The sequence below is a fragment of the Cupriavidus sp. 96C5-1 genome (genome assembly GCF_057798855.1).
The window spans coordinates 1-88,715 of record NZ_JBYOJU010000044.1; the positions used below are offsets into that span (position 1 = coordinate 1).

Consider the following 88,715-nt stretch of genomic DNA (forward strand, 5'->3'; position numbering starts at 1 on the left):
GTCATGAACATGCCGCCGATGGCGCCGATCATGCCGCCGAAGCCGAACACGGAGCTGACCACTTCCTTGGGCGTGTAGTCCATCACCATGCTCCAGATATTGGCGGTCCAGGCCTGGTGCGCGGCGATCGCGATCGAGATGGCGGCCACTGCCATCCACAGGCTGCTGGCGCCGGCGGCGAGCACGATCGTGGTGATGCAGATGGCAAAGACCAGCATCGACAGCAGTCGTGCCTTCACTGCGGCCATGCCGCGGCCGATCAGCAGCGACGACAGCGCGCCGCCGCCAATGCTGCCCACGTCCGCCATCAGGTAGATCACGATCAGCGGAATGCCCATCTGCGTCACGCTGATGCCGAGGTTGTATTGCTGGTTGAGGAAGGGCGGCAGCCAGTAAAGGTAGAACCAGAACACCGGCGCGGTGATGGTGTAGGCGAGGGCGAAGGCCCAGGTGCCGCGCATGCGCAGGATGCGCGAGTACGGCACCTTCTGCGGCGCCGGTTCCACGCCTTGCTGCACATAGCGCAGCTCGCCCTGGCTGACCCGCGGATGCTGCTCGGGATCGTGGTAGTTGCGTACCCAGAAGATCACCCAGAGCAAGCCGAGCGCGCCGATGCAGTAGAACGCGGCTTGCCAGCCCCATGCAACGAGGATCAGCGGCAGCATCACCGGTGCCACCATGGCGCCGACATTGGTGCCGGCGTTGAAGATGCCGGTGGCCATGGCGCGCTCGCCGGCCGGGAACCACAGCCGCGTGGTCTTGACGCAGGCGGGGTAGTTGGCGGCTTCGGTCAGGCCGAGGAAGAAGCGGCAGACCATGAAGCCGGCGGCCGAGACCGCGAGCCCGTGCGCGCCGGCCGCGACGCTCCACAGCAGCACCGCCAGCAGGAAGGCGCGCTTTACGCCCACCTTGTCGATCAGGCGGCCCTGCGCGGCAAAGCCGACGGCGTAGCCGACCTGGAACCAGAAATTGATGTTGGCGTAGTCCTGGGCGGTCCAGTTCATGGCCTTGGCCAGCACCGGCTGCAACACGCCCAGCGCGGCGCGGTCGATGTAGTTGAGCGTGGTGGCGAAGAACACCAGGGCCAGCATGCCCCAGCGCATCCGCCCCACGGCGAAGGCCGCGCGTATCTTGTCGGCGATCGAGCCGCTCGTGGCGAGCGGCGCGACCATGTTTTTGTGAGCCATGGTCATGCCATTGTCTCCATCCGGTTGATTCATGTCCTGCGTTATTTCCCGGTACGGCGTCCGGGTGTCTGAGTCTTTCTCTTTGCCGCCGGCGTGTTAGCGCTATGCGCTATCCGGTCAGTAGGCAATCCTGGCGACCGTGCGCAGTTCGTCCGCCGTGGCCGTGCCGAAGCCGAAGAACTCCAGGTAGGCGGGGATCATCTCGAACAGCATGTCGGTGCCGACCTGGACCTTGCAGCCGCGTGCCATGGCGGCGCGCAGCAAGGGCGTGTACTCGGTCTTCATCACCACTTCACCCACCCAGGCCTGTGGGTCGATCCGTGCCACGTCGAAGGGCAGGGGGTCGTTTTCGTTCATGCCCAGCGGCGTGGCGTTGACGACGACCGCATAGCCGGCAGGGTCGCTGGAGCCGGTGGTCACCTGCAGCTGCGGGTAATGCGCCTGCAGGCGCGCGGCCAGCGCCTGGGCCGAGGCATCGCGCGCATCGAACAGCCCCAGCCGCGCCACGCCGGCAGCCGCCAGCGACGCGGCGATGGCGGAGCCAACGCCGCCGCAGCCCGAGACCAGCACGCTGGCGCCGCCGAGCTGGCAGCCCTTGCGCTGGATGCCGCGCACGAAACCCGCGCCGTCGAACTGGTCGCCCAGCAGGGTGCCGTCGTCGCGCAGCAGCACGGCGTTGCAGGCCCCGGCAATGCGCGCGGTCGGGGTGACTTCGTCCACCAGTTCCATGGTGCTCACCTTGTGCGGCATCGTGATCAGTGCGCCGCGGATATTGGTGAGGCGGAACAGGGAGCGGAAGCAGCCGGCGTAGTCCTCGGCTTTCAGGCCCATGGGAACCACCACGGCATTGATGCCGCGCTGCTCGAACCACGGGTTGTAGATCATCGGGGCCTTGAAGGACTCGGTCGGGTAGCCGATATGGGCGATGAGGGTAGTCTTGCCGTTGATCATGGTGTACCGGTAGCGTTCCGTGTTGCCATCGGGCCAGCGAGAGGGGCCGATGTGGTTAGCCGAAGCTTAGGGGTTCGATTGACCTGTTCCAAGAGATGCATTGAGCATAATGCGCGATACTCGAACGCATGTGCGCGCTTATGGATCGAAATACGGGTTTGCCCCGGTGGTAGACGCGCTGCACCGGATACAGCGCTTTAACCTGGGGTTTACACTGAATTCGTGCGTTCATCGTTCTCATGCGCGCGAATAACGTGGCACTCTTGCGCCGGCGCCATTGTTGGTGGAGAGCGCGCCCGATACGCTTCGGCTCGCGCCGTGGCCGCCCTCCCCGGGGCCCGCGGCCGGGCTGGGGCGAAGCCGGAGCGCTTGCTATGATGTGGCACACCCGCAGCCGCCACGGCCAGACAAAAGGAGCAGAGATGAGCCTATCGGGAGACATTTTTTCCCCGCGTGCCGACGATTTCCTGCCTTGGGAAAATCCGCTGGGCATCATGGGTTATGAGTTCGTCGAGTTTGCCTCGCCCGACCCCGTGGTGCTCGGGCGCACCTTCGAGCGGTTCGGCTTCCGCGCCATCGCCCAGCACCGGCACAAGAACGTGAAGCTGTTCCGGCAAGGCGAGATGAATTTCATCGTCGATGCCGAGCCGGATTCCTTCGCCACCCGCTATGCCTCCGAGTACGGCCTGTCGATTTGCGCGGTCGGCATCCGCGTGCAGGATGCGGCGAACGCGTTCGCACGCGCCGTCGACGCCGGCGCATGGCCCTTCGAGGGCGGTACGGTGGGCCCCATGGAGTTGAATATTCCCGCCATCCAGGGCATCGGCCGCTCCATCATCTACTTTATCGACCGCTGGCGCGGCAAGGAAGGCCGGCCCGGCGACGTAGGCGACATCTCCATCTACGACGTCGACTTCCGGTCGCTGGCGCAAACCGCTCCGGATGCGGCCGCGTCCACCACCGGCGCCGGCCTGACCCGGGTGGATCACCTGACGCAGGCGGTCGAGCCGGGGCACCTGGACGAGTGGCTCGACTTCTATCGCAAGGTGCTTGGCTTTCGCGAGATCCACGAGATCAACGCGGGCTGGCGCATCGCCAGCGATTCGCGCGTGCTGCTTTCGCCTTGCGGCCTGATCCGCATCCCGATCTACGAGAAGGGCACGGCGCGCCACGATCAGATGGAGCACTACCTGTCGGGCCATCACGGCGAGGGCATCCAGCATATCGCGCTGGCGACCGATGACCTGGTGGCCAGCGCGGCCGCGCTGGAGCGCAATGGCGTGCGTTTCGTCGAGCCGCCGCCGGCCTATTACGAGACCGTGGATGCGCGCGTGCCCGGCCACGGGCTGGATCTGGCGGCCTTGCGGCGCTACGGCATCCTGGTGGACGGCGCGCTGCGCGATGACGGTACGCGCGAGCGCTTCCTGCAAGCCTTCGCCCGGCGCGAGGCCGGCGAGTTCTTCTTCGAAATCGTCCAGCGCGACGGCTCGCATGGCTTCGGCGAGGGTAACCTGCCGGCACTGGAGGCGGCCATGGCCGCGGCGCGCGCGACGAAGGCCGTGTGACAGCGGGCGCTGCCGCGAGCGGGCCGGCTTGACGGCGCGGGCCGGCTTGACGGCGCGGACCGGCTTGACGGCGCGGACCGGCTCGCGGATAGTGCTGTCCGCGGCACGTCGTGCCTCGTCCGTTCTTTCGCCTGTCACCGGCCGCTCGCTAGCGGCCTCGCGCTCGCCGTCGTCCATGCATTCTCGCACCTGCCATCTTGTCTTCCCGGATTCCCGCCACCTTGCCCGGCTGATGCTGGCCCCGGCCCTGGCGCTTTGCCTTGGCCTGCCGGCCTGCTCGCGGCACGATACGCCCGCCGCGGCGGCGGCCGGCGATGCCGCTGCCGCGCCGGCATCCGCAGCGGTTGCGCAGGCCACCAGCCTCAAGCGCGAGGCGCTGATGCAGATCGCCTTTCCCGGCTGGCGCGACGATGCCGAGGGCCGCGTGGCGGTTGCCCGGTTGCCGGACCAGGACTTCAAGGGCAAGGGGGCCGTGTCGCTGCAGGAAAGCTCACTCGATGTGAAACCGATCCAGGTGGTCCGGCTGGACGAGACCCACGCCGTGATGCTGACCGAGGGCGTGGAACTGGATGAGGACGGCACGCCCCTCGGCGGGCGCGCCTCCGGCGCCTGGCTGGGCGTGTACTTTTTTACGCGCGATGGCGGGCACTGGCGGCTGAGCCGCCGTATCGACGGCTATGACTGCCTGGGCGCGCAAGGCCTGCTCGGGCGTTCCAGGGTGGACAAGGTATCGGCCACCGATTTCGCCATGACCCTGACCTGGGGCAGCTGCTGGCAGGGCTATTGCGGAAGCTGGGCCTCGGTCTATCGCCTTGCGCCCGGGCAGATCACGACGCTGCTCGACACGGTGCCGATGAGCGCCGAAAACAGCGGCGCGCTCGAACCCTGCGGCGACGCGCTCGCCGGCAAGCCGCCGGCTCCCGGCGCCAGTGGCGCGGACAGCCAGGACGACGGCGAGCAGACCTGCTTCTCGGTGGACGGCAAGCCGGCCTTCGCGGCCGGCGTCGATGCGCCAGGCGATCTCACGCTGACGTTCCAGGGCGAGGAGGTCAAGCTGCGCGCCGGCAAGGCGCCCAGGCGGCGCTCCCTGGACGCTTCGGTGCACTACCGCTTCGCGGACGGCAAGTATGTGCTGAGCCAGGGCGAGAACCCCGTGCCTTCCTTCTGACGATCGCTGTCGTCGCTGTGGTCGCCCTTGCTTGCGAACCGGGCGCGGAAAGCGTAGCTTGTCGGGTTGCCGCCGCCGCGACGGCAAGACGCCCAGGGTCCTGACTGCGCGCCGCCCGGCGCCTTCGGTTCCCCACCCAACACACGCGGAGATCGCGCACCCATGACCGACATCCACCACGCCGCCGCGCAGGGCTTCTCCAGCCAGGCCGACACGTACGCCCGCGGCCGTCCCGACTATCCGGCTGAGCTGGCCGCCTGGCTGGGCACGGAACTGGGCCTGCAGGCAGGCAAGACCGTGATGGACCTGGGTGCCGGCACCGGCAAGTTCAGCCGCCTGCTGGTGGCCACGGGCGCCACCGTGACCGCGGTCGAGCCTGTGGCGGCAATGCGCGCCCAGCTCGGCGCCGCGCTGCCCGGGGTGCAGGCGCTGGAAGGCACGGCCGAGGCCATCCCGCTGCCCGACGCCAGTGTCGACGCGGTGGTGTGCGCGCAAGCCTTCCACTGGTTTGCCAACGCCGCGGCCATGGCCGAAATCGGCCGCGTGCTGCGGCCCGGCGGCAAGCTTGGCCTGATCTGGAACGTGCGCGACGAATCGGTCGACTGGGTGGCGCAGCTCACCGCCATCATGACCCCGTTCGAGGGCGATGCGCCGCGCTTCTACAAGGGCGACTGGAAGACGGTGTTCCCGGCCCAGGGGTTCGGCGAACTGGCGCTGTCCAGCTTTCCCTACCAGCACGTCGGTCCCGCGCAGCAGGTGATCGTGGACCGCGTGATGTCGGTCAGTTTCATCGCCTCGCTGCCGGCGGCGCAGCAGGACGCGGTGCGTGCCCGGCTGCAGGCGGTGATCGACGGATACCCGGCGCTGGCCGGCAAGGACAGCGTGGCCTTTCCGTACCGTACCGAGGCGTATAGCTGCCGGCGGCTGGGTTAGGCGCGGCGGGGGCGGGGGTGGCGGGCGAGGGGGAGCTTGCCTGTGCAGATCCGGCGTTGTCAGCCGTCCGGCCTTGCCATGCTACTTGTGTTCTCTTCCGTAGCCGGAAGCCGCACCATCAGGAGATAGGGGCCATCCGGGCCTTCCGCCTCGCTTTGCACGCGCCATCCCCGGGACAGGTAGAACCGCCGGGCATTGTCATTGGCCTTGACGCATTTGAGCGTGGGCGGGCAGGAAAAGTACGCCTCGCAACTGGCCAGCAGCGCACTGGCCACGCCCTGCCGCTGGTATTGCGGATACACGAACAGGTTGTGCAGAAAACTGTCGGGTTCCCAGACGGATGCGAAGCCGACGGGATGGCCTGCCGCGACCGCTACCAGGATGCGTTCGCCCTCCGTGCACGCGTCGAAGTCTTCCCGCTTGTGGGCCCCGGGCGGGCACCAGGCAAAGGCCGCATCGCGCGACGCAACGAACAGCGCGCGAAGCGCCTCGCGATCTGCTTCCACGAATTCCCGTATGGAGATTTCCATCGACGCTTCCGATCCTGCCAGGTTGTAAGAACCCAGGCAGTATGGCCGTTCGCCGCCAGCGAGGGAAGTGCGTTGCCTGAAGACGCTTAGGGGGACGGGAGTGGTTCCGGCGCGCCGGCTCGGGTTGCCGGGGCCGGCGCAGCGGAGCTGTAGCCCACCGGCGCGGTTGCCGCGCGTGGCTGGTCGCCCGCCCGCTCGACCCATCCGCCGCCCAGGAACTGGTACAGGTCGACCAGGTTCGTCAGGCGCTGCAGGCGCGCCGTGATCAGCAATTGCTGTGCGTTATACAGGTCGGTCTGGGCAGTCAGGACGCTCAGGTAGCTGTCCACGCCATTGCGGTAGCGCAGGTCCGACAGCGTCAGCCGGCGGTTCTGCGAGTTGGTGAAGCGCTCCAGTGCCTGGATCTGCTTGTCGAAGGTGCCGCGTGCCGCAAGGCCGTCCGCCACTTCGCGAAAGGCGGTCTGGATAGCCTTCTCGTAATTGGCGATCTCGATGCGCTTCCGTACCTGCGCCAGTTCCAGGCTGGCGACGTTCTGGCCCCCCGAGAAGATCGGCAGGGTGATCTGCGGGGCGAACGACCAGGCCGCGGAGCCTGGCTTGAACAGGCCGCCCAGCGATGGCGCCAGTGTTCCGGCGCTGCCGGTCAGGGACACGCGCGGGAAAAACGCCGCACGGGCCGCGCCGATGTTCGCATTGGCGGCAAGCAGCGATTGCTCCGCTGCCGCAATATCCGGACGCCGTGTCAGCAGGTCGGACGGCAGGCCCGCCGGGATATCGGCGAGCAGGTCCTGGTTGCCGAGGGGCAGGCCCGGCGGCAGGTCCTCCGGCAGGGGCTCGCCCACCAGCAGCACCAGCGCGTTCTCGGCCTGGGCTCGCAGCCGGCGTTGCGATTCCAGGTTGGCCTGCGCTTGCTCGACGACGCCTTCCGCTTGCCGCAGGTCGAGTTCCGACCCGGCGCCGGTGTCGAACTTGAGGCTGGTGATCCGTAGCGATTCCTGGGCCGTCAACAGCGTGTTGCGCGTGACGGCGAGCGCATCGTCGAAGGCAATCATGGTGAGATACTGGTCCGCTACCGTCGACAGCAGCGCGATTTCCGCTGCCTTGCGGGTTTGGGCCAGCGCAAGGTATTGCGCCAGCGCCTGGTCTTTCAGGCTGCGGATGCGGCCGAAGAGGTCGATTTCCCACGACGCGTTGACGCCGACCGAATACTCGGACGAGATCGGATTGCCGGAGAGGGTCAGATCCCTGGGGGTGCGCGACCGGGTTCCCGAGGCCACCGCGTTCAGGGCAGGGAACAGTCCCGCGCGCGTGATCTGGTACTGCGCACGCGCGGCCTCCACGTTCAGGATCGATACGCGCAGGTCCCGGTTGTTCTTGAGCGCCAGCTCCAGGATGCGCTGAAGGCGCGGATCGGCGAAGAAATCCCGCCAGCCGATTTCGGTGGCCGGCGCGCCGGCGCCGGCGGGTGAGGCATTGTCCGGCTCCTTGTCGTAGGCTCCACCGGTCGGGAAGGTCTGGGCCACGGGTGCCGGCGGGCGCTCATATCGTGGCTGGAGCGTGCAGCCTGCCGCCAGCAGCGCGGCGGCGATGGTCGCCATGATTGCGTATCCGGGCATCTCAATGTCCTTGCCTGAGCGTGCCGGCGCCGCCAGCGTCATCGCCGGACGAGGGCGGGGGCGGCGCGCCCTTCTTCTTGCTGAACTTGCTGATCACGACAAAGAACATCGGGATCATGAAGATTGCCAGGAAGGTCGCGGTCAGCATCCCGCCGATCACGCCGGTGCCGATCGCATGCTGGGACCCGGAGCCTGCGCCGTTGCTGATGGCAAGCGGCAGCACGCCGAGGATAAAGGCGAGCGAAGTCATCAGGATCGGGCGCAGGCGCTGGCGGGCGGCTTCTATTGCCGCTTCGACGGTGGTCCTGCCCTGGTCGCGCAGGTCGCGGGCAAACTCCACGATCAGGATCGCGTTCTTGGCCGACAGCCCCACCGTGGTCAGCAGGCCGACCTGGAAAAACACGTCGTTTTCCAGCCCGCGCAAGGTGGCGGCGAGCAGCGCGCCGAGCACGCCGAGCGGCACCACCATGATCACGGAGAAGGGGATCGACCAGCTCTCATACAGCGCGGCGAGACACAGGAACACCACCAGTATCGAGATCCCGTAGAGGATCGGCGCCTGCGAGCCGGACTGCCGCTCCTGATACGACAGGCCTGTCCATTCGTAGCCGATGCCGTCCGGCAGTTTCGCCGCGATGGCCTCGACGGCCGCCATGGCCTGGCCGGTCGACTTGCCCGGGGCCGCCGCACCCTGGATTTCGGCCGCGGGAATCCCGTTGTAGCGCTCGAGCTTGGGTGAGCCGTAGATCCATGCCCCCGTCCCGAACGCGGAGAACGGCACCATGGTCCCGGCCGAATTGCGCACATACCAGGTGTACAGGTCCTCCGGGTTCATGCGGTACTTCGGCTCGCTTTGCAGGTAGACCTTCTTGATCCGGTTGTCCGTATCCAGGAAATTGTTGATGTACAGCGAGGCCCAGGCGGTGGAGAAGGTCTGGTCGATATCGGATGGGCTGACGCCCAGCGCGTTGGCTTTTTCGCGGTCGATGCCGACCTTGAACTGCGGCGTGTCATTCAGGCCATTCGGGCGCACCTGCGCGAGCATCGGGTCTTTCGCCGCCATGCCGAGCAGCATATTGCGCGCCGCCATCAGCTTCTCGTGGCCAAGGCCGGAGCGGTCCTGCAGTTCGAAGTCAAAGCCGGAGGCGGTGCCGAGTTCCGGGATCGATGGCGGATTCACGGGGAACACATTGGCGTCCTTGTACCCGGAGAAGTGCCGGAATATCCGGCCCACCAGGGCAGGGGCCTTCAGGTTGGCTGCCTGCCGCACGGAGAAATCCTTCAGGCGAACGAACGCCAGGCCCGAATTCTGGCCGCGGCCGGCGAAGCTGAAGCCGTTGACCGTCAGTACCGCCTCGACCACGTCCTTTTCTTCGCTGAGCAGGTAGTTCTGCACGTCCGCCAGTACCTTTGCGGTACGTTCCTGGGTGGAGCCCACAGGCGCCTGCACCAGCACGAACAGCGTGCCCTGGTCTTCCTCGGGCAGGAAAGCCTTCGGCAGCCGCACGAACAGCAGGCCCACGGCCAGGATCACCACCAGGTAGATGATCAGCCAGCGCTCCGAGCGGCGGATCACGTGCACCACGCCGCCATGGTATTTCTTCTGGCTTTTCGCGAAGATGCGGTTGAACCAGCCGAAGAAGCCGGTCTTTTCATCGTGATGGCCTTTCGGGATCGGCTCGAGCATGGTCGCGCACAGCGCCGGTGTCAGGATCAGGGCCACCAGCACGGACAACACCATCGCGGCGACGATGGTCAGCGAGAACTGCCGGTAGATCGCGCCGACCGAGCCGCCCGAGAACGCCACCGGCACAAACACCGCGGACAGCACCAGCGCCACCCCGACCAGGGCGCCGGTAATCTGCCCCATCGCCTTGCGGGTCGCGTCGCGCGGCGACAGCCCCTCCTCGGCCATGACCCGTTCGACGTTCTCCACCACCACGATGGCATCGTCCACCAGCAGGCCGATGGCAAGCACGAGCCCGAACATCGACAGCGTGTTGATGGAGAAACCGACCACCGACATCACCGCGAAGGTGCCGAGCAGCACCACCGGCACGGCGATGGTCGGAATCAGCGTGGCGCGCAGGTTCTGCAGGAACAGGTACATGACCAGGAACACCAGCAGGATCCCTTCGAACAGGGTCTTGACCACTTCCTCGATCGATAGCTTCACGAACGGCGTCGTGTCGTACGGGTACTCCACTACCAGCGCATTCGGGAAATACCTCGATAGCTCGGCGATCTTGGTGCGTACCGCCTTGGCCGTGTCCAGCGCGTTCGCGCCGGTGGCCAGCTGGATGCCGAAGGCTGCGGTCGGCTGTCCGTTGTACTTGGTGTCGAAGTTGTAGTTCTCGCCCCCGAGTTCGATACGCGCGACATCCTTCAGGCGCACCTGCGAGCCGTCCGTATTGACTTTCAGCAGGATGTCGCCGAACTGCTCGGGCGTTTGCAGCAGCGTGGCTTCCGTGATGGTCGCCTGCAGCATCTGCCCCGGCACCGAGGGCGTGCCCCCCAGGCTGCCGCCGGCCACCTGCACGTTCTGTGCAACGACGGCGTTCTTCACGTCGATCGGGGTCAGGCTGTAGTTGTTCAGCTTGGGGGCGTCGAGCCAGATCCGCATGGCGTACTGCGAGCCGAACAGCGTCACGGTGCCGACCCCGTCGATCCGGCTGATCGGGTCCAGCACCTTCGACGCCACGTAGTTCGCCAGGTCGTACCGGCTCATGCTGCCGTCCTTGGACACGAAGGCCAGGATCAGCAGGAAGCTGCTGCTGGACTTGGTCACCTTGGTGCCGAGTTGCTGCACGGCCTGCGGCAGCAGCGGCGTGGCGAGCTGCAGCTTGTTCTGCACCTGCACCTGCGCGATGTCCGGATTGGTGCCGGCCGCGAAGGTCAGCGTGATGGTCGCCGTGCCGGCGTCGTCGCTGGTGGACGACAGGTACAGCAGGTGATCGAGGCCGCTCATCTGCTGCTCGATGACCTGCGTGACGGTGTCCTCGACGGTTTTCGCGGACGCGCCGGGATAGGTTGCGCTGACCTGCACGGCGGGCGGGGCGATGGTCGGGTACTGCGCGATCGGCAGCGTGAAGATCGACGCGAGCCCGGCCAGCATCAGGATGATGGCGATCACCCACGCGAAGATCGGCCGGTCGATAAAGAACTTTGCCATGAAACAGGCTCCCTTTTATTGCGCTGCCGGAGCAGACGAAGGAGCCGGGGCAACAGGCGCGCTGGCCGCGCCAGGTGCCGCGCTCGCGGCGGGCATGGCCGGCGCCTGCGCGCCGGAGGCCGGCGGTGCCGGCAGCGTGGCTTCGACCGCCTTGACCGTCATGCCGGGTTTCGCCTTTTCCACGCCGTTCACGATCACGCGGTCGCCGGGGTTCAGGCCGCTGTCCACCACCCAGCTGTCGCGGTAGGTGCCCGCGGTGACGATCTGGCGTTGCGCGACCTTGTTGTCCGGGCCGACGACGAGTACCACCGCCTGTCCCTTCTGATCATGCGTGACGCCGATCTGGGGCACGACGATGGCCTTGTCGTTGACGCCTTCGTCAATGCGCGCGCGCACGAACATGCCGGGCAGCAGTACGCGGTCCTTGTTCGGGAAGATGGCGCGCACGGTCACCGAACCAGTGCTCTGGTCGACGCTGACGTCGGTGAACTGGAGCTGCCCGGTCTGCGGGTAGGTCCGTCCATCCTCGAGAAACAGGGTGACCTTCGCGGCATGGATGCCGCTGGTCTGCAGGCGTCCCTCCTGGATCTGGCGCCGTAGCCGCAGGCCGTCGACGCTCGATTGCGTCAGGTTGACATAGACCGGGTCCAGTTGCTGCACGGTGGTCAGCAGCGTTGCCTGGCTGGCTTGCACGTAGGCGCCCGGCGTGACTTGCGACAAGCCGCTGCGGCCGGTGATCGGCGAGGTGACATCGGTGTAGCCCAGGTTGATCTGCGCCGTTTCCACGCTGGCCTTGCCGGCGGCCACGTCCGCGACCGCCTGGCCCAGCGCGGCAACGGCGTTGTCGTAGTCCTGCCTGCTTACGGCATTTGCCGCGACCAGTACCTTGTAGCGCTGGACCAGCGCGTCTTGCGTAGCCACGTTGGCCTGCGCCTTCGCCAGGGCTGCCTTGGCGCTGTTCAGCGTGGCAACGTAGGGCGCCGGGTCGATCTTGTAGAGGCGCTCGCCCGCCTTGACTTCGTCACCCTCGGTGAACTCGCGGCGCAACACGATGCCGTCGACCCGCGCCCGCACCTGTGCCACCAGGAAGGCACTCGTGCGGCCCGGCAACTCGGTGGTGACGGGCACGGTGGCCGGCTTGACGGTGACGATGCCGACTTCGAACGCTTGCGGCGGCGGCGCCGCTGGTTTCTGTCCGCACGCGGAAAGGAAGACGGCAGCCGCCGCACCGATATGGCGAAATGGAACCCGTTCGACGCGCATGAAGAGACCTCAGGATCAGTAGGTTTGGACTGGCAGCATGAACGTGCGCGTGCTCCTGGATCTCGGTGGCAGGTGGCGAAGCGCGTGAAGGGTACTGCGATCCGGGAGGCGCCGGGCGGCGGTGCGGTGCTGCCCGGCAACCCGTGCATCATCCGGCCGAGCGGCCATGTTCAGGCTTGCCGGCAGCGGGTTTATCCGCCGGCGGCCGGCGATGCCGGCATTGGCAGGCAGCCAGTGCAGAACCCGCCGCAGCCGGGACGGCGAAACGCCATCCGTTGCGGACGGACCGCCTGGTTCGGGAGTCTGATTGCCACCGGACAGGATTGCGCCCGGTTGGCTGAGCGAGGCGAGGCAAGCACTCAGGATAGTCGGGAAGGCGGGAAGCCCCTCGATGGTGCAAGGCGCTGTTCGAAATGCACCGCGTTCCTGCCGTAGCGCGGCAGGTCCGGCCTCGGCCCGCAGGAACCGAGCAGCCGGTACGGGCCGGCGCCAGTGCACGCATTGCAAGCATTGTTCCATTGGTCCGTCGAGTCCTGCCTCGGAGTGCGGCCCGATCCGCACTCCGAGGCAGGAGGCAATAGGCGCACTGCATCACTTTAGATCACCGGGGAAACAAAGCAAGGATCGTCTTTCGGCATGGCTGCATGCAAGAAGGACGCCAGCTCGAACCGTTTTCACGTTGCCTGCGTTGCCGCAGCGTTTCCTTGCAAACAAAGCGCCGCGGCGATGGAATAAAGCCCCCGCGCTGCCCGTTTACTTCATTGGCAGGGGCGGAGGCACGGTGCTCCGCCGGATGCGCCATGCGTGGCTCGGCCGTTGCAAGCCGCCGCATGCTTGCCGCCAAGGAGACCGAAATGAAAACCCTTCGTCTGGTTTTTGCCGTGCTGCTGGCCTTGATGGCGGTGGCGGCCTGTTCATCCGATAGCGGCACGGATGCGTCCGGGCGCGCCTCAGCCTCGCGTAACAATCGCAGCACCGTGGATTCAGGCAGCATGAGGGGTGGTTACTGACACACCCGCGCCGCATTCCGGATACACACCCCATGTCTTGTCAGCGGTGAGCTTTGGCGACGACATCGCAGTCTGGCTTCCGCAGTTGCGGCGCTACGCGCGCGCGCTGACCGGCGATGCCGCATGGGCCGACGACCTGGTCCAGGACACGGTGGAGCGAGCCATCGGGCAGGGCAGCCGGCTGCGCGAGCGCAGCAATATGCGGGCATGGCTGCTGACCGTGCTGCGCCACCTGTACATCGACCAGTTGCGCCGGCGCCGGGAGATTGCCGTGGATGAAGACGATCAGTTGTGGCAGCGGCTGGTGGCGCCATCGAGCGAGATAGATGGCCTGCTGCTGCGCGACGTGCAGCGCGCGCTATACCGGCTGCCGGTGGAGCAGCGCGAAGTGCTGCTGCTGATCGTGCTGGAGGCGTTGAGTTACCAGGAGGCCGCAGCTGTGCTGGGGGTGCCGCCGGGGACCGTGATGTCGCGCCTGTCGCGTGCCCGCGAGCATCTGCGTGCACTGCTCGCCGGCGGCGACCGCGGTGACGGCCAGCGGCACGTGCCGCTCAGGGTAGTGAGAAGCAAGCCATGAACGATGACACGGATCCGGGCTCCGCGGGCGCCATGGGCGCCAGCGCTCCCATGGCGGAGGTGGAGCGCTTGTGCGCGCTGGTGGACGGCGAGTTGCCCGAGCCGGAGCGCGCGGCCGTGCTGGCCGCGCTGGCGCAGGACGCGCAGGCGTCGGAGCGGGTGATGCACTATCAACGCCAGAACGCCGCGCTCAAGGCCTTGTTCCCCTTGCCCGCCGACGTGCGCTACCTGCTGGTGCGCTCCCGGCCGCCATGGTGGCGCCGGGCGCTGGCCGTGGCGGGCTGGGTGGCGGCTGCGCTGGCGCTGGGTATTGGCGCGGCGTGGCTGCCGGGTGCAAGCGCCGATCCGCATGCCTTTGCGCGTCATGCCGATACGGCGTACGCCGTGTACGCCCCTGAACAGCGCCACCCCGTCGAGGTGGCTGCCGCAGACGAGGCTCACCTGCGCACCTGGCTGTCGCGCCGGCTGGCGCGCACGCTGACCATTCCTTCGCTGGACGAGTACGGCTACGCGCTGATGGGTGGCCGGCTGCTCCCGGGCGAGGGCGGGCCGGCCGCGCAACTGATGTACCAGAATCGGACCGGCGAGCGGCTCACGCTCTACATTTCGCCAGCGGCTCCCGCGCTGGCTTCCGTCGGCCTGCTGCGCCGCGCGGACCGCCGCACCTTCTACTGGGTCAGCGGCGGCGCTGGCTATGCCCTGTCCGGCCAACTGGAGGAGGGCCGGCTGCGCGCCATCGCGAGCGATGTCTGCGCCAGCCTCGGCGGTCACCCGGAGGGTTGGCGCTAGCGCGCCTTGCCGCGGCATGGCCGCGGGCCTGCCCTGGCTCTCGGCGGCGGCAGGGCATGAAATGGAATGAAACAGAATAGAGCGAATAAAGCGGAATAAAGCGGGCCGCCGCTGCGTTTACCTCATGCAGGACCGCGGCTGTGTAGGGAGGCGCGGCAGCGGTCCGGCAGGCAAACCGATGTGCCGTGGGATGCGTGCGGGCCAAGGCCCGGCGCATCGCGACGTCGGGTATTCGGACCGGGGACAACATCATGGGCAAAGTTCTTGGTGCCGCGGCGGCATTGCTTGCCGGCCTCGGTTTCGGCATGCCCGCGGCCGCGCAGATGGCGGAGGCAGGTACATGGGATACGGGCTCGGCGCCTTGCCAGCAGGTGGTCGGGCAGGCGGAGATCGACGGGACGCAGCAACAGGTGGTAGGCCTGGCCTGCCTGCAGCCCGATGGCACCTGGCAGGTGGTGGACACCAGCGGCGGCGCGGTGGCCTATCCGGCGCCGGCCTACTATGTCGATCCCTGGTACTGGGCGCCGGTCGGCGTCGGCTTCGGAGCGAGCTTTATCTTCGTCGACCGCTTCCATCACTTCCATCACATGCATCGCGTGTTCATGCCGCGCGCGGGTGTGGCCGGTGGCTTCCGCGGCGGCTTCCGCGGCGCGCCGCACGGGTCGTTCCACGGGATGGAGCACGGTGGCTTCCATGGCGGTGGCATGCACCATCGTTGAGGACGCGCCGCTCCGCAGGTGAGTGGCCGGTTTCCGCCCGGGCGCTGACGGCGCATATCCCGCCGTCCGACCGGGCAGCCAGAACCGTCCGGCTCCCCACGCGCGGCGCGCCTCCGAACATGGTCGGAATGCCTCCGGCGCTGGATCTTGCCACCGGCATTCCAGTGCCGGTGCAGCGATCGACAAGGTCGGCACCGTTCTGAACCGTGGAATTCGGTGCGACAATACAGGATGCAGCTTGCACCTGGCGGCTCCCGCCGCTTCCTGCCCGCCCGCTGATCCCATTTACCCTTCCTGCCCAAGTCTCTCCATGCCACGTAAAGCCGCCCAGCTCTCCGAAGCCGACAAGCATGCCGCCGACGGCGGCGCTGTAGCCGTGGACCGGGCCTTGTTCGTGCTTTGCGCGTTTCGCCTGGGCGATACCACCCTGAGCCTGGCCGAACTGGCGCAGCGCTCGGGACTCTACAAGAGCACCTTGCTGCGCCTGCTGGCCTCGCTCGAGCATGCCCGCCTCATCCTGCGGCATACCGACGGCCGCTACGGCCTGGGGCCGGAAGTGGCGCGCCTGCACTCGGTGTATTCCGCCTCGTTCTCGCTGGAGCTGGTGGTGATGCCGGTGCTGCGCCAACTGGTGCAGGCCACGCGCGAAAGCGCGGCGTTCCACGTCGAGCAGGGCGAGCACCGCCTGTGCCTGTACCGCGTCGATTCGCCGCAGCCGGTGCGCGATCATGCCAAGGCGGGTGAACTGCTGCCGCGCAACCGCGGTGCCGGCGGCCGCGTATTGCGCGCGTTCAGCGGCGCGCGAGGGGAGATCTACCAGAAGATCCGGGAGGAGGGCGTCGCCGCGCTGGCCGGAGACCGCATCCCGGACATCGCGGGCGTATCGTCGCCGGTGTTCGGGCCGGATGGCGAGTTGAAGGGCGCGTTGACCCTGACCTGCCCCACCCCCCGCTTCGACGAGGGCTTCCGGCCCCATGTGCTGGCAGCCGCACGCGACCTGACGCTGGCGCTGGGCGGCAGCTTCCCGTTTCCGGTCTGACTTTGGCCCGATCCTGACCTGACCCCAGGCAGTTCCCGCCGGTTTCCTGTGCACTGGGGCGGGTCCCGGGGGCCGTGGCGGGTGGCGTGGACATCGCTGCGTGCCCTGGCACACCCCATGCCCGGCTTGTCGGGGGTGCCCGGTGGACGCCGGTGACGTTATCATGCGCCTTTGCGAAATTGACCCGGCAACCAGGTACGCCCCCGCCTCTTTCCGTCAACGTCACCGGCAACACGGCATCTTCAAAGGAATCCCGTGCAGTTAGACCAGCAAACGATCGTCGTCGTCATGGGGGTGGTGTACGCCAGCACGCTGGCCATCGCAGCGGGCCTGCTGGCCGCGTTGAGGCCCAGTGCCGCGGGGCGGCTGTGGGCCTGGGGCCACTTGCTGGTGTCGGCGGCCGGACTCGTGCTGGCAGCCAATGCTTCGGCCCGCCAGGTCTATCTCAGCGCCGGGGCGGCGGTGGTGTTGATTGCCGGCCGGCTGCTGATCTACCGCGGCGTGCGGGTTTACTATGGCTTGCCGACGTGGGATCGTACGCTCGCGGTTGGCGTGGCCGCAGCCGGGCTGGCGCTGGCCGGCGCCGCCGGCATGGCCAACGGCTATGCGCGGATGCACGTGGTCGGCTACGGCAGCCTTGCCCTGGTGGCAATGCTGACGGTTGTCACCACGCTGCACTGCCACCAGGGCCGGCGCAGTATTGGCACCCCGCTCGTGATCGTTGCCAGCCTTGTCCATCTGGCGACCCAGCTGGCGGGATTATCCGCTGGTCTCTCGGGAGCGGTTTCCGCCGGCCCCTTCTACGCCAGCAGTGCCAACGCGATCTTGCTGCTGGCGCCACTGGTGGCGACCTTGCTCGCGCTGTTCGGCTTTACGCTGATGGCGATGGAGCAGGTCATCGCGACCAATGAACATGGCGCCCGGCTGGACGGGCTGACGCGGCTGCTCAACCGCGGCGCGCTCGACAAGGCGGCGATCAGTCTGGTGGCGGCCTGGGAGCGGCACGGCCAGGCCTTGTCATGCCTGGTGATCGATGTCGATCATTTCAAGCAGGTCAACGATCGCAACGGGCATCATGCGGGCGACAGCGTGCTCAAGCTGATTGCCGAGGCCATCGACAATTCCCGGCGTGCTTCCGATGTGGCCGGCCGCTATGGCGGCGAGGAATTCTGCATTCTCTGTCCGCATACCGACGAATCCCAGGCGACCGCGCTGGCCAACCGGATCCTGCGCAAGGTGCGCGCGATCCCGTTGCCCGGCGAGCCGGTGGCCTTTGCCAGCGTCAGCATTGGCGTGGCCGAGTTGCGTGGCGGGGCGGCGGGCGTGGAGGGGTTGTGGCGGGCCTTGTTCGCGGCGGCCGACCGGGCGCTCTACGCCGCCAAGGAGTTCGGGCGGGACCGCTATGCGCTGGCGTCCTGGATGGCGCCCGCCACGCGGCCCGTTTCCGGCGATGTCGGCGATTCCTCGCATCTCCCCATCGCATAAGGGAGTCGGGGCGCAGGGTGCAGCGGTACCGCCCCCGCGCCGGATGGTCAGTCCTGGGCCGGCGGCACATCCCGCGGCGGGTGGCCGTCATAGGTCCAGATGTACTGGCGCGGAATCGGGCCCTTGTTGCGGCCGCCCTGCTGGGTCTGCTCCCATGCGTGGGCCAGGATGCCAACCGAGCGCGACAGGCAGAACAGTCCCCGTGCGAGCGGGGCCGGGAAACCGAGCTCGGCATAGATCACGGCCGTGGCGCCATCGATGTTCATCGGGATCGGCTTGCTGCGGCCGGCCCCCAGCTCGGTTTCCACCGCACGTGCGATGGCGGCAAAACGCCCGGATACCACACCTTCGCCGGCGGCCTTGTCGACCAGCGCCAGCAGCCGCGGGGCGCGCGGGTCGAGCGGATGGAAGCGGTGGCCGAAGCCGGACACGAACTTGCCGCGTGCATCGCGGTAGTCCGCCAGCGCGCCCCTGACCGCTTCGTCCTGCGCTTGGCCGCCATCGATGCGCCGCGCCACATCCTGGTATAGCTCCACCGCCTGTTCGCCGGCACCGCCATGCACGTCGCCGAGCACGTTGAGCGCCGATGCCATGGCGTTGTTCAGCCCCACGCCGCAGGTGGCGGCCATGCGGGCGATGGCGATGCTCGGCGCCTGCGGACCATGGTCCACCGCCGACATCAGCGCGGCATCCAGCAGTTCACCCTGCTTGCGGCCGGGCAGCTCGCCGCGCAGCATCAGCCAGATCATCTGCGCGAACGACACCTGGCCGATCAGCTGCTCGATGGGATAGCCGCGGTAACGGATCTCGCCGGGCTGCATATCGATGATTCCGGTGCGCCACCAGTCCTGGGAGAGGCGCTGGCCCTCGTTGATTTCGCCGCTTGCCTTGATGGGTTCACTCATACCGCATGCTCCTGTTGCAGGGTTTGAATATCCGCTTCGCTGTAGCCCAGCTGGGCCAGGATGTCGCGGGTGTGCTGGCCAAGTTCGGGTGGCGGGGTGTCGACCGAGGGCGCCTCGCCGTTGAGCTTGAAGCCGGTGCGCACCAGCCGGATGTCGCGCCCCACGCCGGGCACGTCGGCAAAGCCGCCGATCATGCCGCGCCCGCTGACCTGCGGGTGGTCCAGCGTTTGCGGCACGCTGTAAACCGGGCCGGCAGGCACGCCGGCCTCGTTGAGCAGCTGCCACCATGCGTCGGCGGACTTCTTCGCCAGCTCGGTCTCCAGCTCGCGTGTCAGCTCGGCGCGGTTGGCCAGCCGCGCCTGCCGCTCGGCGAAGCGCGCATCGGTGGCCAGTTCCGGGCGGCCGACCACGCTGCAGAGCGCTTCGAACTGCTCCTGCTTGTTGGCGGCGATATTGAGCAGGCCCTGGCCGGTGTGGAAGGCGCCCGACGGGCTGGCGGTCATGTTCTCGTTGCCCATCGGCGCGGGGGTCTTGCCGGTGATCAGGTAGTTGGATACCACCCAGCCCATGGTGGCGAGGGTGGCTTCCAGCATCGACACGTCGATGAAGTAGCCTTCCGTGCGCTGGTGGTCGGCCAGCGCGGCGGCCACGGCGAAGGCCGCGGTGATGCCGCCGATGGTGTCCGACACCGGGTAGCCCACGCGGTAGGGCGCGGTCTGCGGGTCGCCGGTGATGCTCATCACGCCGGACATGCCCTGGATGATCTGGTCGTACGCGGGCAGGTCCGACAGCGGGCCATCCTGGCCGAAGCCGGAAATGGCGCAGTAGATCAGCCTGGGATTGATTTCCTTGAGCGCGTCGAAGCCCAGGCCCAGGCGGTCCATCACGCCGGGGCGGAAGTTTTCCACCAGCACATCGGCGCTTTCGACCAGCTTGCGGAACACTTCCTTGCCGCGCGCGTGCTTGAGGTTGACGGTGATGGAGCGCTTGCCGGGGTTTTGCGCCAGGAAGGACACGCCCATCAGCCTGCGGTTCAGCTCGGCGTCGGCGCCGAGCTGGCGGGCGAGGTCGCCGGTGCCGGGCGTTTCCACCTTGATGACCTCGGCGCCCATATGGGCCAGCTGGTGGCAGCAGAAGGGCCCGGCCAGCACGTTGGTGAGATCGAGGACGCGGATATGGCGTAGCGGTGTTTGCATGATGCGCTTTCAGGTGTCGGTGCCGCGGGCGTTCGCCAGTGCGAAGCCGGCCGCGGCGGGCGATGCGGCAAAGGCCTTACTCTGCCTTGGCGCCGGACTGGCGCACGATGGTGCCCCAGCGGGTGTTTTCAGCCTTGATGAACGCGGCCAGCTCCGCCGGCGAGCCGCCGCGCGGCTCGCTGCCTTCCTCGCGCATCCTGGCGATGGTGTCGGGCTGGGCGATGGCCTTGTTGATTTCCTCGTTGACGCGCCGGACCACTTCCGCCGGCGTGCCGGCCGGCGCCACCAGCGCCTTCCAGTCCTCGGCCTGGAAGCCGGCATAGCCGCCTTCGATCACGGTGGGCACGTCGGCCAGCAGCGGCAGGCGCTTGGCCGACGTCACTGCGAGGGCGCGCAGCTTGCCGGCCTTGATCATGGGCAGCGCGATGGGCGGCGTGGCGAAGTAGAGGTCGGTCTGGCCGCCAAGCAGGTCGGTCAGCGCCGGCGACGCGCCCTTGTACGGCACATGCAGCATCCGGATGCCGGTGCGGCGCGCGAACATCTCGCCGGTCAGGTGGCCCACCGTGCCGGTGCCGGCCGAAGCCATCGAGAGCTGCTTGCCCTTGCCCGCGGCGACGAGATCGGCCAGGGTCTTGTACGGAGCGTCCTTGCGCACGATCAGCACCAGCGGCTGGGCGGAAACCAGCGCCACCGGCGCGAAGTCCTTGACCGCGTCGTAAGGCATCCTGGGGTACAGGGTGGGATTGATCGCCAGGTTGGCGGTCTGGCCCATGCCCAGGGTGTAGCCGTCCGGACGGGCCTTGGCCACCGCGTCCATGCCGATATTGCCGCCCGCGCCGGCGCGGTTTTCCACCACGACGTTCCAGTGCGTGGCCATGCCCACCTTGTTGAACACCAGCCGCGCCATGACGTCGGTGCCGCCGGCCGGGGGGAAGGGCACCACCAGCCGCACCGGCTGGGTCGGATAGCTGCCGGCGGCGGCCGGCACGGCGCCGGCCGCGAGTACCGCGGGCAGCGCCAATAGCAGCAAGGCACGGATGGGGGAGGAAAAGCGCTTCATATTGACTCCGTCTGGGGATGGTGCAAGGCAATGCCGGGCCGCCCCGCTCGGAAGGGCGGGCTTGTCATGCGGGCCTGGGATTGAGGCTCGAGGCTGGGGAGGATGGCGGTGGCGGCGATTTCCGGCGTCGGGGATCTGTCTCTCTTGCGTTCTATAAGATAGAACAACGATCTTACTTAAGGAATTTATCCGAGAGAATAGGAGGCTGGAGAGGGGTTGTCAAGGCGCTGCCGTTGCTGCCGGTCCGGCGTGCAGGACCGGTGCGCGGGGCGGCATGGCGTGGCCGATCACGCGCCAGTCGTGCTGCGGTCGTGCTCATCCGGAAGTCGTCCCGGGAAAAAAAAGACCGCGCCGGGATTACCCGTGCGCGGTCATGATCCAGATGACAGGTTGTGCATGCCTTGCAACAAGAGCGAGCGCATTGCGCGCCTGCCGGTCGCCGGCCGCCTGCCGCCGGGGCCGGCGTCAATCCGTCGTGCTGGGGCTCCAGAATGCCTGGTGGATGTGTTCGGACTCCGCCAGTTGCGCCATCAGGCGGTCGAGCACATCGCCATCGACGGAGGTGGATGTCAGCACCGCCTCGATCTCCACGTCGCTGTCGCCAAAGGCGTGGACCTCGAGGTCGCGCGTGGGGTAGTTGCCTGCCTCCAGGACTTGCTCCAGCAGCCGCAAGGCCTGCTTCTGGGCGGCGCGCGGCGCGATCACATAGACCGTGTTGGTGACTTCCACCGCCGGCGTATCCATCGGCTGCTGGTTGATGCGGTTGACCAGCGGCCTGAGCAGGGTGTTGGCGGCCAGCACGAAGAGGCAGCCCAGCCCGGCCTCCAGGATCAGATCGGCGCCGGCGCTGGCCCCGACCGCGGCCGAGCCCCAGAGCGTGGCGGCGGTATTCAGGCCGCGCACATTGCCCTCCTCGCGCATGATCACGCCCGCCCCAAGAAAGCCGATCCCCGATACCACATAGGCCACCACCCGCACCGCGCCGTCGTGTCCGGCCATGCGATTGGCCATGTCGACGAAGATGGCGGCACCCACCGCCACCAGCACATTGGTGCGCAGGCCCGCGGTGCGCTGGCGGTATTGCCGTTCGTAGCCGATCACCGCGCCCAGTATGAAGGCCGTGGTGAGGCTGACGGTGGTGTCGAGCAGCGAGTCCAGGTTGATGTTCTGGAAGGCTTGGAGGGACATCTGTTTTCCCCGGCTGGAAGGTTATTTGTTTTGGATACTGCGTTCATGCGCTCATGCTTGCGGCCTTCGCATTTTTACGCCGGCAAGGTGTCACGCCGATGTCACGGGCGCCACCGTCGCGACGCAGGGCGGGTGCGGTTGCCGCTTGGCCGGTCCTTGCCAGCCGAACCGCCGGATGTAGAAGCGCTTGACCGCCGTCACCAGCAGGGCGTAGCCCAGCACGATGCCGATCATCCAGGGAAAATAGCCCGGCGGCAATGCCTCCAGCTTGAAATACGATGCCAGGGGGCCCATCGGCAGCCAGATGCCCAAGGCCATGATGGCCACCGTGGCAAGCGTCAGCGGCCACGCCGCGCGGCTCTGGATGAACGGCAGCTTGGGTGTGCGGATCATATGCACGATCAGGGTCTGCGTCAGCAGGCCGACCACGAACCATCCCGACTGGAACAGCGCCTGCGCCTCCACGTGGTTGGCCGCGAATACGTACCACATCACCACAAAAGTCGTGATGTCGAAGATCGAGCTGATGGGCCCGAACACCACCATGAAGCGGCCGATGTCGCCCGGGTTCCAGCGCAGCGGGCTCGATACCAGTTCCTTGTCCACGCGATCGAAGGGAATGGCGATCTGCGAGACGTCGTACAGCAGGTTCTGCACCAGCAGCTGCAGCGGCAGCATCGGCAGGAAGGGCAGGAAGGCGCTGGCCACCAGCACCGAGAAGACATTGCCAAAGTTGGAACTGGCCGTCATGCGGATGTACTTCAGCATATTGCAGAAGGTGCGCCGGCCTTCGATCACGCCTTCTTCCAGCACCATCAGGCTCTTTTCCAGCAGGATGATATCGGCGGCTTCCTTGGCGATATCCACCGCGCTGTCCACCGAGATGCCGATATCGGCCGCTCGCAGCGCCGGTGCGTCGTTGATGCCGTCGCCCATGAATCCGACCACATGGTCGTTGGCGCGCAGCGCCCGCACCAGTTGCTCCTTGTGCATCGGCGAGAGCTTGGCGAACACATTGTGCTCTTCCACGGCGCGGGCCAGCGCGGGCGCGTCCATCTTCTCGATGTCCGGCCCCAGCAGCACGCGCGTGACCGGCAGGCCCACCTCGCGGCAGATCTTGGCGGTGACCAGTTCGTTGTCGCCGGTCAGCACCTTGACCGTGACGCCGTGCTCGGCCAGCGCCCGCAGTGCGGGAAGGGTGGATTCCTTGGGCGGGTCGAGGAAGGCGATATACCCGACCAGGGTCAGCTCGCATTCGTCGGACACGCCGTACTGGGTTTGCGTGGTGGGCGTTTCCTTCATCGCTACCGCGACCACGCGCAGGCCTTCCTCGTTGAGGTCGTGCGTGACCCGGCGTACCCGCGCCAGCATCTCGGCGTCAAGCGCCTGTGCCGCGCCGTCGATCTGCACGCGCGTGCAGATGCCCAGCATTTCCTCGACCGCGCCCTTGCAGATCAGCTCGTTGTGGTCTTCCCGCTCGGCCACCACCACCGACATGCGGCGGCGCTCGAAATCGAAGGGGATTTCATCCACCTTGCGGTAGTGCTGCGTCAGCATCAGCTCGCTTTGCAACTCGGCATGATCGAGCACCGCGCGGTCGAGCAGGTTCTTCAGGCCGGTCTGGTAGTAGCTGTTCAAATAGGCATGCTTGAGCACATCCGTGCTGACGCGGCCGAGCACATCGGTGTGCCGCTCCAGCACGATCTTATCCTGCGTGAGCGTGCCGGTCTTGTCGGTGCAGAGCACGTCCATGGCGCCGAAGTTCTGGATGGCGTCGAGCCGCTTGACGATGACCTTGCGCCGCGACAGCATCACCGCGCCCTTGGCCAGCGTGGAGGTGACGATCATCGGCAGCATCTCGGGCGTCAGGCCCACCGCGACGGACAGCGCGAACAGGAAGGCCTGCATCCAGTCGCCCTTGGTGAAGCCGTTGACCAGCAGCACCAGCGGCGCCATCACCAGCGCGAAGCGGATCAGCAGCCAGCTCACCTGGTTGACCCCGGACTGGAAGGCGGTGGCCGAGCGGTCGGTGCTGGTGACGCGCGCGGCAAGCGTGCCGAAGTAGGTCTGGTTGCCGGTGGCCAGCACCACGGCGGTGGCCGCGCCCGAGACCACATTGGTACCCATGAAGGCGATGTTGGCCAGTTCGAGCGGGCTGTCATGCCGGTCGCGCAGCTCGGCGAACTTCTCCACCGGCAGCGATTCGCCCGTCATTGCCGCCTGGCTGACGAACAGGTCCTTGGCGGCAATGATGCGGCAGTCGGCGGGAATCATGTCGCCGGCCGAAAGCGCGACGAGGTCGCCCGGCACCAGGTGGCGGATCGGCACCTCGCTCCTGGTCGGCGGCCGGGAGTGCACGTGCACGTTGAAAAACTCCGCGCTGACGGCGGCCACCCCAGCGCCCAGGTCGCGGCGGATCACCGTGGCCGTGGTGCTGACCATGGCCTTGAGGCTTTCGGCCGCCTGGCTGGAGCGCCGCTCCTGCACGAAACGCAGGATGGTCGACAGCGTCACCATGGTGCCGATGACCAGCGTCGCCTTCATGTCGTCGGTGAAATAGGAAATGGCCGCCAGCAGCGTCAGCAATAGATTGAAGGGATTGCTGTACGAATGCCACAGGTGCAGCCACGCGGGCAGCGGCTTCTCGTGTTCGACCTCGTTGGGGCCGTATTGCTTGAGGCGGTCTTCCATCTCGGCGCTGGTCAGGCCGTCCTCGTGCGAGCGCATCCGTACCAGCACGGCAGGCACGTCCTCCCTGGCGGCGCGCTTGAGCGACTGGGCCAGCGCTTCCGGCACGGTGCGCGACGGTCCCGGCTTGCCGAGCGATTCGAACATCGCCAGCCGGCGGAAGTGGTGGGTCGCCCGGCGCGTGCGCAGGAAGGCGGCGAAGAGCGTTTTCATCAGGTTCATGGGTGTGGTTCCCAGTGGTTTCCCGGCGGATCGGGCGGCGGCGCGTGCGCGGGGGCACAGCGCTGTCCTTGCCGGTGCTGCGAGACAGGCGGTGTGTTTTTCCGCCGCGTGGGTGCATTCAGCCCTGTGTATCCCGGCCGGACGACTGCCGGCAGGAAAGGGCGGATCGATCGGCTGGCAGTGCGCATGCCAGCGGGGGTGCGGGTGTCAGCCCGGGCGCGGCAGGTGCGGATCTCCGTGGCGCGCCGCGGCCCGGCGTACGGGCGGCAGCGCCAGTGCGAGCAGCAGCACGGCGGCGCGGCCAGGGCCGGCGGCGTGCCAGCGCAGCATCTGCAGGGCCAGCAGGGCGTGTTGAGCGATAAAGATGGACGGCATGGGGCCTCCTTGCGCCATAGCCCGATGGCATGCGCAGGCAGGGGCGGATACCGGATGGCGGCGTGCGGACGAGCGCGCACCGCGGACTGGCAGCCGCAGGCTTTACAACGGATTGGGAGAGGGGATTGCACGGAGAATCCGTGCAATGGACCACCACCCGCCGGTATCGGCTAGGCAGTGGCGAAAAGACGCCTGGACTTGCCTAGCCGTTCAGGGATTGGCCGGAGGGCCAACTAGAACAACTGTCCATGGAGATTAGCTCCGTAGCGATAACCGGGCGAAGGGTATCAAAGGCAATGCGAGATTGGCAACCCTTTCTTGCGGCTTTTCTGCGAATTGAGATTGGTCCTAATCGGTTCTAATCGATTCCTGGCATTGCGCTTGGCAAGGCCGTGCATTGTTATCCGGACGGGATCTCCCGTGTGGTGTCCATTGCGTTTGCGCAGTGGCGCCCGGTATCAACCTTTGTCAGAATAGGGGACCGCGATTTTGGCTGAATTGGCAAAACACTGCAGCAAGTTCACGTTTGGTGCCGGCATCGCCGGCAACCGCCTCACCCGGCTGCGGCATCCCGGCGGGCCGCGCATGCGCCGGATCCCTTCAGCCCCCTCTATTCCCGAACCGCCAGACGCCATGACCATTGTGCTCACGAGTGAAACGCAGGATGCCCTGCGCAAGCTCATTCTGCTGATTTCCCTGCACGACCAGGATGCAGCGGAACGATATTGGACATTGTTCCAGCAGGCGCTTGCGCGTGCCGAGCCGGGCTGCGACGGCCATCTGCTGCTGTGGCCCCTGAGCGAAGCGCTTGGCCAGGGTGGGGGGTTCTACGTCGACTGGAAAGACACCGCGGCACTGGTGCGCGGCGTGCAGGCGCTTTGCGACCGGGTCGATCTGCGCATTGACTGGGGCGTGGGCGATCCGCTGGCGCCTGCCTTTCTGGCGCGGCGCGATGTGCCGGCGCTGATGACGGTCGCGCAGGCTTCGCTGCGCGCGGCTGGCTATACGCTGTGGTGCTGGGATACCCAGGCGGACGCCTACGCCGGATGGATGATCCGCAGCCGCGACGAAGACATGCTGGCCGAGCTCGCCGGCCGCCTGCACCTGATGATCGACCCCGCCGACGAAACCTACTGAGGCCGTCCGCGCCCCACGCTGCGCGCCTGACGCGCAACGGCGCCCGCTGCCCGGCAGGTCGGGACGCCGCCTTGCCATCCGTGTTCAATCTTTGTGACATTTCAGCGGGATGGCGGCACCAGTCCGGGACCATCGGATATCTGCCGTGCCGGCACGGCCGCATGCGCACGAGCGTTGCGCATGGCGCCAGGCGAGGACCCATGCAATCCTGGCGCGCCGGCAACGGGGCGCCACCAGGGCGCCGGCTTTGCGGTAAAGGGGGTGTCGACAACGTACAATGTTGCGCCGGAATGGCCGGGGCAGCTTGCCGCGGCTTTGCCGCTTTTGCTGCGGCCGGTGGATGGCCGAACGCCGGCGGCGCTTCCGCCCCGATTTCCGCATCCTGGTTTCCGTTCCAACGATCCGCCCAACCGCCTCGCAGCCAATTCCGATGGAAAGCGTCGTCACCGAGATTTTCTACCGCCTTTCCACGGCGTTCTTCTGGCCCGTCGCGCTCGCCCTGCTGGTGCTGTTCGTGCTCTCGCTGGCCGATCTCGGCAGCCTGCTGGTGCAGTCCCGCCGCCGCGCGGCGGCGCCGGCCAGCGATCTGCCCGCGCTGGCCAATGCGCTGGCGGCCAGCCTGCGCAACGCAGCGCAGCCCCATCCGGGTGCCGTCGTGCTGTCGCCGTCGCTGGCCCGCTTCTGGGCCATGCTGGAAGCGCGGCTGGCCCGGCTCGATTCGCATGAACACCTCGACCTGTGGCTGGATGAAACGCTGCAGCGCGAGGAAATGCGCGTGGCCAACCGGCTCGACCTGACCCGCACGCTGGTGCGCATCGCGCCCATGCTGGGACTGGCGGGCACCATCATCCCGCTCGGGCCGGCGTTGCAATCGCTGCTGGCCGGCGATATGGCCGGCATGGTCAACCACCTGGTGGTCGGTTTTGGCGCGGTGGTCTGCGGCCTGGTGCTGGGCGGCATTGCCTACGTGCTGACGCTCACGCGCGAGCGCTGGGCGCGTGCCGATCTCAAGGAGATGGAAAACCTGTGCGAGCTGGTGCTGCGGGCCATGCCCGAGCCAGCGGTGCCGGCCGGTCACGGTGTGGTGCATGGCGCACTGGCGGGGGCGCTCGCCTGATGGACACAGGCCACGGACACCCGTTCAGGCGCAGGCGCTTCGTGCGCCGCCGCCGCGCGCAGGGCGAGCTTGCCTCGGTGCATCGGGAAGACCCGCTGGCCGGTGTGGCCAACCTGTTCGATGCCTCCATCGTCTTTGCAGTGGGCCTGATGGTGGCGCTCACGCAGGCCTTCAGCCTGACCCAGCTGCTCAATCCCGAATCGCAGTTCACCATGGTCCAGCGCGACCCCCGCACCGGCGAGTTGCAGCTGCTCGAGAAGAACCGCAAGGAGGTCAAGGTCAGCAAATTGTCGGCGCAGCAGAAGGCAGGCGAGGGCACCCGGCTGGGCGTGGCTTACCGGTTGCCCGATGGCAGCGTGGTGTATGTGCCGGAAGGTGCACAGGCTGGCACCCACCCCGTTCCGGCCCCGCCGGTGCCGGCCGCACGCTGATGGCGTGGATGCGCCGGATGGCCGCCACGGCATCCATGGCTCGGATGGCGTCGCTGCGCTGGCTGCTGCTGGCGCTCGGCCTGCTGTGCTGGCTTGCGGGCGCATCGGGCCGGGCCGGCGCGGCAGCGCCCGGGCACGGGCCGCTGGCCGCCGATGGCGGCCAGGCCCCCGTGCGCGTGCTGCTGATCACGACCAATACCCATGCGCTGCCGGCCGCGCAGGCGCGCCTGCGGGAGCTGGCCGGGCCGGGCCGGGTGGTGCTCGAGGCGGTGACCGCGGCGCCGGATGCCGCGCAGGTCGCAGCGGCCGATGCCATCTACGCCTACTTTGCGCCCACTGCCGTACTCCGGCAGATGGCCCCGGCCGTGCGCCAGGCGCGGCAGCGCGGTGCGCTGGTGCTGGCGGCGCCGGCGGCGTCCGCCGAGGCGGCCTGGAACGTTGGCCTGGACGCCGCGCGCAACCAGGCGGCAGAGGCCTACTGGAGCGCAGGCGGCGCCGACAACCTGGCCGGCTGGCTGGCGTGGACCGTGGCAGCGGTACGTGGCGAGACCGCCATCGCGGTGCCGCCGCCGCGTCCGCTGCCCGCGGCCGGCATCTACCATCCGCGAGCCTCCCAGCCCTTCGCCACGCTCAAGGACTACCTTGCGTGGTATCGGGCCGGCGGCAGCAACGGCCTGCCGCCCGGTGCGCCGCTGGTCGGCATCGCCTTCTACGCCAGCAACTATCGCCAGCAAGACCTCGCCCATATCGATGCGCTGATCGCGGCGCTGGAGCGCCAGGGCGTCGGCGCGGTGCCTGTGTTCGGCTGGCCGCTGTCGAGCCTGGGGCCGATGCTGACGATGGACGGCCAGAGCCCCTTGCGCGCGTTGCTGACGCTGAATCTCACCATCAGCCGGGCGCAAGACAAGACCTGGCTGGAGCACCAGGGCCTGCATGCCATCAACCTGATTGCCACGCGCGACAGCCAGGCCGGCTGGCGGGCGGACGTACGCGGCATCGGCGGCGAGCGCCTGCCGCTGCTGCTCAACACGCCCGAGCGGGCCGGCGCCTCGGAGCCGATCCTGTTCGCCACGCTGGAAGACGAGGGCGGCGCCAAGACCAGCCGGGCGGTGCCGGAGCGCGCCGAAGCGGCGGTTGCCCGGGTGCGCCGCTGGATCGCGCTGCAGGACAAGCCCGCGGCGGACAAGCGCATCGCCATCCTCTACTACAACAACCCCCCGGGCCGCGGCAATATCGGTGCCAGCTACCTGGCCACGCTGCCCTCGCTGGTGCAGGTCATGGCGCGCCTGCGCGAGGCCGGCTACCGCACGGGTACCGCGTTGCCGGACACGGCCGGACTCACCGCGCTGCTGGAACGCAATGGCCGCAATATGGAGGAGTGGTCGCCTGGCGAGCTGGCCGAGATGGTGTCGCGGGGCCGGGTCACACTGCTGCCGGTGGCGCAGTACAAAGGCTGGTTCGACACCTTGCCGGCGGCGTTCCGGCAGTCGGTGCTGGCCACCTGGGGCCCGCCCGAGCGCAGTCCGCTGATGCGGGTGAACGACGGCCACGGCGGGCAGTATTTCGTGATCCCGGGCTTGCGCTTCGGCAACCTGTTCGTCGGCCCGCAGCCGCTGCGATCCACCTTCGCGCACGCCATGGACAGCGCGCACGATACGGTGACCCCGCCGCCGCACTCCTATATCGCCGCCTACCTTTGGTACCGCCACGCTTTCGGCGCGGACGCGATGGTCCACGTGGGCCGCCACGGCACGCTGGAATGGCTGCCGGGCAAGCAAGCGGGGCAGAGCGGCGACGACAGCGCCGAAGTGCTGCTGGGCGACCTGCCCAATGCCTACTACTACATTCAGGACGGCGGCGGCGAGGCCATCCAGGCCAAGCGCCGCAGCGCCGCCGTGCTGGTCAGCCACCTGACGCCGCTGATCGCCCGCGCTGGCTGGCCTGACGCATTGGCCAGGCTGGATGAGGTGATCGAGCAGCAGGAGGCCGCCGCCGACAGCGCCCCGGCGCTGGCCGGGCAGTACCGCCTGCAAGCGCTGGCGCAGATCCGCGCGCTGGGGCTGGACCGGCAGCTGGGGCTGGACCCTGGCGCTCCGTGGGAGCAGGTCGAACCCGTGATCCACCGCTTCCTGCACAAGGTGGAAGCCGAGCCGGTGCCGCTGGGCATTCACACGCTGGGCGAACTGCCGCCGCCGGATAACCAGCGGCAGGCGCTTGCCACCGTGCTCGGGAGCGCCTTCGATGCCGCCGAGACGCACCGCATCGGCCAGGACACGCTGTCGCGCTGGGCTGACGCGCTGGTTCAGGGGCGCGAGCCCGATATCGCAGGCGCGGCCGGTGCGCCATTGCCGCCGCCGCTGGCGGACAAGGTAAAGGCGGCACTGTCCGGCGCGCGCGAATGGCTGGCCAATCTGCGTGCTTCGCCGCGCCGCGAGCTGGACGGGCTGGTGACGGTGCTGTCAGGCCGCTACCTGCCCACCGCGCCGCTGGGCGATCCCGTGCGTACGCCGCAGGGCCTGCCCACCGGGCGCAACCTGCACGCCTTCGACGGCGCGCTGATTCCCACGCCGGCCGCCTGGCAGCTTGGCAAGCAACTGGCCGCGCAGACGCTGGCGCGCTATCGCGAGGAAACCGGCAAGGCGCCCGAGCAGGTGTCCATGGTGCTGTGGTACGGCGAGACCGAGCGCCACCAGGGCGCGATGGAAAGCGAGGCGCTTTACCTGATGGGCGTGGAGCCGGTCTGGAACGCGCGCGGCGTGGTCGAGGACGTGCGGCTGATTCCCGATGCCGAACTGGGCCGGGCGCGGGTCAATGTGCTGTTCACCATCTCCGGCATCTACCGCGACGGCTTCGGCGACAAGGTGGCGCTGCTGGACAAGGCCGCGCGCCTGGCCGCCGCCGCTGGCGACAACGCCATCAGCCGGCATGACCGGGAGGCGCAGGCAACGCTGCTGGCGGCCGGCGTGGAGCCGCAACTGGCCGGGCGCCTGGCCCGCGCCCGCGTGTTTGCCGCCAAGCCCGGCAACTACAGCATCGGCGTGCAGCAGATGGTGGAGCAGAGCAAGGATGCGCCGCAGGCCGGAGAACAGCCGGGGGCGCTGGCGCGGCAATACCTGCGCCATATGAACTTTGCCTTCTCCAGCGAAGGCTGGGGCGAAACCGCGCCGCAGGCGCTGGCCAGCCATCTGACGTCCAACCAGGCCGTGCTGTTCTCGCGCGCCAGCACGCTGTACGGCGCGCTCGACAACGATGACACCTACCAGTACGCCGGCGGCCTCAACATGGCCACGCGGGCGGTCGGCGGGCAGGCACCGCGTTTCTGGCTGCATAACCTGCGCCGCGCCGGCGAGGAGCAGACGGTGGATGCCCGCACCTGGCTGGCCACCGAGCTCAACGCGCGCAACTGGAATCCGCGCTGGATCGAAGGCATGCAGCGCTCGGGGTATGCCGGCGCGCGCGAGATGTTCAAGGAGATCGAGCATCTCTACGGGTTCCAGGCCACCAGCCCGGAGCAGATGAGCGGCAGCTTCTGGCAGAACACCTACGACGTCTACGTGGCCGACAAGCACGGGCTCGGCATGGACCGCTTCTTTGCCCAGAGCAACCCGTACGCCCGCCAGGGCATCCTGGCGCGGCTGCTGGAGGTGGACCGGCAGGGCAGCTATCGCTTCACGCCGCAGGAGCGGGCCGGCATGGCGCGGCGCTATGTGGAATCGGTCAACCGCGACGGGCTGTCCTGCTCGGCCAACAGCTGCGGCAATCCGGTGCTGATGCAATACATTGCCGGGCTGGGGCAGCAGGCAAGGCTGCCCACCGACGCGCTGCGCGCATTCGCCGAGCGCCTGGCGCGCGCCATGCCGGGGCGTGAGCGCCCGGCGCAGGCTGCCCGGGCGGCCAGGGACGGATCGCCCTCCGCGGGGGCCCAGGCCGCGCAGCCGGTGCGCCCGGCTACGCCTCGGCCGCCGGCGGCACCGCGCGCGGAAACCGAACACGTGACTGGCCGGGTGCTTGAAAGCCGCGCGTTCAAGCTGGCGTCGCCCGCCTCCGCGCAGGCCAACGGCATGACGCCGCGCGCAGGGCTGTGGACCGCCGCGCTGATGCTGCTGCTGGTCGGCGCCGGCGCCGGCGCCGAGTGGTGGCGTGGCAGGCGGCGCCGGCCGGCGCAAGGCTGACATGGCACGGGTGGACAGCGCCGCGCGATCTCTTTATGCTGATTTCCTTGCCCGGCGCGGCTGCGGCAGTGCGGATATTTGCCGCATACCGGCCGCGCCATGCATAACGTTTCAGACTGAACGCCGCCGCGCCAGCGCGTATCATGCGCGGCGCGGCGCCCGGAACGCCAACTCCGGCGGCATTCGCTGAACGCCGCTGAACCCCGATATCCGCCCATGCAGACCCGTAAAATCCCCGCCACCATCGTCACCGGTTTCCTCGGCAGCGGCAAGACCACCTTGCTGCGCCATATCCTCGAGCATGCCGGCGGCCGCCGCATCGCGGTGATCGTCAACGAGTTCGGCGAACTGGGCATCGATGGCGAGATCCTCAAGGGCTGCGGCATCGGCTGCGACGAGTCCGGCGAGAGCAACGGCCGGCTCTACGAGCTTGCCAACGGTTGCCTGTGCTGCACCGTGCAGGAGGAATTCTTCCCGGTCATGGAACAATTGCTGGAGCGGCGCGGCGACATCGACCACGTGCTGATCGAGACCTCCGGCCTGGCGCTGCCCAAGCCGCTGGTGCAGGCCTTCAACTGGCCCAGCATCAAGAACGCCTTCACCGTGGACGCGGTGGTCACCGTGGTGGATGGCGCAGCCGCGGCCGCCGGCCAGTTCGCCGCCGATCCGGACGCGGTGGACGCGCAGCGCAAGGCCGATCCCAACCTCGACCACGAATCGCCGCTGCATGAACTGTTCGAAGACCAGCTCGGCGCGGCCGACCTGGTCATCCTCAACAAGACCGACCTGATCGACGCGGCGCAGCGCGCCGGGGTGGAAGCGCTGATCCGCCCGGAGATTCCGGCCGAGGTCAAGATCGTCGGGGCGCAGGGCGGCAAGCTGGATCTCGACCTGTTGCTGGGCCTGAACCGCGCGTCCGAGGACACCATCCACCTGCGCCCCGACCACCACGGCTCGGCGGATGATCCCGACCATGCCGATCACCATCATGACGAGTTCGACTCCGTCGTGGTGACGCTGGGCGAAGTGGACCGCGATCCGCTGATCAATGGCCTGCGGCAGCTGGTGGAAGACCACACCATCTATCGCATCAAGGGTTTCGCCGCGCTGCCGGGCAAGGCCATGCGCCTGGTGCTGCATGGCGTGGGACGGCGTTTCGACAGCTACTTCGACCGCCGCTGGCAGGCGGGCGAAGCGCAGGCCACGCGCATCGTGCTGATCGGGCAGGACCTCGACCAGCCCACGCTACAGGCGGCCCTGCAGGCAGCGCTGGCCGGCGCGGCGCGCGCGGCCTGACGTCCTCGACCCCGCAACCGGCCCAGGCACCCGATGCACCTGCTTTCCACCCGCCCGGGCGGCTTCGTCGACGACAGCGCCGGCGTGGTGCGTATCGAACAAAGCCCGGCGCAGATCGTGGTGCTGAGCGCGGCGGACACTACGCTGTCGCTGCTGGCGGGCGTTTTCCCGCGGCTGGGGGGGGATTTCCCCTCGGTGCGGCTGGCCAACCAGATGTACCTGCGCCAGCCGGCCTCGCTCGACATGTATGTGGACGACGTGCTGCAGCATGCGCGGGTGGTGGTGGTCGATCACCTCGGCGGCGATAGCGACTGGGCCTATGGCCTGGAGCGCCTGACCGAGCTGGCGCGCGCGCGCGGCCAGTTGCTGGTGATGTTCTCGGGCGACCTGGCCGAGGATGCCAACCTGCTCGCGCGTGGCAATGCGCCGCCGGCGCTCTCCAGCAACCTGTGGCGCTACCTGCGCGAGGGCGGCGCCGACAACGCCGAGCAGTTCTTCCGCTGCCTGGCGCACCACGCTTTCGGCTGGGGCCAGCCGGCGCTGCAGCCGCGCGTGCTGCCGCAGGCCGCGCTCTATCACCCGGCCCACGGCGTGGCAACCGCCGCGGACTGGCAGCGCGAATGGCAGCAGGACCGGCGGCAGGACGGCCAGGCCGATGCGCCGGTGGTTGCGCTGGTCTTCTACCGCGCCCATCTGCAGGCCGGCAACACTGCCGTGTTCGATGCGCTGATCGCGGCGCTGCGTGCCGCAGGCCTGAACCCGCTGCCGCTGGCGGTGAACTCGCTCAAGGACACGCTGTGCCGGGAGGTCCTGCAGCATCTGTGCAGCGAGCACCGCGCGGCGCTGGTGCTGAATACCACGGCGTTCGCGGTCGCGTCGCTCGACGCGCCCGCGGCGCTGCAGCTCGCCGGCGACGCGCCGGTGCTGCAGGTGATCCTGAGCGGCGGCAACCGCGAGGACTGGCTGCGTGACAGCCAGGGCCTGGGCCCGCGCGACGTGGCCATGCATATCGCCATGCCCGAGGTGGATGGCCGCATCGTTACGCGCGCCGTCAGCTTCAAGGGCCTGGCCTATCGCTGCCCCCATACCGAGGTCGACGTGGTGTGCTACCAGCCCGACGCGGAGCGCATCGCCTTTGTCGCCGAGCTGAGCCGGCGCTGGTGCCGCCTGCGCGAGATCGGCAATGCCGACAAGCGCGTGGCGCTGGTGCTGGCCAACTATCCGGCCAATGAGGGGCGCATCGGCAACGGCGTGGGCCTGGATACGCCGGCCTCGGTGGTGGGTATTCTCGCCATGCTGCGCGCCGAGGGCTACTTCTGCGAAGGCTTGCCGGCCGACGGCGACGATCTGATGCGTGGCCTGACGCAGGGCGTGACCAACGACCTGGACCAGCTGGATGCCAGGCCGGCGCTCCAGAGCCTGCCGATGGCGGACTACCTGCGCCACCTGGCGAGCCTGCCGCAAGACAACCAGCGCGCCATTGCCGCCCGATGGGGCAGCCCCGAACAGGACCCGATGGTGCGGCAGGGCCGCTTCATGATCGCTGGCGTGCGCAGCGGCCATCTGTTCGTGGGACTGCAGCCTGCCCGCGCCTACGCGCTGCCGGGCGAAGACGGCGCCCGGAGCTATGCCAGCTACCACGATGCCGAGCTGGTGCCGCCGCACGGCTACCTGGCGTTCTACTTCTGGCTGCGCCACGCCTTCGGCGCCGATGCCATCGTCCACGTCGGCAAGCACGGCAACCTGGAATGGCTGCCCGGCAAGAGCGTGGCGCTGGCCGACAGTTGCTGGCCGGACGCCATCCTCGGCCCACTGCCGCATCTCTATCCCTTTATCGTCAACGATCCGGGCGAAGGCGCGCAGGCCAAGCGGCGGGCGCAGGCCGTCATCATCGATCACCTGATGCCGCCGCTGACCCGCGCCGAAAACTATGGCCCGCTGCAGGACCTGGAGCGGCAGGTCGATGAATACTACGAAGCCCTGGCGGTGGACCCGCGCCGCGCGCGGCTGCTGCGCAAGGCCATCCTGAAGCTGATCGTGGACCAGCAGTTGCATCGCGAACTGGGGCTGGACGCCCCGGCCGACAGCGATGGGGAGGACGCGCTGCTCAACCGTACCGACGCTTACCTGTGCGAACTGAAGGAATCGCAGATCCGCGACGGCTTGCACATCTTCGGCGTGTCGCCGGAGGGACGCCAGCGGCGCGACACCCTGCTCGCGCTCGGGCGATTCCCGGTGGGCGACGGCAAGGGCGGGCAGGCCGGCTTGCTGACGGCGCTGGCAGCCGACCTCGATCTGGGCGGTGGCTTCGACCCGCTCGATGCGGATTGGGCCGCGCCCTGGGAAGGTCCGCGTCCGGCCATGCTGCAGGCGCTCGATGCCGGGCCGTGGCGCCATCACGGCGACACGCGCGAGCGGCTCGACATGCTCGCGGCGCGCTTGCTTGGCGATGACGATCCGGCCATGCCGGCGCTGCGCGAGGCGTGGCCGCAGGCCTCGGCCGTGCTGGCCCGCCTGCGCCACGACGTGATGCCGCGCCTGGACGCCTGCGGTCCGCAGGAGATGCTGCAACTCGCGCGCGGCCTGTCCGGCTGCTTCGTTCCGCCCGGCCCCAGCGGCGCGCCCTCGCGCGGCCGGCCCGATGTGCTGCCTACCGGGCGCAATTTCTATTCGGTCGATACGCGCGCGGTGCCGACCCGCACGGCGTGGACGCTGGGCCTCAAGTCGGCCAACCAATTGATCGAGCGCCATTTGCAGGAGCACGGCGAATACCCGCGATCGATCGGCTTGTCGGTGTGGGGCACCGCCACCATGCGCAGCGGCGGCGACGATATCGCGCAAGCCTTCGCCTTGCTGGGCGTGCGGCCCAAGTGGGCGCCCGGCAGCTATCGCGTGACCGATTTCGAGATCCTGCCGATGGCGATTTTCGACCGGCCGCGCGTGGACGTCACCCTGCGGGTGTCGGGCTTCTTCCGCGACGCCTTCGCCAATGTGATGCGCCTGTTCGATGCCGCCGTGCAGGCGGTAGCCGGGCTGGATGAGCCGCCCGAACTCAATCCCGTGCGCGCCCGCGTGGAGAGCGAGCGCGCACGGCTGGAAGCGCAGGGCGTGCCCGCGGGGGAGGCCCGCCGCCGTGCCGGCTGGCGTGTGTTCGGCGCGCGTCCGGGCGGCTACGGCACGGGCCTGCAGGACCTGATCGACGGCCGCGGCTGGCAGGACGATCACGATCTGGCACAGGCCTACCTCCATGCCGGCGGCCATGCCTACGGCCAGGGCACGGATGGCGTCGAGGCGCGCGCCAGCTTTGCCGAGTGCCTGGCCAGCCTGGATGCCGTGGTGCAGAACCAGGACAACCGCGAGCACGACCTGCTCGACGCCAACGATTACTACCAGTTCCAGGGCGGCATGGTGGCCGCCGCGCGCGCGTTCGGCGGCGCGCAGCCAGCGGTCTACCATGGCGACCACAGCAATCCGGCGGCGCCGCGCATCCGCACGCTGCAGGAAGAAATCAGCCGCGTGATCCGCGCGCGGGTGGTCAATCCCAAGTGGATAGCCGGCGTCAAGCGGCATGGCTACAAGGGCGCCTTCGAGATGGCCGCCACCGTGGACTACCTGTTCGGCTTCGATGCCACTACCCGCGTGGTGGCCGATCACCAGTATGCGCTGGTCACCGATGCCTATGTGAACGACGCCGACACCCGCGCCTTCCTGCGCCAGCACAATCCGCGCGCGCTGCATGCCATCTGCGAGCGCCTGCTCGAAGCGGTGCAGCGCGGCTTGTGGCAGGAGCCCGGAGCGCACCGCGCCCAACTCGAACAACACCTGCTCGACAGCGAGCAGGCGCTTGAAGGAACTCCCACATGAACGTGAACGCCAGCGGCCGGCACTTGCGGGTGCCGTTTCCCTTCAGTGCCCTGGTGGGCCAGCAGCGCCTGCAGCAAGCCCTGCTGCTCGCCGCGGTGGACCCCGGCATTGGCGGCGTGCTGGTGAGCGGCCCGCGCGGTACCGCCAAGTCGACCGCCGCGCGCGCGGTGGCCGAACTGCTGCCCGAAGGGCAGTTCGTCACCCTGCCGCTGGGCGCCAGCGAAGAGCAGTTGATCGGCACCCTCGACCTTGGCCACGTGCTGCGGCAGAGCGAGGTACGCTTCGCTCCCGGCCTGCTGGCACGTGCGCACCAGGGGGTGCTCTACGTGGACGAGGTCAACCTGCTGCCGGATCATCTGGTCGACCAGTTGCTCGACGTTGCCGCCAGCGGCGTCAACCTGGTGGAACGCGATGGCGTATCGCACCAGCACGAGGCGCGCTTTGTGCTGGTGGGTACCATGAACCCGGAGGAGGGCGAACTGCGTCCACAGTTGCTGGACCGTTTCGGGCTGGCGCTGACGCTGGAGAATTGCATCGATCCCGCGCAGCGCCAGGCTATCGTCAAGGCGCGGCTGGCGTTCGACACCGATCCCGTAGCGCTGCGCACGCGCTTCGCCACCGAGCAGGAAACGCTGACGCGGCAGGTCAGGCTGGCGCGTGCCGCGCTGCCGTCGCTCTGGTTCAGCGATGCCGTGCATGAGCGGGTCAGCCACCTGTGCCTGGCCGCCGCCGTCGACGGCGTGCGCGCCGACCTTGTGATGCTGCGCGCCGCGCGCGCGCTGGCAGCGCTGCAATGCGATGCGGCGGTAGCGCCCGCGCATGTGGACGCCGTGGCGGAACTGGTACTGCATCACCGCCGCCAGGCGGCACCGGAAGGCGGCGGGCAGGGCGGCACGGGAACCGATGCCGGTGATGCCCGCGCGCCGGGCGAAGCCAGCGATGCCGGGGACGACACGGCGGGCAACGGCGCCTGCGGCGCCACCAATCCCTGGGGCGCGCTCCCGGCCCCGCCCGCGGGCGTTGCATCGGGCCTCGCCACAGTCAAATCCGTAAGGCCGCTGCCCGCAAAAAAAGCCTGAGCCACCGGCAGGCCGCCGCCGAATCCCGGCAAGGCGGCAACCGGTGGCAGGCCCCTCGTCTGGCTTCCCCGCACGGCCGCCCCGCTGGCCCGCGCATCCATTGGCCGCGCACGCTGGCCGCCAAGCGCGGCGAGACGCTGGCGGCCGGCCACCTGCGCATGCGCGCGCAGCAGGCGCATGCCGGCGTATTGCATTGCTTCGTGCTGGATTGTTCGGCATCGATGGTGCACGGCCGCCAGCTGGCGCTGGCCAAGGGCGTGCTGCTGCGCTTGCTGCAGCGCGCCTATCAGGCGCGCGCCGAAGTGTCGCTGGTGTGCTTCGCCGGCGACCGCGCCGAGGTACGCCTGCAGCCGGCGCGAGCCCGCCCGTGGAGCGAAGCCTGGATCCGCCCGATCGCCGGCGGCGGCGGCACGCCGCTGGCGCTCGGCATGGAACGCGCCGGCCAGCTGCTGGCGCAGGCCGCGCGCCACCGCCCGGCGCAGCAGCGCTGGCTGTGGCTGCTCAGCGATGGCCGCAGCAGCGAGCAGCCCCCGCGCCCGCCTTGGGCGGATGTCGTGATGGTGGTGGATTTCGAGCGGCAGGCTGTGGCGCTGGGGCGATGCCGCGGGCTGGCGGCGGGGTGGGAGGGGGAGTATCTGGTGGCGGATGCGTTGATCGGGGGATGATCAAATACTGTATGTATACACAGTGCTGATGTAGGATGTGCTTTCCTCGGCCGGGCCATGAATATGGAAGTCAATCGCGCAACCCGCGGCTCGGACGGCGCCTCGGGCGCTGGCGTCAGGCTTGCCACTCGTATAGTCAGGCTATACACTTCCGGTGACTCAGCAATGATCAAAAGCTTCGCCCATTCTGGCCTGCAGCGATTCTTCGAGACTGGCTCGAAGGCCGGGGTTCAGCCTCAGCATGCCGAAAAACTTCGGATACAGCTTGGTGCGTTAGACCATGCCGTCATGCCGGAAGACATGGGTGTGCCCGGCTGGAGACTGCACCTGCTGAAAGGCAGCATGGCTGGACACTGGTCAATCACCGTCAATGGGAATTGGCGCATTACCTTCCGATTCGAGGATGGCGATGCGCTGGTTGTCGACTATCGTGACTACCACTGACACCGCAACGCAATGATACCTAGGAGACCACCATGACTCGGATGCACAAGCCCCCGCATCCAGGCTCGGTCCTCGCCGAATGGCTGGCAGGCCTGGACGATATGACGATCACGGCTTTTGCCGAACACATCGAAGTCACGCGTGCCACGCTCTCGCGTATCGTGAACGGCCACGCTGCAATCACGCCCGATATTGCCATCCGTCTGGAGGAAGCGCTGGGCGCAAGCCGCGAGATGTGGTGCGGCATGCAGACCGCCTACGATCTCTGGATGGCGGCACGGAAACCCCGGAAGCGTATCAAGCCGGTTGCCCGCCCGATCATGGACGAGGCCGAGCCGTTCTGCGCATAAGGGCCGTACGTGCGTAGGCGATCGGGACTGGATGGGCAGGTAGCGTGATGGTGGTGGATTCCGAGCGTCAGGTTGTGGCGCCGGGGCGATGCCGGGGGCTGGCGGAGGGGGAGTAGCTGGTCGCGGAGCACCTGATCGGTTGCTAACGATACAACCGCCGTATTTGCGGAATGTGTTTATTGAGTATCTTTTTTGGATTGGCATGAACCTTTCGTGCCATCTGCCGCGGATTCTGGTTTTATTGATCTGATAAACTAGACCAGTCTGTAGACCAGGTGGAGTTAGCATGTTTGTCGAAGTCGGTTCTTACGATGCCAAGACCAAGCTCCCCGAATTGCTTCGGAAAGTGGAGCAAGGTGAGCGATTCACAATTACCCAGCGTGGGCGCCCGATTGCTGATCTGGTGCCGAGCGCGGACAACGCACGCCACAGTAGCGAGGAAGCAGTGGCGGCAATGCGCGCGATCAAGCGCGTGACGGGTGTTGCTCCGGATGAGCTTGCACAATGGATTGAGGAAGGTCGCCGATGACATTGGTGCTTGATGCATCTATGGCCCTTGCCTGGCTGTTTCAGCGAGTGGTCCCGGCTCAGATCGATTGTGCCGACAGGGCACTTTCGGCCTTGACCTCGTATGAGGTGCTGGTGCCTGCGCTATGGCATGTGGAAACTGCCAATGCACTGCTGGTAGCGGAGCGGAGAAACGTTGTGACGCAAGCGCAGGTATCCGATTTCGTCGCCAGGCTCGGCCGTCTGCCGATCACGACAGACGCCGCCGCGCCGGGCGAGCGCCGCGAAGTGGTCATGGGTCTGGCTCGCGAGCACAGGCTCACCGCCTATGACGCAACCTATCTGGACCTCGCGTTGCGCAACGGCGCCGTGCTGGCTACCTTCGATGTGGCATTGGCTGATGCCATGCGCAATGCTGGTGGCGTTGTCTTTGAATGATTGGCATGACAATCCGGGCCATGCAGGAGATGAGCGGCCCGGAAGCGGAGCCGCCCATCCGCACCTCGGTCTCATCGTAGCGCCGCACCCGGTACACCACGATCGGGATCAGCCAGCTCAGCAGCCTGGAGGCGTGAACTTCGCGCCTCCCGCATCACGGCTCGATGCCTGCGTCCTGCAACCACGTTGCCATGTCGTTCACGACCTCGGCCATGCGGCTCTGTCCATCGGGTTCGGACAACCGGTGGTCCAGCGCCGGGTAGGTCTTGTAGGTGATGTTGCGTTTGCCCGCCTGATGGAGCCTGGCAACCATGGCCAGGACGGCAGCGGGCGACACCGACTCGTCGGCGCCGGCCTGGATGATCAGCGTCGGCGCTATGCCCGACTGCAGCACGGCCAGTTGATCCGTGTCGAGCGAGTCGCGCCACCAGCGGTAGCCGTGGCCGCTGGCCATTATTTGCGCCTGCGCCTCGGGCGTGGCGGTACGGACATGGTGGGCGAAATCACGCATGCCCTGCTTCGATTCCGCCTTCTCCTGCGCGGGGTTGGGCGCGCTGGCGATGCTGTGCAGCACGTCGTCGAGGAACCACTGGCCACCGCCATTGAAGGCGATGGTTGCGGTGACGCGATCCGATCGCGCCGCCAGCAGGTGCGCGACCACAGCCCCCTCGCTGCCGCCAAGGGCGACCACCTGGCGGTAGGCGTGCTGGCGTAGAACTTCGGCGATGACGGTGTCCAGATCCGCGGCGCGTTGCGCCGGGCTGTCGTGGCGAAGATAGGCAGGTGGGCAATCCGCGCGTTCGGGATCGTCGCTGTAGGGCAAGCTGGCGTCGATGCCGTACTTCTCCACCGTCAGAACATCGGCGGCGGGCATTACCCGCACCAGGTAGCGGTGGATCGCCTCGACCCGGGTTACGCTGTTGCAATCGGAACCCTGGATAACCACCAGCAATTGGTTCGCGTGCCTGGAGACATCTCGCACATCGAGGTAGTAGCGGATCCGCGAGCCGTCCGCGCGGGCCACATCCCGGCCCATCTCTCCCGCACGCGCCCACCCGGGCTGTGCCAGGCACACCAGCAGGCATGCAAGTATCCGCGCTTTGAATTTCAATTGTTCCCCCAAGGCTGGCAGCCGCTTTCGACGTTCGCCAAAGCGCTCACCCCATCCGCACCTCGATCTCATCGTAGCGCCGCACCCGGTACACCACGATCGAGACCAGCCAGCTCAGCACGAACACCCCGATGATCACGTAGCCCAGCATGCCGAAATGCGCGTTGAGCTCGCCGATCACGTCCCACAGCCCGCCTTCCAGGCCGAGCTTGTCGGCGATCAGCCCGAGTGCCTCGATGCCGCCGATCACCACCGCGACGACCACCGAGACCAGCGTGATGGTCATGTTGTAGTAGAGCTTGCGGATGGGCCTGGTGAAGGCCCAGCCGTAGGCGCCCAGCATCAGGATGCCGTCGGTGGTGTCCACCAGCGACATGCCGGCGGTAAAGAGCGCGGGGAACACCATGATGGTCCAGAACGGCACGCCCTTGGCGGCCTCCGCCGCCGACAGGCCGAACAGGGCGACCTCGGTGGCGGTATCGAAGCCGAGCCCGAACAGCAGGCCCATCGGGAACAGGTGCCAGCTGCGGCTGGCGAGCCGGAACAGCGGGCGGAACAGCCGCGACAGCACGCCGCGGTTGTTCAGCAGCAGGTCCAGGTCCTGCTCCTTGAGCGCCTCCCCGCGCCTGACCGCGCGAAACGCGCGCCATACCGAGATCAGGATCAGCAGGTTGAAGAAGGCCAGCAGGAAGAGGAACAGCGCCGACACGCTGGTGCCGATCATGCCGCCCACGGCCTTCATGTCGGCAAAGCGCGTTTGCAGCGCGGCGGCGGCAACGGCAATGCCGACCGACATCAGCGTGACCACGGTGGAGTGGCCAAGCGAGAAGAAGAAGCCGACCGTCACGGGGCGCTTGCCTTCCTGCATCAGCTTGCGCGTGACATTGTCGATGGCGGCGATATGGTCGGCGTCCACCGCGTGGCGCAGCCCGAGCGTGTAGGCCAGCACGGCGGAGGCCAGCAGCATGGGGTGGTCGCGGAACGCCATCAGCGCCCATAGCCACGCGCCGCCGTTGGCGGCAATCAGGAAGACGTACAGCGCAACGGTCTTGCGGCGCACGTCGGCGTCCTGGTCGTTGAAGATGCTGGCGAGGAAACGGAACATGGGGCGTCGGTGGGAAATGCGGGGGTTGGAGTCAATGAGCGGCGGCCGGCTTTCAAGCCCGGCGGCGCCCGCGAAACAATCTGCGCCATCCGATCACCACGCCACTGACGGAGACTACCAGCCCGGCGATCGAAAGCAAGCAGACCACGATGTCCCAGGCGGGGCGATAGCGCAGCAGCCAGCCAAAGTCCCAGCTGTGCGAGGCATTGAACAGCCATCGGTAGGCACGCCGGCTGCTGTCGCTGCGGCCCAGCAGGTTGCCGTTGGCGGGGTCGATATACGCCCACGTCCGGGCCGCATCGTCAAAGCGTACGCGCAGCACTGGCAGCTTGCGCGGCTGGTGGTGGCCGTACCAGTAGGCGTCGTGCTGCGTCAGCCATTCGCTGCCGGCGATCCGCGCGCCCGGGACCAGCCGTGCGGCGGCCTCGGTGAGCGTCTCGGCGGACAGCGCCAGCGGGCGGCCCGTGTCGGCACGATAAGCCCGCGTCGTGACAGTCCCGGCATCGGCCGTTGCCACCAGCCATACCGGCAGTCCGGCTTGCCAGGCCATGCGTATCTCCCGCGGCCCGGTCGCCTGGGCCAGCGCGCGCCGGTCGCCAGGCGGGAAGTGCGGCAGGACCTGCCCCGCATAGCGTTCCAGCGCCGGCTGCGTAAATGCCCGGCCCGGAAACCACTGGTTGGGATTGACCGATAGCCAGCCGCTTGCCAGCCATGCCAGCAGGAACAGCGAACCGGCCAGCCCCGCGATATGGTGCCAGGCCATCCAGCCGCGATAGGGCGAGGTGCCGCCGGCGCTGCCATGCGCGAAGCGGCGGCGCACGCGCAGCCGCAGCCAGCCGATCCAGATGCCGCTGACCGCCACCGCGATGCACACGCCGGACGTCCACAGCACCACCTGGCGCCAAAGCGGCGGATCGGCCCGCACCGGCGTGAAATACAGCCAGTGCGGCACCGCGCCGAGCCAGTTCCAGAAGCGCTCCGCGCGATTGGTGTCGCGCATCACTTCACCGGTGCGCGCGGAGACATACAGCTCGGTGCCGGCGGCGTCGTCCAGCGCGATGCGATGCAGCGGGCGCCAGGCATTGAGCCCGTTGGGCACGGTCCATTGGTCGCGCTCGGCGGTTTCGACCCAGCGCGCGGCGGCCGCGCCGGCGAAGCGCCGGGCGATCTCCTGCGCGGCTGGGGCATCCACGGATTCGATGCGGGCCGCGTCGAGCGCCGAGACCGTATGGGGTTTGCCGTCCCAGTCGATCATGCGATAGGCCGGCCGGCCACCCATCATCTCCAGCCGCAGGCTGCGGGGAAAACGGGCCAGGCCCGCGCCGGCCATCGCGGCATCGGGCGAGACCCGCACCGCGCGCAGGTCCAGCGGCGGCAGTCCGGCAAGGCGCTCGGCGTCGCTTAGCGCGGGAAAGGCCACGTACATCATCACCAGTCCCGAGAGGAACCACATGGCGATCAGCAGGCAGCCGGCGATGCCGGCCCAGCGGTGCACCAGATAGAGCCAGCGGCGCGTGAAGCGCCAGCAGGATTCCCGCCAGGACAGGGACGTGCTCGCCATGGCCTGGCTCAGAAGTAGAAGCTGGCCGACAGCTCAGCCGCGCGCGGACGTCCCAGCAGCCACTGGGCGCCGCTGTTGCCGAAGGATTCGGCGTAGTCGCGGTTGAACAGGTTATAGACCCGCAGCGTCAGCGCCGTCCTGCGCGACACGCGCCATTGCAGCGAGGCATCCACCACCGTGTACGATGGCATGGATGCCGTATTGGCGTTGTTGGAGTAGCGCTTGCCCACGTAGCGCAGGCCGCTGCCAAGCTGCCATTGCGGCGCGAAGGCCCACGTCAGCCACAGGTTGGCCGCCTGCTGCGGTACGTTTGCCGGAATGCTGCCGTTGCGCGAGACCAGCGCGCCGTTCACCTTCTCCGCGAAGTCGTCGAAGCGGGCACGCAGCACCGTCCCGTTGGCGTCCAGGCGCAGGCCGCGCGTCAGCTCGACGCTGACCGACGCTTCCAGTCCGCGCGAGGACTGCTGGCCCGCCTGCACCGACAGCGTTGGATTGCTGGCGTCGGGGGTGAGCAGGTTCTTCTTGACGATCTGGTAGGCGGCAAAGGTCCATTCGCCCCGCTGGTTCCAGAACGATTGCTTGACCCCGGCCTCGATCTGCCGCCCGGTGGCGAGCTTGAAGTCCTTCTGCGCATCGGAGGTGGAGACCAGCGCGTTCAGCGGATCGGTGGCGGTGGCGTACTGCGCGTAGGCCGAGAGTGCCGGCGTGAACGCGTAAACCGTGCCCGCGCGCCAGGTAATGTTGTTGAAGGTGCGGCGCCAGGCGTCGCCGCTCACCAGGTTACCGCGTTCCAGTTCTGCGTGGTCGAGCCGTACGCCGCCGATCACCGACCATTGCCGGGTCAGCTTGAGACGGTCCTCGCCGAACAGCGCGTATTGCGTGGTGTGGGTGCGAAAGCGCGGCGAGGTGGCGATGCCAGGCGGGTTGATGAACTGGCCCGGATCGAACTGCCACGCACCCACGGTGGATGTGCCGCCATAGGGCGAGTTGCTGCTGTTGGTGAAGTGGATGCGGTTGACATCGAATCCCGCCATGGCGGTATTGGCCATGCCGAACAGTTGCCCGTCGATCTTCAGGTCGGCACGGTCGCCCACCTGTTCCTGGTCGTGCAGGATCTCCAGGTAGTCGGTGCGGCGCACCTGGCCGCTCGCCGGCAGGAACGTGTAGGACTCGGCGTTGCGCCAGTGGCGCTGGCTGGTGAGGTAGTAGAACTGGTTGCGCACCGTGACGCGCTCATTGGGCTGCCATTGCGCGGCGAGCCGGGTCCAGCGGTCGCGATAGGTGATCTCGCTGTCGCCTGCGTTGTAGTTCTTCTTGCGCAGCGTGGTGTCCAGGCTGCCGTCGACCAGCGGCGTGCCGAAGTATTGCATCGGGTGCTGGTCGCCGTCGTCATGGGACAGCGTCACATTGAATGCCGGCGACACGTCCAGCCGTACCGCCGCCGACACTGCGGTGGCGCGCGAGTCGCCCCGATCCACCCAGCCGCCGGAGCGGCCGTAGCTGGCATTGAAGCGGTAGGAGAGGTTCTCGTTGACCGCGCCACCGCTGTCGAAGGCGGCGCGCGCGGTGCGCTGGGTGCCGCCGGTGACCTGCAGTTCGTTGGCGACCGGCGCGCGCAGCGGCTTCTTGGGGATGACGTTGACCACGCCGCCGATCGCGCCTTCGCCAACCATGACCGAAGCCGCGCCGCGCAGGACTTCGATGCGGTCCGCCGACCACGTATCGAAGGGAAAGGTGACCGTGCCGGAAGCTACGTAAAGGCGCGTGCCGTCATATAGCTGCATCACCGAACCCTGTCCGGAGAAACCGCGCGCCGTGAGCGCCGTGCCGCCATTGCCCGGGGTACCGTTGGCGGTGATGCCGGTAGCGCGGGAAACGGCCTCGCGCACCGACAGGTCGCCGCGCTCGCGCACGGTCTCGCCGGAGAGCGCTTCCACGCTGGCGGGTGTCTCGAGCGGGGTCAGGCCGAGCCGGCTGCCGGTGCTGGCGGGTTCCGATAGTGCCAGGGTGGGCGGCTGCGCGCTGCTGCTGACCACCACCGGCGGCAGCACCGTGCCGTCTTTGCGGGAAGACCGCGATTGCGGACGTTCGGCGGTTTGCGTGTCGTCCGCGGCCCAGGCCGCGTCCGTGCCGAGCGAGGCAAAGGCCCCGAGCGAGAGCGCAAGCGCGCAGTGATGCGCCAGCTTGCGCGAAGGGCGAGCGTAACGCTGCCTGAATGAACCGGACCCGGCGGTGCGGGCAATGCGAGGGCGCGCGGACATGGGCCTTCCATCGTTGACCGCGGGCGACCCCGCCCGGCGGCAATAAACGAACAAGCCGCGGACGAACGCGCAGGGACGGCCGGCGCAGAGCGGGCCGTCTCACGCCTGGCCGCCCGTCCGCAGCCTCGGTGATCGGTCGAAGGCCGGTATCCGGGCTCGCAGGAGGGGCGCTTTCCGCATGGGCGCGTCCGGGGTGTCGCCTTCCCACGCATGATGCGCAGTGGCTGCCGCCGCCAGCTGGCGCGGCCTGACACCTTTCTACCTGCTGACCGTTGCGGGGGCAGCACAGGATTGACCGCGGCATGGCCGGCGGCGCACCTGTTTCCCGTTTAACCCCCGCCGCGCGACGCATGCGGGGGCACCTTCGAACCATTGGCAGCCCAGTTGCAAGTCAATTGCAAATGCGAAAGGGTTGCGAGGCGGATTGTAGCCGTATTCCGGGGTGCTTTGGCATGCATATTTTCCCAGGCATGGTCCGGCCGCGCTCGGCTTTGACGGCGGGAAGGCATGCGCCAGCCGGGAGCCGGGAGGCGAGGTTGATGCATCGCGTGGCCATCTTCGTGTTTCTTGCCTCATCTACGTCGATTTTTGTTTTTTTTATTCTGTCTGGTTTCGTCGGACGTTAAAGAAGGCGGGAGTACCTTCCGTTATCCAGTGATGCCGCATGCCTCCCGCATGGCCGGTACCTGTCCATCAAATAGAACGCCATGAATCGTCTGACCTTGCGAAAGAAGCTGTGGATTCCTCTTGTGCTGGCCTGGCTTGGCCTGCTGCTGCTGACTGTGATGCATGCATTCCAGACCCGCGAACTGCAGATGGCGGACCGCCGCGGGGAGCTGGCGAATATTGTCGATATGTCGCTCTCGCTGGTACGCGACTACGCCGAGCAGGCTCGCCAGGGCAAATTGTCCGAAGCCGACGCCAAGGCCCAGGCCATTGCCCGCATTGCCGCGCAACGCTATGGCAAGGATGGCTATATCACGATCGTCGGCGCGGATTCGGTGCTGGTGATGCATCCCATCAACGCCAAGCTGAATGGCAAGAACATGGCCGACTTCAAGGATGCCAAGGGCAATGCCTTGTATGCCGACATCGCCGCGCGCGGCGCTTCGCCGGAAGGCGCGGGCGCTCTGGACTACTGGTGGCCCAAGCCCGGCAGTGACCAGCCGAGCCCGAAGATCGGCTATGTGGCGCGCTACAAGCCCTGGGGCTGGGACCTCGTCGCGGGCACGTATATGGATGACGTGGAGGCGCAGTTCCGCTCGTCGCTGTATCGCTCGCTCGGGCTGCTGGTGCTGCTCGGCATTGCGATTTCCGTGGTGGCCACGACGCTGATCCGCAGCATCCAGCGCTCGGTCGGCGGCGAACCCGCCACCGCGGCCGCGCTCGCCTTGCGCATGGCCAGTGGCGACCTCACGGCGCGCGTCGCGACCGACCCGGATGACCGCTCCAGCCTGATGTATGCGATCGGGCATATGCGCGACCAGCTCGCGAGCACGGTGGCCGGGATCCAGCGATCGGCGGATTCCATCAGCTCGGCGGCTCAGGAAATCGCAGCGGGCAATACCGACCTGTCGGGCCGTACCGAGCAGCAGGCCGCCTCGCTGCAGCAAACCGCCGCCAGCATGGAGCAGATCACCGCCACGGTGCGCCAGAATGCCGACAATGCCAACGAGGCCAGCCAGTACGTGTCCGATGCCTCGCAGATCGCGCAGCAGGGCGGCAGCGTGGTCAGCCAGGTAGTGGACAAGATGCGCGGCATCACCGCCAGCTCGCGCAAGATCAACGACATCATCGGCGTGATCGACGGCATTGCCTTCCAGACCAATATCCTGGCGCTGAACGCCGCGGTGGAAGCCGCGCGTGCCGGCGAGCAGGGGCGCGGCTTTGCCGTGGTGGCCGGCGAGGTGCGCAACCTGGCGCAGCGCAGCGCGGGCGCGGCCAAGGAGATCAAGACGCTGATCGTCGAATCGGTGGGCCAGGTCGACAGCGGCTCGGCCCTGGTCGAGCAGGCCGGGCAGACCATGGCCGAGATCGTCAACGCGGTCAGTCGCGTGACCGCCATCATGGACGGCATTGCCTCGGCCACTGCCGAGCAGCGCACGGGCATCGAAGAGGTCAATCGCGCGGTGTCGCAGATGGACCAGATGACGCAGCAGAACGCGGCGCTGGTCGAGCAGGCGAGTGCCGCGGCGGCCTCGCTGGAGGACCAGGCGGGCGCGTTGCACCATGCGGTGTCCGCTTTCAGGCTGTCGCCAGCCTGAGCGGCGCCGTCGATGCCCTGTGCGCCGCCTGCGGCGAGGCGGCTGGCATCCCGCCTATAGCAGCGATTTGCCCTGGGCGAGAATCTTGTCGCAGACCTGCTTGGTGACCTGCGCCTTGAGGCCGCCGCCGCTCAGGTCGAGCTGCTGGCCGTCGCTGCTGTGCAGGATGCCCTTGGCGCCATCGCCATAGCCGCTATCCGAAGCGGGCGAGCCGCCGAGCTTGCCCACAAGCTTGTCCTTCAGCGAAGCGGCGCCGCCGCCGCTGAGATAGTTGTTCTTGATGCAGAATTCCAGCACGCCGGCGACGTTGCCGGTGCTGCCCGAAGTCAGCGATTGCAGCGATGGCGTGCCGCCCATTCCTCCCAGGCTGCCGCCAAGGCCACCGAGCCCACCGGACGAGGTGCTCCCGGCGCCCTGCGCCGCGCCGCCCAGCTTGTCCTTGAGCATGTCCCCGAGCTGCGCATGCGCGGCCGCCACCGGCAGCAGCATAGCGATCAGGATCGTCACGGCAGTGGTGCGATAGATGCTGGCGTTCATGCGGCGTTCCTCTTGGGGTGGTGAAAACAGCTTTCACTATAGTGCTTGCCGGCAAGGCGTTCTCGGTGTTCGGCGACCTGATCAACGCGCTGGACTTCAATCTCGCCGCGGGCGGCGCGAAGGGCGAAATGGGCGGCGAGCTCAAGGCGAAGGCCGGCGACAGCGTCACCGTGACCATCCGCTTCAAGAGCCCGGACCGGAACAACTTCGAGTATCCGCTCGACAGCGGCGCCAACGTCAACGTGAGGCCGACGGTCGACCACATCGACCTGATCGCAGGGGACGTCACCGGCCGCGCGCAGCCCGGCACGCCTGCCTACAGCAAGGAGACCAACGACTCCACCAAGGTGATCGCCACCTTCACCAAGGCCGACTGGAAGCAGGACAAGGACGGCTACAACGCCGTGAGCTACACCTTCAAGGCAAGCAGGAGCCAGTATTTCCGCCTGCGTGGCACCAACCTCGGCATGAACGTGCCGGGCGAGACGGCGAATGGCAATCCGCTGCCCGACGCGAAGACGGATATCGTGGAGAACACGGCGCGCTTCAATGCCATCAACGCGCGCAACTACAACGATCTCTGGTTCTATTCGAATCCGGTGTTCGTGACCGTGGCGTCGGGTGCCTGAGGAAACCGGGGCCGCCGCTGGCGGCTCTCCCCGCCATGAGAATCGCAACGGGCCCGCCATCGGCGGAAGCGCTACGCGGCACCGCGTCTTGACGAGCAGGTCGAATCGGCTTTCACTAGCGTTTCGGCCGGGCGCGGCAGCGCGCGGCCGTCAGCGGCGCGGTTTGCCTGGAGGAACGGGCATGCGTGCCTGTGCAGTCTCCTGAAGCCAGAGCGAGGACACGGACCACCATGGCCATCACCACCAGCGTCAGAAAAAAGAAGAAGTATCGCAAGGCAGTGCTGAACCTGCGCGCCGCCATCAAGCGCGGCAACGAGGAAGCCATCCGGATTCGCCGCGAGCAGTTGAAGGCATTGCCCGTGCCGCGGCAGCGCTACGCCCGGGCTGCCACGAGCTGACCGGGCCGCGCCGCGCATGAAGAAAAACTGCGCCGGTGCGTGCTCCGGACCACATTAAACACCCGGGCCGGCGGTCTACACTGAGGATATCCGTCAAAGGATGCGTTGGGAGGAGGCCGCCATGAACAAGCTGAGGTCCAGCCGGTTACTTGAACGCATCTCGCCGCTTGTCCTGGCAGACTTGCGGCGCATGCACGCCGCGGCCGAAACCGAGCGCGGCAGGTTTGCCCATGGAGAGCGTGGCAGAAACCTCGAAAATCGCGAAAGCTGCGTGCATCTCGTTGAATGGGCGCGCTATGACCCCGAGCGCGGGGCCTTTGTGATCGAGTCCCGCATCCTCGTCCCGCGCGCCAAATAGGCGCTAGCCAGCAATATCGGCTTGCGCTGTGTCTTATGAGGCACTATCTTCCACGGGGCGCGGTGGAATGAAGAACATGTCTTTTGCAGCATTTTTCCGATCCATCCCTCGACGCCTCTTCACCGCCTGCCGGCCTTGCCCATGGCCAGACTTGGTATAATCGCCCCCCATCGCAAACACGCCGCCTTGTGCCGCGCGCATGCCGTGCCGAGGCAAGGGCCCGGCAAGGCATTCCGCAGCAGGGCGGTTCACGCGTGACGAGGAGTTACGTGGCCGGAACCGAAATCGCAGTGCAAAACGTCCCCCTGGCGGGCAATGCCGTATCCTCCGGCAGTTCATTCCACGCCGCCCTGAAGATCCTGCCCGCCGCGCAGCGCGAGGCGATGTTCGAGATCTATGGCTTTTGCCGCGCCGTCGACGATATCGCCGATGGCGATGGCCCGCGCGCCGCGCGCCTTGCCGGGCTGGACGCCTGGCGCGCGGATCTTGCCGCATGCTATGCCGGCGCGCCGCCGTCCGCGTTGCGTGGACTGGCCACCCAGATCCAGCGCTTCGGGCTGATTCAGGATGATTTCCTTGCGGTGATCGACGGCATGGCCATGGATGTCCTTGCCGATATCCGCGCGCCGGATGCCGCCACCCTCGATCTCTATTGCGATCGCGTGGCAAGCGCCGTGGGGCGGCTTGCCGTGCGCGTGTTCGGCATGGAACGCGATAGCGGCATCGCGCTGGCCCATCATCTCGGCCGCGCGCTGCAGTTGACCAATATCCTGCGCGATATCGACGAAGATGCGGGACTGGGCCGCGTGTACCTGCCTGCCGAGGCATTGGCGAACGCGGGCGTGCCGATCGGCACGCCGCACGCGATCGTCGGGCATCCCGCCATTGGCCAGACCTGCCTCGAAGTGGCGCGGCAGGCTCAGGCGCACTATGTCGAAGCTTTCGCTATCATGGCGGGTTGCCCGCGCCGTGTGGTGCGCTCGCCGCGCATCATGGGCGAGGTCTACCACGTCGTCCTGCGGCGTTTGCTGGCCCGCGGCTGGGCCAGCCCGCGGGCGCGGGTCCGGGTGCCGCGCCCGCGCCTGCTGTGGATTCTGCTGCGGCACGGCTTCGTCTGAGGCGATCCCGAACGGGTTTGCGGACCTGCGGTATTGCAGTTGTTGCAGTTGTTGCGTTGTTGAAGAGAGGGCATCGAGACCGATGAGCCAAGTTGTACTGTCCCCTAAGCCGCTTGTGGCTGAACAGGGTGCGCCGGAGCACGGCGAGCTGGAAGGCACGCTCAGCCGCGCGCTGGACGCCTTGCTGGCAACCCAGCGGCCCGATGGCCACTGGGTATTCGAGCTGGAGGCGGATGCCACGATCCCGGCCGAATATGTACTGCTGGTCCATTATCTGGGCGAAACCGCGGATAACGTGCTGGAAGCGCGTATCGCGCGCTATCTGCGCCGGATCCAGAACGCCGACGGCGGCTGGCCGCTGTTCCATCAGGGTGGCTCCGACATCAGCGCCAGCGTGAAGGCGTATTTCGCCCTCAAGATGATCGGCGACGACACCGATGCCGAGCATATGCGGCGTGCCCGCGAGTCCATCCACGCGATGGGCGGGGCGGAGGCCAGCAATGTCTTCACCCGCACGCTGCTCGCGCTGTATGGCGTGATGCCGTGGCAGGCGGTGCCGATGATGCCGGTCGAGATCATGCTGCTGCCGCTCTGGTTCCCGTTCCATCTGTCCAAGGTGGCCTACTGGGCCCGCACGGTGATCGTGCCGCTGCTGGTGCTCAACAGCCTGCGCCCCCAGGCAAGGAATCCGCGCGGCGTCGGCATCGACGAATTGTTTGTCCGTCCGTGCCAGGCAGCCCGCCTGGCGCCGCGGGCACCGCATCAGAATCGCGTCTGGTTCGGCGTGTTCCGCGTGCTCGACGCCGGGCTGCGCGTGGCGGAGCCGCTGTTCCCCCGTGGCCTGCGCCAGCGCGCCGTCGCCCGTGCGGAACAGTTCGTGCGCGAACGGCTGAACGGCGAGGATGGCCTGGGCGCCATCTTCCCGGCCATGGCGAATGCCGTGATGATGTTCGATGTGCTGGGCGTACCGCGCACCGATGCCGACGTGGCGGTGGCGCGTGCATCCATTGAGAAGCTGCTGGTGGTGCACGGCGACGAAGCCTATTGCCAGCCGTGCCTGTCGCCGGTGTGGGACACCTCGCTCGCCAGCCATGCCCTGCTTGAAGTCGGAGGCGCGCGCGCCGAGGCGGCTGCCGAGCGCGGCCTGCAATGGCTGCGTCCCTTGCAGGTGCTGGACGTGCGCGGCGACTGGGTGGTGCGTCGTCCTGACGTGCGCCCCGGCGGCTGGGCGTTCCAGTACGCCAATCCGCACTACCCGGATGTCGACGATACTGCCGTGGTCGCCATGGCAATGGACCGCGCGGCGCGCGCCGGCGCTGCGGCGCCGGCGGTCGCGCCGGCCAGCTATCGCGAGCGCTATGCCGAAGCCGTATCGCGCGCGCGCGAGTGGATTGCCGGCATGCAGAGCGGCAACGGCGGCTGGGGTGCGTTCGAGCCCGAGAATACGCACGAATACCTGAACAACATTCCCTTCTCCGACCACGGCGCGCTGCTCGACCCGCCCACCGCCGATGTCTCGGCGCGCTGCCTGTCGATGCTGGCGCAACTGGGCGAATCCGCTGCCAGCAGCGGCGCGTTCAAGCGCGCGCTGCGTTACCTGCTCGACGAGCAGATGGCCGATGGCAGCTGGTACGGCCGCTGGGGCACGAACTACATCTATGGCACCTGGAGTGCGCTGTGCGCGCTGAACGCCGCCGGCCTGGCTCCCGAGGCGCCGGAAATGCGCCGCGCCGCCGACTGGCTGGTCTCGATCCAGAACGCCGACGGCGGCTGGGGCGAGGATGGCAGCAGCTACCGCCTCGACTACCAGGGCTACGAGCCCGCGCCAAGCGTGCCGTCGCAAACCGCCTGGGCCGTGTTGGGCCTGATGGCGGCCGGCGAGGTCGATCATCCCGCGGTGGCCCGGGGGATCGAATACCTGGTGCGCACGCAGCAGGCCGACGGCCTGTGGAAAGAGGCCCGCTTCACCGCCGTGGGCTTCCCGCGCGTGTTCTACCTGCGTTACCACGGCTACGCCCGCTTCTTCCCGCTCTGGGCGGTGGCCCGCTACCGCAACCTGCGGCGCGACGGTACACGGGCCGTGGCGTGGGGGATGTGACCGCAGCGGGTCCCGGCGGGTCGGCGCGCTTGCCGCAAGGGCGCGGCGCCGCGCCGGCGCTGGTGGTGACGGGCATGGGATTCGAGGCCCGCATCGCCGCCGGCGCGGGCGTGGAAACGCTCCATGGACACCGTGCCGAAGCACTGGCGCAAGCCCTGCGGCAGCGCCTGGCGCGCCCTTGTGCCGGCGTGGTCAGCTTTGGCGTGGCTGGCGGGCTGGATCCCGCGTTGTCGCCCGGCAGGGTGATCGTTGCCACCGGGGTTTGCGATGGCGGCATTCGCTTGCCTGTCGATGCGAACTGGTCACAGGCACTTTGCCTCGCCTTGCCTGAAGCCCTGTCCGGCGTTCTTGCCGGTACTGACGGGGCCGTGACTTCCATTGCCGGCAAGGCTGCGCTGCATGCAGCCAGTGGCGCGCTGGCGGTCGATATGGAGTCACATATCGCGGCGCGGGTGGCTCAGGAGCATGGCTTGCCCTTTGCGGCATGCCGTGTGGTGATCGACCCGGCTGGACGGCAGGTGCCGCCAGCGGCCGTGGCTGCCATGGGGGCTGACGGCAGCACCGATATGTGGGCGTTGCTGAAGGGCTTGCTGGCCGGACCCTGGCAGGTGCCGGATCTGATCCGGCTGGGGCGGGATGCGCGGGTGGCGAGGACCGCTTTGGAGCGTGTCAGAGGCAAGCTTGGGGTGGGGTTCGGGCTGCCTTGATCGGCATTCAACCTTTCGGCTTGCCTCGGGCGGGAGCGCCGGAATGCCTACGCCGGTAGCCCGGAAGCCGGAATCAAGCTCTCCAGCCCTGCTTCACGTCCCTGGGCAGGGAGCGTGAAGCCAGGCAAAGCAGGGTAAAGCCGGGTTCAGGGCTTCTTCTCTTCCCCCTCGGTGCCCTTGCTTCCCTCGGTTCCCTTGTTTCCCCCACCGGCAGGCGCTTCTTCCGTATCGCCATAATCCGGCAGCTTCCCCTGGCCGCCTTCAATCAGATAGCGCCTGCGCTGCAGGTAGCCATCCCGCACAAAGCTGTACTTGTCCAGCGCCGCCAGCGCCAGCAGATCGGTGGCGCCAAGCGCGTTGGTCCGCGCATCGAGGAAGGCCAGGCCATACAGGCCATAGCGCAGGTTGCTGTTGACGTAGGTGGTGGGGGAGAACTGGAAATTCACATAAAGCCCCAGGCCGTCGCGGATGGAGCTGGGGCCAAATAGCGGCAAGACCAGGTAGGGGCCGGAGGGCACGCCCCACACGCCGAGCGTCAGGCCGAAGTCCTGGGAGTGCTTGCTCAGCCCGGCCGGCGTGGCGATGTCGATCAGGCCGCCGATGCCGAGCACCGAATTGACCGCCACCCGCATAAAGCTTTCCGCTGCGTCCACGCCCTTGCCTTGCAGCAGGTTGTTGACCATATTGCCGACGTCGCCGAGGTTCGAATAGAAATTGGTGACAGCGGTGCGCACCGGCTGCGGCGTGACGGCGCGATAGCCTTTGGCCAGCGGGATTGCTACATACTCGTCGGCCTTGTCGTTGACCTTGAAGACAACGCGGTTCAGCGGCTCCAGGGGGTCGTCCGGGCTGGCCTGCGGGCCAGTGGCGCAAGCCGTGGCCAGCAGGGAGAGCGACAGCGCTGGCAGTAAGCGGGAGGGGCGGGGGTCGAGGCGGTTCGTCATGGGGGGAGAGGCGTCAGTGAACTCGTCCTGTCGCGGGTACCGACCGCGCGCGCGGCCGTCCCATCAGGATCGGCTGGAAGAATACGGCACCGACCAGCGTGCATGCCAGTGCCAGTGCCAGCAGCTTGCCCATGCTGGCCGTGCCCGGATGCTGGGACAGCCACAGGCTGCCGAAGGCGGTGGCGGTGGTGGCTGCGCTGTAGAGCACGGCGTGGGTGAGCGGGGATTGCAGCAGGTGCGTCTTGCCCTCGCGCCAGGCAAGGACATAGTAGATCTTGAAGGCTACGCCGATGCCGAACAGCAGGGGCAGGGCGATCACATTGGCAAAATTCAGCGGGATGCCGAACACCACGCACAGCTCCAGCGTGACCAGTGCGGATACCAGCAGCGGTACCAGCGTGCGCAGCACGTCGCCCACGCGGCGCAGCGTGACCCAGAGCAACACGGTGATCGACAGCACGGCCCAGACGCCTGCCTGGGCAAAGGCCGTCATGATGGTGTCGGCGGAGCCCCGGATCGAGATCGGGCCGCCCACCGCGTCCGGCTCGACGCGCTGCACGGCATCGATGAAGCGCGTGAGCGCGGCGTCGCGCGCATCGCTGTCGCGGCTGGAGGACTCTCCCGGCCTGGCCGCGGCGGGGAGTTTCGGGCTCACGCTGACCAGGGCCTTGCCGTCCGGCGCGACCCAGTCGCGTACCAGCACCGGCGGCAGCGTCTCGCGGGTGATCGGCTGCGGTGACAGCGCACGTTGCAGGCGTGCCAGCGCAAGACGCAGCGGTAGCGCGATGGCTTGCTCCGCGCGGTCGCGGGTGGCGGCATCGGCGGCCGCAAGCTTGCGCAGGGCGGTGGCCAGGTGGGCGGCTTCGGCGGCACCCGGGCCGGGATGCTCGTCGGCGGCGAGGGCGAGCTGGCGTGCCGCGTTCTTGAGCGAATTGACGCGCCGCTCGTCGTTGGCTGGCGTGGCCACGGTTTGCGTCAGCACCGGCATGAGGCTGGCCGAGGCGTCTGCGATCAAGGCGAGCCGGGCCGGCTGGTCGTCGGGCATGAAGGTTTGCAGCGTGACGGCGCGCTCGACTTCGGGCAGCGCCGCCAGGCGGGCGGCGATAGCCGTGGCGGCCGTCAATGAAGGCGCCAGCACACTGACGTTGTCGGTGCCGGCCTCAGGCGCATCCTTGAGCGAGAGCAGGGTGGCCATCGATTCGGAGTGCGGATCCTTGAGATGGAGCGGGTCGAAATCGAAGCGCAGGTACGCGAGCAAGGGGGACCCGGCCAGGATCAGGCCGCAGGTGGCCAGCAGCACCTGTTTGCGGTAGCGCTCGAAGAATATGTCGGCAGGCGCCAGCCACTTGAAGCCCGGCACCTCGACCCGTCCCGCCTCGTCCTTGGGGCGCATTACGGTGATCAGCGCCGGCAGCAGCGTGATGGTGGTGGTGAACGCCACCAGCATGCCCACGCCGGCGATCTGCCCCAGTTCGGCCACGCCGCGGTAGTCGGTGGGCAGAAAGCAGAAGAACGCCGCCGCGGTGGCAGCCGCGGCCAGCGCCAGCGGCACGCCCACCGCTTTCGCGGCGCTGGCGAGCGCAGCAGGGATCTCCGGGTGCTTGTGGCGCTCGGCGCGGTAGCGCACGCCGAACTGGATGCCGAAGTCGACCCCCAGGCCCACGAACAGCACGGCGAAGGCGACCGAGATCATATTGAGCGCGCCGACCATGGCCAGGCCCAGCGCGGCGGTGATGGCCAGCCCCACCAGGAGGGCGGCCAGCACGGCCAGGATCAGCCGCTTGGAGCGCAGCGCCAGCCACAGGATCAGGATCACCACCACCAGCGTCAGCACGCCATTGAAGGCAGCCCCTTCCTTGACCGACGCAAATTCATCGTCCGCCAATGCCTGGGCGCCGGTCAGGCGCACCTGGGCACCGTAGCGCTGGGCAAGGCCGAGCCTGGTTGCCGTGGCCCGGATGGCATCGGCCGAGTTCGCTCCCGCCTGGAGGTCGGCGTAGTCAAGCACCGGGCTCACCGCGACGAAAGCGCTGGCGAGGCCGCCGGGGCCCGGCTGCTGGCTGCTGTCGATCAGGCCGGCCCAGGACAGCGCGGCCGGCTTGCCGGCCAGCACCTGGTCGACGGCGTGGGCGCTGCTGCCGAGCAGCCGGGCCATGTCGCCCAGCTTCACCTGTCCCAGCTGCAGTGGCAGCGACAGGGTGGTGGCCAGCGTATCGGACAGGCCGCGCAGGGTGGGATCGTGCGCCAGGGCATTGAGCAGGGGCCGCGCCTGCGTCAGTTGCGAGGTGACATCCCGCAGTTTGGCGGTATCGACGAAGAGCAGGCCGTTGCGTTCGAAGAACTCGCCGCCGCCGGGCTGGCTGACGCCGCGAAAGCGTGTACCCTGGTGGCTCAGCGCATCCGCCAGTTCATTGGCGGCGGCTTCCGCCAATTCCCCGGCCGGCGCCTGCACCACGGCCAGGATCATCTGGTCGCGCTGGGGAAACGCCGCGCTGACGGCCGCATCGCGGCGCGCCCAGGGCTGGTCCGACTGGAGCAGGCGGCTGATATCGGTGTTGATGGCGAAATGACCCACCGCATAGACGCCGCTGACGACGGTCAGCAACAGCGCCAGGGTGATCACGGACCAGGCGCGGCGGCTGGAAAATTGGACGATGCGGATGACCAACGACGTCAGCATGGGCGATATGGGGACCTATGTGGTGCGCAATCAGGGGCGCGGTAGAGGGCACAAAGCAGGCCGCGGGGCAGCGCGCAAAGCGGCAGCCGCGAGTATAACGGGACGGCGCGGGATGGCGTTGCGGCGCCGGGCCGCGCCGTCATGTGATGCCAAGGGCCTGGAGGGCGCGGCGAGCGCCCGCGCGGGTACGCTATACTGCCTCGTTGCGTGTTGTCGGGCCGGGCCGCAGCCCCGCCCGCCCGTAGCGCGCCGCGCACTTTGATTGGTTTCCTTGGCAAGTCTGCCGGGCATTCCCGGCGGCGAACCGACTGGCATTTTCAGGTCCAAATTCGCATGAAGACACACGGTATTGCTTTCCAGGCCCTGGTCCCGCTCGCGGCGGTGGCGATGATTTCCGCCGCGCAGGCGCAAACGGTGGACAGGTCCTCGCCTGACCGCATGGTGCGGGCCGCCGTCGAAGGCGTGATCGGCACCATCAAATCCAACCCCGAAACGCGCAACGGCGACCTGGGCAAGATCACGGCGGTGGTGGAGCGCCAGTTTCTGCCCTACACCGATTTCGAGCGCACCACCCGCCTGGCGGTCGGCAGCGCGTGGCGCAACGCCACGCCCGAGCAGCAAAAGCAGCTCTACGAGCAGTTCCAGGCCTTGCTGGTGCGCAGCTACGCGGTCTCGCTGTCGCAACTGCGCGAGCAGAACGTGAAGTTCAGCTACAAGCCCACGCTGGCCGCCGGCGGCGCTACCGATGTCGTGGTCGAAACGCGCGTGCTCAACAACGGCGACGAGATGCAGATCGACTACCGCCTGCAGCGCAGCGGCAACGGCTGGAAGATCTACGATATCAATATGATGGGCGCGTGGCTGATCGAAGTGTACCGCCGCCAGTTCTCCGATATCGTCGCGCGCGGCGGCATCGATGGCTTGCTGAAGTACCTGGTCAACCACAACGCGCGCCAGACCGCCGACGCCTGAGCGCCAGGCGGCGCTCAAGGCGCGCGTCCAGGGGCCGCCGCCTTGCCCGCCGCAGCGCTGGCGCCCCGGCGCCAGCGCCCCAGTTCCAGCCATTGCCACGATAGCAGCGCGGGCACGCCGAACAGGACCTCGCGCACGCGCTTGACCAGCGCCAGCGACAGCGACACCTGCGGATCGACGCCGAGCAGGTGGCCCAGCAGCATCACCACCGCTTCCTGCACACCCAGCCCGGCCGGTACGAAGAACGCTACATGGCGTACCGCCTGGGTCAGCGACTCGATGGCGAGCGCCTGCCAGAACGGCACCGGGTGGCCCAACACCATCAGTGCGAACCAGATCTCCAGCGCGCCCACCACCAGGCCGGCCAATTGCCAGCACAGCGCCGCCAGCAGCGCGCCGTGGCGCGCGTTGAGCGCGCGGATCTGCGCATCCAGGCGCGCGCCATCGATCAGCGCCACCAGCCTGTGATCGCCGCCGAACAGGCGCCGGGCGGCGCCTTCGAGCCGCTCGAATATGGCGCTGTGGCGCAAGGAGAGCGCAAACAGCACCGGCACCGGCAACGACAGCAGCAGCCCGACCAGGATGACCCAGGCCTGGCTGCTGCCATGCATGGCCAGCATCAGCAGCACCACGCCGATTGCCGAGAATACATACTGCGCGAACAGCGTCACCATCACCTCGACCACCACGCTGGCAGTGACTGCCGTGGTGTCGGCGACACGCAGGCGGGCCAGGCGGATGCCGACCAGTTCGCCGCCTATGCTGACGGTCGGCAGCAGGCGGTTGACCGCCTCGCGGACAGTGGCGACCCACCACAGGAAACCAAGCCCTGCCTTCTGCCCGGGGTCGGCGGATGCTTTCAGCAGTACGCGCCAGCCCTGTGCATCAAGCAGCAGCGGCAGGGCGTGGAAGGGCACCAGGAGCAGCAAGGGCCAGCCGGCCTGCGTCACGATGCGGGCGACGTCGCCCACACCCTCGTGGATCACCAGCGCGGTCAGGGCCAGCATGCCGAGCAGGCCGGTCAGGTAAATCAGGCGTTTCATGCAGAGGCCAGCGCGCCGGGCGCGCCGAAGATATCGGTAAAGCCGCCGTGCCGCACCGCGGCCCGGTCCAGTGCCTCGCGCACGCGGGGCGACAGCAGCGCCGCCAGTTCATCGGCGTGGCGGTAGCCGAGCATGGTGGGCGCCACCGCAGCGCCGGATACCACGCCGGGATGCAGGTAGATTTCCCCCACGCCCGGAGGCAGCCTGGCCAGCGCGGCCAGCAAGACGGCCTCGTCCATGCCGCCACTGTTCTCGATGCCGACCACGTAATCGTTGTGGGCGATGCCGGCCCTGTCCAGCCGGCGCCGCAGCAATGCCAGCCAGGGCCGCAGCAGCAGCGGCGCGGTGGTCTCGCGCGGCAGGCGCATGGCGCGCAGGCCGAATTCGCGGCCGATACGCAGGATAAGCGACAGCACGGTGGGGTGCAGGTGGAAATGCTTGTGCGTGTTGACGTGGTCCAGCATCAGCCCGGTTGCGGCAAAAGCCTCGAACTGGGCGCGGATCTCAGCGGCCAGCTGGCGCCGGACATGGGGCAGGAAAAAGAAACGGCAGCCGTCGCGCGCCATCGCCGAACCGAAGCGGCCCTGCGCATCCACCAGGGCGGGAATGGACGATGGCGGCAGTACCGCCGGGCCGTCGGCCAGCACCACATGCAGGCCCACGCGCAAGCCGGGCAGGCGCCGGGCGCGCGCCACCGCGTCGTCGGCGGCGCTCGCCCCCACCATCAGGCTGGCGGCGCCGAGGATGCCGTCGCGGTGAGCCAGCTCCACGGCCTCGTTGACGCCGGGATGCAGGCCGAAATCGTCGGCCGTGATGATGAGGGCACGCCGCGATGCCGCTGGAGGATGGAGCGCCAGGATCAGGCCTCGTGCGAACGCAGGAAGCGGAAGAACTCCACGCCTTCGCGCAGGCGCCGCTTCATCATGTCCCAGCTGCCCAGCATCTCGCGCACGATCTCCCAGATCTTGCTCGGGCGGAAGTAGAAGCGCTTGTAGAACGTTTCCACGCCGTGGTAGATCTCCTCCTTGGACAGGTGCGGATAGCTGATCGCCGCCAGCTGCACGCCCTTGTCGTTGACCAGGTTGATCACCTTGTTGTCTTCGAGCCAGCCGTTCTCGACCGCCTGCCGGTACAGCGTGGTGCCGGGATAGGGCGCCGCCAGCGAGACCTGGATGGTGTGCGGGTTGATGTCCTTGGCGTAGGCGATGGTCTTCTCGATGGTCTCGCGCGTTTCGCCCGGCAGGCCAAGGATGAAGGTGCCGTGGATGATGATGCCGAGCTTGCGGCAGTCTTCGGTGAAACGGCGCGCGATATCGGTGCGCAGGCCCTTCTTGATGTTCAGCAGGATCTGGTCGTCGCCGGACTCGTAGCCCACCAGCAGCAGGCGCAGGCCGTTCTCCTTCATGATCTTGAGCGTGCTGTAGGGCACGTTGGCCTTGGCATTGCAGGACCAGGTGACGCCCAGCTTGCCCAGGCCGCGCGCGATCTCTTCCACGCGGGGCTTGAAGTCCGTGAAGGTATCGTCGTCGAACATGATCTCCTTCACCTCGGGCATGTTCTCCTTGATCCATTTGACCTCGGCGATCACGCTTTCCGGCGAGCGCGTGCGGTAGCGGTGCCCGCCCACCGTCTGCGGCCACAGGCAGAAGGTGCACTTGGAGCGGCAGCCCCGGCCGGTGTAGATCGACACATAGGGGTGCTTCAGGTAGCCGATGAAGTAGTTGTCGATCTTCAGGTCGCGCTTGTAGATGGGCGCCACGAAGGGCAGCTCGTCCATGTTTTCGATCATCGGGCGCGGGCCGTTGTGCTCCAGCGAGCCGTCGGGGAGCTTATAGCTCAGGCCGGGAATATCCTTGAGTGGCTTGCCGGCCGCCACGTCCTGGCAGGTGTAGTCGAACTCCTCGCGGCACACGAAATCGATGGCCGGGCTGGCGCCGAGCGTGCCGCTGGGGTCGACCGCCGGCTTGGCGCCGACCATGCCGATCAGCACGCCGGGCTTGCGGGCTTTCAGCTCTTCCGCGAACTTGGCGTCGGTGGGGAAGGACGGCGTGCTGGTGTGGATGATGACCAGGTCGTAGCCGACGGCGATGTCCAGGGTTTCCTGCACACCCAGATCGTCAGCGGGTGCATCCAGCACGCGGCTGTCCGGCACCAGCGCGGCGGGCTGGGCCAGCCAGGTGGGATACCAGAACGACTTGATCTCGCGCTTGGCCTGGTAGCGCGAACCCGCGCCACCGTCGAAGCCGTCAAAGGAAGGAACCTGGAGGAAGAGGGTTTTCATAGCGGCCTCTGGATAGTCATGCCATTTCATTTGTTGAAATGGACGTCTGGCGATCTGATTCGCCGTCGTCCGTTTTTTTTGCTGTCAAGGGAAGAGCGTGAGGCGCCATGCCGGCGTTGCCCGCGCCGGCGGGCGCAGGGGCATGCTGGTGCGTGCGCGAGCCGGCCGGCCTTGCACGCTCGGGCCGTTCGCTGACAGGCAATACCTGGCCGCGCCAGCTCACGTACGAGCCGGACAGGGCGGCAGCCCATTCGGCCAGCAGCAGCGTGTCGCGCAGCGGCGCCAGCAGCATTGCGCCGACGCTGCGCGCCAGCAGGCTGCGTGCCAGCAGGCCCGCCAGTGCCGCGCCAAGTACGACCGGCGTCGGCGCCAGCCAGCTGGCGAGCGCCAGCATTGGCCAGGTAAAGGTGATAAAGATAAAGGCGAAGCCGAGCGGGTCGAGCGAGCGGATGGTGCGCATCCAGCGCAGTTCGTGCGACCAGAGTGCGCCAAGGTGTGATTCGGTCACATCGGTGCTCACCACGACATCCGAGAGCACGGTCGCCAGGCCCTTGCGCCGGGTCAGTTCGCCGAGCCAGAAATCGTCGGCAAGCCGGTTCGAGAGCACATCGAAACTCCCGATTGCGTCCAGGGCTTCGCGCCGCAGCGCGAGGGTGGCGCCGAAGGCAAAGCGGCGGGAGCCGCCGGCGTGGGCAATGCGCACCGAAGGGACGAACCAGGCATCGATAAACTGCACGCCCAGCCGGGACCAGAGGCCGCCACCCACCCGCCGGCCGCGGTACAGGCAAGTGACCACGCCGACGCCCGCATCCGCCAGGGGCGCGGTAACGCGGGCAAGATAGTCCGGCGCCACCGCAATATCGCTGTCGGCCACGACCAGCCATGGGTGGCGCGCCAGCGGCAGCAGGTTGATCAGGTTGCTCACCTTGAGGTTGCTGCCGTGCACGCACGGATCCACCGCCAGGGCGATGTCGCAGTCAGGGAAATCGGCGCGAAGGCGTTCGACCACCGCGATGGCGGGATCGTCGGCGGCACGTACGCCGAATACCAGCTGGTAGGCGGGATGCTGCTGCCGGCACAGGCTGGCCAGGTTTTCGTAGAGGCGGGGTTCGCCGCCGCAGAGCGGCTTTAGTACGCTTACCGGCCGCTGGCACGGGTCGCCCGGCGCCACGTTGCCGGCCGGGTGCGCCGCCAGCGTGCGCCGGCTCAGCCAGGCGGCGGCCACGGCGTAGCCCGCCGACAGGCACGCCAGCGAAGTTGCCGCAAGCGTGCTCCAGTCCATGTCGGTCTGCCTTGAACGGTTCAGTGCTTGGCGCCGGCGGCTTGCCGTGCTGCCGAGGCCGGATCGTTGGCTGCCTGCTTGGACGACTTGGCACGGCCGATTTCCTCGAGCTTGATCTCGACGTGCTTGGAGAACACGTAATCGGCGGGGCGCTGCTTGCTCAGGTCGATATCCGGTGCCATTTCGCCCTTGGTGCGCACGCCGCGCAGGCTCACGCCCAGCGCCTTGAGCGGATGGGCGATGGTGTCGGCCACCGCGGTGGCCTCAAAGCCGCTATGGACCATGCAGTCGGCGCATTTCTCGTAGTTGCCGACGCCGTAGGCATCCCAGTCGGTGCCTTCCATCAGTTCCTTGAAGGTGCTGACATAGCCTTCGCCGACCAGGTAGCACGGACGCTGCCAGCCGAACACGGTACGTGCCGGGTTGCCCCAGGGGGTGCATTTGTAGGTCTGGTTGCCGGCCAGGAAATCCAGGAACAGGGTCGACTGGCTGAAGGCCCAGTTCTTGCCATTGCGGCCGCGTTCCAGAATGTCGCGGAACAGCTTGCGGGTCTTGCCGCGATTCAGGAAGTGCTGCTGGTCGGGGGCGCGCTCGTAGGCGTAGCCCGGCGAGACGGTGATGCCGTCCACGCCCATGCCCTTCACGGAGTCGAAGAAACGGGCCACGCGTTCGGGCTCGGCATCGTTGAACAGCGTGCAATTGATATTGACGCGGAAGCCACGCTTCTTGGCCGCGCGGATCGCCTCGACGCAACGGTCGTACACGCCTTCCTGGCTCACCGAGCGGTCATGCATCTCGCGGTCGCCGTCCAGGTGCACCGACCAGACGAAGTAGGGGCTGGGCTCGTACTGGTCCAGTTTCTTTTCCATCAGCAGCGCGTTGGTGCACAGGTACACGAACTTGCGGCGTGCAATGATGCCCTTGACGATGGTGGGCATGTCCTTGTGCAGCAGCGGCTCGCCGCCGGCGATGGAAACCACCGGCGCGCCGCATTCATCGACCGCGCCCAGGCATTCCTCGACCGAGAGGCGCTGGTTCAGGATGGGGTCCGGGTAGTCGATCTTGCCGCAGCCGTTGCAGGCCAGGTTGCAGCGGAACAGCGGTTCGAGCATCAGCGCCAGCGGGTAGCGCTTGTTGCCCGACATATGCTGCTTGACTACGTAGGCGCCCACGCGGGCGACCTGCAGAAAGGGAATGGCCAAAATGTACTTCCTCGTTATGGGGCGGCCGGGCGTCAGCCAGCGGCGGTTTGCGGGTCCGGTTGCGGCACGGCCTCGACTTCGGCCGTCCCGGCTGCCTGTTTGCGCGGCAACGGATCGGCCAGCTCGGCCGGCAGGCGGAATTCGGCGTGCTCCTCGCGGCCTTCCATGGTGGAAACCTCCACCGGGCCGAGACGGCGCAGCGTGGCGATCACGTCCTTGACCATCTCCTCGGGCGCGGAAGCGCCGGCTGTGATTCCCACCACGTCGACGCCGCGCACCCACTCGGGGTTCAGCTCGCTGCCGTCCGCGATCAGGTAACTGGGCACACCGCTCTCCGTGCCGATCTCGCGCAGCCGGTTGGAGTTGGAACTATTGGTGGCGCCGATCACAAGGATCACTTCCACCCGCTTGGACAGTTCACGCACAGCGCTCTGCCGGTTTTGCGTGGCATAGCAGATATCCCGCGTGTCCGGTCCCACCAGGTTGGCGAAGCGCCGGCTCAGGGCCGCAATTATATTACGGGTATCGTCCACGCTCAGCGTGGTCTGCGTGACATAGGCCACGGGGGTGTCATCGGGCAGGTCGAGCTGGGCGACCTCGGCCTCGCTTTGCACCAGGATCACCTTGCCGGGAATCTGTCCCATGGTCCCTTCGACCTCCGGATGGCCCGCATGGCCGATCAGGATGACGGTGCGCCCGCTGGCGGCATATTGCCTGCCCTGGGTATGGACCTTGATGACGAGCGGGCAGGTCGCGTCGATCGGGTGCAGCTGGCGGGTGCGAGCGTCGCTCTCAACGTCCTTGGACACGCCATGGGCGCTGAAGATGGTGACAGCGCCGGTCGGCACTTCGTCCAGTTCTTCGACGAAGCGCGCACCTTTGACCCGCAACCCTTCTACCACGTGCTTGTTGTGCACGATTTCATGTCGCACGAACACCGGGGCACCGTGCTTGAGCAGGGCGCGGTCGACAATTTCGATCGCACGCACCACACCGGCACAGAAACCACGGGGTTGAGCAAGAATCACCTGCATAAAGATAGGCCCCCCGAGCCAGTCAACGGGTTCAGCATTTACAGCACTTACAGCATTTAGTTGATATTCAGGAATCACTTTCCCGTCATACGGTGGTTACTATATACCCGTGCCGCAACCTTTGTCTGGCACCTGGCAATCGCCAGCAACACTTTGAGGGTTATTTCGGTGGGCAACATGACTTCAGGCGACTCTGTACTAGTAACGGGCGCATCCGGTTTTCTCGGTTCGGCGGTGGTGCGGCAGGCGCTGGCACGCGGGTTCCGGGTGCGCGCGATGGTACGCGCCGGCAGTCCGCGCCGCAACCTGGAGGGCCTGCCCGTGGAGATCGCCGAGGGCGATATGCGCGATGCGCGCGCCATGGCAAACGCGCTGCAAGGCGCGCGCTACCTCTTCCACGTGGCGGCGGACTACCGGCTGTGGGCGCCGGATCCCGAGGAAATCGTGCGCACCAACGTGGCCGGGACACAGACGGTGATGGACGCAGCCCAGGCGTGCGGCGTGGAGCGCATTGTGTATACCAGCAGCGTCGCCACCCTGCGGGTGGCGGGCGCCACGGCGCCGGTGACGGAAGAGGCCGCCATGGGCGACCATGAAGCCATCGGCGCCTACAAGCGCAGCAAGGTACTGGCCGAGCGCGTGGTCGAGCGCATGGTGGCCCGCGACGGGTTGCCTGCCGTGATCGTCAACCCCTCCACGCCGATCGGCCCGCGCGATGTGCGGCCCACGCCGACCGGCCGCATCATCGTCGAGGCCGCTACCGGCAAGATTCCCGCCTTCGTCGATACCGGCCTGAACCTGGTGCATGTGGACGACGTGGCGGCCGGGCACATGCTCGCGCTGGAGCGCGGCGCGACCGGCGAGCGCTACATCCTGGGCGGGCAGGACGTCACGCTGCAGCAGATGCTGGCCGATATCGCCGCCATGACCGGCCGGCGCCCGCCTGGCATCCGCCTGCCGCGCTGGCCGCTGTACCCGCTCGCCTTCGTGGCGGAGGCCGTGGCGCGCGTCACCGGCAAGGAGCCCTTCCTGACGGCCGACGGCCTGTCGATGTCGAAATACCGGATGTTCTTCAGTTCGGAGAAGGCCCGCCAGGCGCTCGGCTACCAGCCGCGTCCGTACCAGCAGGGCCTGAGCGAGGCGCTCGACTGGTTTCGTGGCGCCGGCTACCTGGGTTGACGGGCGGCCGCCGCATGACGGGAGGTCAGCCGCGCTGCGGCGCCTGCGCGCGGCCCTTCCATTGCCCGCCTTTGCGCAGCCAGTAGCGGCGCGCGGAGTCCACGGTGGCGCCGAGGTAGAACAGGGCCGTCAGCGGCAGCAACGGTGCCAGCCAGAGCGGCTGGCGGTACTCGCGCAGCATGGGCATGTAGGCCAGCGCCATGGCCAGCCAGGCCGCCCATGCCGGCCATAGCCGCAGCCCGCCGGCGAGCGCCAGCAGGGGCGGCGCCAGGTAGGTCAGTACCATGCCGGCCACCGCGCCGGCCAGCAGTAGCGGCGAATAGCGCAGCTGGGTATAGGCGCTGCGGGCAATCATGTCCCACAGGCTGCGCCAGTCATCGTAGGGACGCATGGAGATGCTGTCGTCGGCCAGATCCAGGCGGATCGAGCCCCCTTGCTTGATGCAGGCCGCCAGGCTGCAGTCGTCGATCAGCTCGCCGCGGATCGCGGCAAATCCGCCGATGCGGGCCAGCGCCGTGCGCCGCGCCAGCATGCAGCCGCCGGCGGCCGCGGCCACGCCGCTGCGCGGGTCGTTGACGCGCGCGAACGGGTAGAGCTTGGCAAAGAAGAACACAAAAGCCGGCACGATCATGCGTTCCCACCAGGAGGCGCAGCGCAGCCGCACCATCAGCGAGACCAGGTCCCGCCGCTCGTATTCCGCGCGCGCCACCTGCTGCGCCAGCACGCCGCTGCCGTGCTGGATGTCGGCATCCGTCAGCCACACCCAGGCGGCGTCCGGCGCCAACTGGCCAGCCGCTTCCAGTCCTTCCGACTGGGCCCAGACCTTGCCGCTCCAGCCGGGCGGCAGTTCACGCGCGGCAATCACGGCCAGCGAGTCCGCCTTGCCCAGGGCAGCCGCGGCGCCGCGTGCGATTTCGGCGGTGCCGTCAGTGCTATGGTCGTCGACCACCACCAGGCGCAGCGGCGCGGGATAGTCCTGGCCCAGCACGCTGGTCACCGCGCCGCCGATCACGTCCGCTTCGTTGCGGGCAGGAATGATGGCGACCACCTCCGGCCATTGCGCCGGAGCGGGGGCGGGGCCGGGCTTGCGCACGCGCCAGAAGCCGGCGCGGCCGGCCAGCAGCACGCACCAGATGGCGAGCGGGATCAGGGACAACAGGAACATCTCGAAAAACTCCAGGGCAGGGTAGGTCAGGTTAGGAAACGGGGGAGGTCAGCGCAGCAGGCGCCGGGCAAACCGGGCCAGCCTCGGCACGGTTTCGGGACGCAGCAGGCGCGGGTCGTAGCCGGCCATGCGGCGCTCGTTCTCGGCCAGGCACAGGTCGATCATGCCGCGCGCGGAGAGGGTGCTGCCGAGTGCTTCCGAGCCGGTCATGGCGAAGTTGGCATCTTGCGCGGCGCCATCGGCATCGATGCCGCGGGCAATGCCGATGCGCTCCCAGACCAGGAAGAGCCACACCCGCATCACCTTGAGCGCATACAGCGGGCGCCGCCACCAGGGGAGGTTGCGGCGATACCAGGCGGCCCAGTTGACGAAGAACAGGATGTGCCGGCCTTCCTCCTGGATGACCGGCTCGAAGGTTTCCACCAGTTCGGCGGGAAAGAAGCCTGAGCGCCTGGCCGCGGCGAACAGGCCAAAGGCAAAGAAACTATCGATGCACTCGCTGTAGCCGGTGACCAGCCAGCCCCATTCCAGGTCATCGGGCGGACGGTATTCGGGTTCGGGTGCCAGGGCGATGCCATAGGCCTCCACCAGTTTCGACAGGACCACCTTGTGCCGCGCCTCTTCGCCGCCATCCATCTCCAGCGCGCTGCGCAGCAGCGGATCGGCCACGGTATCGGCAAAGGACTGCACGCGCACGGAGGCGCGCCCTTCGGTCTGCACCGCGATGTCCCAGATCGGCAGGGAGGTCACCCGTTGCCGGGCTTCGGGGTCGAGCCTGGGCCAGTCGATGACGGCCGGCTTGTAGGGGTTGTGGGTTTGCAGCAGCATATTGCAGAACATGCGCAAGTGCTGCGGCGAGCCGATGCGGACCGGCCCGGGTTCGGGGTCGGTCCAGTTGCGCATGGCATGGTCGGCCTGGTCGACGGCGGCTTGCGCGATGGCTGCGGCCACGGCGGTTGCCCTGGCTTCGGCGCTCGGCTGGCCAGTCCGGCCGGGTGCGGCGAGTGCGTCTGACATCCTGCCCCCTGACGGTTGGTGGTCCGGGGGTAATTCTAGCGTGACCGGCACCCCCGCGCGTGCCGGACAAGCGTCACGGCACGCGCGGGCGGGGGGCAGGACGGGGTCAGTAATTGTTTCTGAAGTGAGGGTTGATGACAGTAATAAATGCTGGATAAGATCGATCAAGTGAAAGCTGCTGCTGCATGGCGAGCGCCAGGCCTGGTTTCGCCGCCGAACTTCGCCGTGAGCGCGGGGCTTCAGCTTTCAATCAAGCCGTGGCATTGCCGCGATGCGGGCGGGGAACTGCCGCCCTCGGAACCAAGTCCGGCCCGCCATGCGCCGGGCGGCATGCCAAAGCGCTGGGTGAAGCTGCGGGTAAAGGTGGTCTGGTCGGGAAAGCCCAGCGCCAACGAGATCTCCGCCAGCGCCTGCTTCCGGTCCGCCAGCAGGCGCGTGGCCTGGTCCAGCCGCAGGCGCATCTGGTAGCGATGCGGCGTGTCGCCGAAGGCATCGCAGAACAGGGTGTGGAAGCGCCTCGTGCTCCAGCCGAAATGGGCCGCGAGCTGGCTGGCGCGCAGTGGCGCGTCCAGGTGCTGGCGCAGGTAGGCATCGACCTGTGCCAGCGGGAAGCGGGCCGGTTCGCCACGGCGGTCCAGGCCCAGCGCCTGCGCCAGGCCGGAGGCGAGCATGGAAGCCAGCTGCCAGTGATGCTGGCGGGACCCGCCCTGGCGCATCCCTTGCGGTAGCGCGGCTAGTTGCCGTACATGGGTGTCCCATGCATCGTCGACGCCAAATGCCCTTGCGCGGCCCATCAGCGCGGCCGGCAGCGCCAGCGAGCCGGGCGGAATGTCCACCACCAGTTGCCGGTTGTTTTCCAGGCCAAGGAAGTCGTGGCGCTCGCCGGCTGGCACGATCAACCCGCCACGGGGCTCCAGCCGGTGCAGGTGGCCGCCGATCTCCAGTTCGCTGGCGCCGTCCAGGCCGAACAGGACCTGGTGATAGTCGTGGCGATGCCAGTCCGTCTGCGATGGATAGACGCGCGTCTCCACCAGCGGCCCTGGCGCTGCCGGCAATGCCTGTTCAGCGGGCGCTGGCATGGCGGGTTCGACCGTCGGCAGCGTGGTGCGCATGGCCCTGGCCGGTCTGGCACAGCCAGACCCCTAGGCCGGCCACCACCAGTCCCAGCAACTGGAGCGGGCCCAGCCGGTCGCCAAACAGCAGCCAAGCCTGCAGCGCGGCCAGCGGCGGCGCCAGGAACATCAGCGAGGCGGCGGTGGCGGCCTGGCCGCGCCGGACAATGCGCAACAGCAGGTATGAGCCGGCGCCCGACAGCACCAGCGCGGCCCACGCCAGCGACGCCCAGAGCGTCACGCCTGGCTGCCAGCGCGTCTCGCCCAGCAGCCAGGCCAGGCTGCCCGCCACCAGCGCGCCGCCGACGTTCTGCCATGCCGAGCTGGCGCGCAGGTCGGTGGCGGCAATCTTGGTCTTCTGCAGGATCGTGCCCATGGTGATGGAGAGAATCGACAGCACCGCCACCAGTACCACCCACGGCGAAACCGGGCTGGGCGCGCTGGCCAGGGTGGCGGGGGCGACCACCAGTATTACGCCCAGCGAGCCAAGGAACAAGCCTCCCCAGCCCTGGCGGGAAGGGAATTCCCCAAGCAGCGGGATCGCCAGCAGCGCAGTCAGCAGCGGCTGCAATGCACCGAGCAAGGCCATGGCCGAAGGCGCCATGCCGTGCGCGATGGCCCAGTAGCCGCCGCCCAGGTAGCTGCCGTGCATCAGCGCACCGGCCAGCAGGTGCCGCGGCACCTCGCGCAGCGCCGGCCAGCGCGCACCGCCGGCAACGGCCGCGGCGGCAAACAGCAAGGCGGCCAGCGCGAAGCGGGCCAGCAGGAACAGGCTGGGCTGCGCTACCGGCACGATAGCCCGGCCGACGATGAAGCCGGTCGACCAGATCAGGACGAAGACGAGGCTCGCAATCCACGCGAAGCTGGCGGGCGGGCGGGGGCGGGAGGATGGCATGGCGTTCGGCGCACCGGCGGCGCGCGGGGAGAAGCAAGGGCGTTAGCCTAGCGGGCCGGCATGGCGGTGTCTTGGCGAATCCGGCAACCGGGGGCGCCGTTGCCGCCGCGCGGTTGGCACGAGCGAGCCGGATCGCCACTTTCACGGGCCGGTTCCGGGCGCCGTTCGGCCCTTGCCACGACTTCGGTTTATAGTGGCCATTCCGCCGTCGGTTGTCGACGCCATGCCGCGCAAGCCAGCCGCCGGATTGCCAATCATCGGGACGCCCCGCCATCCCTCATCCCACCATCTCCCTTCATCCATGTCCGAATTCCTTCCCTTGCTGGACCGCGTGCTTCTGACCAACGACGACGGCATCGACGCCCCCGGCCTGGCCGTGCTGGAGGCGGTGGCGGCAACGATCGCGCGGGAAGTCTGGGTAGTCGCGCCGGAGCATGACCAGAGCGGCACCTCCCACTCCCTCAGCCTGCACGCGCCGTTGCGCTTCAGCCAGCAGGGCGAGCGCCGCTTCGGCGTGAGCGGCACACCGGGCGACTGCGTGGTCATGGCCGCGCGGCACCTGATGGCCGACGCGCCGCCCAGCCTGGTCCTGTCCGGCATCAACCGCGGTGCCAACCTCGGTCTCGAAACCGTGTTCTCCGGCACCGTCGGCGCCGCCATGACCGGCGTGCTGCTGGGTATTCCGGCCATTGCGCTGAGCCAGGCTTTCACCGATCGCAGCGCGGTGCGCTGGGAAACGGCGCGCGCGCTGGCCCCAGGCGCGATCCGGCGCCTGGTCGCCGCCGGCTGGAACCGGCAAGCCTGCCTGAACGTCAACTTCCCCGACGTAGCGCCCGAAGCGGCCGGCCCGCTGACCGTGACGCGGCAGGGTGTCGGCCTGGTGAAGGACCTGGCCGTGCGGGCCCATGTCGATCCGCGCGGCATTCCCTATCACTGGCTGCAGTTCTCGCGCGGCCAGCAGCCCGACAGCGACGACAGCGAGGCGGTGGTGGTCGGCCGGGGCGGTATCTCGGTGACGCCGTTGCGCTTCGAACGTACCGATGAAGAGGCGGCAGGGGAGTTGGCGGCGCGCCTGTCGTAAGCGGAGCACCTCGCAGAGGCGCAGGAGCGCCATAGCCCCGGTTGCAACCGGCGGCGGCTGCCCGGCCAGTCAAGGGGCGCCGGCATTCGCCCTGGATGCGGTGGCCGGCAGGGCATTGCGGCCACAGACCGATCCGGGACCGACGAGGCGCATGCGCCGGTCAGCCCGCCGTGGCGAGCAGGCCGCTCGTTTTACCCGCACCGCTACGCTGCCGCACGCCCCATCTCCCGGAGGAAGCGGAAATGCGAGCGGATCGCGCTGGTCAGCGATCGGTTGGCGTGATACGGGATGCCGTACTCCTGGCAAGTCCGCCGCACGATCGCCGCCAGTTGTGGATAGTGGATGTGGGAGATCTTGTGGAAAAGGTGGTGTTCAACCTGCTGGTTCAGGCCGCCGGTATAGAACTGCACAAGCCGGTTGCCAACCGCGAAATTCGCGGTGGTGCGCAACTGGTGTTCAGCCCAGTCGTAGGGCATCCTGCCGTTTTCGTCGCCGGCGGGAAACTCTGCCTCCATCACCGTGTGCGCCAGCTGGAAGACCAGCGACAGGGTGAATCCCAGCAGCAGGTGAATGCCGACAAAACACACCAGCACCTGCCAGGCGGGATGGAATAGCATGGGGATCACCAGCGCGTAGCCAAAGTAGGCCGCCTTGGTCATCACGAAGTACGGCAATTCCCACCAGGCGCGTTTTTGCAGCGCCGTGTCGGAAATCCGATTGGTCAGCAGCTTGTGGAAATCGCCGAATCCCGCGAGAAACAGCGTCAGGAGACTGTAGAGCAGCGGGGCATAGAGATGCTGCGCGCGATGCCAGGGGCGCCAGGCTTGCCGGGGCGAAAGCCGCATCAGTCCGCCGAGTTCAAGGTCGTCATCCTTGCCCGCGACATTGGTATAGGTGTGGTGCAGCATATTGTGCTTTTGTTGCCAGAGGGTCTGGCTGCTGCCGAGCAGGTCCATCGAGGCGCCGGCAAGCCGATTCAGCCAGGGACGCCGTGAAAAGCTGCCGTGCGCGCCGTCGTGCATGACGTTGAAGGCGATCAGCACCATGCCCTGCGTCAGCATCAAGGCGAACAGCACCGCGCCCAAGAGCGATTCGGCATAGAACACCAGTCCGGCATAACCGCCGGCGAATAGCAGGTAGGCCAGCGCGGCCTTCAGATAGAGCCGGCGGTTGCCTGTCTTGCGAAGGCCGTTGCGCTCGAAATACGCATTGACGCGAGCTTGAAGTTCAATGAAGAACGGGGTGCGCGGCGGGAACGCCAGGCGGCCGTCTTGGTTGGGCATAAATCTTCCGATGGAGTGTGTGCAAGGCGCGCAGAGGCTGCCGGTGCGGGAGCGGTATCGCGCCTGTGCTATGGGATTGGGCGTGTCGGATCCACTACGGGTGTGTCAGCCGCGACCGGGGCGGATACGGCGTCGAATACCGTGCAGTTGTTCCGGCGGGTGCGATGCTATTTGCACCCGCGGCGACGGGGAAGCCACGATAGCTGGAAATCGAGAAAGCGGAGAAGTCCGGATTTTGCACTAAACGCAATGAATATAGGATTGAGAAAAATCTGATTTTTCACTTTGTGGGCAATGTAAAACGGCGTCTGCGTAGTATCTCGACTTCAAATCTACCAGAATGATCGCAATATTTCAGATCTTTCCGAAATCATCTGCAACTGCCGCATGGTGTCACGCAGTATAGGCGCCATCATCGTACTTGCCTTGCGCGCTATCGTCTTCGCGCAGGCGAGATGCCGCTTTTGCCAGAAGGCTGCCTTCGGAGAAGACGGCTACCTCGTCGAACTTGGCAAGCGCTTCTGCCAGGCCTGTGAGCTGGACGGCGTGCAGTATGCCATTTTCCTTCAGATCGTCGATCTCGGTGCCGAGGTGCTTGCCGAGCTTCCGTACCAGGTCAGGATCGAGCTGGCCCTGCGAGGTGGCGTGGGCGAGGTGATACAGCAAGGCCGTCAAGCCCTCCACTGTCGTGGCGGTAGGCAAAGCGCTTCTCTCCTTGCGAGTTGCTCGCATCTTTTTCTCCGACAAAATTCAATGATTTCCGCAGGCCGGGCGTATCGAGGATCCGGAACGCCGCCCTGCGATCCTGGCAATTCAGAGGTGCCTTGTAGAATTCTGGCCCTGTCAAGCGCGGACATGCTTTCCAATATGGATATGACTTGGCGCCTTGCTCTTTTTGTCAGTGCGAGTATGCCCTGAATCCGTGCCATTTCGCCATTTCGCCATTTCGTTATTTCGCTATTCTGCAATTCCGCTTGGGGGCGGCGCGCCGCCCCCGAAGCCGATCCGGTCCACGGCTCGCTGACCGGAGATCGTGCCATTGGCGCCGGAATTCCGTCGATCCGGCGCACGGCACGGCGCCAGGCCTATCCACAGTGATAAGCTCACAGCTTCACGAGCCCGATTCCTCACCACCCGTGCAGCCGAGCCCAACCCAGCTATGGCGTACCGTCGCCGACCAGCGCGCCTATGACGATGCAAAGCGGCGCGTTCGGGCATTGCGCGGTTTCTATCGGCACGCCATCCTCTACGTGGCGATCAATGCGATCCTGCTTGTCATCAACCTGGCGACGGCACCCCATCGCCATTGGTTCGCCGGTCCGTTGATAGCCTGGGGCTTTGGCCTGACGGTGCATGGCCTGATGGTCTGGACCCGGATCGGTCTGCTCGGCCGGCAATGGGAGGAGCGCAAGATCGCCGAGTTGCTGGCGCGCGACCGGGTTCGTGTACTGTCGACCGAGAAACAACTGGTCGAGGCGCAGATGCGCTTGCTGCAAGCCCAGATCGAACCGCATTTCCTGTTCAATACGCTGGCAAACGTGGTGAGCCTGATCGAGTCCTCGCCGAACCGCGCAACGCTGATGCTGGAGCATTTCATCGCCTATCTGCGGGCATCGCTGACGGCGAGCCGTTCGGCTCAGGGCACCGTGGCCCAAGAGGCCGCGCTGCTCAACGATTACCTCGAGGTGATCAAGATCCGCATGGGCGACCGGTTGCATTACACGATCGACATCGATCCCGCACTGGCCAACGCGCCCCTCGCGCCGATGCTGTTGCAGCCCGTGGTCGAGAATGCCATCAAGCATGGCCTGGAGCCCAAGATCGAGGGGGGCCGGCTGACGGTGCGGTTGCAGCGCAACAGTGCGCGGATGCTGGCCTGCGTCGAGGACAACGGCCTGGGCTTCAAGCCCTCCGATGGCTCGGGCGTCGGGCTTTCCAACCTGCGCGAACGGCTCGCCGTCCTGTATGACGGCGATGCGCAGGTGCGGATCGAAGAGCGCTCCCCTGGTACGGCCGTGCTGATCGACCTGCCGCTTTTCCGTGCTTCCACGCTTCCACACGACCTGAACGGAGATGCGCCATGACCCCGACCGCGGTGATCGCCGACGACGAAGAGCATCTGCGCGCGCACCTGCGCGCCAAACTGGCGCGCCTGTGGCCGGAAATGCAGGTACTGGCCGAGGCATCCAACGGCTTGCAGGCGGCGCAGGCCATTGCCCGGCTGTCGCCCAGCGTGGCTTTCCTTGACATCAAGATGCCTGGCCTGTCCGGGCTGGAGGTGGCGCAGGGGCTGGAAACCGACACCAGAGTGGTGTTCGTCACGGCTTACGATCAGTATGCGCTGGAGGCATTCGAGCGGGAGGCGGTCGACTACCTGGTCAAACCGGTGACCGACGAGCGTCTCGGCCGCTCTGTCGAGCGTTTGCGCAAAGCCTTCGACGAGGCCGCGCCCGCGCCCGAACTGGCCCGGCTCCTGAGCCAGCTGACGCGCAGGCTCGGCGGCGCCAAGGCGAGCGAGCCGCTGCGCTGGGTGCGGGCGAGCCGGGGGGATACGACCAGCCATGTGCCGGTTCAGGATGTGCTGTACTTCCAGAGCGACGACAAGTACACCGTCGTCAATACCCGCGATGGCGAGCACCTGATCCGCACGCCGCTGGCCGAACTGGCGGACAATCTCGACGCCGAGTGGTTCTGGCAGATCCATCGGTCGACCATCGTCAACATGAACCACGTGGCGGGCACGCGGCGGGACGGCACCGGCCGCCTGTTTGTCCTGCTCCACGGCAGCGCGGACGAATTGCCGGTGTCCCGGGCCTACATGTACCGGTTCAGGCAGATGTAAGGCGCGGGTATTTTGGGCCGCTGCTTCAGTCTCGTCCCATGAACTCGCGGATCTTGCGCTCTTCCCACTCCCGTCCCCGCCCGCTGAGCCGGAACCGGACCGAGAGGCCGTGCAGGCTCAGCGCCAGCCCCCAGGCCAGCGTCGTTGCCAGGGGCCAGGGCCAGCCGTCCAGGTGATGGCGGGACCAGTTCTGCGTCGGCAGAAAGAAGTATCGCAGCCACAGGAAGGCGTTGACGCAGAGATAGACCGCCAGGTGGATGTACCACCCGCGCAAGGCCTTGACCAGGCGGTACGCGCGCCAATAGGCCTGCGCTTCGGGGCCGGCCTGATCGTCGGAGGGAAGTCTGTTCGGATCGTTTCTCATCGTTTGCCACGTGACGAAAGGGAAGGGGATAGCCGAACTGTGCGCGCCGGATCGGCGCCAGGCCATGGCGACGCGCCGGATCGACCGGAAAGCGTCGCCAGTGGCCGGAAGGCGTTCGCCAACATCCGCGGGCTGGCGGCGCCGACAGCGATATCCTCCACCACGGGGGAGGCGGCGGCCTAGCCCGAACAGTCTTCGCCGCGTCGAACGGCATCGAGCAAACGCTCTTCCTCGTCGGTGTCCGCGTCGATCTGGGTGACCAGGGTCCAGAGCCCGTCATCCGCGCCGATGACGGCGAATGCGTTGCTTTGTTCCAGGCGGACCATCACACGGCGCAGGCTCTGCAGGAAACCTTCCTCGAAGGCGTCGAGCGCGTCGAAGTCGTCGCCGAAGTCCTCCACCTGCTGTGCATAGGCGGTTTCCACCGCGGCGTAGCCTGCTCTCCAGAGCGAGGCAATCTCGGGCACGTCGCTCTCCACGACTTCGTAGTCCCATTCCGGCGGATACAGTTTCCCTTCGCGCCGGTCCGCCTGTGTCGCCAGGCTGAGCATGATGGATCCGTCGGCCGCGCCCACATTGAAGGCGAAGCAGTGAAATTTCTCGTCGCCCAGAGACGACTGCGCTATCGATGCCAGCGACTGGCGCGTCAGGTCGAAGACGGTCTGCTCGACCTGGAGGTTTTGTTCGAAATCGTTCCAGTACATCATGCGTTCCCCGTTGTTGTAGCCGTGTGCTTTGCGTCGATCCGCCATGGCCCGTTGCCTGGCGGCGCGCTTTGCTGCCGCGAGAATCGCCGGGAAACCATCAGCCGGCAGATCCCGTGCTGCGCCGAAGCACCAACCCCACCGTATATCGAGTCGGTGTTATAGCGCAAAGTGGATAGGTAGTGGGATCTGCCAGCGTTGGCTTGCTGGAAGGCTGTTCCAGTTTGATAATTGCGGCTTCTGGTTGCAGATCATCAAACTTAAATTGAATGTACTCCCTAGACGACCTGAAACTCTTCGTCCGCACCGCCGAGCTGGAAAACCTTTCCGCCGCCGCGCGCGAGCTGGACAGGACGGCGGCCACGGCCAGCGCCGCGCTGATCCGGCTGGAGCAGCGCCTGAGCGCGCGGCTGTTCGCCCGCACCACACGCCGCATGCGGCTGACCGAGGAGGGGCGTGTGTTCCTGGACGCCGCGCGCAAGGCCCTGGCGGCGCTGGAGGAGGGCGAAGGCGCGCTGGCGGAGCAGCGGGAGGAACTGGCAGGGCCCTTGCGGCTGTCCGCGCCGGCGGACCTGGGGCGCACCTTGTTGCGCGGCTGGCTGGACGATTTCCTGCTGGCGCATGCGCAGCTTTTGCTTGAGCTGTCCATCGGCGATACGCTCGCCGATCTTTATCGCAGCAATGTCGACCTGGCGGTGCGGGTGGGCTGGCTGGAGGATTCGGGGCTGGTGCGCAGGCAGCTTGCCCTGACGCGGCGCGTGGCGGTGGCCGCGCCGGCGTATCTGGCGCGCTGTGGCATGCCGGTTTCGCCGGAGGCGCTGGCGCAGCACCAGATGCTGTGCCTGGCGCCGGGCGGGCAGGCGCGCATGCGTTGGCCGTTTCGCTCACGGCAGGCGCGGCTGGAGGTGGAAGCGAGCGGGCGCCGCACCAGCGACGATGGCGCCGTGGTGCGCGACTGGGCCCTGGCGGGCCATGGCATCGCGTTCAAGAGCTGGTTCGATGTGGCGGCCGACGTGAGCGCCGGCCGCCTGGTGCTGCTGTTTCCCGGCTGGTACCAGGACAGCGTGCCGCTGCAGCTGGTGTTCCTGCAAAGCCGGTTTCCGTCTTACCGGCAGCGCCGCCTGATCGAATTCCTGCAGGCGCGCTTCGCGGCGTTCGACGCGGATTACCCTTTCCCAGGGTAGTCACGGCAGCGTGGATCCGGCCCGGCGCCTGCGCGTTGTGCCGGCGGCGATGCCGGCGGGACAGCGCGCAGGCCTGCCGGCTGGCTACTCGTTGACGGCCAGGTCGGTCTCGGGGACCTGGATCCGATTGTTGCCGCCGCTGCGGGCGCGCAACGCGGAATAGGTGACGCCGATCAGCAGCAGGGCGGAGAGCACCATGAACGCGCAACTGATCGGGCGGTTCACGAAGACCATCATGTCGCCGCGGGAGAGCAGCAGGGAGCGCCGGAAGTTCTCTTCCACCATCGGGCCGAGGACGAAGCCGAGCAGGATGGGAGCGACCGAGAACTCGAGCCACATGAGCAGGGCGCCGATCACGCCAAAGGCCAGTACCTCCCAGATCTGGAACAGGCTGTTCTGCGTACTGAACACGCCGACCACGATGAAGAACATGGCGGAGGGGAACAGGTAGCGGTAGGGCACCTGCAGCAGTTTGACCCACACGCCGATCAGCGGGACGTTCAGTACGATCAGCAGGAGGTTGCCGATCCAGAAGCTGGCGATCAGGCCCCAGAAGATGTCCGGGTGATCGCTGATCAGCTGCGGGCCGGGGGCGATACCCTGGATCATCAGCGCGCCGAGGATCAGTGCCATCACCGCGTCGCCCGGGATGCCCAGGCTCATGGTGGGGATGAAGTCCACCTGGGTCTTCGAGTGGGCGGAGGCTTCCGGTCCGGCGACACCCGCGATCATGCCGGTGCCGAATTTTTCCGGGGTCTTGGAGATCTTGCGCTCCAGCGCATAGGCGACGAAGGTGGTGATGGTGGGGCCGGTGCCGGGCATCGCGCCGAACAGCGTACCCACGCCGGTGCCGCGGACCATGGGCCAGAACGCGGTCTTGAGCTCAGCCCAGGTGGGCCGCATGTCGCGGATCCGCAGCTTGGTCTTGCTCGTCACGACGGTCATGCGGTTGACGTTGAGCAGGAAGTCCGCCACGCCGAACAGGCCCATGGCGATGGCCACCAGTTCGAGGCCATCGCTCAGGTCGGGGATGTCCATGGCGAGGCGGAAGGTACCGCTGTTGACGTCGGTGCCGACCACGCCGCAGATCAGGCCGAACAGGGTCATGGCCACGCCTTTCAGCGGGGATCCGCGCGACATGGTGGAGCCTGCCAGCAGGCCCAGCAGCATGATGGAGAAGATCTCCGTGGGCCCGAACTTGAAGGAGATTTCCGTCAGGAGCGGCGAGGCGAAGATCATCACGATGATGCCCACCGACGCGGCGAAGAACGAGCAGATCATGGTGATGCCCAGGGCCGTGCCACCCTTGCCGGCCCGCGTCATCGGGTAGCCGTCCAGGCAGGTGACGGCATGCGGCGGGTGCGAAGGCAGGTTGAGCAGGATCGCGCCGATGGCGCCGCCGTATTGCGAGCCATAGAAGATACCGGCCAGCATCAGGATGGCGGGTACCGGGTGCATCGCGTAGGTCAGCGGCAGCAGGATGGAGATGGCCGACAGTGCGCCCATGCCGGGCAGCACGCCGATCAGGTTCCCCATCAGCACGCCGAAGAAGGACCACATCAGATTGGAACCCTGGAAGGCAACGCCAAAGCCGAACCAGAGATCATGCAGAGCATTCGCGGTCATGATACTTAGCCTCCCCACGCAAAGAGCGGCAACTGCAATTGCAGCGCCCACCAGAACACCACCGCGGCGACCACGCACATGGCCAGCGCCAGCACGGCGGCCTGCTTGACCGTGTTGCTCCGGTCGCCGAGCGCCGAGATGAACACGATGGCGAAGGTGGCGGGTATCAGGCCGCCGTACTTGCCGAGCAGAAGGAAGGCGAGGACGCCCAGGACGATGCAGACGCACCCGCGCAGGTCGGGCATGCCGTGGCCGTGGCCATGGCCAGCCGGCTGTGCCTTTGCGGGCTGTTCGTTGCGGGCCGAGACCGCGATCATGATGCCGACGAGCGCCAGCAGCACGCCCACGGCAACCGGGAAGAATCCGGGCCCCATGTGGCTAAGCGTGCCGGTGTGGTACTGCATGCCGGCGCCTGCCGTGGCGAGGCCGATCAGCGTCATCAGCGCACCGCCGTAATAGTCTTTCTTGAAGCGCGAGGGACTGCTCATTGCCGGTCCTCCGGCGCGCCCGGCAAGCGGGGCCGCACTGCGGTTGCATCACCTGGGAGGTGGCGCGTGCTGGTGTATGGATACATGGGATGTTTCTCCGTCTCCTGTTGTTCCGCGCTTGCTTTAATGCGATTTCGATCGCGGGCGCGAGCGGATGGCGAGACTCTATAAATGGCGTCTTCCAATCGGCTTTCCGTCTCCTTCCAAACTGCTTTCGAAAGCGCGATCTTGTAAGAAATATGTCGCGTATGGATGTAATCCCTAGGTAGGAAAATCGGCCGGAATGCGCTGGAAACAGGCTTAAGTGGCGCACTGCCCACGCGGCGGCATTTACATCACGTTGTGCTATATCTCGCCGGACGCAGTACATGCAGCGGCGTATTCGAATGACCTGCATTGCAGTCATTGTTGCCCGCAGCCGCTTGCGCTCGACTTCGACCGGCATCGTCTCGATGGTGTCCCTGACCGCCCGCCGCATCTCGTGGTTGAGGCGGCGCGTGATCCAGGTTGGGCGTGGCCAAAAGCAGGGGGGAAATCCGTCAGGACAAGAGCGTCTTGTCTACCGGCACTATCGGAGAAGAACCCCCGTGCGCTTCTCGTGCCAGGCATGCATTGACAACGAGGGCGGGAAAGGGCGGGCATCCCTCCCGGCGCGACTCACGCGCCTGCTCAGCTGAGTTGCTTCACCATGTCAGCGATGATGGTGAATCGTATGACTCGCAGCATTTTCTCTTCGCCGGCAAGAACCGGGGCCAGGGCGGGATTGGCGGTCCGAAGTTTGGCATTCCCGGTCCGGATTTCTGTCAACAGGTTGTCCGCTGCAGGCAGGATGTCCTTGCACATCTGATGCAGAAAGCGTTCCGCCGTCCTCGCTGAAATGCCTAGCTTTTCCGCGCAGCTGATCAGTAGAGCCTTGTCGACGGCATGGAACGCGTCGGTGCCCAGAAGGCCCCAGGCCAAGCGGGTACCAGCCGGCCAGCCTGATTTTCCGTAAGTTCCGGTGTCATATGCCGCAATGCTCAGTAGATCATAGAAAGGCGCCAGGCTTATGCCTTCCGTGGTGACTAGAAAACTGAGATTTTTCAGGTGCGCGTCGCTGTTTCCAATCAGCAGGTTGAACACAAGCCAGCGAAACAGGTTTATCCGGGTACTCGCCGGGAAGCGAGTGCGGTCGACCAGGTCGCACAGCGTGTCTACGCTTCCTCTCGAGTACTTGAAGGCACTGGACATGCTGAGCAGCTGGCACGCATCCAGGGTGTGAACCCGCTTCCACTCACCCGTCACCTCAATTCGGTCAAACCTGTCTATCAGATAGACAGGGGAGGGTACGTAAAGCCGGCGGACTCCCGGGACCGGCAGCCGTAGCGCATCGGCCAACCTCAGGACGAAGTACTCGTTGATAACAGAGTGGGGGTAATCGTCCGTGTCCTGGTGGTTGGGTTTCAGGATGTGCGTTGACGGAGTCGGGCCGCCAGGTTCAAAAAGCGCCCCGTCGCGGAAAACGACGGCAAGTTTGTGCTGTGCACCCGCCAGCGACATGCGTTTGATGGCGCTGTGTGTTAGCGGGACGTGCGGCAAATTCTGAATTCGCGCCTCCAGCGCTTCAAGGGAAAGCTGTCGCAGCGCCGGGGTAAGGTGATTGGCTTGACCGGGGCGCAGCAGTGTTACCGACCCAGCGGACTCGGCACCGTAGTACTCCAGCAGGGCAAAGGAGTCCCCTGCGCTAACCTTGGCGTCGGCTGCCAGCAGTGTCCGTTGCCCTTCCTCGGGCAACAAATTGTCGAAGTACCACTGCACATGGCGCTTGGTGCTCCCATCCCGAATGGGTTCTGGCTGCAGGGGGAGCTCTGGACTAAGGGCGTACCGCTCCGGGCTGGCAAGCCAGGCAGGGTCGTAAATGAACTGCCAGATGTCGTCTGCCGCGTCCAGCTCGCCGACGGGGATGCCATTAATGCTTGCAACCAGGGAGCGCTTAGTCACGGCTGTCCGTCTCCCGACGCGCTTGGCGCAGCCTCATGCGCTCCCGTTCAGCGACGACAAGGTTTGACGCGGCATCGGGCAGGTCTGCGTACAAGTGAATGCCGAGGGACTGAAGGACCTGAAAGAGGTGGCTCCAGTTGAGATTCTCATCTCCGGACTCCAATTTCAGCATGAAGCTCTCGCTAACCCCACTGGCCCCTGCGGCGTCGTCCTGCCTCAAGTTTTGGGCCTTCCGAGCCGCTCTCACGAGCACGGAGAAGTCTGAGGCACTTGTTATGGGTGCTTTCATGAAAAATCCTTGTGAACGCAAGTATTTTATGTCAAAAGCAGCTTGTTCACAAGAAAACCTTGCGAACGCATGGTTTTTCGTTAGTTTCAAGGAATGTCGACCGAAAACCGTGTGAGCGCAAGGTTTTTGCGGCCGAACTGTGTACGGAAGCAGAAATCCTTGCGAGCGCATGATTTTCTCGTTCGAGACGGTTTGTCGCGGATGCCTCCTGGCGAGAGGTCTCGCCCCCCAGGCAGTCCTTCCCCTTATCCGAAAACGCGAAGTCCCTGTTTCGCATACCGACAGCCGCATGCGCCGTCACGGCAGTCAGCTTGATTTTCCCCGCAGTTCATCACCCTCGTCCGGGCGCAGCCGCCTGAACGCCGAGACCGAGATCAGCGTCATGGCGCCGACGGCAAGGAAGGCCGGCGAGAAATCCCGCGCTTGCAGATGCGCGAGATCGCCGCCGTGCAGCAGGCTGACCGCGGCGACCAGGGACGCGCCCATCACCACGCCCAGGCTCACCGACAACTGCTGCGCCATGCTCGACGTCGCTGTCGCATGGCTCATCCTCTGCCGGGGAATCTCCGTGTAGCCGAGTGTATTGAGGGCCACCATGGCCATGGAGTTGCACAGCCCGCCCAGCAGCATCACACAGAACATCAGGACATGCGGTGTTTGCGGCGTGAACAATCCATAGGCGGCATAGAACACGCTCGTCAGCAGCGCCGAGCAGATGAGAAGCGTCCGGAATCCCACGGCGCGGATGGCGCGCGCGACGACGGTGCGGGTACTCAGGGACCCAAGCGCGGTGGCCATGGTCAGGAGTCCGGACTGGAGCGGTGACAGGCCGAACCCCAGCTGCAGCATCAGCGGCAGCAGGAACGGCGATGCCCCTATGGCGATGCGCAGCGGCAAGCCGCCGAGCACGGCCGCGCGATAGGTAGGGAAGCGAAGAATGCCTAAATCAATTAGCGGCTCCGCGCGTCCGCGGCTATGCCGGGCATAGGCCCACAGCGACAGGATACCGGCACACCCCATGCCGAGGCTGGCTTCCCAGGGAAGAAGGCCTTTCCCCGTTGTCTGAAGCCCGCCGAGAACGCCCGCCAGCCCGATGGCCAGGAAAACGAAGCCTCTCACGTCAAACAGGCGTACTCCTTCGTCGGTGGCAGGCTGATCCTTTGCCACGAACCACATCGCCATCGCCACGCCCAACAGCCCGAAAGGGATGTTGATCAGGAAAATCCATCGCCAGGAAGTCATGGTGACCACGGCGCCGCCAAAGAACGGGCCCATCATCCGCCCGATCGCACTGGGCACGGTAAACCAGACCATTGCATCCACCATACGCGCCGCCGGCACGCTGCGGAGCAAGATCAGCCGTCCCACCGGCACCATCATCGCGCCGCCAATGCCTTGCAACAATCGGCAGGCCACCAGTTCGTTCAGGGACTGCGCCGCGCCGCACAGTGCGGAGCCCACCGAGAACAGTACGATTGCCCCGCAGAAGACCCGCCTGGGCCCGAAGCGCTCTGCCAGCCATCCGCTAGCGGGCAGGAACATCGCCAGGCTCAACAGGTAAGCCGTGATCGCAAGATTGAGGTCCAGCACCTGTACGTGAAGCGAGCCCGCAATGGAAGGCAGCGCAGTGGCCATGACGGACGTGTCGAGGTTCTGCAAGAAGAGTGGGCAGGCCACCACCAGCGGGACAATGCGAAAGTGCTCGGTTTGCTTGGACATTGGATTTCGTGATCGCAACGGGGTGGTGGCAGGCAAAGGGCCTGCTTTCGTGCCTTAATCGCCGATGAACGCCGGCCACACCGGCATATGGACGTTGATGCCGTACACGAAGGTACCCAGGCTGATCAGCACCAGCACCACGCCGTTGACCAGCGCGCCTCGCCAGCTGAAATCATGGCTGGCGATCGACGAGACCAGCACCAGCACGAACACTGACAGCACCATGCCGAGCGGCTTGAGCAACAGGCCGAACAGCACTACCGGACCGAGGACCCACAACAGGGTCTTCAGGTCCCAGCTGGCCAGGTGGTCCTCCTTGCCCTTGCTCGACAGCGAACCAATCAGTACCAGCGCGCCGAGGACGGCGAGCACCAGCCCAAGCAGAAACGGGAAATATCCCGGTCCCATCCTGGCGGCGCTTCCCATGGGATAGCCGTGTGCGACCCAGGAAAAGCCCAGACCGGCCAGGATGAACATCAGGCCGCAGGCAAAGTCCTTTTGGCTGCGTATGCGCAAAGTGATTCTCCGCAAAATCCATGAAATACGATGCTTTACCGCATGCAGGCTCGGGTTCACGGCCGCAAGCCTTTGCGGCGCCACGGCTTTCACGCACCCGGAGGATTCGCAGGTTTTTGATCGATATTTTTCTTCTGGTCAAGCTGCCAGAAATTTCGCGACCGGGCTGCCGAACAGCGTGGATCCGGCCCGGCGCCTGCGCGTTGTGCCGGCGGCGATGCCGGCGGGACAGCGCGCAGGCCTGCCGGCTGGCTACTCGTTGACGGCCAGGTCGGTCTCGGGGACCTGGATCCGATTGTTGCCGCCGCTGCGGGCGCGCAACGCGGAATAGGTGACGCCGATCAGCAGCAGGGCGGAGAGCACCATGAACGCGCAACTGATCGGGCGGTTCACGAAGACCATCATGTCGCCGCGGGAGAGCAGCAGGGAGCGCCGGAAGTTCTCTTCCACCATCGGGCCGAGGACGAAGCCGAGCAGGATGGGAGCGACCGAGAACTCGAGCCACATGAGCAGGGCGCCGATCACGCCAAAGGCCAGTACCTCCCAGATCTGGAACAGGCTGTTCTGCGTACTGAACACGCCGACCACGATGAAGAACATGGCGGAGGGGAACAGGTAGCGGTAGGGCACCTGCAGCAGTTTGACCCACACGCCGATCAGCGGGACGTTCAGTACGATCAGCAGGAGGTTGCCGATCCAGAAGCTGGCGATCAGGCCCCAGAAGATGTCCGGGTGATCGCTGATCAGCTGCGGGCCGGGGGCGATACCCTGGATCATCAGCGCGCCGAGGATCAGTGCCATCACCGCGTCGCCCGGGATGCCCAGGCTCATGGTGGGGATGAAGTCCACCTGGGTCTTCGAGTGGGCGGAGGCTTCCGGTCCGGCGACACCCGCGATCATGCCGGTGCCGAATTTTTCCGGGGTCTTGGAGATCTTGCGCTCCAGCGCATAGGCGACGAAGGTGGTGATGGTGGGGCCGGTGCCGGGCATCGCGCCGAACAGCGTACCCACGCCGGTGCCGCGGACCATGGGCCAGAACGCGGTCTTGAGCTCAGCCCAGGTGGGCCGCATGTCGCGGATCCGCAGCTTGGTCTTGCTCGTCACGACGGTCATGCGGTTGACGTTGAGCAGGAAGTCCGCCACGCCGAACAGGCCCATGGCGATGGCCACCAGTTCGAGGCCATCGCTCAGGTCGGGGATGTCCATGGCGAGGCGGAAGGTACCGCTGTTGACGTCGGTGCCGACCACGCCGCAGATCAGGCCGAACAGGGTCATGGCCACGCCTTTCAGCGGGGATCCGCGCGACATGGTGGAGCCTGCCAGCAGGCCCAGCAGCATGATGGAGAAGATCTCCGTGGGCCCGAACTTGAAGGAGATTTCCGTCAGGAGCGGCGAGGCGAAGATCATCACGATGATGCCCACCGACGCGGCGAAGAACGAGCAGATCATGGTGATGCCCAGGGCCGTGCCACCCTTGCCGGCCCGCGTCATCGGGTAGCCGTCCAGGCAGGTGACGGCATGCGGCGGGTGCGAAGGCAGGTTGAGCAGGATCGCGCCGATGGCGCCGCCGTATTGCGAGCCATAGAAGATACCGGCCAGCATCAGGATGGCGGGTACCGGGTGCATCGCGTAGGTCAGCGGCAGCAGGATGGAGATGGCCGACAGTGCGCCCATGCCGGGCAGCACGCCGATCAGGTTCCCCATCAGCACGCCGAAGAAGGACCACATCAGATTGGAACCCTGGAAGGCAACGCCAAAGCCGAACCAGAGATCATGCAGAGCATTCGCGGTCATGATACTTAGCCTCCCCACGCAAAGAGCGGCAACTGCAATTGCAGCGCCCACCAGAACACCACCGCGGCGACCACGCACATGGCCAGCGCCAGCACGGCGGCCTGCTTGACCGTGTTGCTCCGGTCGCCGAGCGCCGAGATGAACACGATGGCGAAGGTGGCGGGTATCAGGCCGCCGTACTTGCCGAGCAGAAGGAAGGCGAGGACGCCCAGGACGATGCAGACGCACCCGCGCAGGTCGGGCATGCCGTGGCCGTGGCCATGGCCAGCCGGCTGTGCCTTTGCGGGCTGTTCGTTGCGGGCCGAGACCGCGATCATGATGCCGACGAGCGCCAGCAGCACGCCCACGGCAACCGGGAAGAATCCGGGCCCCATGTGGCTAAGCGTGCCGGTGTGGTACTGCATGCCGGCGCCTGCCGTGGCGAGGCCGATCAGCGTCATCAGCGCACCGCCGTAATAGTCTTTCTTGAAGCGCGAGGGACTGCTCATTGCCGGTCCTCCGGCGCGCCCGGCAAGCGGGGCCGCACTGCGGTTGCATCACCTGGGAGGTGGCGCGTGCTGGTGTATGGATACATGGGATGTTTCTCCGTCTCCTGTTGTTCCGCGCTTGCTTTAATGCGATTTCGATCGCGGGCGCGAGCGGATGGCGAGACTCTATAAATGGCGTCTTCCAATCGGCTTTCCGTCTCCTTCCAAACTGCTTTCGAAAGCGCGATCTTGTAAGAAATATGTCGCGTATGGATGTAATCCCTAGGT

General features: G+C 67.1%; 75 protein-coding genes and 1 riboswitch. Of the genes, 34 read left to right on the forward strand and 41 right to left on the reverse strand.

Features of this window, described 5'->3' with window-relative positions; genetic code table 11:
• Both AC3FOF_RS34575 and AC3FOF_RS34580 read right to left on the reverse strand, forming a co-directional pair.
• A partial coding sequence (locus tag AC3FOF_RS34575) for an MFS transporter (protein WP_488729160.1) occupies nt 1-1,193 on the reverse strand: 1,193 nt, incomplete at its 3' end.
• Nucleotides 1,194-1,304: 111 nt separating this feature from the next.
• Nucleotides 1,305-2,138, reverse strand: coding sequence for a shikimate dehydrogenase family protein (locus AC3FOF_RS34580; RefSeq protein WP_488728956.1), 834 nt, complete (start codon nt 2,136-2,138; stop codon nt 1,305-1,307).
• Between the two features lie 422 nt (nt 2,139-2,560).
• Here AC3FOF_RS34580 and AC3FOF_RS34585 point away from each other — a divergent pair, with 422 nt between their 5' ends.
• From AC3FOF_RS34585 to AC3FOF_RS34595, 3 genes are all read left to right on the forward strand, one after another.
• Nucleotides 2,561-3,703 carry a 4-hydroxyphenylpyruvate dioxygenase family protein gene (locus AC3FOF_RS34585; RefSeq protein WP_017224869.1) on the forward strand — a complete coding sequence of 381 codons (1,143 nt, stop codon included), beginning with the start codon at nt 2,561-2,563 and terminating at the stop codon, nt 3,701-3,703.
• A gap of 175 nt (nt 3,704-3,878) precedes the next feature.
• Nucleotides 3,879-4,871 (forward strand): hypothetical protein, encoded by a 993-nt coding sequence (locus tag AC3FOF_RS34590; RefSeq protein ID WP_488728955.1) that lies wholly within the window; start codon nt 3,879-3,881, stop codon nt 4,869-4,871.
• A gap of 162 nt (nt 4,872-5,033) precedes the next feature.
• Nucleotides 5,034-5,804: a class I SAM-dependent methyltransferase gene (locus AC3FOF_RS34595; RefSeq protein ID WP_488728954.1), complete on the forward strand. Its 771-nt coding sequence runs from the start codon at nt 5,034-5,036 to the stop codon at nt 5,802-5,804.
• A 59-nt stretch (nt 5,805-5,863) separates the two neighbouring features.
• On the opposite strand, the gene AC3FOF_RS34600 is transcribed toward AC3FOF_RS34595, so the two are convergent.
• The 4 genes from AC3FOF_RS34600 to AC3FOF_RS34615 form a co-directional block, all read right to left on the reverse strand.
• A complete protein-coding gene (locus AC3FOF_RS34600) occupies nt 5,864-6,334 on the reverse strand; it encodes a GNAT family N-acetyltransferase (RefSeq protein ID WP_488728953.1) in 471 nt (156 codons plus the stop codon).
• Between the two features lie 86 nt (nt 6,335-6,420).
• Nucleotides 6,421-7,932 carry an efflux transporter outer membrane subunit gene (locus AC3FOF_RS34605; protein ID WP_488728952.1) on the reverse strand — a complete coding sequence of 504 codons (1,512 nt, stop codon included), beginning with the start codon at nt 7,930-7,932 and terminating at the stop codon, nt 6,421-6,423.
• Between the two features lie 19 nt (nt 7,933-7,951).
• On the reverse strand, nt 7,952-11,122 hold the full coding sequence (locus AC3FOF_RS34610; protein WP_488728951.1) for an efflux RND transporter permease subunit: 3,171 nt from the start codon (nt 11,120-11,122) through the stop codon (nt 7,952-7,954).
• A 15-nt stretch (nt 11,123-11,137) separates the two neighbouring features.
• On the reverse strand, nt 11,138-12,385 hold the full coding sequence (locus tag AC3FOF_RS34615) for an efflux RND transporter periplasmic adaptor subunit (protein ID WP_276264958.1): 1,248 nt from the start codon (nt 12,383-12,385) through the stop codon (nt 11,138-11,140).
• Between the two features lie 854 nt (nt 12,386-13,239).
• Between AC3FOF_RS34615 and AC3FOF_RS34620 the strand changes: the two genes are divergently transcribed.
• The 6 genes from AC3FOF_RS34620 to AC3FOF_RS34645 all read left to right on the forward strand — a co-directional run bounded on the left by AC3FOF_RS34620 (nt 13,240) and on the right by AC3FOF_RS34645 (nt 18,003).
• Nucleotides 13,240-13,395: a hypothetical protein gene (locus AC3FOF_RS34620; RefSeq protein WP_488729161.1), complete on the forward strand. Its 156-nt coding sequence runs from the start codon at nt 13,240-13,242 to the stop codon at nt 13,393-13,395.
• Between the two features lie 46 nt (nt 13,396-13,441).
• On the forward strand, nt 13,442-13,972 hold the full coding sequence (locus tag AC3FOF_RS34625) for a sigma-70 family RNA polymerase sigma factor (protein ID WP_017229605.1): 531 nt from the start codon (nt 13,442-13,444) through the stop codon (nt 13,970-13,972).
• On the forward strand, nt 13,969-14,760 hold the full coding sequence (locus AC3FOF_RS34630) for an anti-sigma factor family protein (protein WP_488729162.1): 792 nt from the start codon (nt 13,969-13,971) through the stop codon (nt 14,758-14,760). The genes AC3FOF_RS34625 and AC3FOF_RS34630 overlap by 4 nt, the downstream gene beginning before the upstream one ends.
• A 251-nt stretch (nt 14,761-15,011) precedes the next feature.
• Entirely contained in the window at nt 15,012-15,479 is a 468-nt protein-coding gene (locus tag AC3FOF_RS34635) for a hypothetical protein (protein WP_276267484.1), read from the forward strand.
• Nucleotides 15,480-15,789: 310 nt separating this feature from the next.
• Entirely contained in the window at nt 15,790-16,518 is a 729-nt protein-coding gene (locus AC3FOF_RS34640) for an IclR family transcriptional regulator (RefSeq protein ID WP_488729163.1), read from the forward strand.
• 255 nt (nt 16,519-16,773) lie between these two features.
• Nucleotides 16,774-18,003: a GGDEF domain-containing protein gene (locus AC3FOF_RS34645; protein ID WP_488729164.1), complete on the forward strand. Its 1,230-nt coding sequence runs from the start codon at nt 16,774-16,776 to the stop codon at nt 18,001-18,003.
• Between the two features lie 47 nt (nt 18,004-18,050).
• On the opposite strand, the gene AC3FOF_RS34650 is transcribed toward AC3FOF_RS34645, so the two are convergent.
• The 6 genes from AC3FOF_RS34650 to AC3FOF_RS34675 form a co-directional block, all read right to left on the reverse strand.
• The gene (locus tag AC3FOF_RS34650; protein ID WP_488729165.1) at nt 18,051-18,908 is read right to left on the reverse strand and encodes a citryl-CoA lyase; all 858 of its coding nucleotides are present in this window, start codon (nt 18,906-18,908) and stop codon (nt 18,051-18,053) included.
• A complete protein-coding gene (locus tag AC3FOF_RS34655; RefSeq protein ID WP_488729166.1) occupies nt 18,905-20,104 on the reverse strand; it encodes a CaiB/BaiF CoA transferase family protein in 1,200 nt (399 codons plus the stop codon). Before AC3FOF_RS34655 ends, AC3FOF_RS34650 begins: the two co-directional genes overlap by 4 nt.
• Before the next feature lie 76 nt (nt 20,105-20,180).
• Nucleotides 20,181-21,164, reverse strand: coding sequence for a Bug family tripartite tricarboxylate transporter substrate binding protein (locus AC3FOF_RS34660; RefSeq protein ID WP_488729167.1), 984 nt, complete (start codon nt 21,162-21,164; stop codon nt 20,181-20,183).
• A 465-nt stretch (nt 21,165-21,629) separates the two neighbouring features.
• On the reverse strand, nt 21,630-22,352 hold the full coding sequence (locus tag AC3FOF_RS34665; RefSeq protein ID WP_017227434.1) for an MgtC/SapB family protein: 723 nt from the start codon (nt 22,350-22,352) through the stop codon (nt 21,630-21,632).
• Nucleotides 22,353-22,442: 90 nt separating this feature from the next.
• Nucleotides 22,443-25,262 (reverse strand): magnesium-translocating P-type ATPase, encoded by a 2,820-nt coding sequence (gene mgtA / locus AC3FOF_RS34670; protein ID WP_017227433.1) that lies wholly within the window; start codon nt 25,260-25,262, stop codon nt 22,443-22,445.
• Nucleotides 25,263-25,469: 207 nt separating this feature from the next.
• Nucleotides 25,470-25,637, reverse strand: a complete 168-nt coding sequence (locus AC3FOF_RS34675) for a hypothetical protein (RefSeq protein WP_276267488.1) — start codon at nt 25,635-25,637, stop codon at nt 25,470-25,472.
• 633 nt (nt 25,638-26,270) lie between these two features.
• Here AC3FOF_RS34675 and AC3FOF_RS34680 point away from each other — a divergent pair.
• The 12 genes from AC3FOF_RS34680 to AC3FOF_RS34735 all read left to right on the forward strand — a co-directional run bounded on the left by AC3FOF_RS34680 (nt 26,271) and on the right by AC3FOF_RS34735 (nt 41,137).
• Nucleotides 26,271-26,774 carry a DUF6630 family protein gene (locus AC3FOF_RS34680; RefSeq protein WP_035810511.1) on the forward strand — a complete coding sequence of 168 codons (504 nt, stop codon included), beginning with the start codon at nt 26,271-26,273 and terminating at the stop codon, nt 26,772-26,774.
• A gap of 430 nt (nt 26,775-27,204) precedes the next feature.
• Complete coding sequence (locus tag AC3FOF_RS34685) at nt 27,205-27,891, forward strand: MotA/TolQ/ExbB proton channel family protein (RefSeq protein ID WP_488729168.1); 687 nt, start codon at nt 27,205-27,207, stop codon at nt 27,889-27,891.
• Nucleotides 27,891-28,322 carry a DUF2149 domain-containing protein gene (locus AC3FOF_RS34690; protein ID WP_488729169.1) on the forward strand — a complete coding sequence of 144 codons (432 nt, stop codon included), beginning with the start codon at nt 27,891-27,893 and terminating at the stop codon, nt 28,320-28,322. The genes AC3FOF_RS34685 and AC3FOF_RS34690 overlap by 1 nt, the downstream gene beginning before the upstream one ends.
• 17 nt (nt 28,323-28,339) lie before the next feature.
• Complete coding sequence (locus AC3FOF_RS34695) at nt 28,340-32,494, forward strand: cobaltochelatase subunit CobN (RefSeq protein WP_488729170.1); 4,155 nt, start codon at nt 28,340-28,342, stop codon at nt 32,492-32,494.
• Between the two features lie 216 nt (nt 32,495-32,710).
• Entirely contained in the window at nt 32,711-33,790 is a 1,080-nt protein-coding gene (gene cobW / locus AC3FOF_RS34700) for a cobalamin biosynthesis protein CobW (RefSeq protein WP_488729171.1), read from the forward strand.
• A gap of 33 nt (nt 33,791-33,823) precedes the next feature.
• Nucleotides 33,824-37,654, forward strand: a complete 3,831-nt coding sequence (cobN, locus tag AC3FOF_RS34705; protein ID WP_488729172.1) for a cobaltochelatase subunit CobN — start codon at nt 33,824-33,826, stop codon at nt 37,652-37,654.
• Complete coding sequence (locus tag AC3FOF_RS34710; RefSeq protein WP_276269117.1) at nt 37,651-38,733, forward strand: magnesium chelatase ATPase subunit I; 1,083 nt, start codon at nt 37,651-37,653, stop codon at nt 38,731-38,733. The genes cobN and AC3FOF_RS34710 overlap by 4 nt, the downstream gene beginning before the upstream one ends.
• A gap of 158 nt (nt 38,734-38,891) precedes the next feature.
• Nucleotides 38,892-39,398, forward strand: a complete 507-nt coding sequence (locus tag AC3FOF_RS34715) for a vWA domain-containing protein (protein WP_488729173.1) — start codon at nt 38,892-38,894, stop codon at nt 39,396-39,398.
• A 165-nt stretch (nt 39,399-39,563) separates the two neighbouring features.
• The gene (locus AC3FOF_RS34720; RefSeq protein ID WP_488729174.1) at nt 39,564-39,842 is read left to right on the forward strand and encodes a type II toxin-antitoxin system RelE/ParE family toxin; all 279 of its coding nucleotides are present in this window, start codon (nt 39,564-39,566) and stop codon (nt 39,840-39,842) included.
• A 32-nt stretch (nt 39,843-39,874) separates the two neighbouring features.
• Nucleotides 39,875-40,192: a HigA family addiction module antitoxin gene (locus tag AC3FOF_RS34725; RefSeq protein WP_035808344.1), complete on the forward strand. Its 318-nt coding sequence runs from the start codon at nt 39,875-39,877 to the stop codon at nt 40,190-40,192.
• A gap of 286 nt (nt 40,193-40,478) precedes the next feature.
• On the forward strand, nt 40,479-40,721 hold the full coding sequence (locus AC3FOF_RS34730; protein WP_488729175.1) for a type II toxin-antitoxin system Phd/YefM family antitoxin: 243 nt from the start codon (nt 40,479-40,481) through the stop codon (nt 40,719-40,721).
• Entirely contained in the window at nt 40,718-41,137 is a 420-nt protein-coding gene (locus AC3FOF_RS34735; protein ID WP_488729176.1) for a type II toxin-antitoxin system VapC family toxin, read from the forward strand. Before AC3FOF_RS34730 ends, AC3FOF_RS34735 begins: the two co-directional genes overlap by 4 nt.
• Nucleotides 41,138-41,291: 154 nt before the next feature.
• Here the strand turns inward: AC3FOF_RS34735 and AC3FOF_RS34740 are convergent, their stop codons facing one another.
• Genes AC3FOF_RS34740 through AC3FOF_RS34755 form a run of 4 tightly spaced genes read right to left on the reverse strand, consistent with a single transcriptional unit; the run spans nt 41,292 to nt 47,175 of the window.
• Nucleotides 41,292-42,248 carry a serine aminopeptidase domain-containing protein gene (locus AC3FOF_RS34740; protein WP_488729177.1) on the reverse strand — a complete coding sequence of 319 codons (957 nt, stop codon included), beginning with the start codon at nt 42,246-42,248 and terminating at the stop codon, nt 41,292-41,294.
• 46 nt (nt 42,249-42,294) lie between these two features.
• Nucleotides 42,295-43,353, reverse strand: coding sequence for a HoxN/HupN/NixA family nickel/cobalt transporter (locus tag AC3FOF_RS34745; RefSeq protein ID WP_488729178.1), 1,059 nt, complete (start codon nt 43,351-43,353; stop codon nt 42,295-42,297).
• A gap of 52 nt (nt 43,354-43,405) precedes the next feature.
• A complete protein-coding gene (locus AC3FOF_RS34750; protein ID WP_488729179.1) occupies nt 43,406-44,914 on the reverse strand; it encodes a PepSY domain-containing protein in 1,509 nt (502 codons plus the stop codon).
• Nucleotides 44,915-44,922: 8 nt separating this feature from the next.
• On the reverse strand, nt 44,923-47,175 hold the full coding sequence (locus AC3FOF_RS34755; protein ID WP_488729180.1) for a TonB-dependent receptor: 2,253 nt from the start codon (nt 47,173-47,175) through the stop codon (nt 44,923-44,925).
• Nucleotides 47,176-47,299: 124 nt separating this feature from the next.
• A riboswitch (cobalamin riboswitch) is annotated at nt 47,300-47,556 on the reverse strand.
• Between the two features lie 326 nt (nt 47,557-47,882).
• Between AC3FOF_RS34755 and AC3FOF_RS34760 the strand changes: the two genes are divergently transcribed.
• Nucleotides 47,883-49,439, forward strand: a complete 1,557-nt coding sequence (locus AC3FOF_RS34760; RefSeq protein ID WP_488729181.1) for a methyl-accepting chemotaxis protein — start codon at nt 47,883-47,885, stop codon at nt 49,437-49,439.
• A gap of 54 nt (nt 49,440-49,493) precedes the next feature.
• Here AC3FOF_RS34760 and AC3FOF_RS34765 read toward each other — a convergent pair whose 3' ends face one another.
• Nucleotides 49,494-49,976 carry a YjjA family protein gene (locus tag AC3FOF_RS34765; RefSeq protein ID WP_488729182.1) on the reverse strand — a complete coding sequence of 161 codons (483 nt, stop codon included), beginning with the start codon at nt 49,974-49,976 and terminating at the stop codon, nt 49,494-49,496.
• 20 nt (nt 49,977-49,996) lie between these two features.
• Between AC3FOF_RS34765 and AC3FOF_RS34770 the strand changes: the two genes are divergently transcribed.
• The 6 genes from AC3FOF_RS34770 (at nt 49,997) to AC3FOF_RS34795 (ending at nt 55,284) form a co-directional block, all read left to right on the forward strand.
• Nucleotides 49,997-50,605, forward strand: a complete 609-nt coding sequence (locus AC3FOF_RS34770; RefSeq protein WP_488729183.1) for a hypothetical protein — start codon at nt 49,997-49,999, stop codon at nt 50,603-50,605.
• A gap of 230 nt (nt 50,606-50,835) precedes the next feature.
• Nucleotides 50,836-51,003: a hypothetical protein gene (locus AC3FOF_RS34775; RefSeq protein WP_276266877.1), complete on the forward strand. Its 168-nt coding sequence runs from the start codon at nt 50,836-50,838 to the stop codon at nt 51,001-51,003.
• A 121-nt stretch (nt 51,004-51,124) separates the two neighbouring features.
• Entirely contained in the window at nt 51,125-51,361 is a 237-nt protein-coding gene (locus AC3FOF_RS34780) for a hypothetical protein (RefSeq protein WP_017227723.1), read from the forward strand.
• A gap of 269 nt (nt 51,362-51,630) precedes the next feature.
• Entirely contained in the window at nt 51,631-52,479 is an 849-nt protein-coding gene (gene hpnD / locus AC3FOF_RS34785) for a presqualene diphosphate synthase HpnD (protein ID WP_488729184.1), read from the forward strand.
• A gap of 82 nt (nt 52,480-52,561) precedes the next feature.
• The gene (gene shc / locus AC3FOF_RS34790) at nt 52,562-54,577 is read left to right on the forward strand and encodes a squalene--hopene cyclase (RefSeq protein WP_488729185.1); all 2,016 of its coding nucleotides are present in this window, start codon (nt 52,562-52,564) and stop codon (nt 54,575-54,577) included.
• A gap of 29 nt (nt 54,578-54,606) precedes the next feature.
• Nucleotides 54,607-55,284 carry a phosphorylase gene (locus AC3FOF_RS34795; RefSeq protein ID WP_488729197.1) on the forward strand — a complete coding sequence of 226 codons (678 nt, stop codon included), beginning with the start codon at nt 54,607-54,609 and terminating at the stop codon, nt 55,282-55,284.
• A 146-nt stretch (nt 55,285-55,430) separates the two neighbouring features.
• On the opposite strand, the gene AC3FOF_RS34800 is transcribed toward AC3FOF_RS34795, so the two are convergent.
• Together AC3FOF_RS34800 and hpnN are read right to left on the reverse strand one after the other, a co-directional pair.
• The gene (locus AC3FOF_RS34800; RefSeq protein WP_017225267.1) at nt 55,431-56,228 is read right to left on the reverse strand and encodes an MlaA family lipoprotein; all 798 of its coding nucleotides are present in this window, start codon (nt 56,226-56,228) and stop codon (nt 55,431-55,433) included.
• A 13-nt stretch (nt 56,229-56,241) separates the two neighbouring features.
• Nucleotides 56,242-58,908 (reverse strand): hopanoid transporter HpnN, encoded by a 2,667-nt coding sequence (hpnN, locus tag AC3FOF_RS34805; RefSeq protein WP_488729186.1) that lies wholly within the window; start codon nt 58,906-58,908, stop codon nt 56,242-56,244.
• 333 nt (nt 58,909-59,241) lie between these two features.
• Here hpnN and AC3FOF_RS34810 point away from each other — a divergent pair, with 333 nt between their 5' ends.
• Nucleotides 59,242-59,880 carry a Tgt2/MlaC family protein gene (locus AC3FOF_RS34810; protein WP_017230274.1) on the forward strand — a complete coding sequence of 213 codons (639 nt, stop codon included), beginning with the start codon at nt 59,242-59,244 and terminating at the stop codon, nt 59,878-59,880.
• Between the two features lie 14 nt (nt 59,881-59,894).
• Here AC3FOF_RS34810 and AC3FOF_RS34815 read toward each other — a convergent pair whose 3' ends face one another.
• The 6 genes from AC3FOF_RS34815 to ispH are packed head-to-tail and all read right to left on the reverse strand — an operon-like array spanning nt 59,895 to nt 66,722.
• Nucleotides 59,895-60,923 (reverse strand): HpnL family protein, encoded by a 1,029-nt coding sequence (locus AC3FOF_RS34815; RefSeq protein ID WP_488729187.1) that lies wholly within the window; start codon nt 60,921-60,923, stop codon nt 59,895-59,897.
• Complete coding sequence (gene hpnK, locus AC3FOF_RS34820) at nt 60,920-61,741, reverse strand: hopanoid biosynthesis-associated protein HpnK (RefSeq protein ID WP_276265259.1); 822 nt, start codon at nt 61,739-61,741, stop codon at nt 60,920-60,922. The genes AC3FOF_RS34815 and hpnK overlap by 4 nt, the downstream gene beginning before the upstream one ends.
• A 41-nt stretch (nt 61,742-61,782) precedes the next feature.
• Nucleotides 61,783-63,204 (reverse strand): hopanoid biosynthesis associated radical SAM protein HpnJ, encoded by a 1,422-nt coding sequence (gene hpnJ, locus AC3FOF_RS34825; protein ID WP_017225516.1) that lies wholly within the window; start codon nt 63,202-63,204, stop codon nt 61,783-61,785.
• A 16-nt stretch (nt 63,205-63,220) separates the two neighbouring features.
• Nucleotides 63,221-64,486 carry a bacteriohopanetetrol glucosamine biosynthesis glycosyltransferase HpnI gene (gene hpnI / locus AC3FOF_RS34830; protein ID WP_276265257.1) on the reverse strand — a complete coding sequence of 422 codons (1,266 nt, stop codon included), beginning with the start codon at nt 64,484-64,486 and terminating at the stop codon, nt 63,221-63,223.
• A 20-nt stretch (nt 64,487-64,506) separates the two neighbouring features.
• Nucleotides 64,507-65,688, reverse strand: a complete 1,182-nt coding sequence (gene hpnH / locus AC3FOF_RS34835) for an adenosyl-hopene transferase HpnH (protein ID WP_017225646.1) — start codon at nt 65,686-65,688, stop codon at nt 64,507-64,509.
• A gap of 32 nt (nt 65,689-65,720) precedes the next feature.
• Nucleotides 65,721-66,722 carry a 4-hydroxy-3-methylbut-2-enyl diphosphate reductase gene (gene ispH, locus AC3FOF_RS34840; protein ID WP_017225645.1) on the reverse strand — a complete coding sequence of 334 codons (1,002 nt, stop codon included), beginning with the start codon at nt 66,720-66,722 and terminating at the stop codon, nt 65,721-65,723.
• Between the two features lie 177 nt (nt 66,723-66,899).
• Between ispH and hpnA the strand changes: the two genes are divergently transcribed.
• Nucleotides 66,900-67,901, forward strand: a complete 1,002-nt coding sequence (gene hpnA / locus AC3FOF_RS34845) for a hopanoid-associated sugar epimerase (RefSeq protein WP_488729188.1) — start codon at nt 66,900-66,902, stop codon at nt 67,899-67,901.
• A gap of 25 nt (nt 67,902-67,926) precedes the next feature.
• Here the strand turns inward: hpnA and AC3FOF_RS34850 are convergent, their stop codons facing one another.
• From AC3FOF_RS34850 to AC3FOF_RS34865, 4 genes are all read right to left on the reverse strand, one after another.
• On the reverse strand, nt 67,927-69,081 hold the full coding sequence (locus AC3FOF_RS34850; RefSeq protein ID WP_488729198.1) for a glycosyltransferase: 1,155 nt from the start codon (nt 69,079-69,081) through the stop codon (nt 67,927-67,929).
• A gap of 33 nt (nt 69,082-69,114) precedes the next feature.
• On the reverse strand, nt 69,115-70,083 hold the full coding sequence (locus tag AC3FOF_RS34855) for a ferritin-like domain-containing protein (protein WP_276268349.1): 969 nt from the start codon (nt 70,081-70,083) through the stop codon (nt 69,115-69,117).
• Between the two features lie 239 nt (nt 70,084-70,322).
• The gene (locus tag AC3FOF_RS34860) at nt 70,323-71,162 is read right to left on the reverse strand and encodes a helix-turn-helix transcriptional regulator (RefSeq protein WP_488729189.1); all 840 of its coding nucleotides are present in this window, start codon (nt 71,160-71,162) and stop codon (nt 70,323-70,325) included.
• Entirely contained in the window at nt 71,146-72,090 is a 945-nt protein-coding gene (locus tag AC3FOF_RS34865; RefSeq protein WP_488729190.1) for a DMT family transporter, read from the reverse strand. Before AC3FOF_RS34865 ends, AC3FOF_RS34860 begins: the two co-directional genes overlap by 17 nt.
• Nucleotides 72,091-72,391: 301 nt before the next feature.
• Here AC3FOF_RS34865 and surE point away from each other — a divergent pair, with 301 nt between their 5' ends.
• Nucleotides 72,392-73,171, forward strand: coding sequence for a 5'/3'-nucleotidase SurE (gene surE, locus AC3FOF_RS34870; protein WP_276263397.1), 780 nt, complete (start codon nt 72,392-72,394; stop codon nt 73,169-73,171).
• A gap of 203 nt (nt 73,172-73,374) precedes the next feature.
• On the opposite strand, the gene AC3FOF_RS34875 is transcribed toward surE, so the two are convergent.
• Nucleotides 73,375-74,454 (reverse strand): fatty acid desaturase family protein, encoded by a 1,080-nt coding sequence (locus AC3FOF_RS34875; RefSeq protein WP_017226374.1) that lies wholly within the window; start codon nt 74,452-74,454, stop codon nt 73,375-73,377.
• 393 nt (nt 74,455-74,847) lie between these two features.
• The gene (locus AC3FOF_RS34880) at nt 74,848-75,186 is read right to left on the reverse strand and encodes a hypothetical protein (protein WP_063637372.1); all 339 of its coding nucleotides are present in this window, start codon (nt 75,184-75,186) and stop codon (nt 74,848-74,850) included.
• 146 nt (nt 75,187-75,332) lie between these two features.
• Here AC3FOF_RS34880 and AC3FOF_RS34885 point away from each other — a divergent pair, with 146 nt between their 5' ends.
• Nucleotides 75,333-76,538, forward strand: coding sequence for a sensor histidine kinase (locus AC3FOF_RS34885; protein WP_488729191.1), 1,206 nt, complete (start codon nt 75,333-75,335; stop codon nt 76,536-76,538).
• Nucleotides 76,535-77,296, forward strand: a complete 762-nt coding sequence (locus tag AC3FOF_RS34890) for a LytR/AlgR family response regulator transcription factor (protein ID WP_488729192.1) — start codon at nt 76,535-76,537, stop codon at nt 77,294-77,296. The genes AC3FOF_RS34885 and AC3FOF_RS34890 overlap by 4 nt, the downstream gene beginning before the upstream one ends.
• A gap of 25 nt (nt 77,297-77,321) precedes the next feature.
• Here the strand turns inward: AC3FOF_RS34890 and AC3FOF_RS34895 are convergent, their stop codons facing one another.
• On the reverse strand, nt 77,322-77,660 hold the full coding sequence (locus AC3FOF_RS34895) for a 2TM domain-containing protein (RefSeq protein ID WP_488729193.1): 339 nt from the start codon (nt 77,658-77,660) through the stop codon (nt 77,322-77,324).
• 179 nt (nt 77,661-77,839) lie between these two features.
• A complete protein-coding gene (locus tag AC3FOF_RS34900) occupies nt 77,840-78,412 on the reverse strand; it encodes a hypothetical protein (RefSeq protein ID WP_276263394.1) in 573 nt (190 codons plus the stop codon).
• A 221-nt stretch (nt 78,413-78,633) separates the two neighbouring features.
• Here AC3FOF_RS34900 and AC3FOF_RS34905 point away from each other — a divergent pair, with 221 nt between their 5' ends.
• Complete coding sequence (locus tag AC3FOF_RS34905; protein WP_488729194.1) at nt 78,634-79,548, forward strand: LysR family transcriptional regulator; 915 nt, start codon at nt 78,634-78,636, stop codon at nt 79,546-79,548.
• 84 nt (nt 79,549-79,632) lie between these two features.
• Here the strand turns inward: AC3FOF_RS34905 and AC3FOF_RS34910 are convergent, their stop codons facing one another.
• From AC3FOF_RS34910 to AC3FOF_RS34945, 8 genes are all read right to left on the reverse strand, one after another.
• On the reverse strand, nt 79,633-81,174 hold the full coding sequence (locus AC3FOF_RS34910) for a tripartite tricarboxylate transporter permease (protein ID WP_017225464.1): 1,542 nt from the start codon (nt 81,172-81,174) through the stop codon (nt 79,633-79,635).
• A 5-nt stretch (nt 81,175-81,179) separates the two neighbouring features.
• Nucleotides 81,180-81,662: a tripartite tricarboxylate transporter TctB family protein gene (locus AC3FOF_RS34915; protein ID WP_276263392.1), complete on the reverse strand. Its 483-nt coding sequence runs from the start codon at nt 81,660-81,662 to the stop codon at nt 81,180-81,182.
• Between the two features lie 669 nt (nt 81,663-82,331).
• Nucleotides 82,332-83,642, reverse strand: a complete 1,311-nt coding sequence (locus AC3FOF_RS34920) for a type II toxin-antitoxin system HipA family toxin (protein WP_017224837.1) — start codon at nt 83,640-83,642, stop codon at nt 82,332-82,334.
• 595 nt (nt 83,643-84,237) lie between these two features.
• Nucleotides 84,238-85,686, reverse strand: coding sequence for an MFS transporter (locus tag AC3FOF_RS34925; protein ID WP_488729195.1), 1,449 nt, complete (start codon nt 85,684-85,686; stop codon nt 84,238-84,240).
• Nucleotides 85,687-85,704: 18 nt separating this feature from the next.
• Nucleotides 85,705-86,166 carry a tripartite tricarboxylate transporter TctB family protein gene (locus tag AC3FOF_RS34930; RefSeq protein WP_017224834.1) on the reverse strand — a complete coding sequence of 154 codons (462 nt, stop codon included), beginning with the start codon at nt 86,164-86,166 and terminating at the stop codon, nt 85,705-85,707.
• Between the two features lie 252 nt (nt 86,167-86,418).
• Nucleotides 86,419-87,960: a tripartite tricarboxylate transporter permease gene (locus AC3FOF_RS34935; RefSeq protein ID WP_017225464.1), complete on the reverse strand. Its 1,542-nt coding sequence runs from the start codon at nt 87,958-87,960 to the stop codon at nt 86,419-86,421.
• 5 nt (nt 87,961-87,965) lie between these two features.
• Nucleotides 87,966-88,448 carry a tripartite tricarboxylate transporter TctB family protein gene (locus AC3FOF_RS34940; RefSeq protein WP_276263392.1) on the reverse strand — a complete coding sequence of 161 codons (483 nt, stop codon included), beginning with the start codon at nt 88,446-88,448 and terminating at the stop codon, nt 87,966-87,968.
• Nucleotides 88,445-88,715 (reverse strand): hypothetical protein (locus AC3FOF_RS34945; protein WP_488729196.1); only part of this gene is annotated, 271 nt, incomplete at its 5' end. The genes AC3FOF_RS34940 and AC3FOF_RS34945, both read right to left, overlap by 4 nt.

Coding starts and splice junctions, on each gene's coding strand:
- AC3FOF_RS34580 (WP_488728956.1), bottom strand. CDS start 2,138: ATGATCAACGGCAAGACTACCCTCATCGCCCATATCGGCTACCCGACC.
- AC3FOF_RS34585 (WP_017224869.1), top strand. CDS start 2,561: ATGAGCCTATCGGGAGACATTTTTTCCCCGCGTGCCGACGATTTCCTG.
- AC3FOF_RS34590 (WP_488728955.1), top strand. CDS start 3,879: ATGCATTCTCGCACCTGCCATCTTGTCTTCCCGGATTCCCGCCACCTT.
- AC3FOF_RS34595 (WP_488728954.1), top strand. CDS start 5,034: ATGACCGACATCCACCACGCCGCCGCGCAGGGCTTCTCCAGCCAGGCC.
- AC3FOF_RS34600 (WP_488728953.1), bottom strand. CDS start 6,334: ATGGAAATCTCCATACGGGAATTCGTGGAAGCAGATCGCGAGGCGCTT.
- AC3FOF_RS34605 (WP_488728952.1), bottom strand. CDS start 7,932: ATGGCGACCATCGCCGCCGCGCTGCTGGCGGCAGGCTGCACGCTCCAG.
- AC3FOF_RS34610 (WP_488728951.1), bottom strand. CDS start 11,122: ATGGCAAAGTTCTTTATCGACCGGCCGATCTTCGCGTGGGTGATCGCC.
- AC3FOF_RS34615 (WP_276264958.1), bottom strand. CDS start 12,385: ATGCGCGTCGAACGGGTTCCATTTCGCCATATCGGTGCGGCGGCTGCC.
- AC3FOF_RS34620 (WP_488729161.1), top strand. CDS start 13,240: ATGAAAACCCTTCGTCTGGTTTTTGCCGTGCTGCTGGCCTTGATGGCG.
- AC3FOF_RS34630 (WP_488729162.1), top strand. CDS start 13,969: ATGAACGATGACACGGATCCGGGCTCCGCGGGCGCCATGGGCGCCAGC.
- AC3FOF_RS34635 (WP_276267484.1), top strand. CDS start 15,012: ATGGGCAAAGTTCTTGGTGCCGCGGCGGCATTGCTTGCCGGCCTCGGT.
- AC3FOF_RS34640 (WP_488729163.1), top strand. CDS start 15,790: ATGCCACGTAAAGCCGCCCAGCTCTCCGAAGCCGACAAGCATGCCGCC.
- AC3FOF_RS34650 (WP_488729165.1), bottom strand. CDS start 18,908: ATGAGTGAACCCATCAAGGCAAGCGGCGAAATCAACGAGGGCCAGCGC.
- AC3FOF_RS34655 (WP_488729166.1), bottom strand. CDS start 20,104: ATGCAAACACCGCTACGCCATATCCGCGTCCTCGATCTCACCAACGTG.
- AC3FOF_RS34660 (WP_488729167.1), bottom strand. CDS start 21,164: ATGAAGCGCTTTTCCTCCCCCATCCGTGCCTTGCTGCTATTGGCGCTG.
- AC3FOF_RS34665 (WP_017227434.1), bottom strand. CDS start 22,352: ATGTCCCTCCAAGCCTTCCAGAACATCAACCTGGACTCGCTGCTCGAC.
- mgtA (WP_017227433.1), bottom strand. CDS start 25,262: ATGAACCTGATGAAAACGCTCTTCGCCGCCTTCCTGCGCACGCGCCGG.
- AC3FOF_RS34675 (WP_276267488.1), bottom strand. CDS start 25,637: ATGCCGTCCATCTTTATCGCTCAACACGCCCTGCTGGCCCTGCAGATG.
- AC3FOF_RS34680 (WP_035810511.1), top strand. CDS start 26,271: ATGACCATTGTGCTCACGAGTGAAACGCAGGATGCCCTGCGCAAGCTC.
- AC3FOF_RS34685 (WP_488729168.1), top strand. CDS start 27,205: ATGGAAAGCGTCGTCACCGAGATTTTCTACCGCCTTTCCACGGCGTTC.
- AC3FOF_RS34690 (WP_488729169.1), top strand. CDS start 27,891: ATGGACACAGGCCACGGACACCCGTTCAGGCGCAGGCGCTTCGTGCGC.
- AC3FOF_RS34695 (WP_488729170.1), top strand. CDS start 28,340: ATGGCCGCCACGGCATCCATGGCTCGGATGGCGTCGCTGCGCTGGCTG.
- cobW (WP_488729171.1), top strand. CDS start 32,711: ATGCAGACCCGTAAAATCCCCGCCACCATCGTCACCGGTTTCCTCGGC.
- cobN (WP_488729172.1), top strand. CDS start 33,824: ATGCACCTGCTTTCCACCCGCCCGGGCGGCTTCGTCGACGACAGCGCC.
- AC3FOF_RS34710 (WP_276269117.1), top strand. CDS start 37,651: ATGAACGTGAACGCCAGCGGCCGGCACTTGCGGGTGCCGTTTCCCTTC.
- AC3FOF_RS34715 (WP_488729173.1), top strand. CDS start 38,892: ATGCGCGCGCAGCAGGCGCATGCCGGCGTATTGCATTGCTTCGTGCTG.
- AC3FOF_RS34720 (WP_488729174.1), top strand. CDS start 39,564: ATGATCAAAAGCTTCGCCCATTCTGGCCTGCAGCGATTCTTCGAGACT.
- AC3FOF_RS34725 (WP_035808344.1), top strand. CDS start 39,875: ATGACTCGGATGCACAAGCCCCCGCATCCAGGCTCGGTCCTCGCCGAA.
- AC3FOF_RS34730 (WP_488729175.1), top strand. CDS start 40,479: ATGTTTGTCGAAGTCGGTTCTTACGATGCCAAGACCAAGCTCCCCGAA.
- AC3FOF_RS34735 (WP_488729176.1), top strand. CDS start 40,718: ATGACATTGGTGCTTGATGCATCTATGGCCCTTGCCTGGCTGTTTCAG.
- AC3FOF_RS34745 (WP_488729178.1), bottom strand. CDS start 43,353: ATGTTCCGTTTCCTCGCCAGCATCTTCAACGACCAGGACGCCGACGTG.
- AC3FOF_RS34750 (WP_488729179.1), bottom strand. CDS start 44,914: ATGGCGAGCACGTCCCTGTCCTGGCGGGAATCCTGCTGGCGCTTCACG.
- AC3FOF_RS34755 (WP_488729180.1), bottom strand. CDS start 47,175: ATGTCCGCGCGCCCTCGCATTGCCCGCACCGCCGGGTCCGGTTCATTC.
- AC3FOF_RS34760 (WP_488729181.1), top strand. CDS start 47,883: ATGAATCGTCTGACCTTGCGAAAGAAGCTGTGGATTCCTCTTGTGCTG.
- AC3FOF_RS34765 (WP_488729182.1), bottom strand. CDS start 49,976: ATGAACGCCAGCATCTATCGCACCACTGCCGTGACGATCCTGATCGCT.
- AC3FOF_RS34775 (WP_276266877.1), top strand. CDS start 50,836: ATGGCCATCACCACCAGCGTCAGAAAAAAGAAGAAGTATCGCAAGGCA.
- AC3FOF_RS34780 (WP_017227723.1), top strand. CDS start 51,125: ATGAACAAGCTGAGGTCCAGCCGGTTACTTGAACGCATCTCGCCGCTT.
- shc (WP_488729185.1), top strand. CDS start 52,562: ATGAGCCAAGTTGTACTGTCCCCTAAGCCGCTTGTGGCTGAACAGGGT.
- AC3FOF_RS34800 (WP_017225267.1), bottom strand. CDS start 56,228: ATGACGAACCGCCTCGACCCCCGCCCCTCCCGCTTACTGCCAGCGCTG.
- hpnN (WP_488729186.1), bottom strand. CDS start 58,908: ATGCTGACGTCGTTGGTCATCCGCATCGTCCAATTTTCCAGCCGCCGC.
- AC3FOF_RS34810 (WP_017230274.1), top strand. CDS start 59,242: ATGAAGACACACGGTATTGCTTTCCAGGCCCTGGTCCCGCTCGCGGCG.
- AC3FOF_RS34815 (WP_488729187.1), bottom strand. CDS start 60,923: ATGAAACGCCTGATTTACCTGACCGGCCTGCTCGGCATGCTGGCCCTG.
- hpnJ (WP_017225516.1), bottom strand. CDS start 63,204: ATGAAAACCCTCTTCCTCCAGGTTCCTTCCTTTGACGGCTTCGACGGT.
- hpnI (WP_276265257.1), bottom strand. CDS start 64,486: ATGGACTGGAGCACGCTTGCGGCAACTTCGCTGGCGTGCCTGTCGGCG.
- ispH (WP_017225645.1), bottom strand. CDS start 66,722: ATGCAGGTGATTCTTGCTCAACCCCGTGGTTTCTGTGCCGGTGTGGTG.
- hpnA (WP_488729188.1), top strand. CDS start 66,900: ATGACTTCAGGCGACTCTGTACTAGTAACGGGCGCATCCGGTTTTCTC.
- AC3FOF_RS34855 (WP_276268349.1), bottom strand. CDS start 70,083: ATGTCAGACGCACTCGCCGCACCCGGCCGGACTGGCCAGCCGAGCGCC.
- AC3FOF_RS34860 (WP_488729189.1), bottom strand. CDS start 71,162: ATGCCAGCGCCCGCTGAACAGGCATTGCCGGCAGCGCCAGGGCCGCTG.
- AC3FOF_RS34865 (WP_488729190.1), bottom strand. CDS start 72,090: ATGCCATCCTCCCGCCCCCGCCCGCCCGCCAGCTTCGCGTGGATTGCG.
- surE (WP_276263397.1), top strand. CDS start 72,392: ATGTCCGAATTCCTTCCCTTGCTGGACCGCGTGCTTCTGACCAACGAC.
- AC3FOF_RS34875 (WP_017226374.1), bottom strand. CDS start 74,454: ATGCCCAACCAAGACGGCCGCCTGGCGTTCCCGCCGCGCACCCCGTTC.
- AC3FOF_RS34880 (WP_063637372.1), bottom strand. CDS start 75,186: ATGCGAGCAACTCGCAAGGAGAGAAGCGCTTTGCCTACCGCCACGACA.
- AC3FOF_RS34890 (WP_488729192.1), top strand. CDS start 76,535: ATGACCCCGACCGCGGTGATCGCCGACGACGAAGAGCATCTGCGCGCG.
- AC3FOF_RS34895 (WP_488729193.1), bottom strand. CDS start 77,660: ATGAGAAACGATCCGAACAGACTTCCCTCCGACGATCAGGCCGGCCCC.
- AC3FOF_RS34900 (WP_276263394.1), bottom strand. CDS start 78,412: ATGGCGGATCGACGCAAAGCACACGGCTACAACAACGGGGAACGCATG.
- AC3FOF_RS34905 (WP_488729194.1), top strand. CDS start 78,634: ATGTACTCCCTAGACGACCTGAAACTCTTCGTCCGCACCGCCGAGCTG.
- AC3FOF_RS34910 (WP_017225464.1), bottom strand. CDS start 81,174: ATGACCGCGAATGCTCTGCATGATCTCTGGTTCGGCTTTGGCGTTGCC.
- AC3FOF_RS34915 (WP_276263392.1), bottom strand. CDS start 81,662: ATGAGCAGTCCCTCGCGCTTCAAGAAAGACTATTACGGCGGTGCGCTG.
- AC3FOF_RS34935 (WP_017225464.1), bottom strand. CDS start 87,960: ATGACCGCGAATGCTCTGCATGATCTCTGGTTCGGCTTTGGCGTTGCC.
- AC3FOF_RS34940 (WP_276263392.1), bottom strand. CDS start 88,448: ATGAGCAGTCCCTCGCGCTTCAAGAAAGACTATTACGGCGGTGCGCTG.